This is a genomic window from Lentzea sp. NPDC005914, from assembly GCF_040629405.1.
Lineage (GTDB): Bacteria > Actinomycetota > Actinomycetes > Mycobacteriales > Pseudonocardiaceae > Lentzea.
In genome coordinates, this window is record NZ_JBEXVQ010000011.1 from 109,054 (window position 1) to 224,396 (window position 115,343).

The 115,343-nt window shown below is 70.0% G+C and carries 70 protein-coding genes (2 of these 70 only partly in view); 46 read left to right on the forward strand and 24 right to left on the reverse strand.

Annotated elements, in window-relative coordinates; genetic code table 11:
- From ABZ345_RS18110 to ABZ345_RS18145, 8 genes are all read left to right on the forward strand, one after another.
- Positions 1–332: the final stretch of an FHA domain-containing protein gene (locus tag ABZ345_RS18110; protein WP_359849418.1), read on the forward strand. It extends 880 nt beyond the left edge of the window; 332 of the gene's 1,212 nt are visible here — the last part of the coding sequence; the start codon falls outside the window, past its left edge; it ends in the stop codon at positions 330–332.
- Positions 329–1,816: a serine/threonine-protein kinase gene (locus ABZ345_RS18115; protein WP_359849421.1), complete on the forward strand. Its 1,488-nt coding sequence runs from the start codon at positions 329–331 to the stop codon at positions 1,814–1,816. Before ABZ345_RS18110 ends, ABZ345_RS18115 begins: the two co-directional genes overlap by 4 nt.
- A gap of 105 nt (positions 1,817–1,921) precedes the next feature.
- The gene (locus tag ABZ345_RS18120) at positions 1,922–8,089 is read left to right on the forward strand and encodes an Ig-like domain-containing protein (protein ID WP_359849424.1); all 6,168 of its coding nucleotides are present in this window, start codon (positions 1,922–1,924) and stop codon (positions 8,087–8,089) included.
- Positions 8,090–8,113: 24 nt separating this feature from the next.
- Complete coding sequence (locus ABZ345_RS18125) at positions 8,114–9,082, forward strand: MoxR family ATPase (protein WP_359849427.1); 969 nt, start codon at positions 8,114–8,116, stop codon at positions 9,080–9,082.
- A 1-nt stretch (position 9,083) separates the two neighbouring features.
- Entirely contained in the window at positions 9,084–10,226 is a 1,143-nt protein-coding gene (locus ABZ345_RS18130; protein WP_359849430.1) for a DUF58 domain-containing protein, read from the forward strand.
- Positions 10,223–12,457, forward strand: coding sequence for a transglutaminase domain-containing protein (locus tag ABZ345_RS18135; protein ID WP_359849433.1), 2,235 nt, complete (start codon positions 10,223–10,225; stop codon positions 12,455–12,457). The genes ABZ345_RS18130 and ABZ345_RS18135 overlap by 4 nt, the downstream gene beginning before the upstream one ends.
- 3 nt (positions 12,458–12,460) lie before the next feature.
- Positions 12,461–16,819, forward strand: a complete 4,359-nt coding sequence (locus ABZ345_RS18140) for an FtsK/SpoIIIE domain-containing protein (RefSeq protein WP_359849436.1) — start codon at positions 12,461–12,463, stop codon at positions 16,817–16,819.
- Complete coding sequence (locus ABZ345_RS18145; protein ID WP_359849439.1) at positions 16,816–17,085, forward strand: hypothetical protein; 270 nt, start codon at positions 16,816–16,818, stop codon at positions 17,083–17,085. Before ABZ345_RS18140 ends, ABZ345_RS18145 begins: the two co-directional genes overlap by 4 nt.
- Positions 17,086–17,093: 8 nt before the next feature.
- Here ABZ345_RS18145 and sigJ read toward each other — a convergent pair whose 3' ends face one another.
- Positions 17,094–17,948: an RNA polymerase sigma factor SigJ gene (gene sigJ / locus ABZ345_RS18150; RefSeq protein WP_359849442.1), complete on the reverse strand. Its 855-nt coding sequence runs from the start codon at positions 17,946–17,948 to the stop codon at positions 17,094–17,096.
- A 129-nt stretch (positions 17,949–18,077) separates the two neighbouring features.
- On the opposite strand from sigJ, the gene ABZ345_RS18155 reads away from it, so the two are divergent.
- Positions 18,078–18,644, forward strand: coding sequence for an NAD(P)H-dependent oxidoreductase (locus tag ABZ345_RS18155; protein ID WP_359849445.1), 567 nt, complete (start codon positions 18,078–18,080; stop codon positions 18,642–18,644).
- 23 nt (positions 18,645–18,667) lie between these two features.
- Here ABZ345_RS18155 and ABZ345_RS18160 read toward each other — a convergent pair whose 3' ends face one another.
- On the reverse strand, positions 18,668–19,888 hold the full coding sequence (locus ABZ345_RS18160; RefSeq protein ID WP_359849646.1) for an IS110 family transposase: 1,221 nt from the start codon (positions 19,886–19,888) through the stop codon (positions 18,668–18,670).
- A 261-nt stretch (positions 19,889–20,149) separates the two neighbouring features.
- On the opposite strand from ABZ345_RS18160, the gene ABZ345_RS18165 reads away from it, so the two are divergent.
- Positions 20,150–20,581, forward strand: a complete 432-nt coding sequence (locus ABZ345_RS18165) for a nuclear transport factor 2 family protein (protein ID WP_359849447.1) — start codon at positions 20,150–20,152, stop codon at positions 20,579–20,581.
- A gap of 369 nt (positions 20,582–20,950) precedes the next feature.
- On the forward strand, positions 20,951–22,630 hold the full coding sequence (locus ABZ345_RS18170) for a hypothetical protein (RefSeq protein WP_359849450.1): 1,680 nt from the start codon (positions 20,951–20,953) through the stop codon (positions 22,628–22,630).
- Positions 22,631–22,640: 10 nt separating this feature from the next.
- Here the strand turns inward: ABZ345_RS18170 and ABZ345_RS18175 are convergent, their stop codons facing one another.
- Genes ABZ345_RS18175 through ABZ345_RS18185 form a run of 3 tightly spaced genes read right to left on the reverse strand, consistent with a single transcriptional unit; the run spans position 22,641 to position 25,878 of the window.
- Positions 22,641–24,017 carry a helix-turn-helix transcriptional regulator gene (locus tag ABZ345_RS18175; RefSeq protein WP_359849453.1) on the reverse strand — a complete coding sequence of 459 codons (1,377 nt, stop codon included), beginning with the start codon at positions 24,015–24,017 and terminating at the stop codon, positions 22,641–22,643.
- Positions 24,014–24,463, reverse strand: a complete 450-nt coding sequence (locus ABZ345_RS18180) for a hypothetical protein (protein ID WP_359849456.1) — start codon at positions 24,461–24,463, stop codon at positions 24,014–24,016. The genes ABZ345_RS18175 and ABZ345_RS18180 overlap by 4 nt, the downstream gene beginning before the upstream one ends.
- Positions 24,460–25,878, reverse strand: a complete 1,419-nt coding sequence (locus tag ABZ345_RS18185; RefSeq protein WP_359849459.1) for an Hsp70 family protein — start codon at positions 25,876–25,878, stop codon at positions 24,460–24,462. The genes ABZ345_RS18180 and ABZ345_RS18185 overlap by 4 nt, the downstream gene beginning before the upstream one ends.
- 233 nt (positions 25,879–26,111) lie before the next feature.
- On the opposite strand from ABZ345_RS18185, the gene ABZ345_RS18190 reads away from it, so the two are divergent.
- Genes ABZ345_RS18190 through ABZ345_RS18205 form a run of 4 tightly spaced genes read left to right on the forward strand, consistent with a single transcriptional unit; the run spans position 26,112 to position 30,439 of the window.
- Positions 26,112–26,681 (forward strand): hypothetical protein, encoded by a 570-nt coding sequence (locus tag ABZ345_RS18190; RefSeq protein ID WP_359849462.1) that lies wholly within the window; start codon positions 26,112–26,114, stop codon positions 26,679–26,681.
- Between the two features lie 52 nt (positions 26,682–26,733).
- Positions 26,734–27,285, forward strand: coding sequence for an IniB N-terminal domain-containing protein (locus ABZ345_RS18195; RefSeq protein WP_359849465.1), 552 nt, complete (start codon positions 26,734–26,736; stop codon positions 27,283–27,285).
- Positions 27,286–27,290: 5 nt separating this feature from the next.
- A complete protein-coding gene (locus ABZ345_RS18200; RefSeq protein ID WP_359849467.1) occupies positions 27,291–29,054 on the forward strand; it encodes a dynamin family protein in 1,764 nt (587 codons plus the stop codon).
- Positions 29,051–30,439: a dynamin family protein gene (locus ABZ345_RS18205; RefSeq protein ID WP_359849470.1), complete on the forward strand. Its 1,389-nt coding sequence runs from the start codon at positions 29,051–29,053 to the stop codon at positions 30,437–30,439. The genes ABZ345_RS18200 and ABZ345_RS18205 overlap by 4 nt, the downstream gene beginning before the upstream one ends.
- 11 nt (positions 30,440–30,450) lie before the next feature.
- Here the strand turns inward: ABZ345_RS18205 and ABZ345_RS18210 are convergent, their stop codons facing one another.
- Positions 30,451–33,177 carry a CHAT domain-containing protein gene (locus ABZ345_RS18210; protein ID WP_359849473.1) on the reverse strand — a complete coding sequence of 909 codons (2,727 nt, stop codon included), beginning with the start codon at positions 33,175–33,177 and terminating at the stop codon, positions 30,451–30,453.
- A gap of 169 nt (positions 33,178–33,346) precedes the next feature.
- Between ABZ345_RS18210 and ABZ345_RS18215 the strand changes: the two genes are divergently transcribed.
- A complete protein-coding gene (locus ABZ345_RS18215; RefSeq protein ID WP_359849476.1) occupies positions 33,347–34,561 on the forward strand; it encodes a PHB depolymerase family esterase in 1,215 nt (404 codons plus the stop codon).
- On the opposite strand, the gene ABZ345_RS18220 is transcribed toward ABZ345_RS18215, so the two are convergent.
- Together ABZ345_RS18220 and ABZ345_RS18225 are read right to left on the reverse strand one after the other, a co-directional pair.
- Positions 34,558–34,962 carry a DUF3592 domain-containing protein gene (locus ABZ345_RS18220; RefSeq protein WP_359849479.1) on the reverse strand — a complete coding sequence of 135 codons (405 nt, stop codon included), beginning with the start codon at positions 34,960–34,962 and terminating at the stop codon, positions 34,558–34,560. The two genes, ABZ345_RS18215 and ABZ345_RS18220, sit on opposite strands and share 4 nt — an antisense overlap.
- A 52-nt stretch (positions 34,963–35,014) precedes the next feature.
- Positions 35,015–37,741 (reverse strand): WD40 repeat domain-containing protein, encoded by a 2,727-nt coding sequence (locus ABZ345_RS18225; protein ID WP_359849481.1) that lies wholly within the window; start codon positions 37,739–37,741, stop codon positions 35,015–35,017.
- 120 nt (positions 37,742–37,861) lie between these two features.
- On the opposite strand from ABZ345_RS18225, the gene ABZ345_RS18230 reads away from it, so the two are divergent.
- From ABZ345_RS18230 to ABZ345_RS18245, 4 genes are read left to right on the forward strand one after another with little or no spacing between them, the layout of a single operon-like run.
- On the forward strand, positions 37,862–39,325 hold the full coding sequence (locus ABZ345_RS18230) for a DUF4185 domain-containing protein (protein ID WP_359849484.1): 1,464 nt from the start codon (positions 37,862–37,864) through the stop codon (positions 39,323–39,325).
- Between the two features lie 24 nt (positions 39,326–39,349).
- On the forward strand, positions 39,350–39,862 hold the full coding sequence (locus ABZ345_RS18235; protein WP_359849487.1) for an RICIN domain-containing protein: 513 nt from the start codon (positions 39,350–39,352) through the stop codon (positions 39,860–39,862).
- 18 nt (positions 39,863–39,880) lie between these two features.
- A complete protein-coding gene (locus tag ABZ345_RS18240; protein ID WP_359849490.1) occupies positions 39,881–40,261 on the forward strand; it encodes a hypothetical protein in 381 nt (126 codons plus the stop codon).
- The gene (locus ABZ345_RS18245; RefSeq protein ID WP_359849493.1) at positions 40,219–41,073 is read left to right on the forward strand and encodes a hypothetical protein; all 855 of its coding nucleotides are present in this window, start codon (positions 40,219–40,221) and stop codon (positions 41,071–41,073) included. Before ABZ345_RS18240 ends, ABZ345_RS18245 begins: the two co-directional genes overlap by 43 nt.
- An 18-nt stretch (positions 41,074–41,091) precedes the next feature.
- Here ABZ345_RS18245 and ABZ345_RS18250 read toward each other — a convergent pair whose 3' ends face one another.
- A complete protein-coding gene (locus ABZ345_RS18250) occupies positions 41,092–41,925 on the reverse strand; it encodes a glycoside hydrolase family 16 protein (RefSeq protein ID WP_359849496.1) in 834 nt (277 codons plus the stop codon).
- Between the two features lie 135 nt (positions 41,926–42,060).
- On the opposite strand from ABZ345_RS18250, the gene ABZ345_RS18255 reads away from it, so the two are divergent.
- Entirely contained in the window at positions 42,061–42,846 is a 786-nt protein-coding gene (locus tag ABZ345_RS18255; RefSeq protein ID WP_359849499.1) for an SDR family oxidoreductase, read from the forward strand.
- A gap of 1 nt (position 42,847) precedes the next feature.
- Here the strand turns inward: ABZ345_RS18255 and ABZ345_RS18260 are convergent, their stop codons facing one another.
- Positions 42,848–43,336: a MarR family transcriptional regulator gene (locus ABZ345_RS18260; protein ID WP_359849502.1), complete on the reverse strand. Its 489-nt coding sequence runs from the start codon at positions 43,334–43,336 to the stop codon at positions 42,848–42,850.
- A gap of 62 nt (positions 43,337–43,398) precedes the next feature.
- Between ABZ345_RS18260 and ABZ345_RS18265 the strand changes: the two genes are divergently transcribed.
- The 3 genes from ABZ345_RS18265 (at position 43,399) to ABZ345_RS18275 (ending at position 46,871) form a co-directional block, all read left to right on the forward strand.
- The gene (locus tag ABZ345_RS18265; protein ID WP_359849505.1) at positions 43,399–44,601 is read left to right on the forward strand and encodes an amidohydrolase family protein; all 1,203 of its coding nucleotides are present in this window, start codon (positions 43,399–43,401) and stop codon (positions 44,599–44,601) included.
- Positions 44,602–44,677: 76 nt separating this feature from the next.
- Complete coding sequence (locus ABZ345_RS18270; RefSeq protein ID WP_359849508.1) at positions 44,678–45,445, forward strand: class I SAM-dependent methyltransferase; 768 nt, start codon at positions 44,678–44,680, stop codon at positions 45,443–45,445.
- A gap of 52 nt (positions 45,446–45,497) precedes the next feature.
- On the forward strand, positions 45,498–46,871 hold the full coding sequence (locus tag ABZ345_RS18275; protein ID WP_359849511.1) for a toll/interleukin-1 receptor domain-containing protein: 1,374 nt from the start codon (positions 45,498–45,500) through the stop codon (positions 46,869–46,871).
- Positions 46,872–46,874: 3 nt separating this feature from the next.
- On the opposite strand, the gene ABZ345_RS18280 is transcribed toward ABZ345_RS18275, so the two are convergent.
- The 11 genes from ABZ345_RS18280 to ABZ345_RS18330 form a co-directional block, all read right to left on the reverse strand.
- The gene (locus ABZ345_RS18280) at positions 46,875–49,469 is read right to left on the reverse strand and encodes a PKD domain-containing protein (protein WP_359849514.1); all 2,595 of its coding nucleotides are present in this window, start codon (positions 49,467–49,469) and stop codon (positions 46,875–46,877) included.
- 3 nt (positions 49,470–49,472) lie between these two features.
- Positions 49,473–52,058 carry a PKD domain-containing protein gene (locus ABZ345_RS18285; protein WP_359849516.1) on the reverse strand — a complete coding sequence of 862 codons (2,586 nt, stop codon included), beginning with the start codon at positions 52,056–52,058 and terminating at the stop codon, positions 49,473–49,475.
- On the reverse strand, positions 52,055–54,286 hold the full coding sequence (locus ABZ345_RS18290; protein WP_359849519.1) for a DUF3488 and transglutaminase-like domain-containing protein: 2,232 nt from the start codon (positions 54,284–54,286) through the stop codon (positions 52,055–52,057). Before ABZ345_RS18290 ends, ABZ345_RS18285 begins: the two co-directional genes overlap by 4 nt.
- Positions 54,283–55,431, reverse strand: a complete 1,149-nt coding sequence (locus ABZ345_RS18295; protein WP_359849522.1) for a DUF58 domain-containing protein — start codon at positions 55,429–55,431, stop codon at positions 54,283–54,285. The genes ABZ345_RS18290 and ABZ345_RS18295 overlap by 4 nt, the downstream gene beginning before the upstream one ends.
- Positions 55,428–56,384, reverse strand: coding sequence for a MoxR family ATPase (locus tag ABZ345_RS18300; RefSeq protein ID WP_359849525.1), 957 nt, complete (start codon positions 56,382–56,384; stop codon positions 55,428–55,430). Before ABZ345_RS18300 ends, ABZ345_RS18295 begins: the two co-directional genes overlap by 4 nt.
- A gap of 28 nt (positions 56,385–56,412) precedes the next feature.
- Entirely contained in the window at positions 56,413–57,708 is a 1,296-nt protein-coding gene (locus ABZ345_RS18305; RefSeq protein WP_359849528.1) for a helix-turn-helix transcriptional regulator, read from the reverse strand.
- Positions 57,709–58,064: 356 nt separating this feature from the next.
- On the reverse strand, positions 58,065–58,964 hold the full coding sequence (locus ABZ345_RS18310; RefSeq protein WP_359849531.1) for a DUF6461 domain-containing protein: 900 nt from the start codon (positions 58,962–58,964) through the stop codon (positions 58,065–58,067).
- A gap of 31 nt (positions 58,965–58,995) precedes the next feature.
- The gene (locus ABZ345_RS18315) at positions 58,996–59,838 is read right to left on the reverse strand and encodes a dioxygenase (protein WP_359849534.1); all 843 of its coding nucleotides are present in this window, start codon (positions 59,836–59,838) and stop codon (positions 58,996–58,998) included.
- Positions 59,835–60,845: a maleylacetate reductase gene (locus ABZ345_RS18320; RefSeq protein WP_359849537.1), complete on the reverse strand. Its 1,011-nt coding sequence runs from the start codon at positions 60,843–60,845 to the stop codon at positions 59,835–59,837. The genes ABZ345_RS18315 and ABZ345_RS18320 overlap by 4 nt, the downstream gene beginning before the upstream one ends.
- The gene (locus tag ABZ345_RS18325; protein ID WP_359849540.1) at positions 60,842–62,644 is read right to left on the reverse strand and encodes an FAD-dependent monooxygenase; all 1,803 of its coding nucleotides are present in this window, start codon (positions 62,642–62,644) and stop codon (positions 60,842–60,844) included. Before ABZ345_RS18325 ends, ABZ345_RS18320 begins: the two co-directional genes overlap by 4 nt.
- Positions 62,645–62,681: 37 nt before the next feature.
- A complete protein-coding gene (locus tag ABZ345_RS18330) occupies positions 62,682–63,617 on the reverse strand; it encodes an AraC family transcriptional regulator (protein WP_359849543.1) in 936 nt (311 codons plus the stop codon).
- Between the two features lie 478 nt (positions 63,618–64,095).
- On the opposite strand from ABZ345_RS18330, the gene ABZ345_RS18335 reads away from it, so the two are divergent.
- Genes ABZ345_RS18335 through ABZ345_RS18350 form a run of 4 tightly spaced genes read left to right on the forward strand, consistent with a single transcriptional unit; the run spans position 64,096 to position 67,894 of the window.
- Positions 64,096–66,492: a nitrate- and nitrite sensing domain-containing protein gene (locus tag ABZ345_RS18335; protein WP_359849546.1), complete on the forward strand. Its 2,397-nt coding sequence runs from the start codon at positions 64,096–64,098 to the stop codon at positions 66,490–66,492.
- Positions 66,493–66,523: 31 nt separating this feature from the next.
- On the forward strand, positions 66,524–66,958 hold the full coding sequence (locus tag ABZ345_RS18340) for a roadblock/LC7 domain-containing protein (RefSeq protein WP_359849549.1): 435 nt from the start codon (positions 66,524–66,526) through the stop codon (positions 66,956–66,958).
- Entirely contained in the window at positions 66,955–67,329 is a 375-nt protein-coding gene (locus ABZ345_RS18345) for a DUF742 domain-containing protein (RefSeq protein ID WP_359849553.1), read from the forward strand. Before ABZ345_RS18340 ends, ABZ345_RS18345 begins: the two co-directional genes overlap by 4 nt.
- The gene (locus ABZ345_RS18350; protein WP_359849556.1) at positions 67,310–67,894 is read left to right on the forward strand and encodes an ATP/GTP-binding protein; all 585 of its coding nucleotides are present in this window, start codon (positions 67,310–67,312) and stop codon (positions 67,892–67,894) included. The genes ABZ345_RS18345 and ABZ345_RS18350 overlap by 20 nt, the downstream gene beginning before the upstream one ends.
- Before the next feature lie 3 nt (positions 67,895–67,897).
- On the opposite strand, the gene ABZ345_RS18355 is transcribed toward ABZ345_RS18350, so the two are convergent.
- Complete coding sequence (locus tag ABZ345_RS18355; RefSeq protein WP_359849559.1) at positions 67,898–69,256, reverse strand: tryptophanase; 1,359 nt, start codon at positions 69,254–69,256, stop codon at positions 67,898–67,900.
- Between the two features lie 174 nt (positions 69,257–69,430).
- Positions 69,431–70,429 (reverse strand): tryptophan dimethylallyltransferase family protein, encoded by a 999-nt coding sequence (locus ABZ345_RS18360; RefSeq protein WP_359849561.1) that lies wholly within the window; start codon positions 70,427–70,429, stop codon positions 69,431–69,433.
- 594 nt (positions 70,430–71,023) lie between these two features.
- Between ABZ345_RS18360 and ABZ345_RS18365 the strand changes: the two genes are divergently transcribed.
- The 6 genes from ABZ345_RS18365 to ABZ345_RS18390 all read left to right on the forward strand — a co-directional run bounded on the left by ABZ345_RS18365 (position 71,024) and on the right by ABZ345_RS18390 (position 78,213).
- The gene (locus ABZ345_RS18365) at positions 71,024–71,923 is read left to right on the forward strand and encodes a hypothetical protein (RefSeq protein ID WP_359849564.1); all 900 of its coding nucleotides are present in this window, start codon (positions 71,024–71,026) and stop codon (positions 71,921–71,923) included.
- A 240-nt stretch (positions 71,924–72,163) separates the two neighbouring features.
- Positions 72,164–73,774 carry an ABC-F family ATP-binding cassette domain-containing protein gene (locus ABZ345_RS18370; RefSeq protein ID WP_359849567.1) on the forward strand — a complete coding sequence of 537 codons (1,611 nt, stop codon included), beginning with the start codon at positions 72,164–72,166 and terminating at the stop codon, positions 73,772–73,774.
- 97 nt (positions 73,775–73,871) lie between these two features.
- The gene (abc-f, locus tag ABZ345_RS18375; protein WP_359849570.1) at positions 73,872–75,488 is read left to right on the forward strand and encodes a ribosomal protection-like ABC-F family protein; all 1,617 of its coding nucleotides are present in this window, start codon (positions 73,872–73,874) and stop codon (positions 75,486–75,488) included.
- Between the two features lie 69 nt (positions 75,489–75,557).
- Positions 75,558–76,688, forward strand: coding sequence for an alpha-hydroxy-acid oxidizing protein (locus tag ABZ345_RS18380; RefSeq protein WP_359849573.1), 1,131 nt, complete (start codon positions 75,558–75,560; stop codon positions 76,686–76,688).
- Between the two features lie 97 nt (positions 76,689–76,785).
- A complete protein-coding gene (locus tag ABZ345_RS18385; RefSeq protein ID WP_359849576.1) occupies positions 76,786–77,595 on the forward strand; it encodes an AfsR/SARP family transcriptional regulator in 810 nt (269 codons plus the stop codon).
- A 6-nt stretch (positions 77,596–77,601) separates the two neighbouring features.
- Positions 77,602–78,213 carry a ScbR family autoregulator-binding transcription factor gene (locus ABZ345_RS18390; protein WP_359849579.1) on the forward strand — a complete coding sequence of 204 codons (612 nt, stop codon included), beginning with the start codon at positions 77,602–77,604 and terminating at the stop codon, positions 78,211–78,213.
- Positions 78,214–78,222: 9 nt separating this feature from the next.
- Here the strand turns inward: ABZ345_RS18390 and ABZ345_RS18395 are convergent, their stop codons facing one another.
- Entirely contained in the window at positions 78,223–78,879 is a 657-nt protein-coding gene (locus ABZ345_RS18395; protein WP_359849582.1) for a ScbR family autoregulator-binding transcription factor, read from the reverse strand.
- A 241-nt stretch (positions 78,880–79,120) separates the two neighbouring features.
- On the opposite strand from ABZ345_RS18395, the gene ABZ345_RS18400 reads away from it, so the two are divergent.
- The 12 genes from ABZ345_RS18400 to ABZ345_RS18455 all read left to right on the forward strand — a co-directional run.
- Entirely contained in the window at positions 79,121–80,071 is a 951-nt protein-coding gene (locus tag ABZ345_RS18400; protein ID WP_359849585.1) for a ScbA/BarX family gamma-butyrolactone biosynthesis protein, read from the forward strand.
- A 69-nt stretch (positions 80,072–80,140) separates the two neighbouring features.
- The gene (locus ABZ345_RS18405; RefSeq protein WP_359849588.1) at positions 80,141–81,082 is read left to right on the forward strand and encodes an NAD-dependent epimerase/dehydratase family protein; all 942 of its coding nucleotides are present in this window, start codon (positions 80,141–80,143) and stop codon (positions 81,080–81,082) included.
- 241 nt (positions 81,083–81,323) lie between these two features.
- Positions 81,324–83,240, forward strand: a complete 1,917-nt coding sequence (locus ABZ345_RS18410; protein WP_359849590.1) for a thiamine pyrophosphate-dependent enzyme — start codon at positions 81,324–81,326, stop codon at positions 83,238–83,240.
- Between the two features lie 13 nt (positions 83,241–83,253).
- Positions 83,254–96,417, forward strand: a complete 13,164-nt coding sequence (locus ABZ345_RS18415) for an amino acid adenylation domain-containing protein (RefSeq protein ID WP_359849593.1) — start codon at positions 83,254–83,256, stop codon at positions 96,415–96,417.
- Complete coding sequence (locus tag ABZ345_RS18420) at positions 96,414–102,920, forward strand: beta-ketoacyl synthase N-terminal-like domain-containing protein (protein ID WP_359849595.1); 6,507 nt, start codon at positions 96,414–96,416, stop codon at positions 102,918–102,920. Before ABZ345_RS18415 ends, ABZ345_RS18420 begins: the two co-directional genes overlap by 4 nt.
- The gene (locus ABZ345_RS18425; RefSeq protein ID WP_359849598.1) at positions 102,917–103,156 is read left to right on the forward strand and encodes a phosphopantetheine-binding protein; all 240 of its coding nucleotides are present in this window, start codon (positions 102,917–102,919) and stop codon (positions 103,154–103,156) included. The genes ABZ345_RS18420 and ABZ345_RS18425 overlap by 4 nt, the downstream gene beginning before the upstream one ends.
- Entirely contained in the window at positions 103,153–104,343 is a 1,191-nt protein-coding gene (locus ABZ345_RS18430; RefSeq protein WP_359849601.1) for a beta-ketoacyl synthase N-terminal-like domain-containing protein, read from the forward strand. Before ABZ345_RS18425 ends, ABZ345_RS18430 begins: the two co-directional genes overlap by 4 nt.
- 17 nt (positions 104,344–104,360) lie before the next feature.
- Positions 104,361–105,608 carry a hydroxymethylglutaryl-CoA synthase gene (locus ABZ345_RS18435; RefSeq protein WP_359849604.1) on the forward strand — a complete coding sequence of 416 codons (1,248 nt, stop codon included), beginning with the start codon at positions 104,361–104,363 and terminating at the stop codon, positions 105,606–105,608.
- Positions 105,605–106,339, forward strand: a complete 735-nt coding sequence (locus ABZ345_RS18440) for an enoyl-CoA hydratase-related protein (protein ID WP_359849607.1) — start codon at positions 105,605–105,607, stop codon at positions 106,337–106,339. The genes ABZ345_RS18435 and ABZ345_RS18440 overlap by 4 nt, the downstream gene beginning before the upstream one ends.
- The gene (locus ABZ345_RS18445) at positions 106,336–107,082 is read left to right on the forward strand and encodes a polyketide synthase (protein WP_359849609.1); all 747 of its coding nucleotides are present in this window, start codon (positions 106,336–106,338) and stop codon (positions 107,080–107,082) included. Before ABZ345_RS18440 ends, ABZ345_RS18445 begins: the two co-directional genes overlap by 4 nt.
- Positions 107,079–112,256, forward strand: coding sequence for an SDR family NAD(P)-dependent oxidoreductase (locus ABZ345_RS18450; RefSeq protein WP_359849612.1), 5,178 nt, complete (start codon positions 107,079–107,081; stop codon positions 112,254–112,256). Before ABZ345_RS18445 ends, ABZ345_RS18450 begins: the two co-directional genes overlap by 4 nt.
- A 5-nt stretch (positions 112,257–112,261) precedes the next feature.
- Positions 112,262–115,343, forward strand: partial view of an amino acid adenylation domain-containing protein gene (locus tag ABZ345_RS18455; RefSeq protein ID WP_359849615.1) — the start only. It continues 3,944 nt past the right edge of the window; 3,082 of the gene's 7,026 nt are visible here — the first part of the coding sequence; its start codon is at positions 112,262–112,264; its stop codon lies off the right edge, out of view.

The following is a 115,343-nucleotide window of genomic DNA, read 5'->3' on the forward strand; positions in this document are numbered from 1 at the left end:
TGCTCGGACTGCTGCGACTGTCCAACGGCGACACGATCTCGCTCGACCGGAACGTGGTGATGGGCCGCGACCCCAGCGGTGACCGCAGGGGCGTGAACCTGGTCCAGGTCGGCAGGGAAGGTGACACGGAGATCTCCCGGACGCACGTGGAGGTCCGGCTGGAGAACTGGGACGTGCTGGTGCGCGACCTCGGTTCGATGAACGGCACCACCGTCGCCCGGCCCGGTTGCCCGCCGGAGAAGCTCGCCGCGCACATCGACGAGTTCCTCTACCCAGGCACCCGCGTCATGCTCGGTGACCACTTCTTCTTCACCTTCGAGGTGACCGGATGACCCAGGGGCCACCGGAGATTCCGCACATCGAGTACCGCGCCGACATCGGCGGTGGCGGTTTCGCGATGGTGTACCGCTACCACCAGCCCAAGCTCAAGCGCGACGTGGCCGTGAAGGTGCCCAAGGCGGCGGACCTGTCCGGCGAGGTGCGGCAGCAGTTCATCGCCGAGGGCGAGTCGATGGCGGAGCTCGGCAGCCACGAGAACGTCGTTTCGGTCTACGACACGGGCGCTGCCGCCGACGGGCGTCCGTACCTCGTCATGGAGTACTGCCCCGGCGGCGACCTCGCGGGAATCGCGGGTCGGGCGCCGTTGCCCGTCGAGGACGTGCTCGGCATCGGCGTCCAGATCGCGGGTGCGATCGGGACGGCGCACGAGCTCGGGATCCTGCACCGCGACATCAAGCCGGCGAACGTCCTGATGAACAAGCACGGCAAGCCCTGTCTCACCGACTTCGGCATCGCCGGCCGCTTCGCCGAACAGGACCAGAACGGCCCGATGGCGCTGTCCCCGCCGTGGTCGGCACCCGAACTGTTCACGCGGTCCGCGAAGTACGGGGTCCGGGCGGAGGTGTTCTCGCTCGGCGCGACGCTGTGGCACCTGATCGTGGGGCACTCGCCGTTCATGCCGCCCGGTGCCGAGAACTCCGGCCCCGCGGTCGAACGCCGGATCGTGTCCGGCTGGCGGCCCGCCGAGCTGGCGGCACCCGCGGACCTGCGCCGGTTGTTGTTGTCCGCCATGGCGCACGACCCGCTGGAACGACCGGCGACGGTGCGGCAGTTCGCCGACGATCTGCAGCGAATCCAAAAGGTGCAACGGTTCGGCGAGAGCGGGCGGGTGCCGACCCTCTCCCCGCCCGCCAGACCGGCGCTCGCGCCGGCCTTCGTCGTGCCCCCGGCGCCGGTCGCGCCACCGACACAACGCAGGACGCCCCCGCTTGCCGCGAGTCCGCCCCCGCCTGCCTCGAGTCCACTGGGGCACACCGTGATGCGCAAGGCATCCGCACTGCAGCAGACGATCCACCGGACGCCCGTGCCCGTCGAGGAACCACCACCTCCGCCCGACCCCCCGGTCCGCCTGCGCTTGCCACACTACGCGGCGGGTGTCCTGGCGGCGGCCGCCATCGTGGGTGTGGGTGTGTTCCTGTTGTCCGGTCAGGAAAAACCGGGGAACGGCCCGGCGGTGACGACTGTCGCCGACGACGGTCCCGACCAGAACGCGGGCGCGGGCAACACGCCACCGGGCAGGCCGGCCATCACCGCGACAAGGCTGGACGCGAAAACTGTCCGTTTCGCTTGGAATTATTCGGCTCAGCAAGCGTCGGACACCTTTTCCTGGCGCACTTCCGACGGCACGCGGACCGGCGTGGAGCAGAAGCCGCAGGTGGACGTCGAAGGCGCGAAACCCGTGTGCCTGCAGGTCAAAGTGGTGCGTGCGGACGGCAGCAACGCGACCGCCGACTGGTCGCAGGAGAGCTGCGGCTAATTCTTCCGCCGCATTCGGGTGAATGCTGCAACGAATTCGTGGATCGGCCCGATAGGCGGTTGACGGAACCGCCGATGAACGCACGCGACCTCTGCGAGGGGAACAGTGGGATTCTTCCGAAAGCACCGGACCACGCTCGCGTCCGGAACGGTGCTCGTTCTCGCGGCAGCCTCGCTCGTCGTCTACGCGTTCTCGTCGAACGGCAATCCGGTGCGTCAGGTGGACCTCAACGACGGCGGCGTGTGGGTCACGAGTGACCGCGACGGATTGTTCGGAAGGCTCAACAAACCCGTCGGCTCGCTGGACGCCGCGTTCAACCCGCCGGGTGGAGCGCAGCGCAACTACCAGCTCGACATCGTTCAGGACAGCGGCGCGGTGGTCGCGCGGGACCGCGCCGGGGGCAAGCTCTACCCGGTCGACGTCGCCCGTTCGGTGACGCTGGGTGACCACGGGCTGGCGCTGCCCAGTGGTGGTCAGGTCGCGCTCGCGGGCGGCACGCTCGCCGTGCTCGACCCCGCCGCGGGCAAGGTGTGGGCGAGCCGTGTCGACGTCACCGTCGGCGTGAGCGCGCTGGACCAGGTGAGCCAGGAGTCCGCGCCGCTCGCCACGCTCGACGGGGCCGACGGCGCCGCACTGGCCGTGGGGCTGGACGGCACGGTGCACGCCGCGTCCGCCAACGGCCGCACGGTGAAGGTGACGCCGGACGGGGCGGGGTTCGCCGAGCCCGCGTACGGCAAGCTCGCGGCCACCCCGAAGGCACCGAGGATCACCGCGGTCGGTCCGCAGGCCGTGGTGCTCGACGCCGAGTCCGGCACCCTCTTCCTCCCCGGCGGCCGCACGGCGCAGGCCGGCCGCGAGTCCGTGCTGCAGCAGACCGGCCCGGACGCACCCGCGGTCGTCGTGGCCACCAAGACTCAGCTCAAGACGTTCGACCTCGACGGCAACGGCGCGGCGACCCTGCACGAGGGAGTCGACGGAGCCCCGGCCGAACCCGTGCGGCTCGGCGACTGCGTGCACGGCGCGTGGGCCGGCGCCTCGGGCGGCTACTTCCGCTCGTGCGGCGGCCAGAGGGCATCCGCCGGCAACCTCAAGGACGCGAAAGCCCTGGTCCAACCCGTGTTCCGGATGAACCGCAAGGCGATCGTGCTCAACGACGTGGCGACCGGCGCGGTCTGGGACCTCGGGACCCAGCACAAGGTCGACGACTGGCAGTCGGTGCGGCCCCCGCCCGAGCAGAAGCCCAGCGACAAGGACAAGACCGACAAGACCACCGAGTCCGCGAAGGACAAGCCGCCGAAAGCCGCCGACGACACGCTCGGCGCGCGTCCGGGCCGCACGACGGTGCTGCACGTGCTCGACAACGACTCCGATCCCGCCGGGAACATCCTGTCCGTCACGGCGGTGAGCGACCTCGACCGCAAGGAGGCCGTGCTCGCGATCGCCCCCGACGGCCAGACCGTCGAGGTGACGCTGCCGGAGCAGGCCCAGGACGTGCACTTCAAGTACACGGTCGACGACGGCAAGGGCCTCAACGCCTCCGCCGCGGTCTCCGTGCAGGTGCGCGCCGGGACGCAGAACGAGGCACCGGCCGTGCGCAAGGGTGCCGAGCCGCACGAGTGGTCGGTCGCGTCGGGTGGCCGGGTGACGCTGCCGGTGCTCGCGGACTGGCGCGACTTCGACGGCGATCCGGTCGTGCTCACCGAGGCAGGCGCCAAGGCGGGTGTCGCGACCACGACGAACACCGGGTTCGTCGAGTACGCGGCGCCGGTCGAGGCCGGTCAGCAGGCGATCGGCTACAAGGTCACCGACGCCATCGCGGACCCCGTGGCGGGTGCGGAACGCGTCCGGGTCCTCGACCGGGCCGCACCGACGGCGTTGCCGCCCGTCGCCCGCCCGGACGTGGCGCGCGGCCAGGTCGGCACGCCGGTGCTGGTCCGTCCGCTGGAGAACGACCTGCCCGGAGCCGACCCCGTCGACCCCTCGGCCGAGCTGCGCCTCGCCGCCGACGTGGCACCGCTCGCGGGCGCGACCGTCGCCACCGACACCAAGACCGGACTGGTGACGCTGACCGCGACCAAGCCGGGCACCTACCCGCTGGACTACACCGCCGCGTTCGGCAACGCGCCGTTCGCCAAGGGCACCATCCGCGTGGACGTCACCGCCGCCCCCGCCTCGCCGCTGCCGCCGGTCGCGATGCCCGACAACGCCGTGGTGCGCGGCCAGGAACCGGTCGTGGCCGACGTGCTGGCGAACGACTTCAGTCCCGCCGGCTCGGTGCTCGGCGTGCAGCACGCGGAGAGCACCAGCGGGCAGCTCGAGGTCGCCGTCGTCAAGGGCAGGTGGCTGCGGATCAACGCGACCGCGCCCGTCCTCGACCGCAACCCGCAGGTCGTGCGCTACTCCGTGACGGACGGCGTCACCGGCCCGATCACCGGCGAGGTCACCGTCACCCAGCTCCCGCCGCCGGCGGACGACACTCCGGTGCCCAAGGACGACCGCGCGTCGGCCCGCGCCGGTGACTCGGCGACAATTCCGGTGCTGGACAACGACATCTCACCGGCCGGCGCGCCGCTCACCCTGCAGTCGAACGTGCAGGGCGCGCCGGGCAACGGCAAACTCGCCGTCGCCGCCACGGACGGTCGCAAGGACCCCGGCACCGCCTACGTCTCCGGTGACGTCGTCCGCTACGTCGCCCCCGACCGCCTCGACACCCCGTTCGTCGCGGAGATCTCCTACGTGGCGCAGAACCCGGACGGCGACCAGGCGGTGGGCCACGCGCACGTCACGGTGAACCCGGCGCCGACCCCGGCCACCCCGAACCAGCCGCCCGCTCCCGAGCCGGTCGAGGTGCGGGTCGTCGCGGGCGACCGGGTGACGATCACCGTCCCGTCGAGCGGTGCGGACCCGGACGGCGACTCGGTCGCGGTCACCGGCATCGCCTCCGCGCCCGCACTGGGCCGCGTCGTCGGCATGGCCAGCACCTCCCTGACCTACGAGGCGTTTCCGACGTCCAACGGCACGGACACCTTCGGGTTCGTGGTCACCGACGCGTACGGCCGCGCGGGCGAGTCGCTGATCCGAGTCGCCGTGGTGCCGCCGGGAGACCCGCAGCCACCGGTCGCCGTGGACGACGTCGTGACCGCCGCACCCGGTGCGCGACTCGCGGTGAACGTGCTGGCCAACGACGTGCGGGCGCCCGGCGACACGGTCACCGTCGAGCCGCTGGCCGCGCGCAACCCGTCGTTGCCAGGCGACGTGAAAGCGGCCGACGGCCGGATCGAGCTGACCGCGCCCGACCTGACCGGCAAGCCGCTGGTGATCACGTACGGCATCACGAACGGGCTGGGCCAGCCCTCGATCGCGACGCTGACCGTGCGCAGCCGCGAGGACTACGCGATCCCGCCGGTCGCGGGCGAGCTGTTCCCCGTGGTGAAGAAGGACGACAGCACGATCGAGGTGGACCTCGGCCCCGCCGTGGCCGACCCGGACGGTCCCGCGGACCGGCTGGAGATCACCAAGGTCTTCCACGACCAGGCCGAGGTGTCCGGGCGCAAGGCGACCGTGCCGGTCGGCGACCACCCGCGCACCATCGCCTACGAGGTCAGGGACGAATCCGGCGCGACCGCCGCCGGCCTGATCCACGTGCCGTCCAAGGGCACCGGAGCGCCCAGGGCGAAGCCGGACCAGCTGATCTCCGTCCCGGCAGACGGCTCGATCTCCGTGCAGGTCAAGGACTACGTCGAGGTGCCTTCGGGCAAGCAGCCGAAGCTCACGACCGTCGACAGGGTGACCGCCGCGCCCGCGATCGGTCTGGAGGTCCGCAACGAGGGCGACACCGGGCTGGTCCTGACCGCGCGTGGGGGTTACACGGGACCCGCCGCCGTGACGTTCCAGGTCACCGACGGCAACTCCTTGACCGACCCCGAGGGCAAGTTCGCCCTGATCACGGTGCCGGTGCAGGTCGGTCCGGACACGCCGGTGCTGCGCTGTCCCACGTCGGCGCTCACGGTCGTCGAGGGCGGGCTGCCGGTGAAGGTCGACGTCACCGCCGTGTGCCACGTGTGGGTCGCGGACCGGTCGAAGCTCGGGGACGTCCGCTACTCGGCGACCTGGGCGGAACAACCGGACGGCGTCTCGCTCGAAGGCTCCGGCGAACGCACGCTGACCGTCACGGCGGCGGGTGGGGCGAAGCCGGGCTCGACCGGCACGATCGAGGTCAGCGCCGGGGACGGAGCCAAGGGCAAGATCGCGGTCAAGGTCGCGGCCGCTCCGCCGCCCACGGTCGCCCCGGTGACGCTGGACGGGGTGAAGGCCGGTGACACCGCCACCGTCGACCTCGTCTCGTACGTGCGCTCGCAGCTGCGCGACCCGAAGATCTCCGTGGTCGCGGTGAACCAGACCGGCGGTGCCGCGGCGAGCGCGAGCAACGACGGTTCGACGGTGCGCATCACCCCGAACGGCGACGCGCACGGCGCCATCGACTTCAACGTCGTCGTCACGGATGTGGCCGACACCGGCCGTGACGACCGCAAGGTCACGGGCCGCATCAGGCTGAACGTGCTCGGCGTGCCCGACGCTCCCGGAACTCCGGTGCCCGGCCGCACGGTGCTGAGCAAGGTCGTCGAGCTGTCGTGGAGCACTCCGTCCGGCAACGGAGCGCCGATCGACTCCTACGAGGTCGACTACGGCCGTGGCAAGCAGGTGTGTGCCGCCTCGCCGTGCACGATCAACGGCCTGTCCAACGGCACGGAGTACACGTTCACTGTGCGCGCGCACAACCTCGTCGGCTGGGGCAAACCCAGCGGCGGATCCGCGCCCGCACAGCCGAACACGGTGCCCGGCGCGGTGTCCGGACTCAGCACTTCCACTCCGCGTGACGGCTCGTTGCAGCTGAGCTGGGTCGCGGCGCCGAACGACGGCACACCCGTGCTGCGGCACGAGATCACCTGGTCCGGCGGCGGTCGCACGACGGCGCCCGGCGGGGCGACGGGCGTGACCGCGACAGGGCTCGACAACGACGCGAAGACCGTGTTCACCGTGATCGCGGTCAATTCGCAAGGCCCTGGCCCGGCGGTCACGGTCGAAGGGCAGTCCGCGGGTGCACCGCAGGCCCCGGCGGCGCCTTCGTTCACCGCGGCGAACGCCGCGAACGGGCAGACCCGTGCCGTCACGGTGTCGTGGGGCGCGGTCGGTGCGAACGGTCCCGGCCCGACGACCTACACGCTCACCCGGACCGGCGGCGGCACCAAGACCGTGTGCACCAAGGTCACCGCCACCACTTGCCTCGACGACGGCCTGCAGAACGACGGCACGATCTACAGCTACACCGTCGTCGCCGCCAACGCCGCCGCCGAGTCCGAGCCCACCGGCCACACCTCTCCCGCCAGCGCACCCGCGCAGATGGAGGCCACCGCGACCCCGGACCCGATCACCGGGTTCACCGCAGCGTCCACCGGGTCGGACGGGCAGGCGACGCTGCGGTTCGACGCTCCTGCCTCGCACGGCAAGTCCAACACGGTGAGCTGCACGTGGTCCGGCGGCTCCTGCGGCACGTGGACCTATCCGACCGGCGGGCAGGCCGGTGCGACGCAGACGATCAACGGACTGCCGAACGGGCAGCCGGTGACGATCAACCTGCAGGCGTGCAACGGCAGCGGCGGCGGTGCGTACGCGGGCAACCCGTGCAACAGCGCGGCTAGTGCGGGCGTGACGACGTACGGCCCGATGCGCGACCTCGCGTTGAACACCTCCAACAGCAACACGGTCGTCAACTTCTCCGTGTCGGTGAACCCCAACGGCAAGCCGGCGACCGTGCAGGTGACGACGAGCCACGGCTTCAACCAGACGTTCACCACGGGCGTCGGCGGGTGGAGCTGGTCGGGCAGCCAGGACGTCGGCTACTCGCAGAACGTGACGGTCACCGTGACGGTGTCCGACGCGGGCAGGCCGACTCTGAGCCAGTCCCGCCAGCAGGCCACCCCGCCACCTCCGCCACCACCCACCGTAACCGTCTCGAAGGGCAGCCCCTGCGGGTCGGGCGGCTGCAGCGGTACCGGTGTCTGCACCTCTAACGCGTGTGCCTACATCGTCGTGCAGACGGCGAATTTCACCGGAAACGTGACGTGCACCTTCAACAGCGACCACGGCCCGGTCGGATTCGTCAACGAGAACTTCGGCCCCAACGAACGCCGGCAGACGAGAAATTACTACGGATATCCCGGCGAACAGGTCTACGTCACCTGTGGTGGTGTCCAGGGTTCATTCCGCTGGTGACGCGAGAACAGTGAAGGAAAGAAGATGACCATCAATCCTGACCACGCCCGGCAGTTCGCGCAGACCTTCGAACAGATGGTGCTGAACATCTCGCGCGCCATTTCCGGCAAGGAGCACGTGATTCGTCTCGTGCTCACCTGCCTGCTCTCCGACGGCCACCTCCTGCTGGAGGACTACCCCGGCACCGGAAAGACGTCACTGGCGAGGGCGCTCGCGAACACCGTGCAGGGCAAGAGCACTCGCATCCAGTTCACGCCGGACCTGCTGCCGTCCGACGTCACCGGAGTGCAGATCTACGACCAGCAGCGCGGCGCGTTCCGGTTCCACCCCGGACCGATCTTCGGCTCGATCGTGCTCGCGGACGAGATCAACCGCGCGTCGCCGAAGACGCAGTCCGCGTTGCTGGAGGTGATGGAGGAGGGGCGGATCACCGTCGACGGCGAGACGCACCAGGTCGGGTCGCCGTTCATGGTGATCGCGACGCAGAACCCGATCGAGCAGGCCGGCACCTACCGGTTGCCCGAGGCGCAGCTGGACCGGTTCCTGATGAAGACCAGCATCGGCTACCCGGACCACAACGCGACCGTGGCGCTGCTGGCGGACGCGGCGACGCGGGACAGGTCGGCGAACGTGCCGGCCGCGATCGCCGCGAACGCGGTGTCGCAACTGACCGCGCTGGCCGACCTGGTGCACGTCGACCCGGCGGTGCTCGCGTACGTCAGCCGGATCGCCGAGGCGTCGCGGTCGCATCCCGCTGTGCGGCTGGGGGTTTCGGTGCGCGGGTGCCTGGCTTACGTCCGGTGCGCGAAGACCTGGGCGCTCGCGCAGGGCCGCGTTCACGTGGTGCCCGACGACATCCAGGAACTGAATCATCCCGTGCTGGGCCACCGGATCCTGCTGCACCCGGAGGCGCAGTTCGACGGCGCGACGGTGGAGAAGGTGATCGACTCGCTGTTCGTGGACATCGAGCCGCCCGTCCGGCGAGGTGTCTGACGTGGGGCGACTGCTGGAGACCGTCTCGCCGTCCGGGCGGCTGCTCGCCGTGGCGGCGGTGGCGGCATGGATCCTCGGCGCCGTGCTCGGCTGGGACGAGCTCGTGCTGCTCGGCGCCACCGGTGCGTTGCTGCTCGCGCTGGCATGCGGGCTGACGCTGGGCCGCGGTGCGGTTCGAGTCGGTGTCACCGTTGCCAAACGCCGCCTGCAGCCGGAGGAATCCACGCGGTGCGAGGTCGAGCACCACGGCCGAAGGTCGTTGTTCGCGCCCGAGGTGGAGCTCCCGATCGGCAAAGATCGGGTCGAGGTGTTCGACCGCGGCCGTGAGATCGAGATCGCCAGCCTGAAGCGCGGGGTGATCGCGGTCGGTCCCGCGACAACGGTCCGGGGCGATCCGCTCGGGCTGGTGCGGCGCACGGTCGGGATGACCGACGTCGTCGAGTTGTTCGTGCACCCGGTGACCGTGCCGCTGGCACCGCTGGGCACCGGGCTGCTGCGCGACCTGGAAGGCTGCACCACCAACGACGTCTCGATGAGCGACCTCGCCTTCCACGCGCTGCGCGAGTACGCGCCGGGTGACGACCGCCGCCACATCCACTGGCGCTCCACGGCGAAGCTGGCCTCGTCCACTCAGGACGGACGGTTCCTGGTGCGGCAGTACCTCGACACGCGGCGAGCGCACATCGTCGTGATAGTTGACGGCGCGGATCAGTCCTATTCGGATCCTGAGGTGTTCGAGACGGCGCTGTCGGTGGGCGCTTCCGTGGTGAAGCGCGCGGCGGCCGACGAGATCGACACCACCGTGGTCGCGGCGGGGCACATCTCCGGTCGCGACGGCGGACAGCACGTGCTGGACGTGTTCGCCCGCGCGGAGCTGGGCGGACCGGTGCTCGCCGAGGCCGCCACCCGCGCGGTGGCCACGGCCCCGGACGCCACCCTGGTCGTGATCGTCACCAGCGCGAAGCACGGCTACGCGGACCTGCGGGTGGCGGCGTCCGCGTTCTCGCAGGAGGTGCGCAAGGTCGTGCTGCGCGTGGATCCCGCCGGGCGCACCGCGCGGGCGGCGAGCACCGCGTTCACCGTGCTCACGTTGCGGCAGCTGAACGATCTGCCGGTGTTGCTGGCGGGAGGGACCCTGCAGTGACCAGACTCGTGCCCGGTCGCGACGACCTCGTCGACGCCGCTTTCCTGAGCGCGTTGTTCGTGGTGGCGTTGCTGGGTTTCCGCACCACCTACACCGGCTGGGGTTTCCTGCTCGCCGGTGGCGCCGGGCTCGCGCTCGGCGTTCTCGCCGGGCACGTGGCGTCGGCGCTGCGCCGCCCGATGATCGCCGTCGCCGCGATGACGGTCGCGGTGTTCTTCCTCCTCGGTGGCGTGGTGGCGATGCGCGGGAGCGGGGCGGTGCCGACCCCGGACACGCTCGCCGGCCTGGCGGACCTCGGTGTCCACGGCTGGAAGCAGTTGCTCACGACGTTGCCACCGGTCGACGGCGCGGGTCCGCTGCTGGTGATCCCGTACATCCTCGGTCTGCTGTGCGGATCGGGTGGTTTCACGCTGGCCCGCCGGGTGTCGCTGAGCGCGGCCCCGATCGGCGCGCCGCTCGCCGTGCTCGTCGCGGTCATCCTGCTCGGCACGGGAGAAGCGGCCGGCGTGCTGGGGGCGGTGTTCGCCGCCGTGGGTGCCGGCTGGCTCGCGGTGCGGGCGGCACGTCACCGCACCGGCAGGCGTGTCAGCGGAGTGCGCGCGGTGACCGCGATCGTCCTGGTGGGCGCTGCGGCCGGGCTCGCGCTGCTGGTCTCGCCGGTGCTGCCCGGCACCGGCAGCGCGGACCGCCTGGTGCTGCGCAACTACGTCGAGCCGCCGTTCGAGATCGGCGCCTACGCGAGTCCGCTGGTCGGATACCGCAAGCACACCAAGGACGCCAACCAGTTGTGGGACCAGACGCTCTTCACCGTGGAGGGCCTGCCACCGGGGGAACGCGTCCGGATCGCCGCGCTCGACGGTTACGACGGCCGAGTGTGGGGCGCGACCAACGATCCGTCCGGTACGGCGAACCCGGTGCAGCGGAACAACTTTCAACGAGTAGGCGTGCGCATCCCCGTCGCCGGTGCCGGTGCGGAGGCGGATGTGACGATCAGGATCGAGGCGGCCTACGCGACGGCCGACGAGCTGAGCGCGTGGCTGCCGACCGCAGGGCACGCGCGGGAGATCGCGTTCAGCGGTGAGCGGAAGGCCGGCCACACCGAGAGCCTGCGCTACAACCTCGCGACGGCGTCCGGCATCGTCGCCGACCGGCTGCGCGAGGGCGACACCTACGCCTTGCGCACCGTCCTCGCGGCGCAGGGGATCCCGGACGACGCCCAGCCGTTCGGACGGCCGCCGGTGCGCGCCGGTGACCTGGCGTTCGTGCGGAGCAAGGTCGCGAAGTGGACGGGTGGCGCGGGGACGATCGCCGAACGGCTCAAGGCGGCCGCCGCGTACCTGCGCGACAACGGCGCCTACACCGACGGCGGCCCAGGCGAGACGGAATACCTGCCGGGACACAGCGCGGCCAGGCTGACGGCGTTCTTCAACGCCAAGCGCCCGGCGGGCAACGACGAGCAGTACGCCGCCGCGTACGCCTTGGTGGCCAACGAGATCGGCATGCCCGCACGGGTCGTGCTGGGTGCGGTGCCGGGCTCCGGCGGTGTGGTGCGCGGCGAGAACGTGCAGGCGTGGGTGGAGATCCACCTCGCGGACGGCGCGTGGGCCGTCGTCCCGAACACCGAGTACATGCCTGACCGGTCGAAGAAGCCGGATCATCAGCCGCCGCAGGAGATCGAGAACACCGACGCCGCGGTGGTGCCGCCGCCGAACACCGTGAAGATGCCCAGTTCGCTCGTCGACGCGAGCCGTGCGGACGCGTCCGGCGTGGGTGCCGGCCCGGTCGACCCGCCGTTCCTGCCGTCGTGGCTGAAGGACCTCCTGGCCGGCGTCGGCTCGGTGCTGCTCCCGATCACCGCATTGGTCGGCCTTCTCGTCGGCATGAAGACCGTGCGGCGCCACCGGAGGCGGACGCGCGGGAGCACCACGACGAGGTTCGCCACCGGGTGGCGCGAGGTCGTCGACCACGCCCGTGACCTGGGGGCGAAGGTGCCGCGCGGCCTGACCCGGCGCCAGGAGGCGACCCTGCTGGCCCGGTTCGACCTGCGCGGTCTCGCCGTGCACGCGGACGACCACGTGTTCGGCCCCGGCACGCCGGACCAGGCCGCGGTGGACGCGTTCTGGGTGGCCGTGCGGCAGACCAGGAGCCGGATGCGGGCGACGGTGCCGCGGTGGCGGCGCTGGCTCGCGGCGGTGGACGTGCGGACGTTCCTGCTCGCGCGGGCGAGGTGAGCGGTGAAGATCAAGTTCACCCTGGCGCGGTCCGGCGGCACGTCCGTCGACCTGATGGCGACCGTGGACGCGGCGACCACGGTGGGAGACCTGGCCGCGCACCTCGTGCGCGCCGATCCGGTGAGCGGGCAGCCGGTGCCCGGACGCGTCACGCTGTCGATCGCGGGCAGGGACCAGCGCTCGCTCGACCCGCACCTGCACGTCGGCGGCAGCGGGCTGCGGTCCGGTGCCGTCGTCTCGATCGCCCGCGGCGGCGAGGACTACGCCGATCCGCGCACCGGTGACGCGGCCGTGGTCGAGGTGGTCGAGGGACCGGACGCGGGCAGGAAGTTCCCGCTGCACAGGGGAACCAGCGTGATCGGCCGCGAACCCGGCTGCGAGGTGCGGCTGACCGATCCGCTGGTGTCCCGCCAGCACGCCAGGCTCACCATCGCCGACATCGCCCAGATCACCGATCTGGGTTCGGCGAACGGCGTCCAGCTCGGCGGGGCGGCGGTGTCCCGGTCGGTGCTGCGGCCCGGAGACCGCGTGCGGGTCGGGGACACCGAGCTGCAGGTGCGCGTCCTGCACGCGACGCCGGCGGCCGATGACGCCGCCGTCGCGTTCGTCCGCTCGCCCCGGCTGGATCGGCGCTACGAGGGTGTCGAGCAGTTCGCGCCGGAGCCGCCGCGCCGTCCCCAGCGGGAGCGGTTCCCGATCGTGCCGCTGATCGCGCCCGTGCTGATGGGCGCGGTGCTGTACCTCATCACGAAATCCGTGATGTCACTGGCTTTCGTGGCGCTGAGTCCGCTGATGATCGTCGGCTACGGGGTCGAGTCGATGCTCGCCGGGCGGTCCGCGTTCAAGAAGGCGACGGCCGCGTTTCGCGCGGAGCTGGTGGAGCTGGCCGAAGAAGCGGGGGAGGCGAACCGGGCCGAGGTGTCGGCGCGGTGCGCAGAACACCCGTCGCTCGCCGACTGCACGGCGGCGGCCAGGGAAGGCGGTCAGCTGCTGTGGACGCGCAGACCTGACGGCCACGGCTTCATCGAGATCCGCCTCGGCACCGGACGCCTGCCCGCGCGCAACTTCATCACCCTGCCGGATCCTCGCGGTCTTCCGCGCGAGCTGTGGACCGAGCTGGTCACCAGGACCGAGTCCTTCTCGTTCGTCGACGGCGTGCCCGTGGTGGCACGGCCGGCTGAACACGGTGGTGTCGGCGTCGCGGGATCACGGCCGGCCGCGCTGGCGGCGGCCCGGGCCCTGGTCGCGCAACTGGCCGTGCTGCACTCGCCCGCCGAGCTCGTGCTCACCGGGTTCGCCTCCGCCCAGACCTCGGTGGACTGGGACTGGGTGAAGTGGTTGCCGCACACCACCTCCCCGCACAGCCCGTTCGGGACGCGCCACCTCGCCGCGGACACGACGTCCGCGGCGGCACTGCTGTCGGAGCTCGAGGCGCTCGTCGAAAGCCGGGCGGACGGCGAGGCTCCCGGACCGTCGGTCTTCGTGATCGTCGAGGACGACGCGCCCGGTGAACGCAGCAGGCTGGTGGAGCTCGCGGAGATCGGCTGGCGGCACGGCGTGCACGTGTTGTGGCTCGCGGTGGACGTCACGCTGCTGCCCGCGGCCTGCCGCACGTACCTCAGCGTCGAGCACGCCACCGGCTCCGGTCACGTGGGCTACGTGCACGACGGTGCCCGCATCGAGAACGTGGCGGTGGAACTGCTCGACGACGCGTCCGCGACCGATCTGGCGCGGCGCCTGGCGCCGTTGGTCGACACCGGCGCGAAGGTCGACGACGCGAGCGACCTGCCCAGGTCGATCTCGTTGCTCAACGTCGCGGAACCCGCGTTGACACCGGCCGCGGAAGTGGTGCTGGAACGCTGGCAGGAGAACAGGTCCATCGTGCAGGGACCGTGCGCCCCGCAGAAGCCGAGCCGTGAGGCCGGGACGCTGCGGGCCGTCGTCGGCATGTCCGCGACCGGCGCGCACGCACTCGACCTGCGCGCGGACGGACCGCACGCGTTGGTCGGCGGCACAACGGGTTCCGGCAAGAGTGAACTGCTGCAGTCGTGGATTCTCGCTCTTGCCGTGGCGCACAGCCCGCAACGGGTGACGTTCCTGCTGGTCGACTACAAGGGAGGGTCGGCGTTCCAGGAGTTCGAGGGACTGCCGCACGTCGTCGGCCAGGTCACCGACCTCACCCCGCACCTCGTGCACCGCGCGCTCACGTCGCTGTCGGCAGAGCTGAAGAACCGGGAGAGGCTGTTCGCACGGTACCGGGTCAAGGATCTGGCCGAGCTCGAACGCCGGGACGCCGCCGCGGCACCGCCGAGCCTGGTGATCGTGGTCGACGAGTTCGCCGCGCTGGTGAAGGAGCTGCCGGAGTTCGTCGACGGCGTGGTGAACGTCGCGCAGCGCGGCCGTTCGCTCGGCGTGCACCTGATCCTCGCCACCCAGCGCCCCGCCGGCGTGATCAAGGACAACCTGCGCGCGAACACCAACCTGCGCCTGGCGTTGCGCACCGCGGACGAGGCGGACAGCGTGGACGTGCTCGGCTCACCGCAGGCCGCCTTCTTCGACCCCGCGCTGCCCGGCCGGGCGGTGTCGAAGACCGGCCCCGGCAGGCTCGTGCCGTTCCAGGCGGGCTACGCGGGCGGGTGGACCTCGGACGTGGCCGCACCGCCTGAGGTGTTCGTGGAGGAGCTGTCGTTCGGGCGCAGCGCCGTCTGGCAGGTGCGCGCGGCGGCGCCGTCAGTGACAGACCTCGGTCCCACGGACATCACACGGATGGTGCGTGCCGTGCAAGCCGCATTCACCCACGCCCGGATGCGGCCTCCGCACCAGCCTTGGAAGCCGCCGCTCGCAGCCGTCTACGACCTGATGACCATGCCGTCGCGGTCGGACAGCGAGATCGTTTTCGGGGTCCGCGACGATCCGGAGAACCAGCAGCAGACCCTGGTCGCGTTCCGTCCGGACGTCGACGGCAACCTCGCCGTGTTCGGCACCGGCGGCACCGGGAAGTCGACCCTGCTGCGGGTCATCGCGGCCGCGGTGGGGGACATCCGCACCCCGTTGTGCCACGTCTACGGACTGGACTTCAGCGGTCACGGTCTCGCGATGCTGGAGGAGCTCCCGCACGTGGGCAGCGTGATCGCGGGCAGCGACCACGAGCGCGTCGCCAGGCTCCTGGGATGGCTCCGGGGCATCGTGAACGAACGCGCGGCCCGGTACGCGAAAGCCGACGCGGGCACGATCACCGACTACCGCGCGAAGGAAGGCGCGACACCCGACCCGCGCATCCTCGTGCTGCTGGACGGCGTCGGTGCGTTCCGGAAGGCCTACGAGGCAACCGATCACAGCCGGTGGTTCGACGTGCTGGTCGCCATCGCGAGCGAGGGCAGACAGGTCGGCGTGCACCTCGTCCTGTCCGCGGACCGTCCGCCCGCCGTGCCGTCCGTGCTGGGAGCCGCCGTCCAGACCCGAGTGGCGCTGAGGCTCGCGGACGACAGCGAGTACCCGCTCATCGGCGAACCGCTGGGAGTGCTGGGTTCGGCCTCGCCGCCGGGCCGCGCGTTGCTGCGCGGCAGCGAGATCCAGGTCGCGAACCTCGGCAAGCACGGTGACGTCGCCGCCCAGGCCCTGCGGATCAGGGCGATGGCCCAGGCGATGCGGGACCGCGGCGTGCCCGCGGCCCCGGCGATCGAACGCCTCGCCGAGGCGATTCCGCTGTTATCACTGCCCGCCAGCGTCGACGGCCGCCCGGTGCTCGGCCTCGCGTCGGAAACCTTTGCCCCGCACACGTTCGAGCCCGTCGGCGGCTTTCTCATCAGTGGCCCGCCGAAGTCCGGCCGGACCACGGCGGTGCACGCCGTCGTCGCGGCGGTGCGCCGGTGGAACCCGGACATGACCGTCCACCTGCTGAGCAACTCCACGCGCTCGGTCCTGGCCGGCCTCGGCTGCTGGACCACGACCTCGTGCGGCCCGGACGTGGACGAGGCCGCACGCGCGCTGCTGAAGGAGCTCGACGGCCCGCCTGTGGTCGTCGTGCTGGAGAACATCCTCGAACTGGCCGCCCACGCCGCCATGACGCCGTCCACACCGCTGGTGGAACTGGTGCAGCGCTGCGTACGCGACGGCCACTTCCTCGTCTTCGACGGCGAGACGTTCGCCGTTCAGCCCCATCACGGCCTGCTCGGGGCCGCGAAGGCGAGCCGCGCCGGCCTGGCGCTGGCGCCGGAGTCCGCGGACGACGCGTTCAGGACCAGGTTCCCCGCGAAGCTCAACCGCGCCGACTTCCCACCCGGCAGAGCACTGCACGTGGTGGGAGGAACCACCTCGGTGGTCCAAATAGGACTGCCCGATCCAGGAGGAGCAAGCACATGACCGGTTTCATCGGTATGGACCCGGAGGCCGTCCGGACACTGGCCCGTCAGCTCGAGCTCAAGGCCGGCGAGATCGACACCATCGCCAGCACGCTGTCGTCCCAGATCGACGGCACGACGTGGCTCGGCCGGGACGCGGACGGGTTCCGCTCGGACTGGTCGGGGACCTACCGCACCCAGCTCGCCGCGGTCTCCACCGCGTTGCGGGAGGCCTCGACGCGTGCGGCGAACAACGCCGTTCAGCAGGAGGAGGCCTCACGCGCCTGACCGTCCTTTCACCACGAGCGGAGTTTCTCGGGGTTGCGGACGGCCCAGATGTGCGTGATGCGGTCGTCCGCGAAGTCGAACGCGTAGACCGACGCGGTGACGCCCGCGTTCTGGATCAGCAGGCCGGGGCGGCCGTTGACGGTGCGCTCGTGGAGCACGACGCCGAGTGTCTTGTCGGCGACCGCGATGAGGAACTCGGCGATCTGCTCGCTGCCGTGGATCGGGTGCAGGGTGGTGGTGGCCAGGCCGCCGCCGTCCGCGGTGAAGGTCGCGGTGGGGTCCAGGAGGCCCACCAGGGCGGTGATGTCCTGGGTCTGCCAGGCGTGTTTGAAGTCGCGGACCAGGTGGACGGCCTGGGGGGTGGGCGGCGGGGAGGCCCGGACTCGGCGGCGGGCGGTGGAGGCCAGTTCGCGGCAGGCGGCCGGGGTGCGGCCGGTGATCTCGGCGATCTCCGTGAAGGAGTACTGGAAGACGTCGTGCAGGATCAGGGACACGCGTTGGGCCGGGGTCATCGACTCGAGTGCCACCAGGAAGGCCATGGTCACCGACTCGTCCAGGGTTACGCGGTCGGCCGGGTCGGTGGGGTGGCCCTCGGCCGGGTCCGGTAGCGGTTCGGGGATCCATTCGCCCACGTAGCGTTCGCGGCGGGCTCGGGCCGAGCCGAGCTGGTCCAGGCAGATTCGGCTGGTCACGGTGGTGAGCCAGGCGCCTGGGGAGGCGATCGCGTCCTGGTGCGGGGCGGGCAGCGCGTACCAGCGGGCGTAGGCCTCCTGGACGGCGTCTTCGGCCTCGGCCAGTGTGCCCAGCAGGCGGTAGGCGATGTTGATCAGGTGGCGGCGTTCGCCCAGGATCGCGTCGGTCATCGGTGTTCCCCCGGTGGTTCGGTGTCTTCGCCTGTACGACGAGACACCGCGTCCCATTGTCAGGCCTGACGTTTCGCCGGGGCGCGTCGTCGTAGTGATCGGAAACGACGCTACGGACGAAGGAGACCGATGATCAGCATCGGCATCATCCTCGGCAGCACCCGGCCGGGTCGCCGGGGGGAGCAGGTGGCCCGGTGGGTCGAACAACGGGCGGGGCTGCGCGGGGACGCGGAGTTCGAGGTGGTCGACCTGCTCGACCACCCGTTGCCGCACCTGGACGAGCTGCCGGGCGAGTACGCGAACGCGCACACCAGGCAGTGGGCGGCGAAGATCGCGTCGTTCGACGGGTTCGTGGTGGTCACGCCCGAGTACAACCACTCGGCGCCGGCGGTGCTGAAGAACGCGCTCGACTTCCTGCACGCCGAGTGGCGTGACAAGGCGGCCGGGTTCGTCTCGTACGGCGGAGTGGGCGGCGCTCGTGCGGTGGAGCAGTTGCGGCTGGTGTGCGGGGCGCTGGGGATCGCCGACGTGGCGTTGCAGGTGACGCTGCCGCTGGCGACCGAGTTCCAGGACTTCGCCGTGCTCAAGCCGGGCGAGCACACCATCGCGGCCCTGGACCGGATGCTGGACCAGGTCATCGCCTGGAGCACCGCCCTCGCGCCGTTGCGCGCCGCCGAGCCCGCCACTGTGGCCTGAAAGACATCCCAGGAGCTGAAATGTCAAGCCGCGACGTTCTCGGCGTGATGCGACCAGGCGGTCGTCTCGTCGTAGAGGGTGCCGGTTTTGAGGCAGCCGTGCAGGATGCCGACCAACCGGTTCGCCAGCTGGCGCAGGGCGGCGTTGTGTCCCGCGCCGCGGGCGCGCTGCCGGTCGTAGTAGGCCCGTGCTCCGGGCGAGGCTTTCAGCGCGCCGAACGCCTGGGACATCAGCGCGTCGATCAGCCGGTCGTTGTGGACGAAGCGGGCCAGGGCGACCTTCTTCTTGCCCGACGCGCGGGTGATCGGGGACGTGCCCGCGTAGTTCTTGCGGGCTTTGGAAGTGGCGTAACGGCCGGGGTCGTCGCCGAACTCCGCGAGCACCCGAGCGCTGAGGATCGGTCCCAGCCCAGGCTGGGAGCTGATGATCTCAGCGGCCGGGTGCTGCCCAAAATGGGTCTCCACCTGCCCCTGCAAGGATTTCACCTGCGTGTTGAGCGTGGTCAGGACCGCGATCAGCGCCTGGACCGAGGCGGCGTAGGCGTCCGCGACGATCTCGGGCTGGCCGAGGTGCTCGGTGCGCAGCGCGGCCTGCACGGCCGCGGCTTTCTCCGCGATGTTCTTGCGGCGCGCGCGTTTGAGCGCAGCGCTGATCTGGGAGCTCGTGAGCCGGGCGGCCCGTGCCGGGGTGGGGGCTTTGGCCAGCAGTTCCAGGGTGTCGGCGGCGTCGAGGTCCTCGAACGCGACCAGCGCGGCGGGGAAGTAGCCGAGCAGGGCGTGCCGCAGCCGCTGAGCGTGACGAGTGCGTTCCCAGATCAGCGTCTTGTGGACGCGGGCCAGGACCTTGATCGCCTCGGCCTCGGAGCTGTCCCCGGCGACCGGCCGCAACTCGTGGGAGTGGGTGCGGGCCATGTCCGCCAGCACGTGCGCGTCACCGGCGTCACTCTTGGCGCCCGACACTCCCAGCCGGTCACGGAACCTGGCCGCCTGCAACGGGTTGACCGCCAGCACCGTGTAGCCGGCCGCGACCAGCGCCGCCACCCACGGACCCCGGTCGGTCTCGATCCCGACCTGCACCTCCACATCCTCGTCGTCGGTCTCACCAAGCTGCTCGCCGATCATCGCGTGCAGCCGGGCCATCCCCGCTACGCCCTCGGGCAGCCTGGCCTTGGCCAGCCGCCGGCCCGTGCCGTCCATCAGCTCGACGTCGTGATGGTCCTCGGCCCAGTCATCCCCTACGAACAGCCGCAACTGCCCTCCCGCTCTCGTTCTCGGTCACCGTGCGCAGCCTGCGGGAGAACCATCAGCGACCTAATCAAGCAGTGCTTCCCGCCACGAACTCGCGGGGCACGACATCCCAGCAGCGATCGACTCTCCCGGCCTGCCGGCAGGGGCACCGTCTTTCAGCGGGACTCAGGCGTCCAGGACATCCGAGTGCTCACCCGCCGGTCGGCTACCGCAAGGAGTGTGCCGGATGGCCACTCCCAAAACTGATTAGGACTGATGATGCGCGAACTGGACGAAGCCGAGCTCAGGCAGCACATCGGCAAGATCGTCGAAGGGATCGAGCGCAAGGACCTGGACGCGCTGCGGCGGCTCTATTCGCCGGACGTCGTGTCGTTCGACGTCGAGCCGCCGCTGCAGCACGTCGGCGTCGACGCGAAGCTGAAGAACTGGGCCACGGCGTTCGCGTTCTTCCAGGACGTGAGCTACGAGGTTCGTGATCTGGCGCTGACGGTGGACGAGAACGTCGCGTTCGGACACTGCTTCGGACGGCTCAGCGGCACGACGAAGACGGGCGCGACGATCGGCGGCATGTGGGTCCGCGCGACGTTCTGCTTCCGCAAGATCGACGGGAACTGGCTGGTCAGCCACGACCAGGTCTCGGTGCCGTTCGACATCGCCAGCGGCAAGGGGGTGACCGATCTCGAGCCCTGAGCCGTGGGCAACTGGGCGTCAACTGCGCTGACGTCCCGGCAGGGGCGATTCTCCGGCGCTGTCCGGCCACCGTTGCGCCACTACACCAACGGGTAGACTTCCGCCAGGGTTCGCCCGGGGCGACGACGGCCGCGCAGTAGGCTTGATCGCCACCACCTGTGCAGCGTCGGCGCTGCGGTGGCCAACGGGGCGGATAACATGGGGGAAAGGCGGGTATGGGGCACGTCCACGTGTCCTGCCAGGCGATCATGAACAGCATCGGCATCATGCGCTTCCGCAACGGCACTTTCAGCGCTGTCTCGACGACGTCGCGATGCTGTCCGGCCCAGCACGCACTCGGCCCCACCAGACCGTGAAGGACACGTCGCGTTGACCGTCGAGCAGACCCAACCGCAGATCAGGTTGGCCGCCCCCGAGCCAGGTCCCACCCGCCCGGCACGCAGATCGCGCTGGGTGGTCGCCGCCGAAGCCGGGGTGTCGGTGGTCGTGGCCGTCATCACGGCCGCGCTGGCGAGGACCATCGACATCAACCCGCTGGACAGGATCGGCCAGGTCAGCGGCCTGGCCGCTCTCCAGCTCCGGTACGCGTTGATCGCGTTCGTGCTGCTCGTGGCGGTCGTGGTCGCGAGCAGGGGCCGGCGCCGCAGCCCGCTCGTCGAGCACCTCGTCGCCGCCGCCACCGCCGGCCTGTTCACCGGTCTCATCGCGGGCGCGGTCATCGTCGCCCTGCGCGGCACCAGCTACGGCCTCAACGCCGAGAACGGCGACTCCGGCGTCCTCATCCAGTTCGCCCGCAACTACCTCGAGACCGGCAAGATCGAACCCAGCTACCCGCCCGGCTTCGTGTACGGCCTGGCCTGGTACTCCGATCTGACCGGCACCCCGCCCGAGTACGCCATCAAGGCGCTCCAGGTCGGCGTCACGGCGTTGTTCGGCCCGATCGCCTACCTCACGTGGCGGCTGCTGCTGCCCCCGCTGTGGGCACTGGGCATCGGCATCATCCCCGCGATCCCGCTGATCGACCCGTACAAGCCGTACACCAACCTCATGCTCGTCGTGCTCGTCCCCGTGCTGCTGGCCCTGCTGCGCCAGCTGCGCGTCTCCGGGCACACGCCGTGGCGCAGGCTCGTGCCCATCTCGCTCGGCTTCGGTGCCGCTCTCGGCCTCATCTTCCTGATCTACTCCGGCTGGTTCATCTGGAGCGCGCCGGGCGTGATCGTCGCCGCCCTCGTGCTGTTCCCGTGGCGCCACAACCCGCTGCGCGCCCTCGCACTGGCCGGCATCAGCGCCGGCGTGTTCGTCGCCGTCTCCAGCCAGCACCTGTTCGGCCTGCTCGACGCCTCGGGCTCGGTCAAGGACCGCTACTACTACTGGGACACCTGGGTCGAACCCACCTACATCGCCATGTGGAAGGGCGACCAGCCCGGCTCCGAGGTCGGCGCGTGGCCGCCGCCCGGTGAGATCGGCGGGGTCGGCGTGTTCATGCTGCTCGCCATCATCGGCCTCGCCGCCGCCATCGCCATCGCCCGCAGGCGCACCATCGTCATCGGCCTGACCTGCGTCTTCGCCGGTTCCTGGCTGTTGCGCTTCTACTTCTCGTCCCAGATGTACGCCCAGGACGCCGTCCAGCTCTACCCGCGCACCACGGCCCACCTGCTGTACTGCCTGCTGCTGCTCTGCGGGTTCGCTGGTTTCTACGCCGTGCACCGCCTGCGTCGCCTCGACCGCGTCAGCAAGGCCCTGGCCTCGCCGTCCGTGCCGATCGGCGTCCTGGCCGCCCTGCTGCTGCTGTTCGCCAGCGCGTCGGCGTCCATCGGCGACCGCTACTCCGCCCGCAGCGACAACTCCACCGGCCTGCTCACCAGCACCGCCCACCTGACCAGGCTCACCAACGGCCAGTGCCCGGCGTACGCGAACCAGTTCGGCACGGGCTGCTTCACGATCCACGACCCCGCCCTGGTCGAGGCCTTGAAGAAGCTCGTCGAGAAGGGCCCGCGGCCCGGCATGCTGCCCCACCCCTCCACCACCCACGCGCCGCCGCCGAGCTGAGCCGGCGTCGCTAAGCGAGCCGGGCGCGCAGTGACGCCATCAACTCGGCCCGCCCGCTGACCGCGAGCTTCTGCCGGATCTTCGCGACGTGCTGCTCGACGGTCTTCGGCGAGATGTAGAGCCGGGCGCCGATCTCCTTGTGGGTCATGCCTTCCACCAGCAGTTCGCCGACCGCGCGTTCCCGCTTCGACAGGCCGTCGCCCGGCCCGTTGTCCTCGGTGCCGATGCGGGCTCGCAGCGCACGTCCGGTGCTCAGCAGCTCGCGGGCCGCCGCCGGGTTGCTCAGGCGGGCGGCCGCCGCGCCGCACAACGCCATCGCGTCCCACGGGTGCCCCGCGTGCGCCAGCCGGTCGGCGACCCCGGCCACCACGGCGGGATCGACGTCGCCGGAGAGGATCGACGCCCACATCCGGGCGGCGGAGGCTCGTGGCTCGACGGTCAGCTCCACCACCACGGACGCGTCACCGGCGACCACGGCCCGTTGCACGCGCCACCAGTTGTCCGTCTCCACGCACCAGTCGGCACCGACGCGCGCGACCGTGCAGGTCATCGCGTCGACGATCGTGTCGCGTTCGAACGCGCTGGCCGCCCCAGCGGACAGTTCGCCCCACGCGTCGAGCAGCAACGGTTCCACGTCCACCCCGGCCACCACGGGCGCGATCCTGCGCCAGGTCGACCTCAGCGCCTCCTCGTCGCCTGCCCGGCGGGCCAGGCCGATCGTCACGGCGGCGGCCAGCACTGCGTCGCGACGCAGCACCGGCTTGGTGCAGGCGGCGATCTCCGCGCGGGCGGCGGCCAGCCTGCCCGCCCTCAGGTGCAGCCACGCCGTGAGCAACCGGCGGCGTGCCGTCGGACGGTCCGCGAACATCAGCAGCAGTTCCTCGGCGCTGGCGTCGTGACCGCCCGCGACCAGCGCCGTCACGGCCAGGTCGCCCCACTGCTCGACGGCCATCGGGTCGACGGGCACGGTGGCGGCGGCCAGCCCGGCCAGCTTGCGGGCAGCGGAGGCGAACCCGCCGCGCACCGCCTCGATCGCCGCGTCCACGCCGTCCAGCAGCACCGTCAGACCCCGCGGCGCGGTGCCGGACAGCCGGGCGCGTGCGGTGGCGAGGTCCGCGGCGGCCGAGTCCAGGTCGCCGGCCAGGCAGGCGGCCAGTACGGCGCGGGCCGCCGCGGCGACACCGGGCGCGCCGTTCAGCGAACCCGCGATCACGCGCCACCGTGCGGCGGCGTCGAACAGGGCCCCATCGGCAGCTGCTGCCGCGGCGACCACTCCGGCTGCCACGCAGTCCTGGTCCGTGCCCTCGTGGAGAATCCGGTCGGCCGTCTCGATCGCCGACGCGGTGTCACCGTCCCGCCACGCCAGCTCCGCTGCGATGGCACTCATGCTCGCCTCCCCGCGAACCAGCCGTTCGACCTGGGCAGGAACATCAGCACGCCCGCAGCAGCCACCGCGATCCCCACCGCGAGTGGCGTCGGAGACACCACGGCGCCGACGATTCCCAGCACTGCCAACAAGATTCGCGCCCAGTTCCGGCCGACGCGGTAAGGCCGCAGCACCGCCAACTGCACCAGCGACACCAGTACGCCCGGCCCGAGCAGAACGCCCAGCCCGGCCAGCACGACTTTGTCCTGTGTGGACTGATCGACAGCGCGAGTCGCCACCTCAGCGGTCAGTTCGGCGCGCACGTCGCCGAACGCTACGGCGACAACCACAAGCTCGACGATCACCACGACCAGCCACAGGTAGACCGACACCGTGACCAGTCGCGGCCGCGGCACCCGCACAAGCGTGAACTTCTGCTGCACGGGTCTCGGAGGTAACGCGGTCACGGTGTACCCGCCTTGGTGCTCGCCTTGCTGCTGGGCACCGAAACGGGGACGCTGGCCGACTTGGTGACGCTCGGCGCCGAACTGGACGGCCAGGTGGTCGTCGTGGTGGCGCGCTTCGTCGGTGGGGGAGGGGGCGGCGGCGCGACCGTCTTCTGCGGCTCGGGCGGCGCGACGTAGGTGGTGGTCACCGGTGCCACGGTCGTCGTCTCCTCGGTGGTCGGCGGCGTGGTCGTGCTGGTCGGCGTGTCCGGGCTGGCGTTGCCCGCGAAGTACGTGTTCATCGCGAGACCACCGCCGACCATCGCCGCGAGCACCGCCGCCGTGATGTACGGGGTGAGCTTCTTCCGCTTGCGCTGCAAGGCGGGCGCGGCGGGCATCGGCGGCCGTGACCACATGACGGTCGCCACCTCCGGCGCGGGTTCGCGCACGCGGGCGGACAGCGCGGCACCGACCGCGACCATGCCCTCGGACGCGGGTGTCACCGACCGGCCGAGCAACGCGGAAACTTCCTGTGTCACCAAGGGAATCCGCGCCGAACCGCCGACCAGCAGCACGGCGGCGAGGTCGTCCGCGGTCACCCCGGCGTTCTGCAACGCCCGAACGAGCGCGGCGGTCGTCTCGGCCAGCGCGGGCCGGATCATCTCCTCGAGCTCGGCACGCGTCAGCCGCACCTCGCGTGCGGAGATCCCCGGCACGGCAACGGGAATCCGCACCTCGGTGTCCGACGACAGCTGCTCCTTCGCGGCCGTGCAGGCACGCCGGAGATCGGCAACCGCTGCCAGCACAACAGGATTCTCCGTGTCGAGCGAGTCCCACTCCAAGGACTCGGCCACGTGCGCGAAGACCGCCTCGTCGAAGTCCAGCCCGCCGACCTCGGCCTCCTCGGGACGCCCGGCCAGCACGCACGAGTCGGCGAGCTTGCGCACCACCGCGGCCTCGAAACCGCCGCCACCGAGGTCGTAGACGGCGACGACGGAACCCGGTTGCAGCCGGGCCCGCTCGTCGTGCGCCACGACCGCGGCCTGGGGCGCGGGCACGAACAGCACGTCGGAAAGTCCTGCTTCACGCAGGGATTCCAAGCGGTGTGGACCCCACGTGGCCGGATGCGCGACGGCGACCTGGCCGTTGTGCGGCGCGAGCAGCGTCGTGACGAAACGCGCGGTGAGCACGTCTGCACTGAGCGCTGCCCCGCCCAGTCGCAACGGCGTCGGGTCGCCGACGCGGCGCAGGAACCGGCGGGCCACCCGGCTCGGGTCGGCGGACGCGCGGCGTTCCGCCTCCTCGCCGATGACCAAAGAGCCATCAGGATTCGCGAACACCACGGTCGGTGTCACGGACTCGAGACGCGGTACCTCGCGGCACGTGGCTGTTGCTGTGCGGGTGGATCCGAGATCCAGCCCGATCTGGTAGTGCATCGGACACCCCCTGTAGCGGCGGACAAGGCGGACGTCAGTACACGTGCGTCTCATATGGAGCGGTTCACTCTTTCCGAAATACAGGGGTGAATCCCCTATCGCTGTCGCGATCCCTGCGTGCGCGGTGGGTGACGAACCGGGAGCCGCCCAGATGGCAGGGGCTTCCGCGCTGCCTAACTTTGTTGGCAGCCGGTCGAAACGTCGCCCGGCACACCACAGAGCAGGAGCCGATCATGAGCACTCCCATCGACCTCAACGCCTTCCTCGCCGACCTGACGGCCGACCTGGACGCCGACGGCACCCAGGCGAGCGAGCAGCAGGTCCAGTCCGCTCAGGTGGCGCCGCAAACCTCCTCGCAGGACTCGGCGCAGAAGCAGGACACGACCACCGCCACGCAGACCACGGGTGGCGACGGCGGCAACGGCGGCGTGGCCGTGGCCGGTGACGGTGGCAGCGCGGACGGCGGCAACGGTCTCGGCATCGGCGGCGCCGGCGGCGACATCGACCAGGACGGACTGGTCAACGTCAACTTCGGCAGCAGCGCGGGCGGCAGCGGCCTCGGCGTCGGTGGCAACGGTGGCGTCGCGGGCAACGGCGGCAACGCCGACGCCGGTGGTGGCAACGGCGGCGACGCCCGTTCCGACGTGGACGTCGACGCCGACCAGGACGCCGACCTCGACTCGGACCAGTTCTCCGCCCAGGACGCCGACCAGACCGCCGTCTCCGACCAGGACCAGGACTTCGACCTGGACGTCGACACCCAGATCGACAACGTCCTCGAAGACCTCGACCTGCCCATCTGACGCCGGACCGGCCCCGCCGCCTCGGGGCCGGTCTCCTCGGTGAGGAGACACCATGCTGGAAAAGCTCATCGACTTCCTGATGAACATGATGAAGGACCCGAAGGCCCGGCAGGCGTTCGACGAGAACCCGCACAAGGAGCTGGCGCGCAACGGACTTTCCGGGGCGACCGACGCCGACATCCGGGACGCGAAGCTGATCATGGCCGACCGCCCGGCGCCGGTTCGGGAGTCGCACCACACCGAGGTCGTGCACGACCGTCCGGTCCAGCACATCGACCAGACGTTCAACATCGACGACCGCGACGTCACGATCATCGACGACTCGTTCAACTCCGACGACGACACGGAGGTCAACTCGGTCGCCATCCAGGACAACGACACCGAGACCAACGTCGTTCAGGTGAAGGACTCGTTCAACGACATCGACGTGGACAAGCCGCACACCGAGCCTCCCGTCGCGGACGACGAGCCGGAACCTGAGCCCGAACCGGTCGAGGAGCCCGTGCTGGAGGTCCCCGCCGAGCCGGAGCCCGTCCTGCTGGACGAGCCCGTCGAGCCCGTCGAGGAGCCCGAGCCGGACCCCGTCGACGCACTGGCCGGGTGACCCCGGTGCCGACCTCACCGCAGCAGGCCGTCGAGCTCGCGCTGGCCGCCATCAAGCGCTACGACCGTCCTGACCTGGAGCGACGACTGCACCAGGCCAGGACGCGGTTGGCCGACGACCAGGTCCGCCTGCTGGTCGTCGGCGAGTTCAAGCAGGGCAAGAGCATGCTGGTCAACGGCCTCGTCGGGGCGCCGGTCTGCCCGGTGTCCGACGACGTCGCCACCGCCGTGCCGACCGTCGTGAAGCACGCGGAGACGCCGGTGGTCACGGTGGTGCGGGCGGAGGGACGCACCGAGGTGCCGCTGGAGGAGCTGCCGGCGTTCGCGTCGGAGGAGGGCAACCCCGGCAACCGCGAACGCCTGCTGCACGTCGAGGTCGGCCTTCCCCGGCCGTTGCTGGCCGAGGGGCTGGTGCTCGTCGACACGCCCGGCGTCGGCGGGCTCAGCTCCGTCCACGGTGCCGCCACGATGGCGGCGCTGCCGTCGGCGGACGCCGTGCTGCTGGTCTCCGACTGCTCGCAGGAGTACACGGCGCCCGAGCTCGAGTTTCTGAAGCAGGCCATGGCCGTGTGCCCGAACGTGGCCTGCGTGCTGACCAAGACCGACCTGTACCCGGACTGGCGGGCGATCGCCGAGCGCGACCGGCAGCACCTCGCGGACGCGGGCATCAAGGCCGAGCTGTTCACCGTCTCGTCGACCCTGCGGTGGCACGCGCTGCGGTCCGGCGACCAGGACGTGAACACCGAGTCCGGCTATCCGCCGCTGGTGAGCTTCCTGCGCAAGAAGGTCCTCGCGCAGGCCGATCTGCTGGCCAGGCGGTCGACGCTGCACGACGTGCTGACGGTGATCGGCCAGGTCGTGGACAGCCTGCGGGCCGAGCAGTCGGCGCAGGAGAACCCGGAGTCGGTGCAACAGCTGATCCGGGAGCTCACCGAAGCCGAGCAACGCGCCGCGGGCCTGAAGGAAAGGTCCGCGCGCTGGCAGCAGACGCTGAGCGACGGCGTTGCCGACCTCAACGCCGACGTCGACTTCGACCTGCGCGACCGGATGCGGGAGATCGTCCGCGAGGCGGAGGACGCCTTGCTGGCGGGTGACCCGCAGAAGATCTGGGACCAGTTCTCGGTGTGGGCGCAGCAGGCCGTGACGTCCGCGGTGTCGGCGAACTCGGTCTGGGCGACGCAACGGGCGCGCTGGCTCGCCAAACGCGTCGCGGAGCACTTCGACTCCGAACGCGAGCAGATGCTGCCGGCGTTGCGCGTGAACACAGCGGACCCGTTGCGGTCGGTGCCGGAGCTCTCGGTGCGCGAGTCGGACAAGTTCGGCATCGGCAGCCGCCTGCTCACCGGTCTGCGCGGCGGCTACGGCGGCCTGCTGATGTTCGGCCTGATCGGTTCGGTGATCGGCTTGACGCTGATCAACCCGTTCTCGGTGGGGGCGGCGTTGTTGCTGGGCGGCAAGGGGATCGTGGACGAACGCAAGCGGATCACGACCAAACGGCAGAACGACTGCAAGGTGGCGTTGCGCAAGTACGTCGACGATGTGTCGTTCCACGCGGGCAAGGACTCCCGCGACATGTTGCGCGGCCTGCAACGCGACCTGCGCGACCACTTCACGACCTTGGCCGAGCAGCTGAAGCGCTCGCTGCAGGAGTCGCTGCTGGCGGCGCAGAAGTCGGTGAAGGCCTCGCAGGGCGACCGCGACGCGCGGCTCGCCGAGATCAAGACCGAGCTGGCGGCACTGGAGCGAGTGGTGAAGCAGGTGACGGCGTGATCACCGACGAGGTGCGGCGGGTGCTGCTCGCCGCCATCGACCTGTACCCGCAGGCGGCCGACGTGCTGCGCCGCCAGCTGGTGCGGCTCGACGAGCCGTTGCGGGTGGCCATCGCCGGCAAGGTCAAGGCGGGCAAGTCGACGTTGCTCAACGCCCTGGTCGGCGAGGAGATCGCGCTGACCGACGCGGGGGAGTGCACGAAGGTCGTCACCTGGTACCGCGGCGGCCCGTCCCCGCGCATCGTCCAGTTCCCCCGGGGAAAGTCGCTGCCGGTGGTCCGCCGCGACGGCGCGCTGGAGATCACCCTGGACGGTCCCGCCGACCGGCTCGTGGTGGACTGGCCGTCGCAGTCGCTGCGGTCCACGACGTTGATCGACACGCCGGGCATCGCGTCGCTGACCTCGTCGAACTCCTTGCGCACCAGTCGTTTTCTGACGCCGGACGACTCTCCTTCCGAGGCCGACGCGGTCATCTACCTGATGCGGCACCTGCACTCGGCCGACGCGAACTTCCTGGAGTCGTTCCGCGACCAGGGCGTCGCGCGGGCCACGGCGATCAACACCGTCGCGGTGATCTCGCGGGCCGACGAGATCGGGGCGGGCAGGGTGGACGCGATGATCTCGGCGCGCGGCATCGCCGGCCGCTACCGGTCCGACCCGTCGCTGCAGGGCCTGTGCCAGAACGTCGTGGCGGTCGCCGGTCTGCTGGCCTTCTCGGGCCGTTCGTTGCGGCAGAAGGACTTCACCGCTCTCTCTGCGTTGGCCGCGTTGCCGCGCGAGGAGCTGGAGTCGTCGCTGCTGTCCGCCGACCGGTTCGCGGAGGGATCGGTGGAACGGCGGGCGCTGCTGGGCAGGTTCGGCGTGTTCGGCATTCGGCTCGCCGTGACGTTGATCAGGCAGGGCGTGACCGAGCCGTCCGCGCTGGCCGCGGAACTGGTGGCGCGCAGCGGGTTGCTCGAGCTGCAGAAGGTGCTGCACACCCAGTTCAGCGAACGCCGTCACCTGCTGAAGGCCCGCTCGGCGTTGCTCGCGCTGGACGTCGTGCTGCGCTCGGTCGGCGACTCGCGGCTGACGGGCGCGGTCGAACGGATTCTGGCGGGTACGCACGAGTTCGCCGAGCTGCGGCTGCTCAGCGCGTTGCGGTCGGGCACGGTGAAGGTGCCCGACGCGGAGCTGGCCTCCCGGTTGCTGGGTGACGAGGGCGCGCATCCGTTGGTGCGTCTGGGCTTGCCGCAGGGTTCCGGTCCTGGCGACGTCGGACAGGCCGCGCTCGTCGCGTTGCAACGGTGGCAGCGGCACGCCGAGAACCCGATGCTGACCGGGCGTTCGGCCGACGCGTGCCGAGTGTTGGTCCGCACCTGCGAAGGCCTGCTGGCTCGCCGTTAGCAACAGGAGCCTCATTGTCCTGAATGGACGAACGCGGCCCACGTCACGAGGTCACCGACGCGATCGAGGAGGCCGCGCAGGGACTCCGGCATCGTGGCGGGCGGCACCCGATCCGACAACGCCCAGAGCTGGGCGGCGCGCAGGGCATCCACCGGTGGGAGGCCTTCCGCGCGCAGGTAGTGGTGGAACATGAACATCAACGCGGCGCTAGGGGCGTCAGGCACGCTCCATTGGGCGGTGACCGCCGTGCGGACGTTCGCCGCGAGGAACGCCGACCCGATGGTGAACGCCTCGTCGTCACCGCGGCCGGACTCGAAGGTGCTGCACGCTGCCAGCACCATGAGCGCGATGTCCCGGCCCGGCGCGTCACCGAGGGTGCGGACGAGTTCCTCCGCCGTGTAGCGCTGTCCGCCGGCCAGCACGATGTACGACGTGTCCTGCGCGCCCATGGTCGCGTTGACGACGGCGTGGCACGCCAGGTGCCCGACGCTGCCGCCGTCGGAGTCGCTGATCCACTTGACCAGGTCGTCACGGCTGCCGGGACCGCCCGGCGCCGGGGTGCCGTCCACCCGGCGGCCCGCGTGCACGGCCTCGGGGTAGAACGCCGCCATGATCACCTCAGCCTCGGCGCGCGCGGCGGGCAACGCGCAAGCAGCACCGGCCGTGTCGGGGTCGCCGAGCAGGAAACCCTTGTCGGTCAACGGAACACGGCGCCGCCAGGCCGTCTCACACAGCAGGCGGGCCGACGGGGCGTAGGAGAAGACCGCGCGTTCGAGTGCGTAGGTGGCATGGCCGCCCGCCTGAGTTCGTGCCGCGTGCCAGGGAACCCTGACCAGCGGCCCCATCGGTACCAGCACCATCCGCAACGGTGCGCCTTCCCGTGAGCGCAGGTGGTTCAACAGCGGTCCGATCGCGGCCTGCCACGCCCAGTCGCACATGTCGGTGATCGACGGGATCGGGGCGCCGGGAGGCTCGATCTCGCGGGTCGTGGCCCGAGCGGCGTCCGCGAGGTCCCGCCTGAACTGCTGCAGCCGGGTGGTGCGCAGGTCCGGCAACGTGAGCCAGCCGACCTCGTCGTCGGCGGGCACGATGACGGCCGCCCCGGGCTTCTCGTCACCGGGCATCAGGTAGACCAGCACGTCCATCCCGAGCGCGCCGAGCGCCGCGCGGATCTCGTGCGTCGCAGGTGGTTCGAGCAGCTTGGTCGCCGGTGACTCGGCCAGTGTCGAGAGAACCTTGCGGCGCAGGTCCTCCGGCTGCTCGGCCGGGTTGGAGAGAGTCGCCTGGCGCCAGTGCGCGGCCAGTTCGGGATGCCCGGCGGCGGTGAGCCGTTCGTCGAGGTTCCGCTGCTCCAGCGCGGAGTAGAGGATCAGGCCGCGTCCCGACTCCAGCGCGCTCACGGCCTGCTCGGGTGCGTTGTCCGACAGGCACATGCGCGCGGCTTCCAGCGCGTCGGCCGCGGCGGACCTGATCGCGGCGTGGGTGTGTTCGGGTTCGGACTGCAGCAACGCGCCCCAGACGTGCCCGCGCAGACCGCTCAACGCGACCTCTCGCGACAGATCTCGGCGGCCGCTGAGCCGGTAGGCGTGCGAGAGCGTCGTGCACACCAACGACCAGTAGAAGTTGGTGTGCGATCCCAACGCGGCCTTGGCCTCCTCGAGCACGTCGAGTCCTCGTCGCAGGTCGGGCATCTGCCGGTTGCGCACGTATCTGTCGATCAGCGCGGAGCCGAGGGCGTTGAGATAGACCGGTCGGCGTGGATCGTGCGGTCCCGCGATCTCGACGGCCTCGGTCATTCCTTCGATCGCCTCGTCGATCGCCTTCGGCGTGCCGATCGCGAGTTTCGCGCCGCTGAGGGTGTGGAGCCGGATCGCACGCTCGGCCGGCGACAGGCCGGGTTGGTCCGCGAGCGCGGGGTTCTTCGTGATCTCTTCGACGAGCTGCGTGTCGACGACCGGTGCCTCGCCTGGCTTCGCGCTGATCAGCCCGCCGTCGATGAGGTCCATCGCCGGTTTCATGGACTTGATCATCTCGTGCATCGGGCTGGTCGCGGGCGCCTCACCGGCGAGGCGACGCAGCTTGTCCCACAACGTCTTCACGGTGGGGATGTCGCTGCGCAGCACAGCGGTCTGGAGGGCTCTCAGCGTCTCCGCCAGCTCCACCCCGGCGGTGTACCGGGGGTCCTGATGAGCGGGCATGGGCTGAGGGGCCTGGTACAGGTTGCCGTCGCGTTCGTCGATGAGGTGGCGCAGCGCCATCTTCGCCATGTCCACGATGGTCGACTGCGGCTCTTCCTCGCCCACCACCGCGGCCAGCCGCCGCACCTCCGCATACGCCTCGTCGAGGTCGAAGCCGGGTTCGCCGTTCATGGCGGCGACCTGGAGCTCCAGGCACCGGACGGAGGCGGAGACGGGCACCCACGCGGGAGGTGGTGCGGGGTCGGAGTCCGCGATCAGCCTCAGTTTGGCCGCGGTGCGCAGTCTCGCCGTGTCCCTCAGGGCCTGCTTGCGGAACGCCGACGTGACGACCACCGCGGCGAGCTTCTCGCGGCCGGGAAAGCCGTCGGGCAACGCGAGCAGGTCGCTGAAGGCCAGTTCGACGTCCCGCATGTCGGTCTCGCCGTGCTCGAATCTGGCGGCGGCGAGCCAGCACCGGGCGAACCGCCAGGCCGCGTCGTCCGGCGGACCGAACTGGGTGATCGCGGCGGAGGTCAGCTCGATCACGAAGGAGTGGTCCATCCGGTACCTCCAGGGTGCGAACGCCGTACAGGGAGGCTCTGACGGACGACGGCAATGGTGCTGCTCCACGGAACGTGGCGGTGGAAGGTGGGGATCGCACACGTGGTGCGGTCCATTTACCGGCTCCTAGCCTCGAAGTCGTCCTGCCTGCAACGACGGAGGCGAGCACATGCGATTGAGGAAAGTGTTGCTGGGACTCGCGACGGCCACCGGACTGGCCGCGACCTCCCTGTCGATCTCGATGGCCGCGGTCCCCGCACCGCAGCCCGGCGCTCTCGGCGGTCACACCATCACCGGCACCTACGTGAGCGGGCTGTCGTCGGGCGGCTTCATGGCCAACCAGCTCCACGTCGCGTACTCGAGCGTCTTCCAGGGCGCGGGCATCTTCTCCGCTGGTGCCTACGACTGCGCTCAGAACAGCGTGAACACCGCCCAGTTCGCGTGCATGGACACCTTCCAGCAGCGCAAAACCCCGGCCGAGCTGGAACAACTGACCAGGAGCCGAGCGACGGCGGGCACCGTCGACCCACCGCAGAACCTGTCCGGTGACCCGGTGTGGCTGTTCCACGGCACCGCCGACCAGACGGTCGCCCCAGCGGTGAACGACGACCTCGCGACCTACTACCGCGACTTCGGGGCGAGGGTGGCCTACAACAACACGAGTGCGGCCGGGCACGCGTGGGTCAGCCCGATCGGCCCGAACAGCTGTGGGTCCACGTCGTCGCCGTACGTCAACAACTGCGGGGCCGTCGATCCGGTGAAGGAGATGCTCGGCCATCTGTTCGGCCAGGTGAACCCAGCCGCCGGGGCGTTGTCGGGCAAGCTCGTGCAGTTCGACCAGAGCGCGTACGTGCCCGGTGGCAACGCGGCGGCGGTCAGCATGGGGCGGGAGGGGTTCGCCTACGTGCCGCGGGCGTGCGAGACAGGGCCGTGCAAGCTGATGGTGACGCTGCACGGGTGTTACCAGTACTACGGTCTCGTCGGCAACGCGTTGATGGACAAGGCATATCTCAACGAGTACGCCGACACCAACAACATGATCGTGCTCTATCCGCAGGCGACCACGATGACCGGGAACCCGCGCGGCTGCTGGGACTGGTGGGGGTACCAGTCCGCCCAGTACGCGCTCAGGACCGGTCCGCAGATGACCGCCGTGGTGAACATGGTCAAGGCGATGAGCGGCCAGCCGACCACCCCACCGACGACGCCGCCGGCTCCCGAGTGCGTCACTGCGAACAACTACGCGCACACCACCGCTGGGCGTGCGTACGCCCTTTATGGACAGACCTACGCGACGGGCTCGAACCAGGCGCTCGGGCTGTGGAACACGTTCACCACCAGCAGCATCCGCCAGACCTCACCGAACTACTGGGTGAAGTGCTAGTCACCTCTCGGTTTGGGCGTCCACGCGATCAGGTTCGCGAACACCGCACCGAGTGCGAGGACGCCCAGCATGCCGCCCGCCACCCAGTGCGCCTGGTCGTTGTCGGCCAGCGCGGCGTCGACGACCCGGCCGTTCTCCAGGTCGTAGCGCACCGTCACGCGGTCACCTGGGTTGCGGGCCGGTCCGTTCTCCGACAGGGTCGCGACCTGCTTCGTGCCGTCCGGAAGCGGGTACTCGACCTTGACGGAGACGCTCTTGCCCGACTTCAGCCGTTCCTGCACGGTTCCCTCAGCGCTAGCCCAGGACCGCTGCTCGGTCGACGACTGAATCACCAGCGCCAGGCCCCCGACCGCTCCCACCAGCACCAGCCCGGCCACGAACCGGCCCGTCCTCGACTTCATCGACTTCGCCACGCAAGGGACATCGTCCTATCGCACCCGAATGCAACACGTCTCAATTGGACCGGCACGACGGGTCGTAGGGGAGTCCGGTGAAGTACTGGTCCCATTCGGACTGCGTGATCAGCGGACGAGCCGCCGAGCAGACCCACCGGGCGGCCTGTGAGGGGTCGGTGAGCGGGAGCTCGGGAACCTTCCACAGCAGGGCCGTGTCGTCGTCGCTGCCGGTCGCGAGGGTGTGGCCGTCCGGGCTGAACGCCACCGACACGACGGCGCTGCCGTGGCCGGTGACCACGGCGATCTGCTTAGCGGAATCAGGAACCGAGATGTCCCACAGACGGGCGGTCTGGTCCACGCCCGCGGTGGCGAGAACCTTGCCGTCGCCGCGGAACGCCACGGACCGCACGATCCCGTCGTGGCCGGTGATCGCGCCGAGCCGGGTCGGGTTGCGGGGGTCCGTGGTGTCCCACAGCAGCACCTGGCCGTCCTGGCCCGCGGTGGCCAGGGTGTGGCCGTCCGGGCTGAACGCCAGCCACACGACCGGGGCGGTGTGACCGGACAGGAACACCGGGTGCGTGGGGTCGGAGAGCCGCCACACCCCGGTGTGGCGGTCCCAGCCCGCCGTGGCCACCACGTCCTCGGCGCCGAACGCCACCGCGACGAGTCCGTTGGTGTGGCCGCTCAGGGTGGCGACCTCCTCGCCGGTGCGGACGTCCCAGACCTTGGCCGTCCGGTCGGTGCTCGCGGTCGCGACGAGGGTGCCGTCGTGGTTGAACGCCACGGCGTTGACCTCGAGGGTGTGGCCGCTGAGCAGGGCGCGTCCGGCTCGGTCGTCGGAGCTCCACAGGCGTGCCGTGTAGTCCCAGCCGGCGGTGGCGACGGTGTGGCCGTCGGGGCTGAAGGCCGCCGCGTTCACGGTGCCGCGGTGGCCGGTCAGAGCCGCGATCTCCTTGCCCTGAGCCACATCCCACAGTTTGGCCGTGCCGTCGTGGCTTGCCGTGACGACCATGCGGCCGTCCGCGCTGAACGCCACGGAGTTGACGTGCCCGGTGTGGCCGCGCAACCGGCTGTACGGCAAGGGGAACGTGCCGAACAGGCTCGTGCGCGCTTCGTCGGTGGGAGCCAGGCGGTATGCGGCGAGGCTGAGCTGGGCGGCCAGCGTCGGGTTCGTGCGGCGCAGGGCGTCCGCCTTGCCCGCGACGATGCGGGAGAGCGCGACATCGCGTTGCTGGGCGGCGATGTTCTCGGCGTGCATGGCGTAGCCGGCCTCGCCGACGGCCAGCAGGAGAAGGATCACCAGCGCCACCACCAGCCGGCGTGCGCGACGGGTGCGCCGGAGCTCCGCGGTCGTGCTGGTGTGCAGGAAGGCCCGTTCGCGCGTGCTCAACGCCTCCAGGTGTGCGAGCGCCCAGTCACGGGTGAGGGTGAGCCGGACGCCGCGGAACAGCGAGCCGGGGTCCTTGCCCAGCGACTCCCACGTCTGGGTCGCCTCGGTCAGGCCGCGGTGCAGCAGCAGGCCTTCCTTGTCCTCCGCCAACCAGTCGCGCAGTCTCGGCCAGCGCCGCAGCAACGCTTCGTGCGCCAGTTCCACACCGTCGCGGCCGGTCGTGAGCAGCCGCGCGGAGGTGAAGCGGTCGAGGACGACGGCGAGGTCCGGGTCCTCGTCCAGCTCGTCATGTGCCACAACGCGTTTGACGTCGCCGGCGTCCTCGCCGACGGCGGTGAGCCGCTGGAAGAGGCTTCTCGCCAGCAGCTGCTGGCGTTCGGTCAGCGAGCCGTGCACCGACTCGGCCGTCTGGGCCAGAGAGCCGGCGAGACCACCCGCGGCCTGGAATCCGCTCAGCGTCAACGTGTTCCCGCGTCTTCGCCGCCAGGTCTCCAGCAACGCGTGTGACAGCAACGGCAGCACACCGGGTTGAGAGGCGGCTTCGGCGGCGATCGTGGCCTGCAAAGAACTCTCCAGCGCACATCCGACCTGGACGGCGGGCTGCACGGTCGCGCGCTGCAGTTCGGTCGCGGTCATCGGGCCGACGGTGATCTGCCCGTCGCGCAGCACCTCGACCAGCTCGGGAAACCCGGTGCAGTGCGCGAAGAAGTCGGCCCGCACCCCGATGACCACGCGGCACGGCGCGTCGACCAGCATCCTGACGAACTCGGCGCGCGTCCGGATGTCGCGGCACAGCGTGAAGATCTCCTCGAACTGGTCGACCACCAGCACCGGATCCGAGGCGCCGTCCAGCTCGGCGAGTCTTGCCGAGCACTGCTCGACCGGACGGGTTCCCGGCGTGCAGAGGACGGCGGATTCCAGGCGGGGCAGCAAACCCGCGCGCAGCAGCGACGACTTGCCCGACCCCGACGCACCGAACACGGCGACGAACCTGGTGCGGGACAACGCGGCCAGCAGTTCCTCCACCAGCCGTTCACGCCCGAAGAACCGATCGGCGTCCTCACGCTGGAACGCCCCGAGGCCCACGTACGGTGCGGGGGACTCGTTCTCGGGCGGCGGGTTCTCCGCGGCGAGCTGTGCGGCCAGTTCGTGCCAGCGTTCCTCCCACAGCTCGACGTCCCCCGCACACGCCCGCACGTACGCGGACGTCACGTCGAGGCTCGGCAACCTCCTGCCACTCGCCGCCTCGGACAACGCCGCGGCCGAGAAGTGCGCTCGCCGCGCCAGTTCGCGATAGGGCGGACTTCCGGCCTTCTCCCTCAGCTTCCGCAGATCCGCCGCGAACCGAAGCAGCGGCGTGTCCCCAGGATCGAGCGGACGTTCCCCACGTGGCATCGACGACCTCCCCAGTGCCGTACCCCATGCGCATTGTTCATTCCCTGTCGTTCAGCGTCCGGCGACCGAACGAAGACAACCCGATCGCACTAGACATGAGGCTTCGCAAGGGGGAAGCACATGCACAGGTCATCTTGCATCGCGGCCGCGACATTGCTGGTCCTGGCCGTGGGAACGCCCGCTCGAGCACAGACCGACGCCACCGTGGCCGGCCTCATCGCCGGACAGGGAGCGGGTGACATCAACGACACCAAGGGCAAGTACGCCGTTCACGGCACCGACCTCGGGTTCATGTGGCGTGACAGCAGGGGCAGGGTCGCGCTGATGTTCGGGGACACCTACGGAGAAGGCTGGGGCCACAACGGCGCGGGTCCGGCCAGCGCGGACTGGCGGATGAACGTCCTCGCGTTCTCCACCGACACGACCCTGTCCGACGGGCTGACGATCGACTCGATGGTCACGGACCGGCCGAACCACGCCAAGCAGCTGATCGGCCGCTGGCTGCCGAGGATCTTCGAGGAGACGGTCATCCCGACGGCGGGGGTGAGCGTCGGTGGCCGCGACTACGTCCACTACATGTCCATCCGCTCATGGGATCCGTGGATCACCAACTACGCGGGCCTCGCGTACTCCGACGACGGCGGCCAGAACTGGGTCAAGTCGACGACCGCGTGGTGGCCCAACAGCGGCGTCCTGAGCAACTTCCAGCTCGGCGCGTTCGTGCGGGACTCGGGGTACGTGTACCTGTTCGGCACTCCGAACGGACGCTTCGGCAACGCCCACCTGCTGCGCGTGCCGGAGGCGCGGGTGCTCGACGTTCCGAGCTACGAGTACTGGACGGCGGCGGGCTGGCAGCGTTCGGCCGACGGGGCGATCCCGGTCATGTCCGGCCAGGTCGGCGAGCTTTCCGTGCAGTACAACGCCTTTCTCGGCAAGTGGGTCGCGATGCACCTCGACGAGCAGCGCACGGCGATCGTCATGCGCACCGCGTCGTCGCTGACGGGCCCGTGGACCGGCGGCGAGGTCGTCGCGCACGGACGCGACCATCCCGGGCTGTACGGCGGTTTCCAGCACCCGGACAGCGGAGCCGATCTGTACTTCGCGATGTCCGAGTGGCAGCCCTACCACGTCCAGCTGATGAAGCTGCCGCTCGCCGGCCGCGGGATGGACCAGAACCTGGCGCAGAACGGCGGTTTCGAGGACTGGCCCGGCACCTGGCGGTTCAACGGCCAGGGCGGCGTCGACCTCGGCAAGGACCTGGCGCACTCGGGCAGGAACAACGGCTGGGTGCGCGGCACCAGTGGCTGGCACGACATGCACGAGCAGATCGTCGTGCAGCCAGGACTGCGGTACCGGATCACGGGCTGGGTGCGCAGTTCGGAGTCCAACACCGACGGATATTTCGGCGTGCGCGCCGGAAACCGCGTGGTGGCGGAGCAGAAGTTCGGCTCCTACCACGACTACACGCGGCTGAGCGTCGAGTTCGTCGCCGACACCCCTTCTCTCGACGTGTACGCGGGCATGTGGGCCGTGCACGGTGACACGTGGGTGCAGGTCGACGACGTTGCGCTCGAAGTCGTGTGATCACAACAAAACTGAGGGGGAATCATGCAGGTACGAAGACTCTGGGCCGTGCTGGCGGCGGTCGCGATCATGGTGGTGCTGGGGAGCCCGATCGCGCAGGCCGACGTGCGAGCGCAGGACTTCACGGACACCTGGGCGAACAACAACAGCGGCAAGTGCCTGGAGATCGCCGACTCGCAGACGTTCAACGGTGCGCGCGCTCAGCAGTGGGACTGCGTCGGTGGCGTGAACACGCAGCGATGGCTCGCGCACTCGGTCGGCGGCACCCTGTGGGAGCTCCGCAACGTCAACAGCGGCAAGTGCCTGGAGATCGTGGACTCGAGCCCGGCCAACGGCGCGCGAGCCCAGCAGTGGGACTGCGTCGGCATCGCGACGCAGCGGTGGATCATGACGATCCGCGGCGGTGACACAGGACTGCGGCTGGTCAACCAGAACAGCGGCAAGTGCCTGGAGATCGCCGACTCCCAGACGTTCAACGGTGCCCGCGCGCAGCAGTGGGACTGCGTCGACGGCGTCAGCACACAGCAGTGGCACTGAACAACTAGGGGGATCATCTTGTCCAGGAACCGAATGCTCGCGGTGGCCTTCGCCGTCGCCGCGGCACTGGGGCTGCTCGCACCCGCGACGGCCGGCGCGGCCGAGGAGAAGGCCGTCGCACCACTGGCCTGCACGGTGGATCCGGACCTCGGCACGGTGCTGTGGTACGAGCACTCCAACTGCCAGGGCCGCTACCAGGGCTGGGCGCGCTGCGGGTGGCACGACTTCAGCGGTGCGATGCGCCGTGCCGCCAGTTCGTACTGGGACAACCAGACGGGCAGTGCCTACGCGACGGTCTACGAGGGCTCGACGCCGCTCTACAACACCGACCTCCCCGGCGTGCGCAACGTCGCGGTGTGGGACAACGACCGCAACGAGCGGGCCTTCCTCCGTTGCTGACCCGCCTCACGGTGATCGTCCTGCTGCTTCTCGCCGTGTGTGGCGGGAAGCAGCAGGGCTTTTCCGACGACTTCGATCTGGACGCCGTGCGGTACCCGTTGGAGGCGTTCGACCTCACCGAGCACGAGATGGTGGTCGTCGCACGGGCGCGGTACGTGATGACGCGGCAGTGCGCGAAACAGCTCGGCGCCGAACTGCCGCTGTTGCCGACCGGCCGGATGCGGATGCCCCGCGGCGAGCGGTACGGTCTCGCGTCCCGGCGGACGGCGTGGGAATGGGGTTACTCGCAGGACAAGCCCCCGGAGCGCGTCGTTCCGTGGGAGCTGGAGGTCGAGCAGGACGCTCACCTGTCGCGCTTGCTCGCCGGCTGTCTGGACGCCACGAACCAGGCTCTGCCGCAGCCTGCGGACAAGTCGTTGCGCGATCTCGACGACGAAGCGTGGCAGGCCTCTCGCAACACTGCTGTGGTGCAGCGGAAAGCGCGGATGTGGCAGGACTGCAACGGAAAAGCCGGGCTGCACTACGACACCCAGGTCGAGACGCCGTACTTCGAGTGGAGTGAGAAGCGGATCGCCGGCCATCCGAAGCTGACCGAACAGGACCGCAGGGATGGCCTGCGTCCCAGCCCGACCGAACGCCGGGCGGCGCTCGTGGACGTCAACTGCAAGCAGCGCACGGGATTCCTGCGGGCGTGGGCCGAGGCCGACGTCGCCGCCCAGCGCGAGGTCGTCGTGAAGCACCTCGACGAGCTGACGGCACACCGTCACGCGCTGGATCTGTTGGTGGGCAAAGCAGATGCCGTGACCGGGTGACGGCCACGGCATCCGCGTTCAGAGCGTCGTCACCCGCACGTAGTCGACCACGATGGTGTTCGGCATCGGCGTGCCCGAGTTGGGCGCGCCCGGCCAGTCACCACCGACGGCCAGGTTGAGCAGCAGGTAGAACGGCCGGTTGTTGAAAACCCACTGCCTGCCACCGAGATCGGCCGGCGTGCGGCGCTGGAAGACGGTGTTGTCCACCGACCAGGTCAGCGAGTTCGGCGCCCAGTCCAGCCGGAACGTGTGGAAGCCGGACGCGAACCGCGGGCCGTTGAACGCCGCCCCGATGCCGCCCGCGCCCGAGTAGCCGGGGCCGTGGATCGTGCCGTGCACCGTGTTCGGCTCGCGGCCGATGTTCTCCATGACGTCGATCTCGCCGTTGTTGGGCCAGCCACCGCCGGTGGTGCCCATCATCCAGAAGGCGGGCCACATTCCCTGGCCCTGCGACATCTTCATGCGGATCTCGAAGTGCCCGTAGGTCTGGCTGAACTTGCCGGAGGTGTTCAGCCGGGCCGAGGTGTACTGGCAGCGGCCGTACCAGCAGTTGTAGTTGCCGGGATTTTCGCGGCGGGCGGTGATGACCAGGTTGCCCTGTCCGTCCATGGCCGCGTTCTGCGTGCGGTTCGTGTAGTACTGGTACTCGTGGTTGTTGCCCCCGTTGTTCCCGGTTTCGACACGCCACTTGTTCGTGTCCACGGGACTTCCGGCGGGACCGTTGAACTCGTCGGCGAACGTGGTCGCCTGGATTCCGACGTCCGTTGCGCCGCTCGCGGGGTTTGCCACGACGGGGGCGGTCACCACGGCCAGAGCGGTGATCACCACGAGGCGGGAGAAGCGGTTCGACATCGTTGTCACCTCACTTCGCACACTTTGTTGTGGCGGCGAACAAAAGTATCTCTGGACTAGACCACTACCGCAAGAATCCCGGTCCGGGGACCGGTCGGGCTGGACGATTCGGCGGTCGTTGGTCAGGCTGTGCCGATGTTCAGCGGCAAGCACGTGATCATCACCGGCGGTTCCAGCGGCATCGGCCTGGCCACGGCGGGCCTGCTGGCGGCCCGCGGGGCGCGCCTGACGCTGGTGGCTCGTGGCGCGCACCGGTTGAAGGACGCGGCGGAGGAGCTGCGTGCCACCGGGGCGCAGGTCGACTTCCGCGCGCTCGACGTGGCGAACGCGGCGGCCGTGGCGACGGCGATGAGCGAGCTGGAGCCGTGCGACGTGCTGATCCACTGCGCGGGGCTGGCTCGGCCCGGCCGGTTCCTGGAGCTGTCCGACGAGGTGTTCCGGGACATGATCGAGGTCGACTACTTCGGCACGGTGCACGTGCTGCGGGCGGTGCTGCCCTCGATGGTGGCGCGTCGATCCGGCAGCGTGGTGGCGGTGTCGTCAGCGACCGCGCTGCTCGGCATCTACGGCTACAGCGCTTACGGGCCGGCGAAGTTCGCGGTGCGCGGGCTGATGGAGACGTTGCGGGCGGAGCTGCGGCCGCACGGAGTCCACGTGGGCGTGGTGTTCCCGCCGGACGTGGACACGCCGCAGCTGGCCGAGGAGAACAGGTACAAGCCGGCCGAGACCAGGGCGATCAGCGCGACGGTCAAGCCGTTGCCTGCTTCCGTTGTGGCGCAGGCGATCGTGGCGGGGATCGAGAAGCGGCGGTTCCTCATCTGCCCGGACCTGAGCATGAAGGTGCTGGCGCGGTTCGGCGGGCTGCTGGCGCCGGTGCTCAACCTCTACTTCGACCGCAAGATCGCCCGGTTGTCCCGCTGACTCACTGATCCAGGTAGCCGAACACGTCGCGCATCGCGAGGGTCGCCCGTTCCAGCAGATCCGCCGGGATGGCGGCGAGGACCTTCTCGTGAGACTTGGTGTTCGCGAGCGTGACGTCCTCGGCCAGTGACACGCCGCTCGGCGTGAGGCGTACGTACGTGCTGCGGCCGTCGGCGTGGTCCGCCTCGCGCTCGACCAGGCCCCTGGTCACGAGTCGGTTCACCACGTTGCTCGTGCCGCCGCTGGAGAGCAGCAGCGAGCTGCTGAGCTCGTTCGCCTTGAGCCGGTAGGGCTTTCCGTTGCGGCGCAAGGCGGCCAGCACACCGAAGTCCGCGCCGGTCAGGCCGAACTCGGTGACCGTGGCGCGCGTGGCCTCGTCGAGCGCCGTGGCGAGCACCATCACCCGCTTGCCGAACTCGGTGCTGGCGACGAGGGCCTCCGGCAGCTCGGTCTGCCACTTGGCCATCAGGTCATCCACTCGATCCGTCACAGGTCAGAGGGTATTGCACATCGTGATAGCTTTTAAGAAAGCTTTCGAGTGAGGGGGAAGTCGTGGACTTCGTGCTGCGCAACGCGCTGGTGATCGACACCGATCCGGTGACCGTCAGGCCGGGCACGGACGTGCTGGTCTCGCAGGGCCGGATCGCCGCGGTGGGGACCGGTCTGACCGCGTCTCACGTGATCGACTGCACGGACCGGATCGTGCTGCCCGGCTTCGTCGACACGCACCGGCACCTGTGGCAGGGGCTGATGCGGTCGTTCTGCGCCGACATGACGCTGGGGGAGTACCTGGAGAAGCTGCTGTGGCCGGCGCAGCGGGTGCTCGCGCCGGCGGACCTCGAGATCGGCACCCTCGCCGGTGGCCTGGAATGCCTCGCGTCCGGGATCACGACGGTGCTGGACTACTCGTTCTCGCCGACGTTCGAGCACGCCGAGGCCGCGCTGCGGGGGCTGCGCGCGTCGGGAGTGCGGGCGCTGTTCGGGTACGGGGAGCCCGTCGAGGCACCGTTGGTGCTGGACGACGTGAAGCGTGCCGTCGGTCTGGTGGGCGGGGCGGTCGAGCTGGCGATGGCGCCGCTCGGCCCGTCGTTCTCGGACATGGCCGTCGTCGAGGAGACGTGGGCCCTCGCCCGGTCGCTCGGGCTGCGGCTGATGGTGCACATCGCCGGGCAGGAGAAGCCGATGACGGCGTTGCGGGAGCGCGGCCTGCTCCACTCGGACATCACTTTCGTGCACGGCAACGGCCTTCCCGACGAGGAGCTCGCGCTGGTCGCCTCGGCCGGTGCGGGCGTGTCGATCGCGCCCGCGCTGGAGGCGCGGATGGGCCACGGCGGCCCGATGGTGTGCCGCACGCGCGGTCTGGGCGTGCTGACCGGTCTCGCCACGGACACCGTCACGGCCGTGGCGGGGGACATGTTCTCGGTCATGCGAGCGACCCTGCTGTCGGCGTTGCTGAGCGAGGGCGTGCACGTGACGCCCGCCGACGTGCTGCGGATGGCGACCATCGAAGGCGCCGCGGCGGCCGGCATGGCGGACCGGATCGGGTCGCTCGGCGTCGGCAAGCACGCGGACCTGGTGGTGCTGCGGGCGGACGACATCAACCTCGTGGGAATGCACGACCCGGTCGCGGCGGTCGTCACGGCGGCGCACCCCGGCAACGTCGAGAAGGTGTTCGTGGGCGGTGCCGAGGTGCGCGGGCAGGAGGTGGCCGGCGCGGTGCGTGCGACGGCGGCCAGTCTGGCGAGCCGTCTGTAGTGCGGCGTCGACCGGGCCCGTCACAGCGGGCCCGGTACCCTCCCGGCACCGAGGGGACCGACGAAGTGGGGACGGCATGCCGAGCGTCGAGGAAAACCACAACCGGTGGGCGAACTACGACTGGACCGACAAGGGCGACGAGTGGTCTGAGGGCTTCGGCGGCACCGACGCCATGTGGGGCTGGTTCCTGCAGCCGCGGGTCAGCCCGTTCCTGCCGTCCGCGCACACGCTGGAGATCGCGCCGGGCTTCGGCCGCGCGACGCAGTTCCTGGTGCCGGCCAGTGAGAAGCTGACGCTGGTCGACCTGGCGCAGCCGTGCATCGACGCGTGCAAGGAGCGGTTCGCCGAGTTCGACCACATCGACTACCACGTCAACGACGGCAGGTCGCTCGACATGGTCGAGGACGGCTCGATCGACTTCGTGTTCAGCTGGGACTCGCTGGTCCACGCCGAGGACGACGTGCTGCAGACGTACCTGGAGCAGCTCGGCCGCAAGCTGCGCCCCGGCGGCACCGGCGTGTTCCACCACTCCAACATCGACGAGTACCGCGACCTGAAGACCGGCGAGCTCACGGTCGGCAACGAGCACTGGCGGGCGCCCACCATGTCGGCGGCGAAGTTCCGGCAGTACGCGGAGGCGGCGGGCCTGCGGTGCGTCGCGCAGGAGCTCATCCCGTGGGGCGGCAAGGACTTCTCGGACTGCATGTCGGTGTTCCGGCGCGACGTGAAGCGGCCGCTGCTCAAGCGGACCAAGATCGTGCGCAACACCAGGTTCCTCGACCAGCTCCAGCAGCGCCTGGCCGGTGAGATCCGCGAGATCACCGAGGTCTACCGAACCAGCTGAGCGGTGGTCAGTAATCTCCACGCCAGAGCTCACCTATGAGAGGGTTCGGGCAATGCCTGGCGTGTTCGTCAACTACCGCACCGGAGACGGTGAATGGGCTGCTGCCCTGGTCAAGCGGGAGTTGAGCGCGCGCTTCGGGGCTGACCAGGTGTTCTACGCGAGCCAGTCGATCCGGCTGGGCGAGGACTTCTCCCGCGAGATCCTCAGCGGTCTGCGCCGGTGCGAGGTGCTGCTGGCGATCATCGGCCCGCGCTGGGTCGCCGCCGTGGACCGCGAGGGCGTCCGCAGGCTCGACAAGTCCGACGACTGGGTGCGCCGCGAGATCACCGAGGCCTTCCAGTGCGGCCTGCGCGTCATCCCGGTGCTGATGGACGGCATCGCCCCGCTCACCGAGGCCGACCTGCCGGACGCCCTGAAGCGCGTGGCCCGCTGCCAGTACCTGCGCATCCACCACCGCAGCGACGACCTCGACCTGCCGCGGCTGGTCGACGAGCTGGTAGAGCTGGTGCCCGAACTGGTCACCGCGAAGGCCCCGCCCGCCGCGGCACGGGTGGAAAGGGCCGCGGAAGGCGAGCTGCGCAGCCCGGTCACCGAGTTCCGCCGGGCCCTGGCCGAGCCGGTCGGCCAGACCGTGACCGACCGCGTCCAGGCCGCGGCGTCGTCCGTGCTCGACCTGCTCACGGAGTCGCGCTACCCCACCTCGGGGCACGTGGACGAGAGCGAGCTGCCCGCCGAGCTGGAGAAGCGGCTCACCGGCTACGAACACGACCTGGCCCCGTTGCTGCGGCTGGTCGCGATCGGCGTGCGGTCCGGCGACCGGCGGCACGACGACCTGTGGACCGCCCTGGTCGAACGCTTCCTGCGCCCTTCGCCACGCGACCGCGGCGCACCGGACGTGTGGGTCAACGCCGCCCTGTACCCGGCGTTGCTGCTGGTCTACGTCATCGGAGTGGCAGCAGTGGCGTCCGGCCGCGAGGAACTCGTCCACCGCTTGCTGTGCGGCACGTCGGACGGGGAGACCCCCGCACTGCGCGAGCTGGCCCTGCGCAACGTGGTCGACCCCCGCCACGCGGCAGCCCTCCCGTCGTGGGACGGCGCGCCTCCTCGGCAGGCGTTGAGCGTGCAACTGAGGCAGGTGTTGAGCAGGGTCTTCTTCAACGTGGTCGACGGTGCCGCGTTCGAGTGGGCGTTCGCGGACTACGAGTTCCTGCGCAGCCTGCTGGAGCTGCACGACGGCGCCTTCTCGTCGCTCGGTGAGTTCGCCGTGCAGCTCGACCGCGACGACTCGGTCATCTACGAGCGCAACCTCGCCCGGCTCAACGCGGACTCCGCGCTGCTCCGCGCCGGCGCGTTCGGCGGCGAGCCGGACCAGGTGGCCGCGGCGTGGCGCGAGCTGCGCCAGGCCACCCGAGCCCGGTACTCGTAGCCGTCACTCGAGCAGGACCATGCTGTAGTCCGCTCCCGCGGCGACGGCCAGCACGTGGTGGTCGTACTCGGCCGGTACCGCCGTCTCTCCGACGCGGTCGTGTCCCCAGCTGACCGCAGAACCGTCCGCCGTCAGACCCACGGCGTGGTTGTAGCTCATGTCGTACCTGATGTCGCTGCGTTGCGCCGCGGGTGGTGGCGGAGTCTCGCCTTCGATCAGGCTCCCCCACTGGATGATCGAGCCGTCGGACTTCATCACCATGGAACGTTCGGCACCCGCGGCGATGGCGATCACGCCGCTGGTGGCCGCGGGCGGGACGGTCAGGTCGTGGTAGTCGCTGGTACCCCAGCCGATGACGGTGCCGTCCGACTTCAGCGCCAGGCTGTGGTTCGAGCCGGCCGCGATCGCGACGACACCGCTGAGGGCCGCGTCGGGAACGTCCGTCTGGCCGTACGCGTTGTCGCCCCAGGCGATGACCCTGCCGTCCGACTTCAGCACCAGGGAGTGGTCGAGGCCGCCGGCGATCGCGATGACATTGGTGAGGGCCTCGTCGGGGACCTTCACGCGCGGGGCGCCCCAGCGGACGAGGGTGCCGTCCGACCTCAGCGCCAGGTTCTGGGACCAGCCCGCGGAGATCGCGACCACCCCGCTGAGCGCCCTCTCGGGCACCTCCAGCTCCCCTGCGGAATCGTTGCCCCAGACGATGACGCGGCCGTTCGCCTTCAGCGCCACGCAGTGGCTGAATCCGGCATCGATCGCGACCACACCGCTCGAGGCCTCCTCCGGAACCTTCAACAGGCCTTGGTGGTCGTCGCCCCAGTGCTTGACTGCGCCTCGCGCGACCGTGAACTGCTGGGAGGACTCCGCGGTCTGGCCACCCGCGGTGATGGTGAGAGCGACGGTGTAGGTGCCAGGGGTGGCGAACGTGTGGTCGAACTGAGGTGTCTGCGCGGTGACCTCGGGCGTGGGCTGGCCCGTTCTGGTGACGCTCCAGGCCCACTTCTCCGGATTGCCGGTGGCGTCGGCGGTGAAGCGCACCGACTGCCCCATCACCGGCTTGGCCGGCCGGTGGTTCAGCGCGGCGACGCGTGGTGGTGCCTGCACGGGGCCCACGGTGACCGTGGTCTCGGCACGGACCTGTTTTCCCGTGTCGAGAGTGACGAGGGCATGAACGGTGTAGGCGCTTGGTTGTCGCCATTTGTGGCGGACGGTGGTGCCGTCGGCCTCGGTGCCGTCACCGAACGACCAGTGGGTGGTGCCGTTGCCGGACGGCTGCAGTCTCATGGTCAGTTCGAACTCTTCCCCGGCCACGCCGCGGTTGCCCGGTGTGACCACGATGGACGCCACGACGGGCGCCGCGGGGAACGTGGCCGGGGGCGTGAGCTTCGGCGGGACGTCCTGGTTCGTCCGTCCGGGGAGCCCCAGGCCCGGTTTCTTCTGCTGGCCGGCTTTCGTCACCTGATCGGCCTGCCCCGGGCGGCCGGGTGTGGGCGTTGCGCCGTCGTCGGTGGACGTGTACTTGGTGATCGTCCTGGTGATGCCGGACAGTTCCAGCACCCCGGCGGCGTCGCCGCCGGGGTCGTTGAAGAACACGATGCCGTCGCGGGCGATCAGCTCGAAGCGGGCCGGCCGGTCGAACAGCTGACGTTGGGCGACCACCCTGGCCGGGGCGAGGTTGACGATCGTGGCCTGACCGGTGGAGTGGTCGGGCACCACCGCGTGGTTGTCCACCTCGATCGGGCGCCCGAGCTCGGCACCCGCGGCACCGACCCGCACAGGCTCGGTGCAACCGGCGTCGAACGCGCACGACACCAGCTCGCCCCGGCTGCCGGTCGCGATGAGCACCCTCGCCTGGTCGGCGGACCCTCCGATCACCGTCGTGTCGTCGGCCCGCACGTCGAGCCGCACCGACCGCGCGACCGCACCTGTCTCGGGGTCGATCAGCTCGGCCGTGCCGCGGTCGGTATCCACCAGCACGGGCTTGCCGTCGGTGATCGCCAGGCGGCCGCTCTTCGTCGCGGCGGAACGGGTCCGTCGTTCGCCCTGGTCGAGCCAGACCAGGTCGCCGGTCGTGTCGTCGAGCACCCACAACCGGCCGCGGCCGTCCACGCCGACGTTGCCCGGCCTGATCGCCTTCGCCAGCCGCTGCGGTTCGCCCCTCGGCGCCAGCGTCCCGGGGTCGGCCACCGCGGCCAGTCCACTGTGGACATCGACCACGTACAGCGCGTCCGGAGCGGGCAGCACGACCAGTCCGTCGCTCGGCGGGAGCACGGACACCGGTGGGGAAACGTGTTCGGTGGCGCCGTCGACGCTGCTCAACTGGCCGGTTTCCCGGTTGAGGACAACGGCTGTGCTGCCTCGCTGGGCGACGGTCAGTGCCGTGTCCTTCTCCGCGACCTGCACGCGGGCCGTCACCTCGGCGGCCGCGCCGTCCACCAGCGTCGCCTCACCGGTGTGGCTGGACGCCAGCCACACCGTGCCGGACCGCATGCCCACCCGCGAGGCGTGATAACCCGGTCCCACCACGACAACGGCCGCGGCGGTCGTGACGACGACGGCGAGCGCGCCCAGGAGTCGCTTGCGTGTCAGTGCTTTCATCGGTCAGTCGATCGCTTCCAGTACGACCAAGCTGAACAGCGTGCCGGCCGCGACGGACAGCACGCCGTGGCTGTACTCGGCCGGCATCTCCTCCCGCTCACCGTCGGCTTCACCCCATCTGAACGCCGAGCCGTCCGCCTTCAGCACCAGCGCGTGGTCGTGACTGATGTCCATCGCGACGACACCGCTCCCTGCCTCCTCCGGCACCCGGGACACCCTGGCCTTCCTGTTGCCCCAGCTGGTGATCGAGCCGTCCTCGTGCAACGCCAGGCCGACAAAGCCCCCCATGGCGATCGCGCGCACGCCTCCGGTGATCGTGGGCTGTGGAGATACCGCACCCGAATTCCGGCTCCAGACGATGATGGAGCCGTCCGCCTTCAGCGCCACGTTGTCTTCGAACCCGGCGGCGATCGCCACCACGTCGTGCTGGGCCTCTGGCGGTACCTTTGACTCCAGGTCGTCGACGCCCCAGGTGATGACGGAGCCGTCCGACTTCAGCGCCAGGCTGCGGTAGTCACCCGCGGCGATCGCGACGACACCGCTCAGGGCCTCCGGTGGCACGTCCGACTCCCCGTTGCGGCCGCCCCAGGCGAAGACGGAGCCGTCGGTCTTCAACGCCAGCGAGTGGTGCTGCCCGGCGGCGATCGCGATCACACCGCTCGACACCTCCCTGGGCGCTGTCACCTTCTGCTGGTTCACGTCCTCGCCCCAGGCGATCACGCGGCCCTCCGCCTTCAACGCCAGCGCGTGAGTGCCCCCCGCGGCGATCGCGATCACACCTCTCTCGGCTTCCTCCGGAATGTCCAGCTGGTGGGTCGAGTTGTCGCCACCCCAGGCCTTCACGGCGCCTCGTCCCACGGTGAACTGCTGGGACGACTGCGCGGTCCGGGATCCCTTGGTGACGGTGAGGGCGACGGTGTAGTGGCCGGGAGCGGCGAACCTGTGGTCGAACTCGGCTGTCCGCGCGGTCACCTCGGGTGCTGCCTGACCTGGCCTCGTGACGGACCACTCCCAGCTGTCCGGTTTCCGGGTGGTGTCGGCGCTGAAGTGCACCGATTCGCCGATCACCGGCTTGGGCCGCCGCACGCTGAGCGCGGTGATCTGCGGCGGGGCCTCCGGCGGGTCGACAGTGACCGTGGTCTCCGCCTCGGCCCGTCCCCCCGAGTCGAAGGTGGCGGTCGCGCGGACGGTGAAGACACCCGGCTCGGACCAGCTGTGCCGCACCGAGGAGCCGGACGCGTCGGTTCCGTCGCCGAAGGTCCACCGGGTGGTGGCTTTGGCGGCGGACCGGAGCATCAAGGTCAGCTCGAACTCGTCGCCGGCCACACCGCGGTTGCCGGGGGTGACCACGATGGAAGCGGCGGGACCGGGAGTCGTCAGGTCGGGCCGGCCGGTCTGGCGGGGGAGCCCCAGTCCGATCTTCGGATCGGTGTGGCCGGTCTTCTTCAGGTCGTCCGCCCGTGTGGACTGGTCAGGCGTCGGCGAGGGCTTGTCCGTGGCCGGGTCCTCGGTGTACTTGGTGATCGTCCGGACCTTGCCCCACAGGTCGATCACGCCGGCCTGGTTGCCGTTGGGGTCGTTGAAGAAGACGATGCCGTCGCGGGAGATCAGCTCGAACGGGGTCGGCTTGTCGAACAACTGGTGCCGGGCCACCACTCGGGACGTGGCGAGGTCGACGATCGTCGCCTGCCCGGTGGAGTGGTCGGGTACCACCGCGTGGTCGGTGACCTCGATCGGGTGCCCGAGTTCGGCACCCGCGGAACTGACCGGAACGGGCTCGGCGCAGGAGCCGGTGTCGAACGTGCAGGAGATCAGCTCGCCGCGGGACGGGACCGCGATCAGCAGCCGGGCTCGGTCAGCGGAACCGCTGACGACCACCTCGTCGTCGGCACGGAGATCCGGTCGCAGGGATCGCCGGACAGCACCGGTGCCGGGGTCGAGCAGTTCGGCCTTGCCGTGCTCGGGATCTACGAGCGCCGGCTGGCCCTGGGCGATCGCGAGAAGACCGTTTCCGGTGGCCTTGGTACGGGTGTGCCGCTTTCCTCCGCTCAGCCAGACCAGGTCGCCGGTCGTGTCGTCGATCGCCCACACCCGGCCCGCGCCGTCGACGACGCCGCTGTCCGGCCTGATCGCCGAGGCCAGGTGCTCGGGTTCGCCCCGCGGTGCGAGCGTCGCGGGGTCGACCGAGGCGACGAGTCCACTGTGGACGTCGACGGCGCGCAGCGCGTCCGGCGACGGCAGTACGACCAGGCCGTCGCTCGCGGGGAGAACGGACACCGGCGGGGAGACCTGTTCGGTGGCGCCGTCGACGCGGCTCAGTCCACCGGTCCTCTCGTTCAGGACCAAGGCGGCGTCGCCCTGCTGGGTCACGTTCAGCTCCGCGCCCGCGCCGGCGACCGGCACGCGGGCCTTCACCTCGGCGGCGGCGCCGTCCACCAGCGTCGCCTCGCCGACCGAGTTGGACGCGAACCAGATCGCGCCGGAGAACATCCGCGCCTGGGAGACCTCATAGCCCGGACCTGCCACCAGAACGGCGGCGGCGAGAGCGGCGACGGTGGCGAGCGCGGCTCGAACGTGTCCCGGCTTCATCGGTATCGCCCCACTTCCAGGCTTTCCCCTGCCCGCCGCCTGCGTCGCGCGACGCTCCACGACGTCCACAGTGGACGTGGGTCGAGTTCCGCGCGAAGGCGTGCGGCGGACATGCGTCTCGGGTAGAGCTCGGCGTTCAGTCGTGCCACCAGCTCCCAGGCCCGGTCGGCGGCCTGCCGGTCGAGGTGCTCGGGCGCGTAGGTCGCGGTGGTCGCCAGTTCCGCGGTCGCGGCGATCAGGCCGGATGCGTTGCCGAGGCTGCCGCGCACGTGCCGAGCCACCTCGTGGAACGTGAGTGAGACCGGTGGTGAGACGCCGCGTTCGGTCAGCCGGTCGAGCTGTTCGTGCCACGCACCGAGTACGCGCGCCGCAGGGTCAGGATCGCGGCGGCGCCGCCCGCGGCGATGGGCTTTGCCCAGCACGACGAGCCCACCCGCGAGCAGCACGAGCAGAACCCCGGCCGGCACCAGCACGAAGCCGCCGTTCAGGACGTTGTCCCAGCGGAACCCCTGCTCGTCCTGGGCATCGGCGAGCTGCGACTCCGCCGGAGGTGGGGGCGCCGGAGCGGCGGTGGACGCGGAAGGGTGCGGCGGGACCACGCGCGGCATGTCCGGCGGCGGGTTCCGCATGCTCGTCTTGTCGATGTCGCTGGGTTCATACCCCACCCAGCCGTACCCCGCCAGGTGCACTTCGGGCCACGCGTGGGCGTCGGCGGTGGTGACCTGGAAGACGCCGTCCTTGTCGGATCGCAGGCGATAGCCGACCGCGACCCTGGCCGCAAACCCCCACATCCTGGCGACCACGGCGAACGCCGCGGCGTACTGCTCGTCGTACCCGCCGCCCGCGTCTCCCTCCGTCAGCGCACGGGCGATGGAGGCGTAGGAATGCCCCGGCGGCCGGTCCGTCCGGTAGTCCTTGCCGCGGAAAGCGGATTCGAGGGAGCCGAGCCGGTCGTGAGGAAGAGCGGTGTCGTACCGCCGGTCAGCCGTCGCCGCCAGTGTGCGCAGGGCTTCCGGGACACCGGCTGGAAGTGGTGGCGAGTGGGTCGCCGTCGCGGCGGCCTGCGACAGACCCTGGTCCTGCGCGTAGATCTCGCCCGTGACGTCGTAGCTGAACCCCTGCGAGGTGGGGCCGGTGCTCACCACCACGCCTGAGTCCGGGTCGAACCCGAACCGGCTCCTGGTGTCGCCGGGCACGTCCAACCGGGACGGCCAGCCGAAGACCGGCAGGTACGGGCCGGAGAGCTCCTGCAGCTCGATGCGCGCCGTCACCGGCTTGCTGTGGACCAGTTCGGGGTCGACGGTGAGCCGGCTCCCGGCCACGCGGTAGGTGTCGCTCGCGGTCCAGGTGGTGCCGTCGAACTCCTCCAGCGCGGCGATGCGCACCCTGGTGATCTTCGAGGCCGACCCCGGGGCCGTCCGCACGGTGAACAACGAGCGGGGCGGGGACTCGTAGAGCTGTTTCTTCAGCTGTGCCAGCGGGGTGAGCGCGTTGGTGCTCGTGATGGGAGGCGCGAGCACGTCACGCGGATCGAACCGGTGGTCGCCGGACGCCAGGGGCAGCACCCGTCCTCCCACCACGCCGATCAACGCGCTGGCGGCGACCATCAAGGCCGCGGTGACGAGGGCGACGACCGGCGTGGCCGACCGGCGTTCGACGCGCACCGAGCCGGCGTCGGCGCCCCGGTGCGTGCGCATCGCGATCAGCAGCAGGGCCGTGACCAGGAACACCGCGGTGGCGAGCGGGTGGGATCCTGCCTGGTTGCCGACGACGAAGAGGGCGGACAGGAAGCCCGCCAGGAGCGGCAGGAGTGGCGCCAGGGCGCTTCGGGCGCGCAGGACGACCATGACCGACGTGAACGCCGTCGCCCACACCACCAGTGCCGGGGCCGCCAGCAGTTCGTTCCACGTGTCGGCGGGCGCGATCACGGTCAGCAGGCGGGTCCAGCTGCCGCGCAGCCCGCCGGGGACGGCGGACGCGGCACCGTCGAACACGCCGTAGACCATGACCAGGCCCAGTCCCGCGACCGCCAGTGTCAGAGTGGTCCACGCACGCCGGTGACCGAGCGCGGCCGTGACACCGCCGACCAGGCACGCGATCGCGAGCACGGGAAGGTAGTCAGGGGTGACGAAGAACCGTTGGTACACCAGTGTTCCCGCGGCGGAGGCCACCAGCGCCAGGGTCACCTCGGCCAGTGGCACGCCTGCGGTGAACCTCCGCCAGTTCACCGCAGCACCAGCCGGTTCCAGTGGGCGGCGAACTGTTCGCTGGTCGGCGCGGCCACCGCTAGCACGCCGCGTGGCCGCACCGGTACTGCGGCGTCCGGGGTGACGAGCTGGGCGAGATTGACCGAGAGGAACCTGGGGCGCAACGACATCAGCAGCTGCGAGGCCTCGGCGGAGACGCGGCCGGTGACGATGGTCAGGGCGACGCCCTGGGTGTCGGAGACGACGTCCCGCACCAGGTCGGTGAGTGCGGCGAGACCCCGGTCTGTGGAAGCGGGCTCCACAGTGGACAGAAGCTCTAGTGCGGCGCCGCTCGACTCCTTCTCGGCGGCACCGGTGGTGCGCAGCGCGAGCGGCAGGCCGGAGCGTTCGGCCGCGACGCAGAACGACGCGGCGACGCGGACCGCGTCCTCGAACAGTGCGCCGGGGTAGGGCGTGGAGCTGGTGTCCAGCACGACCAGCTGGCGTGGCTCGTCGGGCACGACCACGTGGCGGGTCATCACCGTGCCGGTGCGAGCCGTTGCGCCCCAGTGGATGCGGCGCCAGTCGTCGCCTGGCACGTACTCGCGCAGGCTGTGGAACGCCACGCCGCCCAGCGGAGCGCTGCTGGTCGTCTGGCCTTCCGCGTCCTGGGGTCCGCCGGAGGAGATCGTGGCCAGGAGGTGCACGCGCGGGTAGACGTGCACGACCAGTTCGCTGCCGGACGCGCGGCCGCGGTGCAGGAGCCGCAACGGGTCCGAGTGGCCCAGTTCCACCGGCGGGATCAGGTACCGGCCGCGCCGCGTGGCCGGGAGCGGGTAGCTCACGGTGCAGCTGTGGCCGGCGGTCAGCGCGGGCACGGTGACGGTGGTGCGGTGCCCGCCGACCGTCTCGGTGACCATCAACGGAGGGCTGTTGCGCTTGCCCACGTTCGTCACGGTCAGCGTGCCCTGCGCGGCACTGCCCTCGAAGACGCGCCTCGGCCGGACCTCGCGCACCACGGTCAGCTTCGGGGAGACGACCAGCCAGGCCACGGCCACGAGCAGAGCGCCACAAGCGGCGAGGCCGAGCGTCACCAGTTCCGGGTAGTCCGTCCACACGCCGAGGGCCACCAGACCCGTGGCGGCAGCGGTCATCGCGGCCCCGGACCTGGTCAGCACCGCACTCACCGGCCTGCGGGGACCGGCGCGGCGGCCAGCACGTCCTGGAGCACGGACTCGGTGGTGCGTTGCTGGATTCGGGCTTCCGGGGTGAGCAGGAGCCTGTGGTTGAGGACCGGGATCGCCACGGCCTTCACGTCGTCGGCGGTGACGAAGGGCCGGCCGGCGGCCAGCGCGTAGGCCTGGGCCGCGGTCACCAGAGCGATGCCGCCTCGAGGCGATACGCCCAGGTCGACGTCGGGGTGGACTCGGGTGGCGCGGATGACGCGGGCCACGTACTCGCGGAGGTTGTCGGCCACGCGTTGCTCGCGGACGGCGCGGATCATCAGGCGGAGGTCGTCGAGCTCCATGACGGACTTCAGCTCGTCCGGGCGGCGGCGGGTGACGCCGTAGGACAGGATGCTGACCTCGTCGGCCAAGTCGGCCGGGTAGCCGATGCTGATGCGCATCATGAACCGGTCGAGCTGCGCCTCGGGCAGGGCGTAGGTGCCCTGGTGCTCCACGGGGTTCTGGGTGGCGATGCAGAGGAACGGGTACGGGACCGGCATCGGGCGGCCGTCGACGGTCACCTGGCCCTCGGCCATGACCTCGAGCAGGGCGGACTGGGTTTTGGGCGAGGCGCGGTTGATCTCGTCGCCCAGCAGGATGTTCGTGAAGACCGGGCCCTGGCGGAACTCGAAGCGCGAGCGGCCCTGGTCGTACACCTGCACGCCGGTCACGTCGGACGGCAGCAGGTCGGGGGTGAACTGGATGCGCTTCACCTCGGCGCCCGCCACGGACCGGGCGATGGCCTTGGCTAGCGACGTCTTCGCCACGCCCGGTACGTCCTCGATCAGCAGGTGGCCCTCGGCCAGCAGGCACACCAGCGCGAGCCTGACCACCTCGGGTTTGCCCCGGATGAAGTCCTCGACGTTCGCGGCCAGCGCCTCGAACCGACGCTGGAAGATCGCGGCATCGGACACTTCAGTTCCCCCAGAAACTCGTGAACAGCTAGTGGATCGGACTCCGCAACGCCGCGTTCAGCCGCGGGTACACGTCGCGCACCGCCGGGTGCTCGCGTTCCCGGCCGAGCAGCCGGGCCAGGCGTTTGAGGTCCTGCCGGACGGTAGCCGAGTCCACCAGGTCGGCCGCGTCGAGGACCTTGGTGGCCAGCGCGCTCGCGTGGTCGATGTCGCCGGCGGAGGCGTAGGCGAGGGCACGGCGGGCACCGAACCGCGCGTGGGTGCGGTGGGCCGTGTCGGGGACGAGGGACAGCTGGCGGTCCAGCACGTCCGCCGCCTCGCGCGACTGGCCGAGGTCGTGCAGGCACCAGGCGGCCACCAGGCTGTTCAGGTCGGCGCCGCTGACCGAGGCCGAGCCGATCGTCATGCCGCTGGCCGTGTCGGCCTTGTCCAGCAACGCGGCGGCGCGGTCGAGTGCGCGCCGGCAGTTGTCGTAGTCGCACGCCAGCGCGTGTCCCTGGGCTTCGCGCAACGCGGCGAGCCCCTGCACCCGCGGTGAGGTGCCCGGTGCGGCCTGCGCCTGCTGGGCCAGGTCGATCGTGCCTGCGGCGTCGTCGCGGTAGAGCGTGATCAACGCCTGCCTGATCAGCGAGTACGTGGCCAGCTCGGTGTCACCGGCCGCGGCGCCCATCTCGACGGCGTTGCGGGTCCACCACATCGCGGCCCTGTCGTCGCCCGCTTCCTGGGCCATCCACCCCGCGTACTCGCTGTAGCGGGCGGCCAGCCCCAGCAGCTCCTCGCGCACGGGGGAGGGCGCGCCGTTCGCCATGCCGCGCAGGGTGTGCGTGTGCACGGTCACCATCGGCAGCACCACGCTCGGGCTCGTCGTCTGCCCCAGCTGCCTGACCTGCGCGAACAGTGACCGGAACGCCGTGAGCGTCCCGTCGTGCACCGCAGAGGCCGACGCGCTGCGGGGCGCCCCCAGCGTCAGCCCCAGCAACGAGGCCGCGCCCGTCGCGAGCGCCTCCCGCCGGGGCATCGGAACCATCCAGCTCGATCCGTCCGGAGCCATGCTCATCACCCACACTTCGCCGTCGGCCTCGACAGCTGCCGGCGGGCTCGCGGGTGCGGGCTGGTCCACGATGCGGGCCAGACTTCCCCCGGCTCCGAGAACCGCGTCACAGCGCCGGGCCAGATCAACACCTGGTTGTTTGACGCCAGTCTCGATCTTGCCCAGATAGCCCTTGCTGTAGTGGACCTGCTGCGCCAGCGTCGCCAGCGACAGGCCCGCCGCGGTCCTCAAGCGCCGCAACTCCACACCAAAGACATCCGACTGCTCAGCCATGGGTCCCCCGTCTGCTCCAGACAGCCTCGCAGACTACTGAGCCCCAGGTCCAAGGCCCAGCCCCGGACCGTAGACGAGGGTGGACCCCTGGCTGCACGAATCCGAGTCTGATCGGCCGTCCTGCCGATTCCCAGGCGTCTCCCGTCGCCTCCCCGAGCGGGAGACGGGAGACCCCTGCCTTTCCTCGTCGCGTGGCGCGATGCTGAGTGCACGACGGCGGCTGGTGACAACGCCTTCGGTTTCTGGGGGGCGTGGCGGCAGGACTGGGCTGGGGGCCAAGTCCTGCCGCCACGAACGTTTTTCAGGTGCGGGGAGGGACGATGAACAGGGACTGGACGGGCGCGCCCTCCTGAGGATTACGCCAGGTCGGCGCGGAACGCTCCGGCGAGCGCCTGGAGCAGCCAGCCGAAGCGGTGAGCGTGCCGGCGCTCCTCGTCTGTCATCGCGGACCTGGCGCTGTTGAGCGACCAGCTCGCCCGGCGCTGCAGGGCCAGCCACCCGCGCACGTGCCGCCCCAGCTCGCTGTCCGGGTCGACCACGACGCGTTCGCCGCGCCGGGCGGCGGCCAGTGCCCCGGCCAGACCGGGTGTGCCGCCGAGATCGAGCTCCGCGACGATCGCCTCGGCCTCCGCGAGCGGGTCGGCCTCCGGGCTGTAGGGCCGGGTGCGGCTGAACCAGCTGTCGAAGTGCATGCTCGGCAACGGTGCGGTGAGCTGTGCGAACGTGGGCAGGACCCCGGTGGTCAGAAAGGCCAGCCGCAGCGCACTGGCGATGGGGTGGTCACAGCCGCCTTCCTCGTCGTCCGGGTCGAAGCCCACTCGATGCATCAACGGCAGCACGCGGCCGGGATCCTCGACGCTGGGCCGATACGGGTAGCTCGGGTCGAAGTGCGTGACGGTCTTGCCGTCCACGGCGTGCACGAAGCTCGGCGACGCGTAGTCGTGCCGCACCACGGCCACCGCCTCGGTGCCTCGCGACAGCGCGTCGGCCAGGTGTCCCAGCTCCGAGCTGTTGTGCTGCAGCAGCACCGTCCACTCGCCCAGCGCCAGGGCCGAGGCGATCTCCGGATAACCGTGCGCGAAGTCGTGCTGGTCCCTGATCTCGTCCGGTGTGCGTTCTGCCAGCGTGTCCGCATGTCCGCCGATGCGCCGCAGTGCGTCGAGCGGTTGTACTCCGCGCACGAACGCGAGCGCGAAGATCTCACTCAGGAAGGGCTCTCTGTGCTGTGAGTCAGCCCAGGACAGGTCAATCCGCATTTGTTCCCCCAGATGCAGTCTGGGGGAAACCCTACTGTTGCGGCGCCAGGACGATGTCGAATTTGGTGCGAGTCCAGGGCTCATCTCCTGGCTGCTCGGCGAACTTCTTGACCAGCGACTCCTTCACACCGAACACGGCGTCACCGACCTTCAGCTGCGGGTCGTCCTCGACGAAGATGTGGGTGACCAGCGTGCGGAAACCGGTCGCGGACACCATGAAGTGCAGGTGCGCGACGCGCATGGGGGAGCGTTTCGCCGCCGCGAGAAGCTCGCCGACAGGGCCGTCGTGCGGGATCGGGTACGCGGTCGGTGTGACGCCCCAGAAGGAGAAGCTGCCGTCGGGCTCGGAGAACAGGTGGCCGCGGCCCGCGACGCGATCATCGTCGTACTGCACGTCGTAGAAGCCGTCCTCGTCGGCTTCCCACACCTCGATCCTGGCGCCGGGCACCGGGTTCCCGTCGGTGTCGCGCACGGATCCCTCGACGAGGCAACGGGTTCCGGAGGCGCCCGCCGCGATGTCGCCGCCGTTGCCGACCAGAGGCGACTCCTCCACGAAGAACGGGCCGAACACCGTGGCTTCCGTGGCGTTGCCGTACGCCTCGTTGTTCACCGCGATGGTCTGCATCGAGGCGCCGAGCACGTCGGAGAGCAGGATGAACTCCTGCCGCTTGTCGTCGGTGATGTGCCCGGCCGCGGTCAGGAACTCGATCGCCCTGGCCCACTCCTGTTCGGTCAGGCGGACTTCGCGGATGAACGAGTGCAGGTGCCGGGTGAGCGACTCGAGCAGTTCCCTGGTGCGCGGGTCAGGGGTGTTGGCGAACGAGGCGACGACCTCGGCGGTCAGGCGCTCCTCGATGTCCCGCTGGGCGGTCATCCTCGGCTCCACTCGGTCGGGTTGCGGCCCGCCGAGGCGGCGGCGAGCAGTGCGGTCAGGTCGTCCTCGGTGACGGGACGGGGGTTCGACGCGGGCACGGACGGCAGGATCAGGCGGGCCGCCTCACGGACGTCCGGCACGCCCTTCAACACGTGAGAGGCGCCGATCTCGTCGTAAAGCGCGACCAGTTCGGTGCCCAGCGCTTCGGTGATCCTGGCTGCTTGAGGTGCTGCGGGAGCGTTGAAGGCCAGCACGTACGGGAGGATCGCGGTGTGCGTCTGGGCGTGTGGGAGGTTGTACGCGCCACCCAGGACGTGGCAGATCTTGTGGTGCAGGCCGGATCCCGCGGAGGCGAACGCCACGGCGGACAGGTAGGCGCCGTAGAGGGTCTGCTCACGGCCGTCCAGGCTGCTGATCTTGCGCAGTCCGTTGCCCAACGCACGGATGCCTTCCACCGCAATCGCTTGGTTGATCGGATCCGCGCGCGGGGCCCACATCGAGTCGACGCAGTGGGCCAGCGCGTTGCACCCGGAGGCGATCGCAAGCTCGTTGGGCAGCGACGCGGTGAGGGCGGCGTCGTAGATGACCGTGACGGGCAGGACGCGGTCGTCGCTGCCGGTGGTCTTGCGCGAGGCCTCGGTCAGGCCCCAGACGTTGGTCGCCTCCGAGCCCGCATAGGTCGTGGGCACGGCGATGATCGGCAATCCCGTGGTCAACGCGACGGCTTTGGCGAGCCCGGTCGTGGATCCGCCGCCGACGCTCACCAGCAGATCTGCCTTGGAAGCCTGCTCGCGAGCGCGTTCGGCGTTCTCCACCGGCACGTGCGGCGCCACGTCCGTGCACCGGACTGCCACGTGGATCTTCGACGTGACGTCCGGTGCTGTCTCCTCGGCGATCAGCATCACGCGTTGCGCGCCAAGACGTTCGACCTCCGCGGCGAGGTTCGACGCGGCCTCGCCGGTGCCGAACAACACCCGCTGGCCGAGCGTGACGTGCTCCCAGCTCATGCGCTCTCCTCCCGGCTGAGCACGGCGGTCAGGACGGACATCAGCTCGGCCTCGGGATCGACCGGCAACGAGCTGACGCGCCAGGCGATGTGCTTGTCCGGGCGGACGAGCACCGCCCCGTCTTCGTCCACACCGGACAGTCGGGACCAGTCGAAGTAGAGGTCCGTCACCTCGCGTCCCGGACCGATGACGACGGTCCGCACCGCCACGCCGAGCCGGTCGGCCACCTTCTGTGCCGCGTCGGCCCACGCCTCGCCGTTGACGCCTGTCAGCAGCGTGAACTGGCCGTACGGCGCGAGATCGTGGGTGGAAAGTTTCCGCCTGCTGTCACCGACCCACGCATGGGGCAACCGAACACCCGGAAAGGTCGACGGCTCGTAGTACAGCTCCGGGTCGCGGTCAGGGGTGGGCCGGTCGGTGCCGTCGGGGACGACCGCGCTGGAGGAGTACGACTGGCCCATCTCGACGCCGTGGGCGTTGAACTCGTAGTTCTTCAGCTCCATGGCCTCCCGGACCGCGGCACGTTTCGCGGCACCGGCCAGACTGCTGTCCTTGCGCTCCTCGATCCGCGCGTGCATCTGCTCGGCGGACTCGGCCGCGTCGAGCCCGAGCGCCTCGAACAACGCCCCGAACTCACGGGCGGACCTGTTGGCCCGCACCACGATCTGCCGTGCCACGGGAGCGCGTTCGGCGGTGTAGGTGTCGAGCAGTTCCGGTCCCGCCTGCCCGTTCAGCACCAGGGCGAGCTTCCACGCCAGGTTGTAGGAGTCCTGGATCGAGGTGTTGGAGCCGAGCCCGTTGGACGGCGGGTGCTTGTGCACGGCGTCCCCTACGCAGAAGACCCGCCCGCGCTGCAATTGTGTCGCGTACTGCTCGTTGTTGCCCCACAACGAGATCCCGGTGATCTCGGCGTCAAGACCGGGATCACCGACGAGGTTGCGCACGATCTGCAGCGCGTCGTCCTCGGTCACCTCGGGCACGCCCTGCGCGAGGTCGAAGCCCCAGACGATCAGCCACTCGTTCCACGGCCGGACCATCCGCACGAGTCCCGCGCCGATGCCGCCGACGTTCGCGCCGGGCTGGATCACCCAGTACAGCACCGAAGGGCGGTGCCGGCACAACTCCGTGAGGTCGGCTTTGAACGTGATGTTCATGGACCCGGCGACGTCCATCTGCCCCTCGTACGGCAGATCCAGGTCGGCGGCCACGGCGGAACGAGCGCCGTCCGCGCCGATGAGGTACTTCGCGCGGATCGTGTACTCGGCACCGGTGAGCCGGTTCAGCACCCGCACGGTCACGCCGCCGGCGTCCTGCGTGTGCCCCAGGTACTCGGTGCTGAACTGGGTCTGCGTGCCGCGCGCGGTCGCGTTGCGGACGAGGATCGGCTCCAGGTACGTCTGCGGGATGTCGCAGTTGTGCGACGGCGACGCGAGCTCGTGGTCGGCGTGTCTGGCGGGGTGGTTGCCCCAGGTGAGGATGCGGCCGATCTCCTCGCCGGCGATCGCGGTGCAGAACACCGTGTCGCCGATCAGGTGGTGCGGTGTGGCGTCGGCGAGCACCTGGTCCTCGATGCCGACGTCGCGGAAGATCTCCATCGTGCGCTGGTTGGTGATGTGCGCGCGGGGCGTGTTGGCCGTCCACCGGTACTTGGTGATCATGATGTTCGGGACGCCCAGGGTGGACAGGAAGAGCGCGGCGGAGGCGCCGGCCGGACCCGATCCCACGATCAGCACATCGGTCTCGACCGCGGTGTGCGTCGGTGGGGCGGTGTCGGCGAGGCCGTCGTGGAAGGTCACCATGCCGAGAACGGTGACTCGTCCGGCGGCGTCGTGGCGCTCAGCTTTCGGACGTGGCGGAAACAGGCAAAAACTCGCGGCGGTCCTGGCGCGGGGTCACCCCGAACCGCGCCTTGTACGTGCGGGAGAAGTGCGCCTGCGAGGCGAAACCATTCCGTGCGGCGACCTCGGCCAACGAGATGGGCTCGGCGAGCATGCCCCGGGCAGCGTCGAGCCGGGCGTTCAGGACCGCCTGCGGAACGCTCTGCCCGGATTGTGAGAACAGTCGTGAGAGGTGCCGCTCCGAATACCCGATGGCGGCGGCGATCCGGCCCGCGGACAGGTCCTGGTCAGCCAGATGAGCGGTGATGAACGCGTGCGCGGCGGCCAGGTCGGCGGCGGCCGAGCACCCGCCACCGAGCAGCGTGCCGAGCAGGTCCGTCGCGACGTTCTCCAGCCCGTCCCAGTCGGCAGGCCCGCCGCGCAACGCCTCGGACAGCGCTGTCACCAACGCCCGTGCGTGCGCATCGGCCCGGAAGCTGAACACCTGCGGCTTCACGGTTCCGGGCCGGATCTCGCGCAGCAGCGACCGCGGCGCCTTGAGCACGAGCTCGGTGAGACCGTGCGAGAACGTCCGCCGAAACGGCTGGTCGCCGTCCACCACGAGTCCCTGACCAGGCGTGATCAGCTCGTGGCCGCCGCGGTGCGAGAACTGGTTCTCCCCGGCGAGTGCGAAGTAGACGACCACGCCGTCGGCCGGGTGCTCGGCGATCTGCCGGACGTCGCGGTCGACGGCGTGCGGCGTTCCGGTCACCCGCGCCACCTGCAGCCGGGGCAGCGTCAGGTTGATCTCCGTGCCGTCGAACGGCCGGTCGCCCAGCGGTTGCGCGCGCAGACCGACGAGCGCGCGGGCGTTGTGCTCCTCCCACCCGGCCAGCCTGCGCGAGCCCGGGAGGTCGTGCGTCCGGAACCTGGTCAGGCCGTGCACGGGTGCCATCGGTCCAAGATAACCCCAGCTCAGACACGAGCGACGAACTTGATCTCGATGAGCGCCTTTCGCGCGAGACCGGCCTGTCACAAGCGCGTAACCGCAGGTCGAATTCGTCGAATAACGATTGGTGACGGAAAGCGACGAAGGGTTGCACTGCGTTTCCACTTAGAAGACTTCGCGTGGAATGTCAAGTCGGTGCAATAACCACTGCGTTTGTGGTGTTCAGCCGAAGAAAGCCGGCCGGGCTTCGGCTGCCCGTGAGACCCATTGGAGACCGTTCTACCTGCGAGAGCGTGTTCACGCATCACAACACGGGTTCATCTCACCTACCCGGAACCGCCATCAGGGGGTGTTGCGATGGTCATCCGACTGAGTACTCTCTACGCGCCCCCCAAGATCATCGCTAGTTGATCGTGTTGATCACGCGATGCTATCTTTCCGTCGCCAATTCGGGTGCTCGTGGAGCGTTGTGAAGCTGAAGAACGTGCCTGAGACGAATTACAAGACAATTCGTTCGCGGCTCACTGGTGTCGTGGTGGTTCCCAGCGTCGTCCTGCTGGCCATGTGGGCGCTGTTCTCGTCCTACACGGTGTTCGACGGCCTGTACCTCCAGCTGGTCGCCTCCGGTGTGAGAGACGCGTCGATCCCGGCAGTGCAGTCGTTCGCGTCGCTGCAGAAGGAACGCGAGCTCAGCATGACGAGCTTGAGCAAGCCCGGTACGAACACCACGGCGTTGCTCAAGCAGCAGCAGGAGACCGACGGTGACATCACCAAGATGAAGGCGGCGTTCACCGAGCTCGCCTCCCAGGCGCCGCAGGAGATCGTCGACGGCATCGGCAAGCTCAACGGGCTGCTGGACCAGCTTCCGCAGCAGCGTGCCGCGCTGGAGGCCGGTACCGCGTCCAAGCCCGAGGTCTACCGCTACTACAACAACGTGCTGGACGCCGGTGCCGCGCTGTTCAGCACGCAGGCCCGCATCGTGCCCGACGCCGAGACGGTGCAGGGCGCGCTCGCCGCGGTGCAGTACTTCCAGGCCGCCGACTCGATGTCGCGGGCCGGATCGGTCGCCGCCGGCGCGCTGGCGGCGGGGAAGTTCACGCCGGAGGAGCACCGCGAGTTCGTCTACCTCGTCGGCGCGTACCGGTCCACGCTGAACTCGCTCGAGCCCTACGCCCTGCAGAACGTGCGCGACCACTTCAAGTCGGTCACCGGCAGCGCCCAGTGGCAGCAGCTGGTCACCCTGGAGAACCGCCTGCTGCAGAACGCGGAACGGCCGATCGGCACTTCGGTCGTGCTCTCCGACTGGGAGACCGCGAGCCGTGCGGTGTCCGCCGAGCTGACGACGATGGTGCAGGAGCAGTCCACTGGCGCGGTGAACGTGGCGCTGGCCAACGGTGAAAGCAAGTTCACCACCGTGCTGATCGGCAGCCTCATCGCCCTGGTCGCGGTGATCATCGGGATCTTCCTCGCGGTGCGGATCTCCAGCCGCCTGGTCAACAAGGCGTTGATCGTCCGGTTGACCTCGCTGAAGAGCGACTCGCTCAAGCTCGCGCACGAGCGGCTGCCGGACATCGTCGAGCGGCTGCGCGAGGGCAAGCACGTCGACGTCGCCACCGAGGTGCCCGCGCTGGACTACGGCAACGACGAGATCGGCCAGGTGGCGGACGCGTTCAACGCCGCGCAGTACACCGCCGTCGCCGCGGCCGTGAAGGAGTCGCAGACCCGTGAAGGCGTCAACCGGGTCTTCCTCGACATCGCGCGCCGCAACCAGGGTCTGGTGCACCGCCAGCTGAAGATCCTCGACAAGCTGGAGCGCGAAGAGGAGAACCCCGACCACCTCGACGCGTTCTTCCAGCTCGACCACCTCGCCACCCGCGCGCGGCGCAACGCCGAGAACCTGATCATCCTCACCGGTGAGCAGCCGGGACGGCAGTGGCGCAAACCCGTGCGGATGCTGGACGTCGTGCGCGCCGCCGTCGCGGAGACCGAGCAGTACGCGCGGGTCAAGGTGAACCCGGTGCCCGAGGTGGCGCTCGCCGGCGCCGCCGTCGCCGACGTGATCCACCTGATCGCCGAGCTGGTCGACAACGCGACGTCGTTCTCGTCGCCGCGCTCGCAGGTCGAGGTGCACAGCAGCGAGGTGCCGCAGGGTCTCGTGATCGAGATCGAGGACCACGGTCTCGGCATCAAGCCCGAGGACCGCGAGCAGCACAACAAGATGCTGACCGCGCCGCCCGACTTCGAGGCGATGCGGCTGCGCGGCGAGTCCCGCCTCGGCCTGTTCGTCGTCGCACGGCTGGCGGGCCGGCGCGGTATCCACGTCGAGCTGCGCGACTGCCCGTCCGGCGGCACGATCGCGCTGGTGCTCGTCCCGGCCGACCTGATCGTCGGCGAGGCGGGCGTGGCGGACCCCGCCGACCCGGTGCAGATGCCCAAGCCGACGTTCCGGCAGCAGACGCTCGCCCAGGCCGCCCTTCCCGTCGCCGACGACGTCGTGCTCGACGCGAGGCCCAGTTCGGAGCTCAACGAGTTCTGGGCAGGGGGAGGAGTGGGAAACGACCACGGCTCCCGCCTGGACAGGGATCCGGACAGCGGGAGCATCGTGGGCGTGCTGCCCGCACAGGACCACCCGGCGGGCCCGTGGCCGGCCGAAGACGCCCGGGACGGTGACGCCTCGCGCCAGGACACCCGGCCAGAGCTGCCACGGCGCCGCAAGCAGCAGCACCTCGTGCCGCAGCTGGCCAACGACGACCTGCGGCCCGTGCACGACTTCGCCGAGCCGCACACCGAGGAACGGGCTGAACGCACTCGCGACGGCATGTCGGCCTTCCAGCAGGGCACCCGTGATGCCCGCCAGGCCGACGACGCCGTCGAACCGTGATCACTCCTGAACACCGAAAGGGCTTACTCCCGTGGACGACGACCTGACCGGCGGGCACCCCGAGCTGAACTGGCTGCTGGACGACCTGGTCGCCAGAGTGGTCGGTGCGAGGCACGCTGTGGTGCTCTCCGCGGACGGCCTGCTGCTCGCCCGGTCACCCGAACTGTCCAAAGACGACTCCGACCACCTGTCCGCGATGGCGTCGGCGTTCCAGTCGCTGGCCCGCGGCACCGGACGGCACTTCGGCGGCGGCCAGGTGCGGCAGACCATCGTGGAGATGGAGCGCGCACACCTGTTCGTCACCGCGGCGGGACAGGGCGCCTGCCTCGCGGTGGTCGGTGACGAGGAGGCGGACATGGGCATGATCGCCTACGAGATGAACATGCTCGTGAAGCGCGTCGGCTCGTATCTGTCGTCGGCGCCGCGCACACTCGCGGCGCCCCGCCACCCCATGGGGCTGTCATGAGCCCCCGCTCGTCGGACTGGTGGTACGACGAGGCCGCCGGTCCGCTGGTCCGCCCCTACGCGTTGGTGAGCGGTCGCACCAGGCCGACGTGGGGCCGGCTGAACCTCGCGACCCAGGTGCGGTCGATTCGCACCTCGTCCGACACGAGCGCGCTCTCCGTCGAGCACCTCGAGATCATGAGACTCTGCCGCAAACCGCTGTCCGTGGCGGAGGTCGCCGCCTACCTGCACGCGCCGCTCGTCGTCGCGAAGGTGTTGCTGAGCGACCTGATCCAGCGTGGCGACGTCATCACCAGTGACTCGTCGCGGATGGCGGTCGCGCCGGACCGGACCCTACTCCAGAAGGTGCTAGATGGCGTCCGTGCAATCTGAAGAACTGCTCGTCCCCGCGTCGGTGAAGATCGTCGTGGCGGGTGGGTTCGGCGTCGGCAAGACGACGCTGGTGGGCGCGGTCAGCGAGATCACGCCGCTGCGGACCGAGGAACTGCTCACCGAGGCCGGCACGCAGATCGACGACCTGGCGGGCGTCGAGGGCAAGACCACGACGACGGTGGCGCTGGACTTCGGCCGCATCACGATCAACCCCGAGGTCGTGCTGTACCTGTTCGGCACGCCCGGCCAGGACCGCTTCTGGTTCATGTGGGACGAGCTCGCCTACGGGGCGATCGGCGCGGTCGTGCTGGTCGACACCCGGCGGCTCGACGGCGGGTTCGGGGCGATCGACTTCTTCGAGCGCCGCGGGATCCCGTTCGTCATCGCCGTGAACTGCTTCGAGGGCAGCCACTCCTACACCGAGGACGAGCTGCGGGGCGCTCTGGACGTCGCGGACACCGTGCCGATGGTGCTGTGCGACGCGCGTGACCGCGAGTCGTGCAAGACGGTGCTGGCCCGCGTGATCGAGCATGCGATGAGCAAGCTCGACCACGCGGTCGCTTAGCTGCTAGGTGAGCTTCTCGAGCCGGCAGCGGAACGGCCGCAACATGGCAGGTGCCTCGGTGAGCCGGTAACCGGGCACCTGCTCCGGGTTCTTGGCGATCCCCGCGAGCGTCTCCGCCACGTACTCCAGGTGGCTGCGGGTGTAGACGCGGCGCGGGATCGCCAGGCGCACCAGCTCGAACGGCGCGGGCGTGATCAGCTCGCCTTGTTCGGTGATCTCCCCGAGGTAGAGCGAACCCAGTTCCGCACAACGGATTCCGCCCGCGAGGTACAGCTCCGACGCGAGCGCGTGGCCGGTGAACTGGCTCGGCGGGATGTGCGGGAGCAGCCTGCCCGCGTTGAGGTAGACGGCGTGCACGCCCGTCGGCCGCACACTGTCCACTCCGGCCTCCCGCGCGCATTCGGCGAGATATGCGGTGGCTTCCGCCCGCTCGCGCAGGTACAGCGGGTCGGTCACCTCGAGCAGACCCTGCGCGCACATGTCGAGGTCGCGGCCGCTCAGCCCGCCGTAGGTGCGGAACCCCTCGGTGGCGATCAGCAGCAGTTCGCACTGCTTGGCCAGCGCCGTGTCGTTGAGCGCCAGCAACCCTCCGATGTGGACGATGCCGTCCTTCTTCAGGCTGGCAACGCATCCGTCGGCGAGCCGGAACGCCTTCTTCGCGATGTCACGCGGGCTGTGGCCGCGGTACTTCTCTTCTCGTTGTGCGACGAGCCAGGCGTTCTCGGCGAACCTGGCCGCGTCGAGGATGAACGGCACCCCGTGCTTGCGGCACAGCTTGCTCGCCTTCTTGATGTTCGACATCGACACCGGCTGCCCGCCGCCGCCGTTGTTGGTGATCGTCATGAGCACCAGGCCGACGTCCTCGGGCCCGCTGAGCGCCTCTTCGAGGGCGACGAGGTCGATGTTGCCCTTGAACGGCTCGTCGCTGTCGAGGTCCCTGGATTCCGGGCACGGGAGGTCGCGCACGACGCCGCCGGCGATCTCCACGTTCGCACGGGTGGTGTCGAAGTGCGTGTTGCTGATGGAGATCTGGCCGGGCTTCAGCAACGCCGTGAACAGGATCCGTTCCGCGGCACGGCCCTGGTGCACGGGGAAGATGTGCTCGTAGCCGGTGAGGTCCTCGACCACGTCGCGGAACCGGAACCACGACCGCGCGCCCGCGTAGGTCTCGTCGCCCCGCATGCCCGCGGCCTGCTGCTCGGCGGACAGGGCGCCCGTGCCGGAGTCGCTCAGCAGGTCGATCGTGACGTCGTCCGCGGTGAGGTTGAACTGGTTGCAGCCGCCCTCGGCGTACCGGCGCTCGCGGTACTCGCGGGTGGTGATGGGGATCGGCTCGACGACCTTGATGCGGTAGGGCTCCACCGGACTTGCCTTTCTAGTGCTACGGCGCGAAATTTGCCGGGTTGTTCGGGGGTCAGACGGGTGGATCGTGGTACCGCCCCGCGTCCTCATACTGGACGTATGGGGGCGCGGGGGCGGTGCCACGAGGCGCCCTGCTGGGCGCCGAACAACCCGTCAAGGTTTCGTGCCGTAGCACTAGACTGACATTGCTGTGGTGCGGGCGGGTGTGACGTCGTAAGCCTCGGAGGACAGATAGACCGTGACTCCGGGACGCGGCCGGCCCAGTCGCAGCGAGACGTGGGCGATCAGGCCGACGCCGTCCGCGAGCGGTCTGCGGACCATGCTCGCCAGCGCCATGACGAACGGCGCCGTGTCGAGCCGGCATCTGGCCATGATCGCGAGAACGCGCTCACACGCCTCCAGGTCGTCGCGCACGTAGTCCCGCACCGGGATGTAGAGCGAGTAGCCGCTCGGGCGGTCCGTGTCACCGGACATGAAGGTGTAGCTGGACATCAGCGGTCGCCGCGCGAACGGTCCGGTGCCGCCGCAGGCCAGTGCCACGATGTCGGCCAGCAGTTCGGTGTCGGCATCGGGGGTGGCGCCGGCCGCGACCACCACGTCCGGGATCTCGGCGGCCTCGTGCGCCACGTAGGTCTTCACCCGCGCCCGTTGTTCGTCCATCAGGTCGAGGGCGAAGAACGAGAACCGGTCCCGGCCCTCCCGTCGCAGCGCGTGCGCGGTCACGGTCTCGTACGCGGCGCCGAGACCGAGCCTGCCGAGTGCCTCGCGCACAAGGGAGGTCGCGCTCTCACGACCCCGCACCTCCGGGTTGAGGTAGACCTTGATCGCGGGTGCCACGTCCGGCTGGACGATCAGCGAGTACCAGAACGCGAACGCCCCCTGCGGGTCCGCCGGGAGGAACAGGTCGCGCACCGCGTCGAGCTGCCGCAGGTCCAGCTGGTGCTGCTCGGCGAGCCGGTCGAGCACGCCGAGCGCCGCCGTGACGTTCTCCCGCAGGCCGGGCTGTTCCGCGAGCGACTCGACGATCATGCGGACGACGGGCGGCTCGTGCTGGGCGAGTGCCACCGAGAATTCGACCGGGGTGTGGTCGTCGGCGACGAAAGACGGCCAATAGGGGACCGCCGAGAGCGGCCGCGCGGAGCCCGGCCCCAATGCCTCGGCCAGCAGCTTCATCGCTCTTTCCGAGGAATCCGCTAAACCGACGGCGCGCAGGAGGACCTGCAGTTGTGCAACGGCGAAATCGCGCAATGAGACGTCAGGCACGCTCAAGACGGGGTCTCCTGATCGGCCGGGGAATCAGGGCGGGGTGCAATCCGATCGGGGTGGAATCGCGGGTGAATTGTCTCAACCAGACACATGGCCTGGTCAAGAGCCAGAGGGGTTGCGTGCGGCACTCTGAGCTGTGATCAGGATTGCACTGCACGGCCTATTGACTAAGGTCGATTCCCCTGGTGAGTGCGGCATTCCGGGAGTGTGAATGCGGCGCATAGTGCCGAATTGCTTTGACCGCTGTACATGTGCTATGCGGGGTCACTTGGATTCGAATGAATGGCGTTTGTGCAGCTAATCGTTTCGTGCTAGTGCGCGTCGAATTCGTTCGACTGACCGGCGAGGTTCCCGGTCGGCGTCCCGGTACTCCGGCACATCTTTTGGGGACGAACGAGACCGGTCTCGAGATGCATCGCAAATATATGAGAAATGCTCGCTAACGTTCGGTCCGCGCGGGCGACTTGATGGGCGTACATGATCCACTCACTAGGAGCCTCAATGCGTTTCCCTGCTGCGGTGGTGGCTGCCCTCGTGCTGGCCGCACTGCCCGCACCGGCTCAGGCCGCCGGCTGCGTCTGGACCGCCTCCGGTCTGCCCACCCACCGGAACCTGGAGAACGACCGGGTCGACGCGATGTCCCCGGACGGCACGATCACCGTCGGTGACGCCGTGTACCCCGTCACCAGAGATCTGAAGGGCATCCTCTGGCTGGGTTCCACGCCGGTGGACATGGCCGACCCGAACTTCGGTCCGGGCGTCCACAACTGGCCGTGGGATGTGAACAACGCCGGTGTCGTCGTCGGCTACACCTATGACGAAAGCACCGCGATGACCCGCCCGTACCGCTACCACGTTCAGGACGGCAGCTACGAGTGGCTGCAGCCGTCGGTGGGCTTCGCCGCGGCGAACTACGTCAACGAGCGCGGTGACGTCGCGGGCTGGATCAGCGACAACGGGGGCGACCACGTCGTGCTCTGGCCGGCCGGATCGGTGCAGCCCCAGGTGATCGGGACCGGGCAGCCGGCCGGACTCGACGAGGCGGGGCGCGTCGTCACGACCAACGGGGAGATCTGGTCCCCTGACGGCACGACCGTGCGGATCAAGGACCGCCGGGCGCATCCGGAGCGCTACGCGGAGGGCCACGTGATCGGTGCGGCCTCCGACGGCAAGACCGTCGAGTGGAACCTCGCCGGCAAGGTCACCAGGACCTTCCCCGGCGCGGGGTCGGCCACGGCCGTCAACTCGAGCGGTGTGTTCGCCACGAAGCACGGCCTGCACTGGGCGATCTGGACCGATGGTGCGCCGCAGGACGTCGACGGCTACATCGCGGGCATCACCGACTCCGGTGTCGCGTACGGCAACAACGACCAGGGCGCGGTGGTCTACCGCTGCGTCTGATCGACGGAAAGCGCTGCTCGGCCTGGGTTTCCACCCCGGCCGGGCAGTTCCCGATGGTGTGACGCCGTGTACAGGGCGGTTGACGGTTCGCTGTCGGCCGTGGCAACATCTTTTACGTGATCTACTGACACCCTCACCGACACGCGACTGCGGCCCGCGCTTCTCGAGCGTTGTGCGCCCGGCGTGTTCTCCGTTTCCGATCTTCAGGCCTTCGGGTCTTCCTTCGGCGGTGGGTGTCTCATGTCAAACATTCCTTTTTTGCATGCCCGCGATCTGGTCAAGTCCTACGGCGCACGCCGTGTGCTGGACGGGGTGTCGTTGTCGGCATCTCCTGGTCAGCGCATCGGGCTGGTGGGCGAGAACGGTGCCGGCAAGTCGACGTTGCTGCGGATGCTCGCAGGCGTCGAGGAGCCGGACGACGGTCAGGTCCAGCGGCCCGCGGACTGCGGTTTTCTGTGGCAGGAACTGCCTTTCGCGCCTGGCGCCACCGTGCAGGACGTGCTGGACGACGCGCTGGCCGAGATTCGCGCGACCTCGGCCCGGCTCGACGAGCTGACTCTCGCTCTGGAGGAGCGGCCGGACGACTCGGCCGTGTTGGCCGAGTACGGCGACCTTCTGGACTGGGCGCAGGACCACGACATGTGGGACGCGGACCGCAGGGCGAAGCTGGTGCTGGCCGGACTCGGACTGTCCGATGTGGACGTTGACCGGCGGCTGGACACGTTCTCCGGCGGGCAGCGATCGCGAATCGGGTTGGCAGCGCTGCTGATCCGGCAGCCGCGGGCGATGCTGCTCGACGAGCCGACGAACCACCTCGACGACGAGGCCGTCGCGTTCCTGGAACGGCAGCTCAGCGGGTTGCCCGGAACAGTCGTTGTGGCGTCGCACGATCGCGTGTTCCTGGACGAGGTGTGCACGGACATCGTGGACCTCGACCCGGCGCGGGGTGGCGTGACGCGGTACGGCGGCGCCTACACGGATTATCTTGAGGCGAAACGGCTCGAGCTCGTCCGGTGGGAGCAGCAGTACGCGCAGGAGCAGGACGAGCTGAAGGAGCTGCGTGTCTCCGTCGAGGTGACGGCGCACCAGGTCAACCACCAGCGAGCCATCAAGGACAACAACAAGGTCGGCTACGACCGGCACGGCGGCCGGGTGCAGAAGCAGATCTCGCGGCGGGTGCGCAACGCGCAGCAGCGGCTGGACGAGCTGACGGCCAACCAGGTTCGCCGTCCTCCGGCACCGTTGCGGTTCAACGGTGCGATGACGGGCAAGGTCGGCGCCGAGCAGCTCGCCCTGTCGTTGCGGGACGTGAGGTTGAGCGGGCGCCTGGACATCGGGCAGCTCGACGTGTCGACGTCGTCGCGGCTGATGATCACCGGGCCGAACGGGGCAGGGAAGTCGACGCTGCTGCGGATTCTGGCCGGGCAGCTCACGCCGGACACCGGTGACGTGCACCGGGCCCGTGGCGTCCGGGTCGGGTTGCTGGAGCAGGACGTGGTGTTCCCCGACCTGTCCCGCTCGGCTCGCCAGCTGTACGAGAAGGTGCCCGCCGCGGCCAAGGTTCCCCTGTCGCAGCTGGGACTGCTGGCGGGGCGTGACCTCGACCGGCCGGTGGGGGAGCTGTCGATCGGGCAGCGCAGGCGCGTCGCGCTGGCGTTGCTGATCGCGCGGCCGCCGGAGGTGCTGTTGCTCGACGAGCCGACGAACCACCTCTCGCTCAGCCTCGCCGAAGAGCTGGAGGACGCGCTGAAGGCGGCACCCGGCGCCGTGGTCATCGCGTCGCACGACCGCTGGCTGCGGCGCAACTGGGAGGGCCCGGAGCTGGCCCTCGACGCCGGTCGCGTCGCCTGAAACCTCTGACACGCCAACAGAAAGGACTAGGGGAGATGTTCCACAACAGAACGCACGGTGCCCTGTCCCTTTCACTCACCCGCGTTCGGAGGCTTCCATGTCAGGTCAGCTCACAATTCGGTCGGTCAGCAAGACCTTCGCCCACCGCCGCGTGCTCGACGCCGTCTCGCTGACGGTTCGCGCCGGCGAAAAGCTCGGTGTTGTAGGAGAGAACGGGTCCGGCAAGTCGACGCTGCTGCGGTTGATCGCCGGGCAGGAGACGCCGGACGACGGTGAGATCACCGTGGTCGCAGAAGGCGGTGTAGGGCACCTCGGACAGGTGCTTGCGCTGCCGGACTCCGCGACCGTCGGCGACGCCATCGACGCCGCCCTGGTCAAGATTCGCGTGCTGGAGCAGCGGATCACGACAGCCGAGCAGACGCTCGGCAGTGCTTCCTCCGCCGAGCTGGCGGAGTACGGCGAGCTGCTCACGGCGTTCGAGCTGCGGGACGGCTACTCGGCCGACGCCCGCGTCAAGGCCGCCATGTCCGCGCTGGGCATCGGCGACATCGGCAGGGGCCGGCGACTCGGCACGTTGTCCGGCGGGCAGTGCGCCCGGCTGGCGCTGGCCGGTGTGCTGTCGGCCGAGCCGGAACTGCTGTTGCTCGACGAGCCCACCAACCACCTCGACCACCAGGCGCTGACCTGGCTCGAGGACCGGTTGCGGGCGCATCGCGGCACGCTCGTGGTGGTGACGCACGACCGGCTCCTGCTGGAACGGGTGGTCACCGCGATCGTCGAGGTCGACGGCGACCGCCGGACGATCTCCCGCTACGGCAACGGTTACGCCGGCTACCTCGCGGAGAAGCGGGCGGCCCGGCAGCGCTGGGAGCAGGCGTACGCGGAGTGGGTCGGCGAGATCGAGCACTGGACCGAGTGGCGCGGGACGACGGCGTACAACGTGGCGCCGGGCCGGGCGATCAAGGACCACAACAAGTGCAAGTACAACGGTGACGGGCGGCGCGTGCAGGCGTCGATTTCGACGCGGGTGCGCAGCGCGTCCGAACGGCTGGAGCGGTTGCAGGCAGATCCGGTACCGCGGCCGCCGGATCCGTTGCACCTCAACGCGCCCTTGAACGCGGCGGTGCGGGAGGGCGCGGTCCTCGAACTGCGGGAGGCGACTGTCGGACAACGACTGCGCGTGGACTCGCTCGTCGTGAAGGCAGGGCAACGGCTGCTGGTGACCGGGCCGAACGGTGCCGGCAAGTCGACGTTGCTCGACGTGCTGGCGGGGGTGCTCCAGCCGGACAGCGGAACTCTGGCGCGGCACGGTGTCGTCGGGTACCTGCCGCAGGAGACCGTGGTGCGGCACCCACGCCGGACGGTGCTCGCGGCGTTCGCCGCGGGCAAGCCGGGGACACCCGACGACAACGCCGAGAGGCTGGCAACGCTGGGGCTCTTCCGCACCGACGACTTCCGCACGCCGGTCGGGGACCTGTCGATCGGGCAACGGCGGCGGCTGGCGCTCGCCCGGCTGCTGGACCAGGAGTCGGATGTGCTGCTGCTGGACGAGCCGACCAACCACCTGTCGCTCGCGCTGGTGGAGGAGCTGGAGGCCGCGCTCGCGGAGTACCCCGGCGCCGTGGTCGTGGTGTCGCACGACCGGTTGCTGCGGCAGCGGTGGCAGGGCGAGGAGCTGGAGCTGAGCCAGGGGCGGGTGCTGGTCGCGGCTTAGGGTCGAGGGGCGCTCGACTGCGAGACGAGCGCCCTTCGTCTGGAACCTGGTGGTGCATAACGTGAAACGGTGAACACTCCACTGTGCACAACGGACGGTACCGCGCTGGAGGACTCGGCACGGCGCCTGCTTGCGCCCGGCCCGTTCGGGTACGTGGCGGGTGGCGCGGGATCCGGTGCGACGGTCCGCGCCAACCGCGAGGCGTTCGACCGGTGGCGGATCGTGCCGAGGATGCTGCGCGGCGCGCACGTCCGCGACCTCGGCACGACCCTGTTCGGCGAACGGCTGCCCGCGCCCGTTCTGCTGGCACCCGTAGGAGTCCAGTCGATCGTGCACCCGGACGGCGAGCTCGCGTCGGCTCGTGCCGCCGCCAAGCACGGGCTGCCGTTCGTGATCAGCACGATGTCGTCGTACTCGCTGGAACAGATCGCCGCGCAGAGCGACGGGCCGCGCTGGTTCCAGCTCTACTGGCCGAACGACGACGAGGTCTGCCTGAGCCTGCTGCGAAGAGCGCGCCACGCCGGGTGCACGACACTGGTCGTCACGCTGGACAACTGGACGTTCGGCTGGCGCACCGCGGACCTCGACAACGACTATTCGCCTGCGGCACAGGGGATCGGCACCGCGACCGCGTTCAGCGACCCGGTGTTCCGGTCGAAGCTCGCCCGGCCGCCGGAGGACGACCGGCAGGCGGCGATCGCGGAGTGGAAGGCCATGTTCACCGGTGTCGACCGAACATGGGATGAAGTGGCCTTCCTACGCCAGAACTGGCCAGGACCGTTGGTGCTCAAGGGGATCCTGCACCCGGACGACGCGCTGAAGGCCGTGGACGCGGGCGCGGACGGCGTGGTGGTGTCGAACCACGGCGGCAGGCAGGTCGACGGTGCCGTCGCCGCGCTGGACGCGTTGCCGGACATAAGGAAAGCAGTGGGCAACAGGGTCTCCGTGTTGTTCGACTCGGGCGTGCGCACCGGCGCTGACCTGGTCAAAGCCTTGTGCCTGGGTGCGGACGCAGCGCTCATAGGACGTCCCTATATCTATGGCCTTGCGCACGGTGGAGAGGCCGGAGTCGGCCAAGTTTTGAACCACTTTCTGACCGAGTTCGACCTGAACTTGGCTCTCAGTGGGGTCGTGAAACGCTCTGACCTGCATCGCGAGGTTCTCAAAACAAACCGGGAGGTTGGTTTGCTACTGGCTTGACAAACCGGGCGGTTGGTTTTGTATGGTGGTGGAGCACGACGGGCCGTCGTCGGGAGGGCGGGCCGGTCGAACACCTCCGTCGAACTGGGGAGCAACCGTGGACATCGATGTTTTAGGACCGCTGACAGCTCGCATCGCAGGTGTGTCGATCACGCCCTCCGCTGCGAAGCCCCGCAAGGTGCTCGCCATGCTGGCCGTGCACGCGGACGAGGTCGTCCCCGTCGCGTCGTTGTACGAAGAGCTGTGGGGAGAGGCCGTGCCGCGCAGTGCCGGCACCACCTTGCAGACGTACGTGTTCCACCTGCGGGGCCTGATCGGCGCCGCCATGAAGCAGGCCCAGGTCGATGGCGATCCCAAGGCCGTCCTGCTGACGCAACCCGGCGGTTACCTGCTGCGGGGCGGCGTCGTCGACGTCAAGGAGTTCGACCGGCGCGCCGTCGAGGGCCACCGCGCCCGCGAGAGGGGCGATTTCCGGGGTGCGGCACGGTTGTTCCGCGAGGCGCTGGCGTACTTCCGCGGTGAGGCGCTGGTCGACGTTCAGGCCGGTCCGATGCTCGAGGTCGAGCTGGACCGGCTGAACGAGGCGCGGCTCAACGTCCTCGACCGCCGCATCGACTGCGACCTGCGGCTGGGCCGCCACCACGAACTGGTCGGCGAGCTCACCGCTCTCGTGGCCCGCAACCGCATGCACGAGGGCCTCACCGCGCACCTCATGGTCGCGCTCTACCGTTGTGGCAGGCGGGGTCACGCCGTGGAGGTCTACCGCAGGCTGCGGCAGAACCTCGTCAACGAGCTGGGCCTCGAACCGTCACCCGCACTGCACCGGCTGCAGCGGCTCATCCTGACCGCCGACGCCCGTCTCGCCCTTCCCGCCGAGGCCGAGGCACAGCTAGAGCACGTGGGCTGAGGCGTGGTGAGGCAGCAGAGGGCCGAGCAGACTCGGGCGCGACTGGTCGAGGTCGCGGCCGAGCTGTTCGACAGGTACGGGTTCGCCGGTACCAACATCAGTGACATCACGGCCGCGGCCGGTGTCACCAAGGGCGCGTTGTACTTCCACTTCACGGCCAAGGAAGAGCTCGTCGAGGCGGTGCAGGAGACCAGCACCGCGCTGCTGGCCGACGCCGTCTCGAAGATCACGGCGGCCGGCCTGTCGCCGGTGGAGGCGTTGATCGACCTCAGTCACGCCGTCGCGCGCATGCTCGTCTCGGAACCCGCCGTGCGGGCGAGCTTCCGGATCGCGCGCGAGTGCGGAGACCGGGCCAAGCCGTTCGTCGACTTCCACCACGCGTGGTGGGACGTGGTGCGGGAGCTGTTGCGCGCGGCGGCGAAGAACGGCCAGCTGGCCCGCAACGCCGACGTGTCACTGCCGTTGCTGTCGATGTACGTCGGCATCGAGGCGCTGTGGTCGTCGGGCATGTCCAAGGACGGTGTGGCGGAGCTGTTCACCGACGCGTGGCGGTTGTTGTTGCCCGGCTTGGTGACCACCGAGCTCGCGAACGAACTGCTGGGGCCTGGCGCCGGCTGAGCTTCTTGCTCAGCCGACGAGAGCCGGGTCTTTCGCCGGTTCGCCGGCGTCCTCCGGCTGCGAGCCCGCCGGGTCGAACTTGCTCAGGCGCCGCGGCGGAACGATGCCGGGCAACAGGAAGCGCCACATGTTCGTCACGCGCTGAACCACGTCTTCGCGGCCTGTCAGCACTTCCGAGCTGACCTGCACGCCGGTGAACGACCCGATCACGTAGGTCGCCACGTCGTTGGGGGAGACGTCCGTCTTCAGGTCGCCCTTTTCCTGCGCGTCGACCAGGCACGACTCGACCACGTTGATCCAGCCCTGGTATGCGCCCGTCGCCGGCGAGGCGAAGGTGCCCTGTTCGATGACGAGACGGATGCTGGCGCGCACGCGCACGTCCTGCCGCAGACTGCGTGCCATCGCCTGGGTGAGGTCGATGACCGCCTGCACGCCCTTGGTGCCGATCTCCGAGATCGGGTCCCAGACGCCGAACTGCTCTCCGATGATCGCCTGAGCGATCTCCTCCTTGGACTGGAAGTGGAAGTACAGCGCGCCCTTCGTGACGCCCGCGCGCTGGAGGATCTCGGACAGCTTCGCGCCGAAGAACCCGCCTTCGTCGAACACCTCCGCCGCGGCGTCGAGGATGGCGGTGCGGGTCCGCTCCGCGCGCTCCTGTTGCGCCACTTGGAGTCCCTCCGATCTGTCCGGCCGGGCGGATCGTCCGATCCGTCCAGCTCGCGTCTGTGGCCTCAGCGTAGCGCAACTAGTTTCTTCTTCAACACAAAACAAACCGGGCGGTTAGTATGTTATGAAGTAGTTGGGGGACGGTGACCCCCCGCCTGCGTTGTTGATCAACGGCTGGAGGGTTCCTGAAATGTCTGTGTTGTTGTTGAAGCAAGCGAGAACTTCGACGCCCGATGGGCCTTTGTTACGAACACCCGCGGTCGCCGAGTTCCCGGTCGCGGTCGGAGAGTCCGGGCAGGTTCTCTTCGACCAGACCATTCCCAGGCACCTCGTCCACCGCGCGGCGGTGAGCGAGGTGTTTTTGACCGATTTGCGCGTTACGGACGAGACCACTTTTCAAGTCGGCGCGCAGTGGCCGCGAGACCACAGCTTCTACCGGCTGCAGTCCCCCGCACGGCACGACCCGATGCTGCTGGCGGAGACCATCCGCCAGGCGGTGCTGCTGATCGCCCACCAGGTGTTCGAGGTGCCGCTCGACTGGAAGTTCGTCTCCCTCGAGAAGACGTGCGGGGTCACGCCCGAGGGGCTGGAGACGGACGGGCGGCCGGCGAACATCCTGCTGTCCATGACGTGCCACGACATCAAGCGCAACAAGCGCGGTGTCAACGGCATGCGGGTCGAGATCGGCTGCTACCGCGACGGCGAGCGGATCGGCGGTGGCGAGCTGCGCTGGAGCGTCGTGCCGCCGGCCATCTACTCGCGGCTGCGCGGCGGCCGTGACAAGGAGATCGTCTCCGCGGGGGAGCCGGGCGTCCCGGTCGCGGGGCACCTGATCGGCCGGGAACGATCCCGTGACGTCGTGCTGTCGCCGATGCTGGGCGACAACACGTGGAAGCTGCGGGTCGACCAGAACCACGCCGTGCTGTTCGACCACCCGGTCGACCACGTGCCCGGCATGGTGCTGATGGAGGCCGCCCGCCAGGCCGCATTGCTGACGGTCGGCGAGCCGGACGCGTTGCCGGTGCGGTGTTCCTTCACGTTCGACAAGTACGTGGAGCTCGACGCGCCGACGATCGTCACGGCACACACGGTGGCGCCGTCAATCCGGGGCAACCGCGGTGTTCGGGTCGTGTTCGAACAAGAGAGCAGTACCGTGGCAACGGGGCTGCTGGACATGTTGGTCGTCTGCTGACCTCTTGCCATGGCTATGGGGGCGTTTGGCGAGAAGAAGGCATCTGGGGCTGGGAGGAAGACGGGCGTCGTGCTCGTGACCGGTGGGACCGGATTCATCGGGTCTGCCGTCGTCCGCAGTCTTCTGTCCGAACAAGACGGTCCTAACCGGACCGAGATCCGGGTCCTGTCACGACGGCGGCTGCCGCGCTGGATGCTCGACGCGGGGGTGGTCGAGGTCGAGGGCGACCTGACCGAACCGAGCGGGCTGCGCGGGGTGTGCGACGGTGTCTCCACCGTCCTGCACATGGCCGCTCAGATCGGCGGGGACCCGGCGTTGTGCGATGCGGTCAACTACGAAGGCACTCGAGCCCTGCTCCACGAGGCTCGTGCGGCCGGAGTGGTCCGGATCGCTTATCTGAGCACCACTTCCGTGTACGGGCACGGCGTTCACCGCGGGGCGAGCGAGTCGCTGCTCGCGCCCGCACCGGTGTCCGCGACGAGTGCCAGCAGGTTGAGGGCCGAGCGCGAGGTGCGCAAGGCGGGTGGGGTGGTCTTGCGGCCGCACCTCGTCTACGGCACCGGTGACGTCTGGTTCATCCCGACGTTGCTGCGTCTGCTCGACCGCGTTCCCGCCTGGATCGAACGCGGGATCGCTTTGGTGTCAGTGGTTTCCGTGGACGATCTCGGGGCGGCCACGGCAGCACTGGCACACCGGCCCTGGAGGGCACGTCCGGGTGCGGTGTTCCACGTCAGTGATCCGACGCCGGTCAGCATGCAGATGCTGGCGGGTACGGCTTGCGCGCAGTTGGGGCTGCCGCTGCCGGAAGAAGATCTGTCTGCGAGCGAACATCGTGAGCTGACCCGGCGGCATCTGCCGGAACTGACCGATCACCAGTTCGAGCTGCTGGCGTTCGATCACTACTACGAGAGCAGCAGGATCTGGCGGCACGCCGGCGTGTCACCAGGGCCTGGGCTCAAGGAGCGGTTCACCGGTGCTACCGACTGGTACCGGCAATTGCTTCCGACATAAATGTTCTGCTGACGGGGAGCGTTCACGCCGTATGTGAGCGCTCCCCGTCGCGCCATCCCTCCCGGGAGTGAGATCCGGGCCTGGGCATCCCTCGCCGGGACGACCGGGAATCCCGGAAAGTCATTCCCGCGACGACTGTTCGCGGCGTTCGCACATAGCTATTCGCGCGGATTGTTGAGCGCCCTTCCGTTGCGAAGAATTTCCAGCTGCCGGGGACATTCTTTGCCAGGGGAGGATCGCCTTGACCTGTGTCGACGACCAGATCGCGCTCTTGGAACGAATGATGCTGTCGCGCGAGTGCGACCGCAGGTCGGGGCTGATGCTGCGCCAGGGCGAGGCGTGGTTCACCATCGGGTCGTCCGGGCACGAGGCACTGGCCGCGCTCGGTCTTGTGCTGGAGCCGCAGGACTTCGTGTTCCCGCACTACCGCGACCGGGCGCTGGTCATGGCGCGCGGGATGAGCGTCGAGGACGTCGCGCGCGACCTCATGGGCAAGGCCGAGTCGCATTCCGCGGGCCGGTCGATGACGTCGCACTTCAGCCACCGTCCCGGCAACGTCGTGTCGATCGCCAGTCCCACCGCCTCGCAGTGCCTGCCGGCCGCCGGGGTCGCGTGGGCTTCGGTGCGGCGTGGTGATCAGGCCGTGGTCGTGTGTTCCCTGGGTGAGGCCTCGTCCCGGCAAGGTGAGTTCTTCGAGGCGCTGGCGTTCGCGCTGCAGAACTCGTTGCCCGTCGTTTTTCTGATTGCTGACAACGGTTATGGCATCAGCACCTCCACCAAAGGCATGTCCCCGCGTGACCTCGGCATGGTGCCTTCCGACCGGCTTGTCATCGTTGACGGTGCGGACCCGGACGCGGTGCTCGAAGCCGGACAGGCCGCTGTGTCGCTGGCGCGTTCCGGCGGCGGGCCTTCCGTGCTGTGGTGCGAGCTGGATCGGCTGGAGCCGCACAGCTCGTCCGATGATCATCGGCTGTACCGGCCCGCTGACGAGTTGGCCGGGATGAGCGATCCGATCTCGGTGTACGGTCAGCGGCTCGTCTCGGCCGGGCACATCACCGAGGAGTGGATTTCCGCTACGCGGCAACGGTTCGCCGACGAGGTCGAGCAGGTGTTCCGGCGGGTGGCGCTCGAGCCGGTCGCGGATCCGAAGCTGGTGGGGGAGCACCTGTTCGGATCACCGGTCTCGGTTGCCGATCAACCACCGGTCGGCGGCACGATCGTGGCCGCGGTGAACCGGGCGCTGAGCTCGGCTCTCGCTGATGACGTGATCGTGTTCGGTGAGGACGTCGAGGATCCCAAGGGCGGGGTTTTCGGCTTCACCAAAGGACTTGGCACCGACCAGGTGGTGAACTCGCCGCTGGCCGAGGCGACGATCGTCGGTGTCGCGGTGGGGCTGGCAATGGCTGGAATGCGGCCCGTGGTGGAGCTGCAGTTCGTCGACTTCGCCGGGCCGGCTTGGAGCCAGATTTCGTCGCAGCTCACGACTTTGCGGTGGCGTACCGCGTCGGACTGGCAGTGCCCTGTGGTGCTGTACGCGCCGTGGGGTGCCTATCTGCCGGGCGGCGGGATTTGGCACAGCCAGAGCAACGAGAGTCTTTTCACCCATCTGCCCGGACTCCAGGTCGTCGTCCCGTCGACGCCGGAAGACGCCGAGGTCGCGTTCGCGCAGGCCCTGGCCGGGCTGGACCCGACCCTGGTGCTTCTCCCCAAGCACCTCATGCGCCGCAAGCAGGAGCCGTCAGGGCTGCCGGTTCCCGCTTGCGGCGCGCGTGTCGTTCGTTCGGGTTCGGACGTCACGATCGTCAGCTGGGGCAACGGGATCGAGCTCGCTCTGTCTGCCGCCTCGATGCTCGACGAGGTTTCCGTCGAGGTGATCGACCTGCGTTGGCTCGTGCCGTGGGACCGGGCAACGGTCGCTGCTTCGTTGCGCCGCACCGGGCGGCTCGTCGTAGTCCAGGAGGACGGCCGGACCTCGAGTTTCGGCGCTTCGCTGCTGAGCGAGCTGGTGAGCGCGGACGACGAGTTCTACTCGTTGCTCGCCCCGCCGCGGCTGGTGTCGCGCGACGACGTGCACGTGCCTTTCCACCCCGAGCTCGAACGAGCAGTCCTGCCCTGCGCGGACGACGTCGTGACCGCCGTTCGCTCGGTACTGAGCTGAGATGAGGAATCCGATGACGAGGCTGGTCGTTCCGCAGCTCGGCGAGGGAATCGTCGAGGTCCGCATCGTGCACCTGCTGAAGAAGCCGGGCGACCGGGTCGCCCGTGACGAGGTCGTCTACGAGATGGAGCACGACAAGGCGGCGGTGGAGATCGAGTCTCCCGCCGACGGCGTGCTGGCGGAGTGGCTGGTTCGTGAGGGTGACGTGGTGCCGATCGGTGCTGCCGTGGCGGTGATCTTGCCTGTTGATGCCGCTACGAAGGTCCGGGTGCCGCCGAAGACGCGGTTGTTCGCGCGTCGGCTCGGGGTGGCGGACGAGGACCTGTCGTCTGTGCCGGCTGCTGGGACCGTGCTGATGCCTGAGGATGTTCAGGCCTTTGTGGACGCTCAGGTTGATCCTTCTGTTGCGCAGTCTGCTCGGCAACAGTCTCTGAATGCGGCCATGCGGCGGGCTGGTGCCGAGGTCGTGCCTGCTGCCGTGGCGATTCCGTTGGACGCTGCTCTGGTCGACGCGGCTGTGGGGGACGGGTTCGGGACGCCGTTCCAGGCGTTCGCGCATCGGGTGGCTCAGGTTGCGGCTCTGCATCCGGCCGTGCGGTCGCGGCGGGTCGCTGACGACCGGGTTCTGGTGCATGACGTGGTGAACCTCGGTGTGGCGGTGTCCACTGAGGACGATGAGCTGACGGTTGCGGTGGTGCCCGGCGCTTCTTCGCTTTCGCCGGTGGAGTTCGCTGAGCGGCTCGGGGTGGCGGTCGAGGAGGCTCGGGCCGGGCGGTCGCAGGCGGACGGGTCGGTGTCGCTGATCCTGTCGCATCTCGGGGACGACTCGGCGACGTTCGCGGTTCCCGTTGTGGTGCCGCCCGCTGTTGCCACGTTGTTCCTCGGGGCGCGGGCCGGTGGGGTGCGGCAGATGGTGCTGGCGTTCGACCACTCGGTGTTCAACGGGCACGAGGCCGCGCGGTTCCTGGCTGCGGTGCGGGACAGCTTCGCGCCTGCCCAGGTCGAGGTTCCGGTTTCTTCTGGCACGGCGATGGAGCGGGTCGCTGCGATCGCTTCGTCGGTGTTCGGGCATGCGATTGATCCTGAGCGGCCGTTGGGTGAGCAGGGCATGGACTCCGCCGGTGCGATGCGGCTGGTGCGCGAGATCGGGGAGGCGTTCGGGACGAAGGTGCCGGTCACGGCGGTGTGGCGGTACCCGAGGCTGCGCGACCTGGTGGAGAGCCTGGGTGACGTTGCGCCGGTGGAGGTCGCGCCGGTGGTCGTTGCTGAGCCTGTGGTTGTTGAGCCTGCGGTTGCTTGGTCTGAGCCTGTCGTCGAGTCGAACGGCGAGATCGCCGTCATCGGCATGGCCTGCACGGTTCCTGGCGCTTCCGACCTCGACGAGTTCTGGTCGTTGCTGGAGCGCGGCGAGTGCCGGATCGGGGACGTGCCGCCTTCTCGTGCCGCCGATCTGGGCAGCGGGTTCAAGGCCGCGTTGCTGGACCGGATCGACCTGTTCGACGCGGAGTTCTTCGGGATCACGCCCCGGCAGGCGGCGTCGATGGACCCCCAGCAGCGGATGTTGCTGGAGCTCAGCCTGCACGCGTTGCAGCACGCCGGGATCGAGCCGAACTCGGTGGAGGGCAAGGACGTCGGCGTGTTCGTCGGCGCGTGCGGTTACGACTACCGGGAGCGGGTGCTCGGGGCGGGCGCGGCCGACGGGTACGCGACCACCGGCACGTTTCCGGCGTTCCTGGCGAACCGGGTTTCGCACTTCTACGACTTCACCGGCCCCAGCCTGACCGTGGACACGGCGTGCTCGGCGGCGCTGACGGCGGTGGCGACGGCGATGGCCTCGCTGCGCTCCGGGGACTGCGGCATGGCGCTGGTGGGTGCCGCGAACCTGTTGAGCAGCAGCTTCAACACCACGGCCTTCGGCCAGGCGGGCATGCTCTCGCCGCAGGGACAGAGCCGCGTGTTCGACGACGCGGCGGACGGCTTCGTGCGCGGCGAGGGCGCGGGCTGGGTGCTGCTCAAGCCGTTGAGCCAGGCCCGTGCCGACGGTGACCGAGTGCTGGCCGTGCTGCGCGGCGCGGCGGTGAACCACGGCGGCCGCGCGGCGAGCCTGACCTCGCCGAACCCGGCCGCGCAGACCCGGTTGATCCGGCGTGCGTTGAGCCAGGCCGGCCTCGACGCCGGCGCGCTGGGGTACGTCGAGGCGCACGGCACCGGCACGGCGCTGGGCGACCCGATCGAGATCGACGGCATCGCGGGCGCGCTGGACGGCGCGACCGGGGGCGGGCCGGACGGGAAGCTGTGGGTCGGCTCGGTCAAGTCGAACATCGGGCACCTCGAAGGCGCGGCGGGCATCGTCGGCCTGATCAAGGTGATCCTGTCGTTGCAGCACGGGGTCATCCCGCGCAGCGTCGGGTTTTCGAGGCTCAACAGCGACATCTCGACGGACGGGACGCCGATCGCGGTGGCTTCCGCGCCGGTGGCGTGGGCGGCTGAGGGTGCTGCGCGGGTGGCGGCGGTCAGCGCGTTCGGGTTCGGCGGCTCGAACGGGCACGTGATCGTGGAGGAGGCGCCGCGCGGGCTCGTCGGGCGGGCGGCGCTGGAGCCGCAGCGGTTCTCGCGGAGCTCGCACTGGCTGGCCAAGGGTGAGGCTGATTCCGGCGTGGCGGGGGTTGGGCCGGTGGCGGGTCAGGCGGCGGTTCCTGGTGTGTCGGGGGTCGGGTCGTTGGCTGGTGGCGCGGCGGTTGCTGGTGTGGCGAGTGTCGGGTCGCTCGCGGGTCAGGTGGCGGTTCCTGGCGTGGCAAGGGATGGGTCGGTGGCTGATCACGCAACGGTTCCTGGCGCGGTGCGATCCGAACCGTTGGCGGGTCACGCAGTGGTTCCCGGCGTGGCGGGAGTCGGATCGTTGGCCGATCACGCGGGGGTTCCTGGTGTGGCGGGCGTCGGGTCGCTGATTGGTGACGCGGCGGTTCCTGGTGTGGGGGTCGAGTCGCTGGGCGATCGCGCAACCGTTCCTGGTGCGGTGCGTTCCGATCCGCTGGCCGGTCACGCAATGGGTCCTGGTACGGCGCGGGGCGAGTCGCAGGCTGGTCACGCTGCGGCTCCTGGTGCGGTGCGATCCGAGGCGTTGGCCGAGCACGTTGTCGGCGGCCAGGCCACCGTGCCCGGTGCGGCACTGATCTACCCGCGCCTGGGCGAAGGGCCGGTGACGTTGCGCCGGGTTCGGTTCCAGCGGCCGGTTCCGGTGTCCGAAATGGACTCGTTGACGGTCCAGGATGGTGTCGTGCTCGCCAGTGGCGAGCCGTGTGCCCGTGCGGAACGTGCCGAGTTCGCGCCCCTTGAGGCTGTTGAGCTCGGCTCTGGTGGCGAGTCGGTTGATCTGTACGGACTTCTGGCTGCTCGTGGGATCGAGGTCGGGAACGTCTACCGCGTGGTCGGTGACCTAAAGCGGGCCGGTTCCGAGGCCACGGGTGTGGTGGGCGCTCCGGACGGCGATGCGCGCACCCGACGGATTGCCTGGCTGGACGCGGTGCTGCAGGCGTCGCACGCGGTGCTGGACACGTCGTCGACGCTGGTCGCCGCCGGGATCGACGAGCTGAGCTGGACCGGCGAGATCCCCGCTGGTGCGCGGGTGCGGGTGTGCCGGGTCGGCGACGGGGTGGTGGACATCGACGTGCCCGGGGTTCTGCGGGTGCGCGGGTTGCGGCTGATGGCGGCGTCGGACGTGCGGATGCTGGTGCCGCGGTGGGTCGCCGAGGCCGTGACGCCAGTAAATGCAAGCGGGGCCAAGGTTGTGGTGCACGACGACGTGACTTCTGGCGATGTGCATGTTGAGGACCCGCGGCTGGCCGTGGTGGTGGCCGCGGCACAGGACGTGCATCTGCGGGTGGGCGGCGCTGGGTGGACCGAGGACGACGTGCCCCGGCTGCGGGCGTGGCTGAACGCCGTGGTGGCGATCGGGCGGGCGTTGCGCGAGTCGCGGGCGACGGTTCGGCTTGTCACGTCAGGGCTTTACGAGCCGACGCCAGGTGCCGCGTTGCAAGGGGCGTTGGTGGGTGCGGTGCGCAGCCTGCCGCTGGAACTGCCTGGCGTCACCGTGTGCGCGGTCGATGTTGAGGGCACTGACTACACCGGTGTCGACACCGAGCCGTGTGGGGTGGGGGCACCGCTCATCGCGTTGCGCGGGCAGAGGTTCCGGCAGGTGTTCGCGGACGAGCCGGTGAAGGCCGCGCAGGCGTTCAGGTCGGGTGGCGTGTACGTGCTGTTCGGTGGTGCGGGCGGGATCGGGACGGAGATCGCGCGGCACCTGGCCAAGGTTTACAGCGCGCGGGTGTTGCTGGTGGGGCGGTCGGCCACCGCGCCGGAGCTGGTGCCGGGCGCGGTGTACCGGCAGGCTGACCTGACGCGGCCGGACGAGATCGCGGACGTGCTGGCCTTCTGCCGGAAGACGCTCGGCGAGCCTGACGGTGTCGTGCACACGGTCGGCTCGGTGAGTGCTTCGCTGCTCGCCGACCTCACTCCGTCCGGTGTGGACGCTGTGCTCGCCACCAAGGTTTCCGCTGCCATCGAACTTCGACGGCAGCTGAAGGACAAGCTGCTGGTCCTGTCGTCGTCGGTGGCCGGGCTGTTCGGCAGCGAGGGCGGGCTGAACTACGCCGCTGCCAACAGCTTCCTGGGGCACTACGCCGCGGCCGTCGGCGGGCCGGTGCACGTGCTGGACTGGGGGCTGTGGCGGGACACGGGCCTGGCTCGCAAGTACTCGTCGCACGTGTTGCGCAGCTATCCCGGGCTCGCCGACTTCCGGCCGGCCGACGGGATCGCGGCGCTGGAGGCCGCCATCTCGAACGGCCACGGGCACGCTGTCGTGCTGGCGGGCAAGCCAGATGCGTTGCAGCCACATGCTTCTCCCAACACAAGCGCTGCGAAGCGGCTCGACGAGTATGCGCGTGGTGCGCTGGCTGCTCGGATGCGTGAGCTCAGCCTGACCGACTTCTCGATGGACTTCGCCTCCGCCGCTGGGCTGCTCGGCGTGGTGCCCGCGCATCGCAGGCTGCTGGCCGCGGTGCTGGACGTGCTCGCGTCCGGCCCGAACGGATCGGCTGACCGGGCCGCGTTGCTCGCGGACCACCCGGACCTCGAGGGGCACGTCGAACTGCTGGATCGCGTGCTGGCCTCCTACGGGCCGATTCTGCGTGGGGACGTCGGCGCCGCCGATGTGCTCTTCCCCGGCGGCGATCTGTCCGGGGTGTCGGCGATCTACAGCGGCAACCAGCTGTTCGACCCGGTCAACGCGTCGGTCGCCGAGGCGGTGGCCGCGGAGGCCACGCGGATCTCGGCCACCAGACGTCCACGCATCCTGGAGATCGGTGCCGGGGTCGGCGGGACGACGCAGTTCGTGTTGGACGCGTTGGACGTCGAGGTCGACTACACGTACACGGATCTGTCACGGGCGTTCCTGCACCACGGGACGCGGCGGTTCGGCGACGCGGTCACGACCGCGCTGTTCAACGTCGAGCAGGACCCTGCTGCACAAGGGTTCGAGCCCGGGTCGTTCGACATCGTCGTCGGCAGCAACGTCGTGCACGCCACCCGGGACATCGCCACGACCGTCGCGAACGTGGCGAAGGTGCTGGTGCCGGGCGGCCGGATGGTGCTCGGCGAGATGGTCGTGCCGGCCACGGTCTACACGGTGATCTTCGGTGTCACCGACGGGTGGTGGCGCTACGTGGATCCGGAGAGCCGGATGCCGCACGGGCCGTTGCTCGATGTTGCTCGGTGGGATCGGTTGCTGTCCGAGGTCGACTGGCGACTGGAGTCGGCCACGCACACCGGTGATCCGGGCGCGACCGCGGTGCTGACGTGTGTGGCTCCTGGCGAGGAAGTGGTGTCTGTGCCGAAGGCGAACGACCTGGGCATCGCGGAGGGCCTGCGCGACATCGTGCGGAAGCTGATCGGCAATCCGGGTGCCGAGGTGCCGGGTGATGCGTCGTGGCAGGAGCTGGGCATCGACTCGTTGCTGAACAACGAACTCGTCGCCGAGGTGTCGTCGACGTTCGTGGAGATCTCGTCGGTGGCGCTGTTCGAGCACCGGACGCTGGATCTGCTGGCCAGGCACCTCGCTGACCGGGTTGAAGTGGCTGACGTTCCGGCGACCACCGGTGTGGCGGCGGACGAGGCTCCGATTGTCGTCGAACGTTCCGAGGCGCCGATCGCGATCGTCGGTGTGGCCGGGCGTTACCCCGGTGCCGCGAATCTCGACGAGTTCTGGAAGTTGTTGCGCGACGGCGTCTCCACGGTGCGCGAGGTGCCCGCGGACCGCTGGGACTGGCGCGTCGCCCGCACGGTCACCGGTGGCTATGCGCGCTGGGGCTGCTTCCTGGACGACTGGGACGGTTTCGACGCGGCGCTGTTCAAGATCCCGCCGCGCGACGCGGCCGTCATGGACCCGCAGGAGCGGCTGTTCCTGGAAGTCGCGTGGGAGGCGTTCGAGACCGCCGGCTACTCGCGGCGCGGCCTGACGTCGCGGCGGGTGGGGGTGTTCGCCGGTGTCACGGCCAACTCTCACGTGATCGCAGGACGTGATGCCCGCCTGAACGGCGCGGACAACGCCGAGTACGCGGTGACGGCGCTGGCGTCGGCCGCGAACCGGGTGTCGCACGCGTTCGACCTCAGCGGGCCGAGCATGACCGTCGACACGATGTGCTCATCGTCGCTGACCGCGCTGCACCTGGCCTGCAAGGCGTTGCGGGACGGCGACGCGGAGATGGCGCTGGTCGGTGGCGTGAACCTGTACCTGCACCCCGACCGGTTCGCTGGGCTGTGCGCGCTGGGCATGCCGTCGCGCGGCGACCGCACCAAGGCGTTCGGCGCGGGCGGGGACGGGTTCGTGCCCGGCGAGGGTGTCGGCGCGGTCGTGCTGAAGCGGCTCGACGACGCCGAGGCCGACGGTGACACGGTTCTCGCGGTGATCCGCGGTACCGGCGTCAACCACGGCGGCGGCACCGCCGGCTACACCGTGCCGAACCCGTTGGCGCAGGCCGAACTCATCAGCGCGACGCTGGCGAGCGCCGGGGTGGCGGCGGCCGAGATCGGCTACGTCGAGGCGCACGGCACCGGCACGGCTCTGGGCGACCCGATCGAGATGCGCGCGCTGGCGATCGCGCTCGGCGACGCCCGCGAGGTGCGCGTCGGGTCGGTGAAGTCCAACATCGGCCACGGTGAGGCGGCGGCCGGGATCGCCGGGCTCACCAAGGCGATTCTCCAGTTGCAGCACCGGGAACTGGTTCCCTCCCTGCACGCCGAGCCTCCCAACCCGAGGCTCGAACTGGAGGGGACCCCGTTGCGGGTCCAGCACAACCTCGAGCGGTGGGCCGCAGAGGGACTGCGCCGCGCCACCGTGAGCTCGTTCGGCGCGGGCGGGGCCAACGCGCACGTGGTGCTGGAGGAGTACCCGCAGGCTGTGTCGCCTTCGTCGGACGAGATCGTGAAGGTGACAATCACGGCACCTGACGCCATGAGGCTTGCCGAGACGGCGCGCCGTCTCGCGGACATCGCCCTCGAGGTCGCTCCGGCGGACATGGCGCACACACTGCACGTCGGCCGCGAGCCCTGGCCGCATCGCGCGACGATCACGGCCCGCGACCGCTCCGAACTGGCGGGGGCGCTGAACGCGCTGGCGAACGGCTCGCCCCATCCGTCCGTCGACCTGACCGGTGAGATCGTGCAGCCACGGCCCGCACGCCGGATTCCGCTGCCCACCACGCCTTTCGCCCGTGTCGAACGAGTTGCGCCCGCAGTGAGCGGGTTGCCGTTGGTCGGAGCCGTGTCGGCGCCTCAGACGCGGACCGCTTCGCTGACGCTCACGTCGAAGTCGCGGCTGCTGGCGGACCACGTCGTCGACGGCGAACCGCTGCTGCCCGGAGCGGTGCACCCCGAGTTGGTGTACGAGACGTTGCTCGCGGCCGGGCGGTCGCCGTACGAGGTGGCGCTGGACGCTCTGACCTGGCCCGCGCCAGCCGCCGGCAGCCCGTTGAACCTGCGAGTGACCGTGGAGGAGAAGGCTTTCGAAGTCGGCTCGGATGGCCGGGTGATCGCCGAGGGGTCGATCGTCGAGCGCAACACCGTTGTGCCGCAGCCTTATGACGTCCGGGAGCTAGCACGCCGGCTGTCCGGGGGCACGTCGGCGGAGTCGTTCTACGGGACGTTCGCCCAGGCCGGGTTCGGGTACGGACGGCTGTTCCGCACGGTGCTCGAAGCTCGGATGGACGGGACCGAACTGGTGGCCCGGTTCGCGTTGCCCGAGGGCGAGGATCCGGACGGGCGGCAGGTCTTCCACCCGGCGGTGCTCGACGCCGCCTGCCAGTCGGCCGCGTATCGACTGCTCACCGAAGACATCACCCGGCGGTATCGGCCGATCGCGATCGACCGGTTGATCGTGCATCAGCCGGTGTCGGGGGAGGGATTCCTGCACGTTCGGCAGGAGGACACGTCGACGTTCGACATCACGGTCGTCGGCACCGACGGGGCCGTTCAGGCCGAGGTGATCGGGTTCACGGTCCACAGTGGAACGAAGCCCGCGAACGACGGCATCGAGCCCGCCAGGATCGAGGAGATCAAGCCTCTTCCGGTGATCGACGACCCCGTCACGGCCTACCGCCTCGAATGGGTGCCGGTGCCTTCCCGCACCACTCCGAGCGGCCCGGTCGCGGTCCTGGGCGACGGCCCTGTCGCGCAGCACACGCCGCGGGGCACCACGGCCGGCGCCAAGGAGATCCTGGTCGACCTGACCTGGCTGGGCGACGGTTTCGGTGCCACGCCGGAGAACTCGACCGCCTGCCGGGACCTGCCGATCGAGATGGTCTTCGGCCTGCTGCGCGACCTCGTCCGCGACCGCGAGATCGACGGTGCGCGAGTCCACGTGCTGACGGCTGCGGACACCGAGCCCTCGCCGTTGCTGCACGCGGTGCACGGCCTGGTGCGCACGGTCGCCGGCGAGACCGCGCGATTCGGCATCCGGCTGGTCACCATCGACCGCGGCTGGCTCGTCGAGCCCAGCCACGTGGCCGGTGCGGTGATCGGCGACGAGGACTTCACCCCGGCGTCCTGGGTTCGGCTCGGCCACCGCAGGCGTGAGGTAGCGACCCTGGTGGCGCAACCGGAGCCGCGCGGCAAGCTGGAGCTGCGCAAGGACGGCAGCTACCTGCTGGTCGGCGGACTTGGCGGGTTCGGCAGGGAGATCGCGAAGAGCATCCTCGCCGCCGGAGCGCGTCCGGTGCTGGTCGGGCGGTCGGCACCGGGCACGGTGACGCTGGGCGACCTGCGGCCGTTGTACCGGCAGTGCGACGTGACCGATCTGGAGCAGGTCAGCAAGCTCGCCGAGGAACTGCCGGACGTCCGGGGCATCATCTACCTCGCCGGCGTGCTCAGGGACGGGTTCCTGCGCACCAAGACCGACGAGGCCGTGCGCGAGGTCTGTGACGCGAAGATCCTCGGTGCGACCAATGTGGACACTGCTTTCGCGCATCACAGGCTGGACTTCTTCGCATTCGCGTCGTCACTGGCCGCGCTGGCGGGCAACCAGGGCCAGTCGGACTACGCGTTCGCCAACGGGTTCCTGGACGGGTTCGCCGCGGTGCGCGCCGGGTGGGTGTCGCGCGGGCTGCGGGAAGGCCGGACGCTGTCGGTCGGCTGGCCGATCCTGTCGGGTCACGGCATGAGCCCGAGCCCGGAATCGTTGCGGTACCTGGAAGAGACGCTCGGCCTCACGCCGATGCCGATGGCCAGGGCGACCGACGAGCTGTGGCGTCTGCTGGGAGCCGACAACCGGTGCACGCACCTCGCGCTGGTGCACGGCGACCGGGACGTGTGGGAGTCGGCGCTCAAGGTCGAGCCCCTTCCCGCGCCCAGCGAGGACCGCGACCACGGGCTGGTGCAGTGGTTGCGCGAGAAGCTGAGCCGGGCGATCGGGGTCAGCATCGACCTGCTGGACCCGGACCGCGAGCTGCTGGCGTACGGGGTCGACTCCGTGGTGCTGATGCGGCTCAACCGGGCGCTGGAGTCGGACATCGGGCGACTGCCGATGACGACGCTCATGGACAGCCCGACCCTGGGCGTGCTCGCGGACCGGCTGCGGGCCGAGCACGCGGACCAGCTCGGCGGCATCACGACGCCGGCCGAACCCGAGCCGTACCAGAGCCCTGCGTCCGGGCTGACCGAGCGGTTGATGGGCATCTGGTTCGCCGACCAGACGGCCGCACCCGCGGCACCGTACTCGATCTCGATGGCGTGGCAACTGCGGTCCGATGTGGACAGGGCCGCGCTCGGACGTGCGGTGGACATGCTGGTGCGCCGGCACGCCGTGCTCGCGAGCACGGTCACGCCGAACGGGGGCGAGCTCGACTTCACGCCCGCTCCGAAGCCGCCCACGCTGCAGGCGCGGCACGTCGGCGAGCCGGTCGGGCCGTTGCTGCGGGCCGAGGCCGAGCGACGGTTCCGGCTGGGCGACGAGCCGCCGTTGAGGGCCATCCTGTGGCTGCCGGACGGGGAACCGCCGGTGCTCCAGGTCGTCACGCACCACCTGGTCGTCGACGGCAAGTCCGCCGAGCTCATCCGGGACGAGCTGGAGGCGCTGTACGAGGGCAGGGCTCTGCCCGAGCCGGTGCCGTTCTCGGTGGCGTTGCAGGAAGAGCACGCGGTCGCACCCGAGCGGCTGGTCACGAGCGAGTCGTTCTGGCGCGACAGGCTGGCCGAGACGCCGTCCGCGCCGTTGTTCGGTGGTGATCCAGCCGACGTGAACGGGTCGCACCGCGAGTACCGGCTACCGCTGGATCTGTCCATTGAGGACGCGACGCCGTTCGTGACGCTGCTGGCCGCGTTCTCGCTGGCGGTGGCGCGGACGACCGGGCACGACGAGTTCCTCGTGGCGGTACCGACGTACGGGCGGTCACGGGCCGAGTTCGACACGACGATCGGGTGTTTCGTGAACTCCGTGCCGTTGCGGGTGCGGGTCGAGCGGGATCTGCCGGTGCGGGAGTGGCTCGCCGGGCTGCACGACGAGGTGCGGGAGGCGCTCGCCAACGCCGAGCTGCCCTATCCGAAGATCGTCGGCCACTGCGCCCAGGCACCGAAGGTGACGCTCGCGTTCCAGAACTGGCAGCGCGGCGAGCGCGAGGCCGGGCTGCTCAGCACTCTGGTGCACCAGCGCGGGCAGCAGGGGCACTTCGACCTCGGGCTGGAGGTCACCGACACCGGTGACGGCGTCGAGATCCTGGCGAACCACCGCACGGCCGCGTTGTCCGGCGACGAGGTCGACAGGTTCGTCGACGACCTGCGGCGCATGGTGGTCGAGCTGAACCGGGGCGCGGACAAGGTCGGCGACCTGATGCGGACCGATGCCGGCACGCTGGTCGGCCGATTCCGCGAGGTTGTTGCCGCGACGCCGGACGCGATCGCGGTCGAGGACGCCACTCGCAAACTGACTTACGCCGAGCTGGACGCGTTGTCCCGCAAGGTGGCCACCGAGGTGGCTGCGGTTGCCGAGCCGGGCGAGCCGGTCGCTGTGCTGCTGGACCGCGACGCACGGCTGCCCGCGGTGCTGCTGGGCGTGCTCGCGGCCGGAACGCCGTACGTCCCACTGGACGCGGCCTACCCGCCGGAGCGCCTGGAGATGGTGCTGGCGGCGGCGGGCTGCCGGGTCGCCGTGGTGGCCGACACCTACCCCGGACTGCTGCCCGACAACCTGTACCTGGTGTCGGTGGAGGAGCTGGAACACGCGGCGGCGAAACAGGTCTCGGTGCTGCCCGCACCCGGTGACCTGGCGTACCTGATGTTCACCTCGGGCAGCACCGGGCGTCCCAAGGGCGTTGGCGTGACCCACGGCAACGTGGTGCACACGCTCGACGCGATCGCTTCGACGATCGGCTGGACGGCCAGTGATCGGCTGCTCGCGGTGACGACCGTGTGCTTCGACATCTCGGTGCTGGAGATCTTCCTGCCGCTGATCAGCGGCGGCACCGCGGTGATCGCGAACCGCGAGACCGTGATCGACGCGCGCAAGTTCGCCACGATGCTGGCGGACAAGGACATCAGCGTCCTGCAGGCGACGCCGGCCGGGTGGCAGCTGCTGCTCGACGGCGCGTGGCAGGGCAGGCCCGGCCTGGTCGCGTTGTGCGGTGGCGAGGCGTTGCCGGAGAACCTGGCCGCGGCGCTGACGTCCCGCACGAAGAAGCTCTGGAACGTCTACGGCCCGACCGAGGCGACGATCTGGTCGACCATCGCGGAGATCGACGGCCCGGTGCACCTCGGCGAGCCGATCGGTGCCACGGACCTCGTGGTGACGCCGGACGGTGAGCTGTGGATCGGCGGCCCCGCGGTCGCCGTCGGCTACTGGCGGCAGCCGGACCTGACCGCGCAACGGTTCTGCCCGCACCCGGCGTCTCCCGAGACCGGCGGCCGGTACTTCCGCACGGGTGACCTGGTGCGGCGCGACGACGAGGGCCGGCTGGTGTTCGTCGGCCGGGCCGACAACCAGGTCAAGGTGCGCGGTCACCGGGTCGAGCTGGGCGAGATCGAGACCGTGCTGGACGCGCATCCCCTGGTGATCCGCACGATCGTGGTGCTGACCGGCGAGGGAGCCGATGCCCGGCTCGTCGCCGTGGTCGTGCCTCGTCCGGGCGCCGCCGTGGACCTGGAAGCGTTGCGGAGACTGGGAGAGCAGCGGTTGCCCTCGTGGATGCTGCCGGACCGCGTGCTCGTGGTCGAGGGCTTCCCGCTCACCCCGAACGGCAAGGTGGACCGCAAGGCGGTCGCCGCGCTCGTGACCGGTGCGCCACCACCACGGGAAGCGCCGAGTGCGGACGGTGTCGGTGGCAGCGTCGACGTCGCGGCCACGGTGGCCAAGGCGTGGGCGTCGGTGCTCGGTGGCGAGGAACCGCCGCGGGACAGGAAGTTCTTCGACCTGGGCGGCAACTCGTTGCTGCTGGGCCGGTTGTTCGCGCGGCTGGCCCCGCTGTTCCCGGCCGCCTCGCTGGAGGTCGCCGACCTCTTCGCCCGGCCGACGATCAACGACCAGGCCGAGCTGATCAACCAGCGCACAGGGGGAACGCCACCCGTGACTTCGACCCCGCCGGCTCCCCGCTCGCGTCGCGAACTGCGCCGCGCCCTTCGACTCGGAGACGCAGGATGAGCACCGACCATGACCTGAACGCCGTGGCCGTCGTCGGCCTGGCCTGCCGGTTCGGACCGGCGGACTCCGCCGACGCGCTCTGGGAGATGCTGTCTCAGGGCGGTACCGGCGTCCGGCGCTACTCCGACGACGAACTGATCGCGCTCGGACACCGGCCGGAAACGTTGCAGCGTCCCGGTTTCGTGCCCGTCGGCAGCGTTCTGGCCGACGCCGACGCGTTCGACGCCGAGGTGTTCGGCTACAGCCCGCAGCACGCGGAATGGCTGGAGCCGCAGCAACGCCTGCTGCTGGAGACCTCGTGGCACGCCTTGGAGGACGCGGGGATCGCGCCGCGCGGGAGTTCGTTGCGCACCGGCGTGTGGATGTCGGTCGGTCAGCCGACCACGCCACCGTTGGAGATCACCGACCTCGACGCGGCGGGGATGATCCGGTTCTCCTCCTCGGACAAGGACTTCGCGGCCACGCGGATCTCCTACCAGCTCGGACTGACCGGGCCGAGCATGACCGTGCAGACGGCGTGCTCCAGTTCGCTCGTCGGCGTGCACCTCGCGACCGAGTCGTTGCTGAACGAGGAGTGCGACGCTGCTGTCGTCGGCGGTGCGTCGCTGCACTTCCCTCAGGCCGGCTACGTGGCGTCGCGCGACATGATCCTCTCGCCTTCCGGGTCGTGCCGCCCGTTCGACGACGCCGCCGACGGGACTGTGTTCGGCAACGGTGTCGGTGTGGTCGTGCTGCGCCGGCTCGCTGATGCACTCGCTGACGGCGACCCGATTCGCGCGGTGATCCGCGGCAGTGCCGTCAACAACGACGGCGGACGCAAGATGGACTACCACGCGCCGTCGCCGGAAGGTCAGGAAGCGGTGATCCGCGAGGCCCTGGTGCTGGGCGGGATCGACCCGGCCTCGGTCGGGTACGTCGAGGCGCACGGCACCGGCACGCATCTCGGGGATCCGATCGAGTACGCCGCGCTGGGTCGTGTCTACCCGCGCGGGCACGTGGGGTCGGTGAAGAACGTCGTCGGGCACACCAACACCGCTGCTGGGGTTGCCGGGCTGATCAAGGCCGTTCTGCTGTTGGAGCACGGGTTCGTGCCCGCGCAGCAGGGGTTCGAGTCGCCGAACTCGCGGTTGTCCTCGGCTGGCTTGAGCGTTGGTGTCGGCAGTGAGTCGTGGCCTGTCGCGGACGGGCCGCGGCGGGCTGCTGTGAGCTCGTTCGGGATCGGTGGCACCAACGCTCACGTCGTGCTGGAGCAGGCGCCTGATCTTGAGGTTTCCGCTGGTAGAGGGCCTCAGATCGTGGCGTTGTCGGCTCGTACGGACGACGCGTTGGAGTCGCTGGCCGCTCGGGTGGCGTCCGCGTTGGAAGGCTCGGATGTCGCGTTGGCGGATGTCGCTGCGACGTTGGCTGTTGGGAGGGTGCACGAGCGTTCTCGGCTTGCCGTGGTGGCTTCGGATGTTCCTGGGCTGGTTGCGGCTTTGCGCTCGGGTGACGTTGTTCGCGGGACTGTCGCGCCCGTGCGGCGCGGCGAGACGCGGACTGTGGCGCCTGCTTCCGACGATCTCGACGTCACCGCGCGGGCCTGGGTTTCTGGCGCCTGTGAGCTTCCAGTGGTGTCTGGTCGTCGGGTGCGGTTGCCTGGATATCCGTTCGCTCGGCGACGGTGGCCGCGGTCCGGTCAGTCCACTGTGGAGTTTCTTCCTGGTGACCTGGTCGTGGCTGACCACGTGGTCGCCGGGGATCCAGTGCTGCCCGCTGCCGCGCAGATCGACCTGGCGTTGCAGGCGGCTGGTTCTGCCGTGACAGCGCTGACCGATGTGACGTTCCACCAGCCGGTTCGGGTGACCGAACGGACGCAGCTTTCCGTTGTGGTCGATGGCGGACGGGTGCGGATCTCGTCCGATGTCCTGCACTTCGAGGCCACGGTGGCGGCTGCCGGGGATGTTCCGGTGGAGGACGCGCCTCGGGTCGCGGAGGGCGTGTCGCCGGCTTCGTTGTACCGGCTGTTCGCGGAGAACGGGGTCGAGTACGGACCGTCGTTCCAAGTGATCGAGGAGCTGACTCGCGGACTTGAAGGTGCGGTGGCTCAGATCTCGGGGGCGCTCGGGCCTGGGCACCGGGTCTCGCCGTATGTGCTGGACGGGGTGTTGCAGACCGTCATCGGGTGCCTGTCCGGGGAGGACTTCGGCGGGGAGACGTTCATCCCGTTCGCGGTTGGCCGGGTCGAGGTGTTCGGGGAGCTGCCGTCGCGGATCCGGGTGCAGGTGCGGCCGGTGGCGCTCGCGGGTGGGGGCAAGCGGATCCGGAAGTTCACGCTGACGGCCACCGATGCCGATGGCGCGGTGGTGTTGCGGCTGACCGACCTGGCGTTGCGTCCGATCGCTGGTGGCGTGGCGCGGCCGAGCGATGCTGTGCAGCTGTACTCGCAGGCACTCGTGACTCAACCGCAGGCCGCTGAGTCCGTCGTTCTCCTGGACGGCACCGACTCGCAGGCAGACGAGCTAGCCGAGGTCTTCGGCACCGTTCATCGTGAACTGCCCGAGGTCGCGCCGTTGATCGTGTGGCCGCAGCCGTACGGCACGCCGGAGCAGCAGGCCACAGCCGCCGTCGCGTTCCTCAAGCCGTTGCTGAAGCAGCTGTCTCGCACTGGAGCGCGGATCGTCGTGCCGTACGCGCAGGGAAGCCTGGCGGGGCCGGGCATCGCGGCGATGGGACGCACCCTCAAGGCGGAGAATCCTCGCTTCGAACTCCTCGCGGTCGAGCACACCGGGCACCTCGGCAGGGATGTCGCCGAGGGATGCCGGATGACAGTGCTGCGGCCGTTGCAGATCACGCCGCAGGGCAAGGCGTTCGTGCGCGGCGGCAGGTACTGGATCAACGGCATGGGCGCCGTCGCCGAGCGTCTCGCTGCCCACCTGCTGAGCACCTACCAGGCACATGTCGTGCTGACCGGGCGTTCTGCCGCGTCGGACCGGATCGACGCGCTGGCCGGGCTCGGTGGCACCGTCGAGTACCACCAGGTCGACTGCACCGACCTGCGTGCGGTGCGGGAGTTCGTCGCCGCGACCGAGCCGGTGCGGGGCGTGCTGCACTGCGCGGGCGTGCTGCGGGACTCGTTCCTGCTGCGCAAGGACCCTGCGACGGTCGCCGAGGTCGTGGCGCCGAAGCTGACCGGTGCGCTGGTGCTCGACGAGGCGACCGCGCAGTGGCAGCTGGACCACTTCGTCGTGTTCTCGTCGGTGTCCGGGGTGCTGGGCAGCCCTGGGCAGGCTGACTACGCCTTCGCCAACGCGGCGGCGGACGAGTTCGCTCGGCAGCGCACGCGCTCCGGCCGCACGTTGTCGATCGCGTGGCCGTACTGGGCCGATGGCGGGATGGGTGGCGAGGTCGAGGACGTGCTGGGCACGTTCGGGATGACGCCCCTGTCCACTGTGGATGGAATTGCGGTGCTGGAGAAGTTGCTCGCCTCGGACGGGCCGGTCGATCCGGTGGTGTTGTGCGGGGATCGGGACCGGATGGCCGAAGCGTTTCCGGTGTTCGCGGAGCCCGTTGCCGAACAGCCGCGGCCGGTGGACCAGGAGCGGTCGGTGGGCGGTGGGCGCGCGGGACTGGAGTCCAGGCTCGCAGCCGTCGTGGCCGAGGCGACCAAGTTCCCCGTCGCCGAGGTGCGGGCGGATCGGTACTTCGACGACCTGGGCATCGACTCGTTGCTGGTGGTCAGGATCGTCGAGCTGCTGGAGGCCGATTTCGGGCCGCTGAGCAAGACGCTGCTGTTCGAGTGCCAGACGGTGGCCGAGCTCACGGACTACTTCCTCGCCGAACACCCGGACCGATGTGCGGAGCTGACAGGTCTGACAGCCGAGGCACCCGTGGTTCAGGAAGTGGTCGTCGAGAAGGTCCAGCCGGCCGGTGAGATCGACCCTCGGGCCATCGCGATCATCGGTGTCGCGGGCCGGTACCCCGAGGGCGAGGAGCCTGACGAGTTCTGGCAGATGCTGCTGGACGGCAAGGACTGCGTCACGGAGGTCCCGCGCGACCGGTGGGACGCCGAGGCGATGTACGACCCCGACCGCACGCGCGTGGACCGCACGTTCACCAAGTGGGGCTCGTTCCTCGACGGCGTGCAGGACTTCGACGCGCCGCTGTTCAACATCTCGCCGCGCGAGGCCAGCACGATCGACCCGCAGGCCCGGCTGTTCCTGGAGAGCTGCTGGTCCGTGATGGAGGACGCGGGCTATCGCCCCGATGAGGTCGTGACGTCGGCGGATCCCTTGTACAAGAGGGATGTCGGCGTGTTCGTCGGCGCGATGTACGGCGAGTACCAGCTGCACGAGGCCGAGGAACGCCTGCGCGGCAACCCGATCCTCGCCAACAGCGCGTACTGGTCGATCGCGAACCGGGTGTCGTACTTCTTCAACTTCCAGGGGCCGAGTGTCGCCGTCGACACCGCCTGCTCCTCCGCGCTGACCGCGATCCACCTGGCCTGCGAGTCGTTGCGGGCGGGCAGCTGCAAGGTCGCGATCGCCGGTGGTGTGAACGTGCTCATCCACCCCAACAAGTACTTCATGCTCGGCCAGGGCCGGTTCGCGGCCAGTGACGGACGGTGCCGCAGCTTCGGCGCGGGCGGCGACGGGTACGTGCCCGGCGAGGGCGTCGGGTCCGTGCTGCTCAAGCCGCTCGCGCAGGCGATCGCCGACGGTGACCACATCCACGGCGTCATCCGCGGCACGTCGGCCAACCACGGTGGCCGCACGAACGGCTACACCGTGCCGAACCCGCGCGCGCAGGCCGACCTGATCACCAAGGCGTTGCGGGACGGCGGGCTCGACGCGTCGGCCATCGACTACATCGAGGCACACGGCACCGGAACATCGCTCGGCGACCCGATCGAGATGCGCGGGCTCACCACGGCGTTCGCCCGCGACGGCGTCAAGGACGGAAAGGTGCCGGTCGGTTCGGTGAAGTCGAACCTCGGGCACCTGGAGTCCGCGGCAGGGGCGGTAGCGCTGCACAAGGTGTTGCTGCAGCTCAAGCACCGCACGCTCGTGCCGTCGATCCACGCGACGCCGCCGAACCCCGAGATCGACTTCGGGCCTTTCGCGGTGCAGCAAGCGGTTGCGCCGTGGGTGCCCCAGGACGGCCAGCCGTTGCGGGCGGGCATCAGCTCGTTCGGTGCGGGCGGGGCCAACGCGCACATCGTCGTGGAAGAGGCTCCCGAACGCCCGAAGCGCACCGGTCACAGCCCGGTGACCGTGTTCCTGTCCGCGCGGACCGACACCGCACTGGCCGCGTACGCGAAGGCGTTGCGGGACCACGTGGTGAGCACGTCACCGGATCTCGCGGACATCGCGTACACCTTCGCAGTCGGCCGGGTGGATCTGCCGCAACGGTGCGCGATTCCGGCTCGGGATCTCGCGGAACTCGTTGCTGGACTGGAGAGGGTGGCCAACGGCCAGCTGCCTGAGGCGTGGGTTCCGGAAGGACCGGTCGACCGGGTGGCTCTCTGCGGGGCACCGGACGGCAGGCGGATCCCGTTGCCGCACTATCCGTTCGAGCGCGTGCGGTGCTGGTACGACCTGCAGATCCGGCACCTCGAAGAGGACCTGGACCCGGTCGAGCGCGGCGACCTGCGCGACTTCGGCCTGCCCGTCGAGGCCGAGGAACCTGTCGTGCCGGTCGCGCGGGCGCCGTTCGAGCAGGCCGTACTGGCCGCCTCGGGGATGTTGGTGTGCCCCAGCTTGTCCTTCGAACCTCTCGCGGCGCTGCCGTACGCCCGCGATCTGTACATCAACCGTCCTGAGGGGGAGTTCATGCCGAGGAGCAGCAAGATCACGCTCCGGGTGCTCGAGAAGCCCGTGCGACCGGCGGCGCCGATCACCGCGGTGAGCACGGGGCCGGTCGACGCCGCGCTGACCGAAATGTTGTCGTCCGTGCTGTACCTGGGGCCGGGTGAGCTGAACCCGCAGCGGTCGTTCCAGGACCTCGGGGTGGACTCGATCCTCGGTGTCGAGTTCGTCGGTGCCGTCAACGCCCGCTTCGGCCTGGGGGTCAAGGCGACGGCGTTGTACGACCACCCGACGCCGGCCTCGTTCGCCGGATACGTGTCGAGCCTCGCCGGTGGATCGCCGGCACCGGCGCCTGCTCCTGTGGCGGTTGTTTCCGACCGCACCGGCGAGATCACGACGACCCTGCGCGCCCAGCTCGCCGAGGTGCTCTACAGCACCGAGGACGAGGTCGACGTGGCGCGGACGTTCAACGAACTGGGCGTGGACTCGATCCTCGGAGTCGAGCTGATCGCGTTCGTCAACCGCACCTACGGCCTCGACGTCAAGGCAGGCGCGCTCTACGACCACCCGACCGTCACGACGTTCGCCGCCCACGTCGCCGGCCTGCTCGGTGGGACACCGGCCGCCGCACCGTCCGATGTGGACTCGGTGCTGGCCGCCGTGCGGGACAACAAGCTGTCCGTCGACCAGGCGCTCGCCCTGCTGAAGGAGACCCGATGACCGAGCAGGAGATCTTCGCCGTCCTCCGCCGCCACCTGCTGGACGTGCTGCCGGACCTCGACGAGGGCCGCATCCGGCTCGACCGCAGCATGAAGGACCTGGGCGCCAACTCCATCGACCGCATGGACGTGGTCATCGGCGTGCAGGACGAGCTCGGCGTGACCGTCCCCGCCGCCGCGATGAAGGACGTGCACGACCTGCGCTCGCTGGTCGTCGCATTACAGGCCCACTCATGACCGTCGTGATCACCTCGGCAGCGGTGCTGTGCCCGATCGCGGAGGACCTGGACGGCTTCCGGACCGCGCTGTTCGAAGGGCGCAGCGCGGTCGAGGACGCGGACGGCGCGCGGCTGGCGTTCGACCTCGGTGACTGGGCGTCGCGCCACCTCGACGAGGTCACGGCGCGGCGGCTGAAGCAGGTCGCTCACCGGGCCGCTCTCCCGGCGCAGACCGCCGCGTGCGTTGCGCTGAAAGCCGCGCGGGGGCTGGGAGAACGGGCCGGGCTGATCGTCGCGGGCGGGCAGCCGCTCGGGCATCAGGCGGACACCGTGCTGCGGCACCGCGACAAACCAGGTGCGTTGCGAGCGTCCTACGCGTTGACCCACCTCGACGTGGACGTGGTCGGGGTGGTCAGCGAGCTGACCGGGATCCGGGGTGAGGGCTGGGCACTCGGCGGCGGGTCGGCCAGCGGCACCCTGGCGGTCGTCCAGGCCGCGCGGATGATCACCGCGGGCTGGCTCGACCAGGTGCTCGTCGTGGCGCCGGTGGCGGAGTTGTCGGCGGCCGAGTTCGAGGCGTTCCGTCGCACCGGCGCGATGGTGAGCCCCGGTCAGACGTGCCGTCCGTTCGACGTGGAGCGGTCGGGGTTCGTTTACGGGCAGGCGGCGGCCGCGGTGCTGCTGGAACGGGAGAGCGTCGCGCGGACGCCGCTGGCCGAGATCGCGGGTCACGGCCACTGCCTGGACGCGCGGCGTGGCACCGAGCCGGACAGCGAGGGCCAGGTCAGGGCGATGCGCGCCGCGCTCGGATCGCTCGACCCGGCAGAGGTCGACTACGTGAACGCGCACGGCACCGGCTCGGTGCTGGGCGACGAGACCGAAGCTCGGTCCATCAGCAGGGTGTTCGGCTCCGGCGACGAGCCCGGCACGCGGCCGGCGAGCGGCACATCCGACTCCAGACCCCTGGTCAACTCGACGAAACCGCTGGTGGGTCACTGCCTTTCGGCCGCGGGGCTCGTCGAGCTGGTGGCCACCGTCGTCCAGCTCGGCGCGAACACCGTCCACCCCAACGTCACCCTCGGCACGCCGATCGACGGCATCCGCCTCGCCGGTCGCACCGCCGAGCCGCACCCCATCCGCACCGCCCTGTCCAACAGCTTCGCCTTCGGGGGAATCAACGCTTCGGTCCTCGTCCGGGCCGCCTGAGATCGGGAGCACGCACCATGAAGCAGGTCGGCATCGAGGCCATCAACGCCTACTGCGGCGAGACGTTCGTCGACGTCCCCACGCTGTTCCACGCGCGGGGCCTGGACGCCAGCCGCCTCGACAACCTGATGATGAACCGCAAGAGCGTGGCGCTGCACTGCGAAGACGCGGTCTCGTTCGCGGTCAACGCGGCCAAACCCATCGTGGACGCGCTGACCGACGAGGAACGCGACTCGATCGAGCTGCTGATCGTCGGCACCGAGTCCGGTGTGGACTTCGGCAAGTCACTCGCCACCTACGTGCACGACCACCTCGGGTTGAGCCGCGCCTGCCGGCTCTTCGAGACCAAGCAGGCCTGCTACAGCGGCACGGCGGCGATGCAGATGGCGGCCTCGGTCGTGGCGGCGAGCCCGCGCGAGGGAACCAAGGCGCTGGTGATCTCCAGCGACGTGGCACGCCCGGTGCCGCACACGTACGTCGAACCGAGCCAGGGCGCCGGCGCGATGGCGATGCTGATCAGCGACAAGCCCGTCGTGGCCGAGTTCGACTGGGGTGCCAACGGGTTCCACAGCTACGAGGTGATGGACACCTGCCGTCCGACGCCCGAGGCCGAGGCCGGTGACGTCGACCTGTCCCTGCTGACCTACATCGACTGCCTGCGCGGCTCGTTCACCGACTACGCGAGCAAGGTCGAGGGCGCGGACATCGTCGACTCGTTCGACCTGCTGGCGATGCACACCCCGTTCCCGGGCATGGTGAAGGGCGCGCACCGCACTGTGCTGCGCCGGTTGAAGAAGATGTCGCCTGCGGACCTGGAAGCCGACTTCGACCGCCGGCTCGGAGCGGCGATCATGTTCCCGCGCGAGGTCGGCAACATCTACGCGGGCACGGTGTTCCTCGCGCTGGCCAGCACCATCGCCAACGCCCGGATCGACCACGAGCTGCGCGTTGGTGTGTTCTCGTACGGTTCCGGTGCGGCGTCTGAGTTCTACAGCGTGGTCGTGTCGCCTCGGTCGCAGCAGGCCGTGCGGGCCATGGACATCGGCGGCGCGCTGGCCGACCGCTACCAGCTGGCGATGGAGGAGTACGACGAGCTGCTCGTCGCCACCGCAGAGCTGAAGTTCGGCACGCCCGACTTCGCGTTCGACCTCGACCGGCTCCCGCAGATCGTCAAGGCGCAGCTGGCGAACCGGTCGCGGCTGGTGCTGTCCGAGGTCAGCGGCCACCACCGCGAGTACGTGTGGCTGGGTGGTGAGTCGCGATGACGATCGTGCAGCGCGGCGCGGGGCACGTCCGGGTGATCCTGGACCGGCCCGTTCGCCGCAACACCATCGACGACGCTCTGCTTTCGGATTTGTCCGACGCGCTGACGGCCGCGGAAGCATCTCCTGACTGCCGGGTGTTCGTGATTTCCGCGCTGGGTGAGGACTTCTGCGCGGGCATGGACCTATCGGCTTCGCATGAGGACTACGCCGGGTCCGGTGAGCTGCCGTACTGGACCTTGTTGCGGAGGCTGGCCACGTCCGAGCTGGTGACGGTGTCCCTTGTGGACGGTGCGGCCACCGCCGGCGGTGTCGGGCTCGCCGCGGCCTGTGATGTCGTGCTGGCCGGGGAACGGGCGACGTTCCGGTTGACCGAGGCGTTGTTCGGGCTGGTTCCGGCGATGGCGCTGCCGTTCGTGGCTCGGCGGACGGGGGAGCAGCACGCGTTCACCTCGACGTTGCTGGCGACCGAGCTCGACGCCGCGGAGGCGGTCCGGGCCGGCCTCGCCGACCGGGCCGCGGACAGTGCCGAGCAGTTGCTGCGGCCGTTGCTGGTGAGCCTGCGACGGGTCGATCGGGGCACGGTTCAGGCTCTGAAGTCGTATCGCGGGGCTGTTTTCGGCTTGCCAGAGGATCTCGGTGCGGTGGCGGCGGGAGCGTTCCTCTCGCGGCTGGCGGCTCCCGGGGTTCGCGAGCGGATGTCGGGGCTCAAGAACGCGCTGGTGGCGTCATGAGCGTCGTGTCGCTTCGGTGGGAAGGGCCGGTCGCCGTCGTCACGATGGCGGACGAGGATCGCCGCAACACGTTCGGCCCGGAGCTCTCCGAGGGTCTCGTGTCCACAGTGGATCAGGCGGTGGCCGACCCGAGCACTCGTGTGCTGCTCGTGGAGGGGATGCCGTCGCTGTTCTGCGCGGGCGGGTCGCAGAACGAGTTGCTGAACTTCGCGCGGGGCAGGGGAACCTTCGACACCGACGACTTCTTCCGGGTGTTCGCGCGGTGCCCGTTGCCGGTGGTGGCGGCGGTGCAGGGGCACGCGATCGGCGGCGGGCTGGTGCTCGCGCTGTACGCGGACATGCTGGTGCTGTCGGAGCGGTCGGTCTACGCGGCGAACTTCATGCGCTACGGCTTCACGCCCGGCATGGGCGCGACGCATCTGCTGCCGGCGAAGTTCGGGGCCGTTCTCGGCACCGAAATGCTGTACAGCGGCCGGAACTACCGCGGCGCCGAGCTGCGTGACCGCGGTGTGCCCGCACGGGTCGTGAAGCACACCGACGTTCCTGCCGTGGCACATGAGCTTGCCGCGGCAGTGGCGCAGGCGCCGCGGGCATCGCTGGAGCTGCTGAAGAAGGAACTGGCCGCGCCGCTGATCGAGCGCACGGATCCGGTGATCGCCAGTGAGGTCGAGATGCACCGCGTCTCGTTCCACCTGCCCGAGGTCACCGAGCGGATCACCGCTGCCTACGGGGGTGCCCGATGACGCGAGGGAACATGGACGCACGAGAGATCTTGACGAGGGTCGGCTCCGGCGAGCTCGACCTGGCGGCGGCGTCGGCACAGTTGCGGGAGCTCGAACCCGAACCTGCCGCTGTGCCCGAACCCGAACCGGCTGCTGCGCCCGAACCTGCTGTGCCTGAACCTGCTGGGCGCGAGCCGATCGCGGTGATCGGTCTGTCGGCGCGTTTTCCGGGCGCGGAGAACGCCGACGAGTTCTGGAACCTGTTGCTGGACGGCACCGATCTGGTCACCGAGGTGCCCGCGGATCGGTGGAGCGGTTTCTACGACGCCGATCCCGCCGCGGTGGGATCCTCGGTCTCGAAGTGGGGCGCGTTCATCTCGGACGCGACCGCCTTCGACGCCGACTTCTTCCGCATGACGCCCCGCGAGGCCGAGCTGACCGACCCGCAGGCCCGCCTGTTCCTGCAGGAGTCGTGGCGCGCGTTGGAGAACGCGGGGCTGCTGCCGTCGTCGCTGGCCGGCGCGCGGTGCGGTGTGTACGCGGGCGTGATGCTCAACGACTACCTGAACCGGATCGAGCGCTCGAGCCCGCACTCCCGGCTGCCGCAGGTGATGCAGGGCAACTCGAACTCGATGCTCGCCGCGCGGCTGGCCTACGAGCTCGACCTGCGCGGGCCGACCGCGACCCTGGACACCGCCTGCTCCTCGTCGCTGGTCGCGCTGCACCTGGCCTGCCAGTCGCTGTGGCTGGGCGAGGCCGACCTGATGATCGCGGGCGGCGTCACCCTCTACCTGACCGAGCTGCCGTACGTGTTCATGAGCGGTGCGGGGATGCTGTCGTCCACCGGTCGTGAACGGGCCTTCGACTCTGGCGCTGACGGCATTGTGCCTGGCGAGGGCTGTGCTGTTGTTGTGCTGAAGCCGTTGTCGCGTGCTCTGGCCGACGGAGATCCCGTGCATGCGGTGATCCGTGCCTCGGGCATCAACTCCGACGGGCGCACCAACGGGATCACTGCGCCCAGCGGACGTTCGCAGGCCGCGTTGCTCCGGGACACCTACCAGCGGTTCGGGGTTTCTCCCGACGGGATCGACTACGTGGAGTGCCACGGCACCGGGACGCCGCTCGGCGACCCCATCGAGGTCGGGGCGTTGAACGAGGTGTTCGGACCGGCCGGGCTGCCCGCCGGGAGTGTGCCGATCGGGTCGGTGAAGACCAACGTCGGCCACACGTCGGCCGCCGCGGGGCTGGCCGGACTGGTCAAGGCGATCGGGGTGGTGAACACCGGGGAGGTGCCGCCGACGCTGCACCAGTCCTCGCCCAACCCCGCGGTGCCGCTTGCCGAGGGGCCGTTCACGGTGACGTCGCGGCGGGTCGCTCTGGCGCCGGTTTCGCGGCCTCGTCGTGCTGCGGTGAGTGCTTTCGGGTTCAGCGGGACGAATGCGCACGTCGTGGTCGAGCAGGCTCCCGTTCAGGCTCCCTCTGCTGTGGACGGACCTGTGGTGATCACGTTGTCGGCTCAGCGTCCCGAGGGGCTCGTCGCAGGTCGTCGGGCGTTGCGACGATGGCTCGTTGGGCCTGGAGCCACGGCTTCGGTGGGGGACATCGCGCACACGCTTGCGGTGGCTCGGACTCATCATGCTTGTCGTGAGGCGTTCGTGGTTCGGGATCGGGCCGCGTTGCTGGTGGCGCTGGCCGGGGAGCCTGTGCTGTCGGGGCCGCCGATGGTGGTGGCGCTGGCCGAGGCCTATCTGCGTGGCGAAGACCTGGACTGGGCCGAGGTTTATCCGGCTGGGTCGTTCCGGCGGCTGGCGTTGCCCGGGTATCCGTTCGCGAAGGACCGCTACGACGTGGTGGAACCGGTTGTGCCTGAGGTTGCCGGACTCGATTCCGTGGACCTGTGGCGGCCGGTGCGTTCCAGCGTTGCCGTTGATGGTGGCGGGGTTGTGGTGCGGTTCGACTCGCGGTCGTACTCCGCGATCGCTGAGGGCTTTCTGGAGGTGCGGTCCGCGTTGGCCGCCGGTTCCGCTGTGGTGGTGGAGGCCGGAGATCCGGCGCTCGCCGCTGCCGTGGAGTCGTTCGTGCGGTCGGTGCGTCAGGAGAATCCGCGCGCCTCGATCTTGACTTCCGGTGTCACCACCGCTGCGCCGCTGGCGTTGTCGGCGGACGGATCGGCGTTCCGGCGCGGTGGCGTCTACCTGATCACCGGGGGCATGGGCGGCATCGGACTCGCGCTCGCCCAGCGGCTGGTGGAGCGGTATGACGCCGAGGTCGTGCTGTGCGGACGTTCTTCGCACGAGTCGCCGGGTGCCGGAATCCGTTATGTGCAAATCGATGTGTCCTCGCGTGACGCGGTGGACACGTTGGTGCGCGGGATCTTGGAGACGGAAGGCGCGCTGCACGGCGTGCTGCACGCCGCGGGGGTGGTGCGGGACGCGTTCCTGAACCGCAAGCAGCCGAAGGACCTGGCCGCCGTGCTGGCACCGAAGGTCGACGGGGTGCTGGCGCTGGACGCTGCCACCGCTGAGCTGCCGTTGGACTTGTTCGTGCTGTTCTCCTCGGTTGCGGCCTTGACCGGCAACCTCGGGCAGACCGACTACGCGTTCGGCAACGGGTTCATGGACGGGTTCGCCATTGAGCGCTCGGCGAGTGGGCGCTCGGGCCGGACTCTGTCGGTGGAGTGGCCGTTGTGGGACGGCGGCGGGATGTCCGTGCCGGAGCCGGTCCGGGTGGTCGTCGAGCAGCAGGTCGGGATGGTGCCGCTGCCGGTGTCGCTCGGGCTGGACGTGCTGGAGCGGTTGCTGGCCGCGCCGGAGTCCGAGACCGGGCCGGTCGTGTCGGTGTTCCACGGCGACAAGGCCAAGTGGCGTGCGCATCTGAAGGAACACGGCCTGATCGGGGAACGCCCGGCCGCGGTCGAGCCTGCGGTGGCACGTGCTCCCGAGGTCGCCACACGTGCTTCTGAGGTCGCCTCACGTGCTCCCGAGGTCACCTCACGTGCTCCCGAGGTCGCGTCGCGGGTGCTCGGGGCTTTCGCTGCCGCGCTCGGCAAGCCGGTGACCGAGTTCGCGCTCAGCACCACCATCGAGTCGCTCGGCCTGGACTCGCTGATGATCCGCACGCTGGTGGCGCAGCTCAGCCGGGACGTGGCACCGCTCGGCCCCGAGGTGATCTACGGGGTCCGCGACCTCGGTGAACTGGTCGATCACCTGTCGGCACCGCACCAGCCACGGGCGGACGCGGTGGCTCGTCCGAGGGAAGATCGGGACGGGTTCGCGATAGTCGGACTGGCGGGCCGCTATCCCGGCGCGCCCGATCTCGACACGTTCTGGCGCAACCTCGTCAGCGGCGTCGACACCGTCAGCGACCTGCCGTCTGACCGGTTCAGCACGTCCGACGCGCGGGGGCACTTCCTCAGCGGCGTCGACCGGTTCGACCCGGAGTTCTTCGGGCTGTCGGCCCACGACGCCGCGCTGATCGACCCGCAGGAACGGTTGTTCCTGGAGGTGGCCTGGGAGGCGCTGGAGGACGCGGGGTACGCGGGCGACCGGTTGACCGACCGGAGTGTCGGGGTGTTCGTCGGCGTCACGTCCAGCGACTACCAGATGCTGGGCGCCGAGGAGTGGGCGCGCGGCGGGCGCACGATGCCGACGGGGCACTACTGGAGTCTCGCGAACCGGGTGTCGTACCTGTTCGACCTGCAGGGACCGTCGCAGCCGGTCGACACCGCCTGTTCGTCGTCGCTCGTGGCTCTGCATCAGGCGTGCGAGAGCATCCGGCGCGGTGAGTGCACGGCGGCGCTGGTCGGTGGCGTGAACCTGTACCTGCACCCGTCGCGGTTCCGGATGTTGCGGCAGTCCGGGTTTCTCGCGGAGGACGGCCGGTGCCGCAGCTTCGGTGCGGGCGGTGCCGGGTTCGGGCCCGGTGAGGGCGCGGGCGCGGTGCTGGTGAAGCCGCTGGCCGACGCCATCGCGGCCGGCGACGTCATCCACGGCGTGGTGCTGGGCAGCGCGGTTGCGCACGGTGGCCGCACAAACGGTTACACGGCACCGTCTCCGGCTGCTCAGGCTCGGGTGTTGAGGCAGGCGCTGACCAACGCGGACATCGACCCGGCCACGATCACCGTGCTGGAAGCCCACGGCACGGGCACCGAGCTGGGCGACCCGGTGGAGCTGGCCGGTCTGACGCAGACCTACGGCAGCGGGCCGCAGTGCTCGCTCGGTTCGGTGAAGTCGGCGATCGGTCACGGCGAGTCGGCCGCGGGTATCGCGGCGCTGACCAAGGTGCTGCTGGAGCTGCGGCATCGCACGCTGGCGCCGACCCTGCACGCGGAGCCGGTCAACCCGAACCTCGACCTAGCGGCGACCCGCTTCGCGCTCCAGCACCTGGCCGAGCCGTGGAAGTCCGACGGGGCACCGCGAAGGGCGGGCATCAGCTCGTTCGGCGCGGGTGGGGTCAACGCTCACGTCATCGTCGAGGAATTCGTGCGGCCCGAGGTCGTGGCGGCGCAGTCACGGCAGCTGTTCGTGCTGTCCGGTCCTACGCTCGAGCACGCACGGGCGACCGCACGCCGGCTCGCCGAGTGGGTGCGCTACAACGAAGAGGTCGACCTGGCTGCGGTCGCGGCGACGCTGCGGACCGGCCGGGCGGCGTTGCCCTTCCGGATCGCGGTCGTGGCGAGCACCGGCGAGGAGCTCGCCGAGCGACTGGGCGCCGCCGAGGTCAGCGAGGTCCGGGGCGACCACGCGCTGGCCGGCACGCCGGAGACGCGCGAGTTCCTGGAACGCCTGTGGCACAACGGGAGGCTCGACCAGCTCGGACGGTTGTGGCTGGACGGCCTGGCGATCGAGTGGGAGCGCGCGCAACGGGTCGTGCCGGTGCCGCCGTCCGCGTTGCTGAGCAGGCCGTTGTGGTTCACGGGCCGCGAAGAGGTCGTGCCGGAGGTCGTTCCCGTTGTGGTGCAACGGGTCGAGAACTCCGTGCTGGAACGGCTCGTGGCACTGGCCGAGCCCAAGGCCGTCGGCGGCGGGGTGTTCGACCGCGAACGCGCGTTGCCCGAGCTGGGCGTTGACTCGATCAACTTGATGAACCTGCGCTTCGAGATCGAGGAGCAGTTCGGGATGTCGATTCCGTTGGCGGAACTGGCTGAGCGGTCCCTCGTGGAGCTCGCTGACCGCATCACGGCGCACCGGGGGTAGTGGCGATGACACACGAGTTTCCGCTTACGGAGATCCAGGAGGCGTTCTACGTGGGACGCCGGCTCGGCACCGGCGTCGGGACGCAGGTACAGCTGGAGTTCGAGGTCGAGGACCTGGACGTGGCTCGGCTGCAGGACGCGTGGAACCAGGTGGTGCGCGACACGGAGATGCTGCGGGTCACCGTGACCCAGGACGCGCGGCAAACCGTTGCCGCGCAGGTGCCGGAGTACCGGATCGAGGTCACCGAGGCCTCGGGCGAGGAGCTGGAGAAGCTCCGCCACGAGACGTCCGGAGCCGGGTTCGACCCGAGCACCTGGCCGTTGTTCGCGATCAGGGTCGCGCTGCTCGGCGATGGGCGTGCGCGGGTGTTCTTCGCCGTGGACGAGCTGATCGCGGACGGGCCGAGCGTGTCGTTGCTGCTCAAGCAGTGGCACGCGATCTACACCGGGGAGACGTCGACGCCGCCCGGCATCACGTTCCAGGACTACGTCAAGGCGACGGCGGTGCCGCAGGAACGGCTGGCGAAGGCGTTGCAGTACTGGCGGGACAAGCTGTCTCACGTGCAGCTCGACCTGCCCGCGCCGTTCACCCGCAACCCGGACGGTGACGACCGGGCGCGCAGGAGGCTTTCGGCCACGCTCGACGAGAGCGAGTGGAAGGCCGTTCAGCAGGTCGCGAGGGAGGCCAAGGCGACTCCGTCGGCGTTGCTGCTCGCGCTCTACACGGCCGCGTTGGGTGGCCCGAGGCCCGTTGTCCTCACCACCTACAACCGCACGCCGGTACACCCCGACGTGGCGCGGCTGGTCGGGCCGTTCATCTCCACGGCGATCTTCCTCGCACCTGAGGAAGGCGGGACGCTGCGCGAGCGCGTTCAGGCCGTGCAGCGCCAGCTGTGGAGCGACCTGGAGAATTCCGCGGTCAGCGGAGTACGGGCACAGCGCGAATGGTTGCGGCAGGACTGCGGTCGCGCCGGGCGCGCGGTGCCGGTGGTGTTCACCAGCCTGCTCGGCAGCCTGACCCAGCAGGACGGATGGGCGGCGAAGGTCGACGACAGCTCGACCATCACGCACACGCCCGGAGTCCACATCGAACAGTGCGTCCAGCCCGGCAAGGACGGCGGACTGGTGCTGTCGTGGGACATCGCGACCGGAGTGGTGGACGAGGCGGCGACCGAGAGGGCGTTCGGCCAGTTGGTCGACGAGCTGCGGAAGATCGCGCGCGGGGACGAGGACATCACTGGGCTGCCGCTCACCGAGGTGCAGTCCGCTTACGTCGCCGGACGCGCGGGCGGGCTGGCCGGAACCGCGGAAACCAGGGTGTACCAGGAGTTCCGGCTTCGCGGACACGACGTCGACAGGCTCGAGCAGGCGTGGCGAAAGCTCACGGACCACCACCCGGCGTTGCGCGGTACGGTGCTGCCGGACGGGACGCTGACGATCCGCGGCCGGGTGCCGAACTACGAGATCGCGCGGCACGACCTGACCGGATGCGGCGTCGGCGAGACCGATCGCAGGCTCGCGGAAGTCGCGCAACGCATGCGGGACAAGCCGTTCGGGCTGGGTGGTTTCCCGATGTACGCGCTGGAGGCGAGCCTGCTGCCCGGCGGCGACATCGTGCTGCACGCCGCGCTGGACGCGTTGCTGGCCGACGCGCAGAGCTTCGCGTTGCTGTTCGGGCAGCTGTTCGCGTTGTCCGAGGGGCGCGACCTGCTCGGCACCAAGGCCGGCGGACTGGCCGAGCACCTGCGCGGTGTCGCGCAACGGGCGAGCAGCCCCGAGGGCGAGGCGGCTTCAGCCAGGTGGAGCGAGAAGTTCGCCGACCTGCCGTCGGGGCCGCCGATCGCCGACAGCGGCGAGCGCACGCACCGCCGGTTCGACATGGACTGGACGGCCCTGCAGAAGCGTGCGGAAACCGTTGGCGTGCCCGCGGACATGCTGATGCTCACCGCCTACACCGACGCGTTGCGCGAGGAGTTCAAGGAGCCGTTCACGACCGTTGTCGTGTCGTGGGACCGGCCGGAGGGCACGAAGGAGATCATCGGCGACTTCACCGGGCTGGCCTGGCTGGTGGTCGACGACACGCTGCCGGTGAACTTCGACGACCGCGCCAGGGAGATCTGGACGCGCGTCCGGGCCGACCTCGAGTGCGTGCGGTCCGGGCTCGGTCAGCTGCGGCAGCGGGTGTTCCGGTCCAAGGGCGCGCTGCGGTTGCCGCTGGTGTTCACGCGGGTACCGGACGTGCCGGCCGAGTTGCACAGCGACGCCGTGGAGATGCGGGTCAGCCAGTCGCAGACCGCGCAGGTCGGGCTCGACAACGTACCGCTGCTGGTCGGCGACACCGTTGTGTGCCAGTGGGATGCTGCGGGCGACGCATTGCCCGCGACCAGGCTGAACGAGCTCTTCGCGTCCTACGAGAACAGGCTGCGGTCACTCGTCGACGCTCCGAAGTGGACGATCGTCGAGCACCTGGAGGAGAGCCTCAAGCGCAACGCCGACCTGCCGGCGGTCCGATGGGACGGCGAGGTGATCAGCTACGGCGAGCTCGACCGGCGCAGCGCGCGGCTGGCGCGGCACCTGATCAGGCACGGCTGCCAGGTCGGTGATCACGTTGCCGTGCACATGGACCGGTCCGCCGACCTGGTCGTGGCGCTGGTGGCCGTGGTGCGCGCGGGTGGCGTGTACGTGCCGGTCGACCCGGTGAACCCGCCCGACCGCGTCCGGTATCTGGTCGAGGACTCCGGCGCGCGGTTGATGATCGCGGACGGCGCGCGGGCAGGGGTCGCGGCGGGAGCGCACGTGATCTGCCCCGACCGGGACGCGGCGCTGCTGGCCGAGGAACCGGACACCGCACCCGAAGTCGTCGTGACCGCGGACGACCCGATCTACATGATCTACACGTCCGGCTCGACCGGGCTGCCGAAGGGGTGCCCGAACACGCATCGCGGCGTGACGAACCGGTTGGTGTGGATGCAGGAGACGTTCCCGCTGACCACGCGAGACCGTGTGCTGCAGAAGACGCCGTACGGGTTCGACGTGTCGGCGTGGGAGTTCTTCTGGCCACTCATCACCGGCGCCTCGACCGTCGTCG

Coding starts and splice junctions, on each gene's coding strand:
- ABZ345_RS18220 (WP_359849479.1), bottom strand. CDS start 34,962: ATGAAGTCGAGGACGGGCCGGTTCGTGGCCGGGCTGGTGCTGGTGGGA.
- ABZ345_RS18320 (WP_359849537.1), bottom strand. CDS start 60,845: ATGAGCTGGGAGCACGTCACGCTCGGCCAGCGGGTGTTGTTCGGCACC.
- ABZ345_RS18235 (WP_359849487.1), top strand. CDS start 39,350: ATGCAGGTACGAAGACTCTGGGCCGTGCTGGCGGCGGTCGCGATCATG.
- ABZ345_RS18450 (WP_359849612.1), top strand. CDS start 107,079: ATGACGCGAGGGAACATGGACGCACGAGAGATCTTGACGAGGGTCGGC.
- ABZ345_RS18250 (WP_359849496.1), bottom strand. CDS start 41,925: ATGTCGAACCGCTTCTCCCGCCTCGTGGTGATCACCGCTCTGGCCGTG.
- ABZ345_RS18115 (WP_359849421.1), top strand. CDS start 329: ATGACCCAGGGGCCACCGGAGATTCCGCACATCGAGTACCGCGCCGAC.
- ABZ345_RS18370 (WP_359849567.1), top strand. CDS start 72,164: ATGTCAAACATTCCTTTTTTGCATGCCCGCGATCTGGTCAAGTCCTAC.
- ABZ345_RS18305 (WP_359849528.1), bottom strand. CDS start 57,708: ATGGCTGAGCAGTCGGATGTCTTTGGTGTGGAGTTGCGGCGCTTGAGG.
- ABZ345_RS18315 (WP_359849534.1), bottom strand. CDS start 59,838: ATGACCGCCCAGCGGGACATCGAGGAGCGCCTGACCGCCGAGGTCGTC.
- ABZ345_RS18360 (WP_359849561.1), bottom strand. CDS start 70,429: ATGAAGCTGCTGGCCGAGGCATTGGGGCCGGGCTCCGCGCGGCCGCTC.
- ABZ345_RS18165 (WP_359849447.1), top strand. CDS start 20,150: ATGCGCGAACTGGACGAAGCCGAGCTCAGGCAGCACATCGGCAAGATC.
- ABZ345_RS18225 (WP_359849481.1), bottom strand. CDS start 37,741: ATGCCACGTGGGGAACGTCCGCTCGATCCTGGGGACACGCCGCTGCTT.
- ABZ345_RS18350 (WP_359849556.1), top strand. CDS start 67,310: ATGGCGTCCGTGCAATCTGAAGAACTGCTCGTCCCCGCGTCGGTGAAG.
- ABZ345_RS18345 (WP_359849553.1), top strand. CDS start 66,955: ATGAGCCCCCGCTCGTCGGACTGGTGGTACGACGAGGCCGCCGGTCCG.
- ABZ345_RS18310 (WP_359849531.1), bottom strand. CDS start 58,964: ATGCGGATTGACCTGTCCTGGGCTGACTCACAGCACAGAGAGCCCTTC.
- ABZ345_RS18435 (WP_359849604.1), top strand. CDS start 104,361: ATGAAGCAGGTCGGCATCGAGGCCATCAACGCCTACTGCGGCGAGACG.
- ABZ345_RS18210 (WP_359849473.1), bottom strand. CDS start 33,177: ATGGACCACTCCTTCGTGATCGAGCTGACCTCCGCCGCGATCACCCAG.
- ABZ345_RS18275 (WP_359849511.1), top strand. CDS start 45,498: ATGCCTGGCGTGTTCGTCAACTACCGCACCGGAGACGGTGAATGGGCT.
- ABZ345_RS18215 (WP_359849476.1), top strand. CDS start 33,347: ATGCGATTGAGGAAAGTGTTGCTGGGACTCGCGACGGCCACCGGACTG.
- ABZ345_RS18420 (WP_359849595.1), top strand. CDS start 96,414: ATGAGCACCGACCATGACCTGAACGCCGTGGCCGTCGTCGGCCTGGCC.
- ABZ345_RS18425 (WP_359849598.1), top strand. CDS start 102,917: ATGACCGAGCAGGAGATCTTCGCCGTCCTCCGCCGCCACCTGCTGGAC.
- ABZ345_RS18415 (WP_359849593.1), top strand. CDS start 83,254: ATGACGAGGCTGGTCGTTCCGCAGCTCGGCGAGGGAATCGTCGAGGTC.
- ABZ345_RS18330 (WP_359849543.1), bottom strand. CDS start 63,617: ATGGCACCCGTGCACGGCCTGACCAGGTTCCGGACGCACGACCTCCCG.
- ABZ345_RS18285 (WP_359849516.1), bottom strand. CDS start 52,058: ATGAAGCCGGGACACGTTCGAGCCGCGCTCGCCACCGTCGCCGCTCTC.
- ABZ345_RS18445 (WP_359849609.1), top strand. CDS start 106,336: ATGAGCGTCGTGTCGCTTCGGTGGGAAGGGCCGGTCGCCGTCGTCACG.
- ABZ345_RS18230 (WP_359849484.1), top strand. CDS start 37,862: ATGCACAGGTCATCTTGCATCGCGGCCGCGACATTGCTGGTCCTGGCC.
- ABZ345_RS18440 (WP_359849607.1), top strand. CDS start 105,605: ATGACGATCGTGCAGCGCGGCGCGGGGCACGTCCGGGTGATCCTGGAC.
- ABZ345_RS18155 (WP_359849445.1), top strand. CDS start 18,078: ATGATCAGCATCGGCATCATCCTCGGCAGCACCCGGCCGGGTCGCCGG.
- ABZ345_RS18185 (WP_359849459.1), bottom strand. CDS start 25,878: ATGCACTACCAGATCGGGCTGGATCTCGGATCCACCCGCACAGCAACA.
- ABZ345_RS18365 (WP_359849564.1), top strand. CDS start 71,024: ATGCGTTTCCCTGCTGCGGTGGTGGCTGCCCTCGTGCTGGCCGCACTG.
- ABZ345_RS18145 (WP_359849439.1), top strand. CDS start 16,816: ATGACCGGTTTCATCGGTATGGACCCGGAGGCCGTCCGGACACTGGCC.
- ABZ345_RS18270 (WP_359849508.1), top strand. CDS start 44,678: ATGCCGAGCGTCGAGGAAAACCACAACCGGTGGGCGAACTACGACTGG.
- sigJ (WP_359849442.1), bottom strand. CDS start 17,948: ATGACCGACGCGATCCTGGGCGAACGCCGCCACCTGATCAACATCGCC.
- ABZ345_RS18190 (WP_359849462.1), top strand. CDS start 26,112: ATGAGCACTCCCATCGACCTCAACGCCTTCCTCGCCGACCTGACGGCC.
- ABZ345_RS18280 (WP_359849514.1), bottom strand. CDS start 49,469: ATGAAAGCACTGACACGCAAGCGACTCCTGGGCGCGCTCGCCGTCGTC.
- ABZ345_RS18325 (WP_359849540.1), bottom strand. CDS start 62,644: ATGGTGACCTTCCACGACGGCCTCGCCGACACCGCCCCACCGACGCAC.
- ABZ345_RS18125 (WP_359849427.1), top strand. CDS start 8,114: ATGACCATCAATCCTGACCACGCCCGGCAGTTCGCGCAGACCTTCGAA.
- abc-f (WP_359849570.1), top strand. CDS start 73,872: ATGTCAGGTCAGCTCACAATTCGGTCGGTCAGCAAGACCTTCGCCCAC.
- ABZ345_RS18430 (WP_359849601.1), top strand. CDS start 103,153: ATGACCGTCGTGATCACCTCGGCAGCGGTGCTGTGCCCGATCGCGGAG.
- ABZ345_RS18195 (WP_359849465.1), top strand. CDS start 26,734: ATGCTGGAAAAGCTCATCGACTTCCTGATGAACATGATGAAGGACCCG.
- ABZ345_RS18255 (WP_359849499.1), top strand. CDS start 42,061: ATGTTCAGCGGCAAGCACGTGATCATCACCGGCGGTTCCAGCGGCATC.
- ABZ345_RS18175 (WP_359849453.1), bottom strand. CDS start 24,017: ATGAGTGCCATCGCAGCGGAGCTGGCGTGGCGGGACGGTGACACCGCG.